Genomic DNA, 110,618 nt, shown 5'->3' on the forward strand with positions numbered 1-110,618 from the left:
GTCGTGTCGTGCGGGTGGGGTAGTAACCGCGGTCTCGCATCATGGGAGTATTGCGTATGAAGTCACGCGAGAGCCTTGTCCGGCTGAAGGAATTTCAGGTCAAGGAGAAGCAGAGGCAGTTGAGCCAGCTACAAATGATGATGGCTGAGTTCGACCGCATGTCAAAGGAGCTGGAACAGCAGATCGCCTTTGAAGAAAAGAAGTCCGGGATCAGTGATCCCGCACATTTCGCTTACCCGACCTTTGCCAAGGCTGCGCGCCAGCGGGCCGAAAATCTTCATGTCTCCATTCGGGAGCTGAAGGTTCAGCAGGATGCGGCGGAGCTTGCACTCGAGGAGGTCAAGGCCGAGTTTGCCAGGGCATCCGCATTGGAGGAGAGAGACGGTTCCGCGCGTGCCCGCGCCTGACCTTCCGATTCGTCCGCAACGCGCGTTGAAATCGATTCGCGCTGCGCAAATTCTGCGCCGGCTCGCATTGTGATGCCGCGTCGCTTCGCGCCCGTCCCGGTCGCGGAGGTCTTGGTCATGGCTTGAAAGTTTCTGCCGGCTGGTGCCTTTGCGCCGGCCGGCTTTTGCGCGCCCGCGCATCGGTCGCGTTCCAGATCGCACCGAGGCGCTGGCCGGAGACCGGCAGCCCCGCGCCGGAAACCGCGGCGCCTCTGGCGCAGAAGGGGAGGGCAGGGTGAGGATCGAGCCCGATCCAGATGATCGCGCTCTGAAGCATAATCCGATCGGATTCATTCAGATCGGAAAGCGTTCTAAATCATCGGAGGGGACATCATCTGTCGTCCGATGCTCTGGTTTTTGTTCTGGCATTGGATGTTTGCGAAAACCGGTTCCCGCTTCTCGGTCCGATGCTTGAAAGCGCGTCGCTTCCCGCGCCGTCAGTCCTTGTTTTGCCGCATGACGTGACCGCGGGATCTGTGACCCGTTTTGCGCGAGCTGCTCTCGGCAGGCGCGCGCGCCAATGCTGAGGCCGACGGGCGGTCCTCTATCCGGCAGTCTTGTGTCTCCATCGATAGGGGTAGCGTTGCGCAGGCTCGTCGTTCTTCCGCAAGGCATGGCGGAGCGCGCCGCCCTCATGTGGGCGGCTGGGCAATGCCTAGACAAGGATAGACCAGGTCAGGCTGTGGGATGTGCCAGACACAGAACTTCGATCACCGGCACCTTCAGATGCCGGCGTCATCCATGCCGGGCATGCCGTATGTCAGTGACGATATTGCTGAATGCGCGTGGTACGCAGCCCTGCAAGGCCGTGATCATTGATCGAGGACTGCCAGGAGAGGAACTCCTCAACCGTCAGCGTATAGCGTTCGCACGCTTCTTCGAGGCTCAAAAGCCCGCCGCGCACGGCAGCGACCACCTCGGCTTTGCGACGGATGACCCATCGGCGCGTATTGGCCGGCGGCAAGTCAGCGATCGTCAAAGGGCTGCCATCGGGGCCGATGACATATTTAACGCGAGGACGCATTAATTCGGTCATTGTACTCTCTACACACATCAAGACCAATATGAGGTCACGCTAGCGCCGCAGATTTAAGATTTGCCTAAACTCATCACGTCCAATTTATTCAGATGTCACCCATCTCAGGGAATGTCATATCGATGTCATCCCGTCAGGCGTGCATAATTCGAACTCTTGATTTATATTCTTTCCTTGCCCTTTAAACTATGGTATCTACCATTTGGGGAATTTGCGGTTAAAAATCTATTATTTTCAATTTGAGGTTACGGTTTTTGCTGAATCTTGTGGCTGGTTCGAGCCTGCTCATGCAGGATTCGTAAACGACTGAGCGGGGTCCGGCATTTTCCCGTGCATGATCCATCGGAGCAGTTTCGAGTCTGCCAGTCTCATGAAGGCGTCCGGGTTTGGGGGCCGTTTTTTGACAATGCCTTGCGCCTTCGGGTGGTGAGCGCCTTATCAAATGCTGGTGCGTCAAGCGTCCGCGGCTCTTCCAGCATGCGTGATGAATGGCTTCCGGCCTGGAAGCGTGGAGTTGATGAAGTCCGGTGCCAAATGGATAAGACAGAGGAAGAGGCGCAGCGGGAGGCGATGTTTGTCGAGCTGCTAGCGGCTGCCAGGGATCCGGCGGTCACGACCGAATATGACGTGCTGCGCCTGATGCGCCGCGTGATGACGGAGTTCGGCTTCAGCCATTTCATGATCGCGCGGCTCCCCTTTGGCGAGGAGCAGCGCTTTTCCGAGCGTCTGCTCTTGTCCAACTGGCCGTCCGAGCTTGTCCAGCGCTATGATAAGGCCGGCGTTTTCGCCACCAGCAAGCTGGTGGAGCGGCTGCGCCAAAGCAAGCTGCCGACGTTCGGCGCATCGGATGCGCTCTTGAATCTCGCTGTCGCCGACGCTGTCGAAGACGGGGAGGGGACAAACCTGTCCGCGCTGACCTACGGCGTCCTTTTCAGCACGATCGACGGCGAGCTCTTTTTGATCACCCTCTCGGGAGACCGGCCGGAGCCGGTCGAGGGCGACGCGGCCTGGCTGCACTTCATCCTGCTGCATCTGTTCGATCGGCTCTGCCGGTCGATGGAGAATGGTCTCTCACCCCGGGAAAAGCTCTCGACCCGGGAGATCGAGTGTCTGCGCTGGGCCGCCGCCGGCAAGAGCAGCGACGAGATCGCGGTCATTCTCGGCATTTCAGCCTATACCGTCAGCAGCTATTTCAAGACGGCCACCCGCAAGCTCGATTCCGTCAACCGCATGCAGGCGATTGCCCGGGCCATGCGGCTCAAGCTGATCTAAGCCGCTTTTTCGTGGGCACCCGTGCTGCCGCTGTCTTCTTGTTTGCATCGGGATCGACGTCTATATGTAGGCGGGGCGGCCTGCCGGTCAGGCAGCCTGCGGCAGACGATGGAGAACGCCTCCCGCGCGATGGCGGCGGATGGCGTTTAGCTCTTCATCCTGCCCGTTGTTTTGCATGGGAACGGCAGGCCATGGCCGCGCCCGACGTGCCGAAGGGCAGGACACCTGTTCACATCGGCCTGAGATCTTGATGGCCTTTGTCACGAGGCCCTGCCTGCAGAAGCGGAAGATTTTCTGGTGAATAGTTTGGATTTTGATCGCAGGCCCGAGGATACCCGGGTGGTGGTGGCCATGTCGGGCGGGGTGGACAGCTCCGTCGTCGCAGGCCTGCTCGCGCGCGAAGGCTATGACGTCGTCGGCATCACGCTGCAGCTCTACGACCACGGGGCAGCCGTCCACCGGGCCGGCTCCTGCTGCGCCGGGCAGGATATCGACGATGCCCGCCGTGTCTGCGAAACGCTGGGCATTCCCCATTACGTGCTGGATTACGAACAGCGCTTCCGCGAAACCGTGATCAATCCTTTCGCCGAAAGCTATGTGGCCGGTGAAACGCCGATTCCCTGTGTTGCCTGCAACCAGACGGTTAAGTTCGCCGATCTCCTGGCGACCGCCCGTGACCTTGGCGCCGATGCGCTGGCCACGGGGCACTATATCCGCTCCAGGCCTCATCCGCAGCCGGGCGCGCCTGGGCGGCGCGCGCTTTATCGTCCGGCCGATTCCGACCGCGACCAGAGCTATTTCCTGTTTGCCACCACGCAGGAGCAGATCGACTATCTGCGCTTTCCCCTCGGGCATCTGACCAAGGCGGAAACCCGTCAGCTGGCAGAGGAGATGGGCCTGGTGGTTGCCAAGAAGGCGGACAGCCAGGACATCTGTTTCGTGCCCCAGGGCAAATACAGCGATATCGTCTCGAAGCTGAAGCCGAATGCGGCGCTGGCCGGCGAGGTCGTGCATCTCGACGGGCGCGTGCTCGGCCGCCACGAAGGCATTCTGCATTACACCATCGGCCAGCGCCGCGGAATCGGGGTGGCGACCGGCGAGCCGCTCTATGTCGTTCATCTCGATGCCCGGTCGCGCCGCGTCATCGTCGGCCCCAAGGAAGCGCTCGCCACGCGCCGCCTGCACCTGCGCGATGTCAACTGGCTGGGCGACGGTCCCCTTGCTGAGGTGGCGGCGCGTGGCTTCGCCTGTTTCGCCAAGGTTCGCTCCACGCGCGCGCCGGCCCCTGCGATGCTCTATGCCGACGAGACGGGCATTCGCGTGGAACTGGAGGATGGCGAGGCCGGCGTGGCACCCGGCCAGGCCTGCGCGCTCTATTCCGGCATCGGCGAGAATGCCCGTGTTTATGGCGGTGGCTTCATCCTGCGGTCCGAACGCGAGCCGGCGGCGGAAGCCGCGCTGCAGGATCTGCTGCAGCAGGCCGCCGTCGCCTGAGGTCTGTCACGCGGATGCGCGCCTCCATGGCGCAAGTCGTTGATGGGCCTGTGGAAAACATCGCCTGTCCGGCGAAAGACATCGGGCCGGAAATTTTTTGCTCCGGCCTTGCTTGACAGTCCGGGGAGGCGCGACTTATAAGCCGCCCCACTGACGGAGACGCGGTGGCCAACGGCCTTGCGAACGTCCGGCGGCGGAGTAGCTCAGGTGGTCAGAGCAGAGGAATCATAATCCTTGTGTCGGGGGTTCAAATCCCTCCTCCGCTACCATTTCATTGGATCGTCCAATTCTGGAAAATGGTTGCGCGCGCAGAAGGCTCCGCCCTTCCTGCGGAATGTCGCCTCTCAGGAAACTCCACGATGTCCGTGTCGCTTTCCGGCCTTGTGCGACCTGAGCGTGTTTTTGCCTTGGGCGTCGATCGAGACGGCGTGACGCTGATTCGCGTCCACGCCCAGCCTTCTTCCGACCGGCCCAGGTCGAAGCACATGAGATGCGGCGCGTCTTCATTTCTATACGCATAAAATTTGCGCACGCCGGGATTATGCCCTAGGCATTAGCACTTGCACTTGCTGCCTTTCCCATCATGTCATTTTAATGATCACAAAACTGTGATTGAAACGTTTAGCCGCGTTCGGGGCCTCCTTAGGTTTACCGGCTACCCTTGCGCGTATGAGTGATTTCTGTCTCAATGACTGCAGGAGGATTTCGGGAGAAGGCTTTCAATCGTCCGATCGGTAAAATTTGAGTGAAAGTCTCAACTGAAGGTTTGTTTGTTGAGGATAGGATGTGGAGGCATCAATCCTCATGGAGGAGCAGAAATGACCATGCAGAGCACCACGATCGAAAATGCGCATTGGAGCACGGTTCCCGGCGCACATATTCCGCGCCTGGAGACGGCAAAGGGCCAGAAGGGCACGCGTCTGGCGCCTTCGACCCGCGCCAAGTCGCTGGTCGGCGCCATGACTGTTTCCGCCGCCCTCTGGGTCGGCGTCGCCTATGCGGTCAAATCGATCCTCTAACCTTCCGTTCTCGATCCGGCCTCATGAAGACGGGACGCAGCTCCGCGAGGCGACCGCTCCTTTTCGCCTGGCAAAAATTGCGCGTCACGTCGTATCCCTCGTTATGATGATAGGCCTGCGCCTGCAACGGGTGGTCTTTGCCGCCATGCGCCGTCAGGCTTTTGCCATGGCTAACGGATGGGTAAGGCGTGAAGCCTCAGCCATTCGGCCTCCAGCATGGCAAGGATGAGGGCATCGACGCCGGCAGCGGCTTCATCCAGCGATTCAGCGTCTACCGACCCGTCATCCAGGATATTGTCATTCTGAGGCAAGGGTAGGAGGGCGCCAAGGCGTGGAAGCTCGGCGGTTGTGACCAGCGCGATGGACTGCGCCGAGGGATCGCTCGTATCGTTCTCTGCCGATGCGTATTGCGCGGTGTTCTCTTGCGCCATCAAGGCCATGGCGACGAACGCGTCCAGATGACGCTGATCGAGCGGGGCTGCTGATGGCGGGGATTGCGCAGAAGCCTGCTGTTGCGGCCAGGTGGCAAAGCCGTGATGGGCCTGCGCGGGCTCATAGAACAGCCTGAACTCTTCGGATCCGTCTTCCGCCTGACGCGGAACGTTCAGAACGAAAAGCGCGCCTTCATCATCCCTGATCCGGAATTGCCAACTGCGGCCATCGGCCGATGGCTGGGCGTCGCGCGCGGCAAAAACAATCTCCTGCATCCTGTCTGCCCTTTCGTCATCACGTTTCCGCTCTGCGTCTCAACTGCCAGGGTCTTGTGAAGTTTATTTTGCAAGAGTCGTGCCAGATAGAACGCCGGCGAAGGAGCGCGATGTCGACGCGCGAAACGAAGGATATCGGGCCCAGCAATGGCTTGGCCTGCGGACAACCCGCGCTTGCCTCCTTCAAACCATGGTCGAAGCTAAAGAAGCGCAGAAAGTCTGTTGATGCGGAGGCCTCTCGACGGAGGCTGACGCAGTGAGGGCGATCAGCCGAAGCGTTCCATGAGGAAGCCGTTCTGGGTGCCGCCGGGCAGAAGGCGCTCGGTCTTGGGAAGCTCAACGGCACTCATGGACAGGGTGCTGCCGGAATGCTGTGCCGTCAGGTGGGCTAGGCCGATAAAGGCGAGGGTGACGACGCAATAGCTGGCGATGAAGAACAGGCTGCGGATGGACATGGCTCAGTCTCCCGAAGTTTGCGGGAAAACGTGGATCTTAACCATTTGTTCCGCGGCTGTTCCGGCGCGATCGTCGGCCGGATGTCACGCCTTGCGCGCTGGCTTTACCACACCAGTCCGCGCGCGGCGACCGGCTCCACCCGGGTGACCACGCCATCGCGGTGAAACACCATCTCGTCGAAGAGATTGGAAATGACGCAGGTGTGGTTGGGAACGATCAGCAGCTTCTGCCCGATCCGGGGCCGCTCGGCGCCGCAGGCCGAGAGATCGATGACGCCGTGTTCCTCCGACAGGCCCGTGATCACCGCTTCGGGATAGCCGATGACCAGGCCATGATCGGCAAAGCCCAGCAGGTCCGAGGTCAGGGCCTTGGAGCCGGCATCGATCACCGCGCGGTCGGCCGTCGGGCGGGAGACGACAGTGGCGAGGATATGCATGGCGCAATCGCCCTGGCTGCAATGGCCGGCACGGATCAGCGAGCGGTCGTTATAGATATAGGTGCCGGCGCGATGCTCGGTGACGACAGGGGCGAGATGCGCCTCGAACAGCGAGGGCGAGCCGCCGCTGCTGACGACGGGGCAATCGATGCCGGCCTGTGCCAGAAGCACGAGCGCCCGGGTGAAAAAGGCTTGCACCGCCTCGTGGCCCGCGGGGCGGGGATAGGTCATCAGCCCGGCAAAGCGCAGGGACGGCTGCGAGGCGATCAGCGCGGCGAGCTCGGCGGCGGCTTCGGGCGTCTGTACGCCGCAGCGCCCGGCGCCCGTGTCGCATTCCACCATCACCGCCAGCGGCCGCTCTGCCGTGAAGGCATCCGCCAGGCCCTTGACCGTCTCGGCGCTGTCGGCGGTGACCTTCAGCGCCGAAATCCGGTCGTTCAGGGCCTTCAGTCGCGCGATCTTCTCGTCGCCTATGATGTTGAAGGTGATGAGGATGTCGTCAAAGCCGGCCTCGGCGAAGACCTCGGCTTCCGTGATCTTCTGGCAATTGATGCCCCTGGCTCCGGCCTCGACCTGGGCACGCGCTAGAGCCGGGATCTTGTGGGTCTTGATATGCGGGCGGAAGGCGATGCCGTGTTCGTCGAAATAGCGCTGGGCCCGCTCGATGTTCGCCGCCAGCCGGGTCTCGTCGATGATCGGGCGCGGGGTGGAGAGTTCGGCAATGCGGTCGCCGGGGCGGGCGGAAACGCGGAAGGGGGAATGGTCCATGTCATCGGTCTCCGAGAGGCCCGCAGCCTTCACGGCGGCGCGCGGCATGAAAAAGCCGGCACCCTGTCCGGTGCCGGCCCGCAGGCTTACGTCATGGTCCTTTGCCTGTCAAAAGCGGCGGGCGCTGCTCAGCGTGCCACGCCGCCGGCCGCGATCGGCGCCTGGGACGGCGTGGTCACGCGGCGGGCCACGTCGGGATGCAGCGCCTCGCCCGTTTTCGACAGCTCATCGATGCCCGGCTCGTTGCGCTCGGATCGGAAGCCGGCCGAGCGGCGATAGGCGAGCTTGCGCATGCGCATCATGCTGCCAAGCGGCCGGTGCGCGGAAAGACCGTTGAACGGGCGGAAGCTCATACCGTCATCGATCGAAAGCGCCTTTTCCTCGCTCCAGGCCGTCTGCGGCTCGGCATGGATGCGGGCCACGGGAATAAAGGGGCTTTCCTCCTCGCTCCAGGCGGCGGAGGCATCCTCGATCGGCATGCGCTCGGCATCGGTGCACAGCTGCACACGGAGCTCCCATGTGCCGCCATTCATGCGGAAGAATTCCTCCACCGCATGGCGCAGCGCGTCCTTGTCGTCATCCAATTCCAGATGGGTGCCGGTCAGCGCCGTCAATTCCGGCGAGACGGGGACGATGGCGAGCTTGGCGACATAATCGCCATAGCGCATGGGCAGCTGGCCGAAGAAGCTCTCGCCGAGAATATGGGTTTCCGGCTGACCCCCCAGAGCTTTGAGTGCCGCGCTCTCGCCGCCGAGTTTCTCCACCAGCCCCTCGACGCCGCGCAGCACCTTGGAGAAGGTCTGCTTCAGCCCTTCCGCCCGGTCGGTGGTGGCGGCCAGCAGCTTGAGGTTCTTCAGAAAGGCCTTGGCGCTCGGCGCGTTGAACTGTTTGCCATTGGCCATGACGAAGTCCTGCGAGCGGCTGTCCTCTTCCGGGTTCAGCCGCTCGCCCTCGACATCGAGGATCTTCAACGCGAAGCCGCGCGGGGTCGAGACGCTGTCATGCAGGATGTCGCCCGGCGTGGTCGACAGCCTGACGATCGCCCGGTAGCGGCCCGGCCGGGCGAAGATGCCCTGGGCCAGCGGCGCCGGCAGATCGGGATAGACCTCCACTTCGGCCTCCAGCAGGCCATGGCTCTTGGCATGCACGGTGCGGATGGCGTGGCCGCCATCCTCATAGGTCTTGTAGGCGATCGACATCATTGTCTCGGCGAGGGCGCGCGCCGTCTCCGGCTCGTCCTTCTCGATCACCTCGAGATCGTCGCGGTAGCGCTGCAGGCGATCCGGCAGGGAAGGGGTCATGGTCATGTCTCCGGTTCAGGCAGCGCGGTCGGTTGGTGTCTTGTCGCCCGCCAGGATCTTGTCGATGGTGATCGGCAGGTGGCGGATGCGGATGCCCGTCGCGTGGAAAATCGCATTGGCCACCGCGGCCGCCACGCCGCAAATGCCGATTTCGCCCAGGCCCTTCACGCCGATCGGGCTGGCCTTGTTGTCGAATTCCTGGACGAAATGGACGTCGATATCATGGATGTCGGCATGGGCGGGAACGTGATATTCCGCCAGATTGTGGTTCATGATCCGGCCCGAACGGTGGTCGATCATGCTTTCCTCATGCAGGGACATGCCCAGGCCCATCACCACGCCGCCCAGGATCTGGCTGCGCGCGGTCTTGGGGTTGAGAATGCGGCCGGCCGCCACCGCGCTGACGACGCGGGTGACGCGGACAAGGCCGAGCTCCTCATCCACCCGCACCTCCACGAAACAGGCGGAATGGGTGTAGCTGGCGAATTTCTTCATCTGCTTGGCATCGGGGCCGACCTCGCCCTCTTCCTCGATCGCCGTCTCGCCGGCGCGCGCCATCAGCTCCGAAATGGCCACTGAGGCTTTGGGGTCCACATCCAGACGCAGATGGCCGCCGCGAATGACCACCTCCTCGACGGTCGCCTCCTTCAGCGGCGAAGCCTTGTCCTTCTGCGCGAGATCGAGCAGACGCTGGCGGATGGCGAGGCAGGCCGCATCGACCGCCGAGCCGGAGGAGGCCGCGGTCCAGGAACCGCCCTCGACGCTGGTCTCGGGAAGATCCGACTGGCCGATCTGCACGCTCACTTCTTCTACCAGCACGTCCAGCGCTTCGGCGGCGATCTGGGCGAGGATGGTGTAGGTGCCGGTGCCGATATCGCTGGCTGCGGCCTGAACGATCACCTGCCCATTGGCGCTGAGGCGAACCCGCGCCTTGGCCGATTGCAGCTGTGCTTCCCAGATGCCGGTCGCCATGCCCCAGCCGATCAGCTCATGCCCTTCGCGCATCGCCCGCGGAGCGGGCTTGCGCCGCTCCCAGCCAAAGCGGGCCGCACCTTCGCGGTAGCAGGCCCTTAGCGCCTTGCTGGTCAGCTGCTTGTTTTCGTTCTGGTCGAAATGGACGAAATTGCGCCGGCGCAGCTCCAGCGGATCAAGACCCGCGGCATAGGACAGCTCGTCCATGGCCGATTCGAGCGCGAACAGGCCCGAGGCCGCCCCCGGAGCGCGCATGTCACCCGGCGTAGCCGCGTCGAGCTTGGCCAGCCCGTAAGTTAGCTTGACGTTATCGCAGCGATAGGCAAGGCCCGACCAGTTGACCACCACCTCCTGATAATCCTCGTAGCGCGAGGTCGCCTGCACCGTATCGTGCATCACGGCGGTCAGCCGGCCCTCGGCATCGGCGGCCAGCGAGACGGTCTGGTGCATGGCCGGGCGGTAGCTCAGATAGAACATATCCCGGCGCGACATCTCGAAGCGGACCGAGCGCTTGAGGTCGAGGCTGGCCATGACGGCGAGGAACAGCTGGTGGCGCGGCCGCAGGCCGGAGCCGAAGGCGCCACCGACATAGGCATTGATGACGGTGACCTTATCCTGCTTCAGGCTGAAGACATTGCAGACGAATTTCTGCGCATTCTGCGACCCTTGAGTCTTGTCGTAGACCGTGAGGCTGCCATCCTCGCCATAGAGCACCGTGGTGGCGAAAAGCTCCATCGGATTATGATGTTCGTTCTCGATGAAGTAATCCGCCGAGATCGTGACATGTGCCTCGTCAAAGGCCTGTTCGGGCTTTCCGCGCGGCTCGGGCGGCGGGGAAATGCCATTGCGCTTTTTCGGCGGCTCGTAGCGTTCTGCGAGCTTGGCGGAGAGGTCGGTTTCCGGGACATCCCGTTCGTAGATGACCTTGATCAGCGCGGCGGCGTCGCGCGCATTCTCGAAACTGTCGGCCACCACGAAGGCGACCGGCTGGCCGTCGAACAGCACGCGGTCGTTCTGCAGCGGGCGATAGGTGTGGCCGGGCGGGGCGGTGTCGTCCTGCCAGGAGCGGTCGAGCCAGGCAGCATCAGGTCTGTTCTCGTGCGTGTAGATCGCAACGATGCCGGGGAAGGCCACCTTGGCGGCGCGACTGTCGATCTCGAGGATCCGGCCGCGGGCGATGGTGGCGGGCACCGCCGCACCGTGCAGCAGACCGGGTTCGGAATGTTCGGCGGCATAGGCGGCCCGGCCGGTGGCCTTCAACGGACCTTCGATGCGCGGGACGGCGCGGCCGACCTGGCGGCGTTCGTTCGTCAGCATAACTGGCTTCTCCCTTTGTCCGTCAGGCAATGGCTTTTTCGTGCTGCAGCTGCGGCGTGCCTGCCGCGGCCTGGCGCAGCGCCCGGCGGATCACCCGCTCGGCCAGCGTGATCTTGAAGTCATTGCCGCCTTGGCCCTTCGCGCCCGAAAGCAGCCGCGCGATGAAGGCATCCGTGGCGTCTGCCGAGGGGACGCGGCCAACGAGCAGGCTTTCCGCCTCCAGATCGCGCCAGGGCTTGTGGGCAACGCCGCCCAGCGCCACGCGGGCGCGGCGCACCACGCCGTCCTCGATCTTGAGATCGACGGCGGCGGAGACGAGGGCGAAAGCATAGGAGAGCCGGTCGCGCAGCTTCAGATAGGTGTGGTGACGCGGGGAGGCCTCGCCTTCCAGCCGGATACCGAGAACCATTTCGCCAGGGGATAGCGTGTTGTCGCGCTCGGGCGTTTCGCCGGGCAGGCGGTGGTAGTCGAGAATGGGAATGTCGCGCCGGCCGTTCGGCCCCTCCACCTCGACCACGGCATCGAGCGCGGCGAGTGCCACGCACATATCCGAAGGGTGCGTGGCGATGCAGCTGTCGCTGGCGCCGAGGATGGCGTGAATGCGCGTGACGCCGCCGATTGCATCGCAGCCGCTGCCGGGCTGGCGCTTGTTGCAGCGCGTGGCGGTGTCGTAGAAATAATAGCAGCGCGTGCGCTGGTTCAGATTGCCGCCGGCGGTGGCGGCATTGCGCAGCTGCGGCGAGGCGCCGGCCAGCAGCGCGCTCGCCAGCAGGGGGAAGCGCCGGTTGATCCCGGGATGGTAGGCGAGATCGCTATTAGTGACGAGCGCGCCGATCCGCGTGCCGTTCTCGCTTTCCTCGATCCGCTTGAGGTCGAGGCCATTGATGTCGACAAGCAGGCCGGGGGCCTCGACATCATATTTCATCAGGTCGACCAGATTGGTGCCGCCGGCGATCAGCCGTGCCTTGGGATGGGCGGCAAGGGCCGAAACGGCTTCGGCGACAGAGCCGGCTTTGAGATAATCGAAGCGCTTCATTCCGCGGCCGCCTTCTGCTGCTGGTTCAAGACATCCTCCACCGCATCGGCGATGTTGGTATAGGCGCCGCAGCGACAGAGGTTTCCGCTCATCAGCTCACGGATCTCGGCGCGGCTCTCGGCATGGCCTTCCGCCACCAGCCCCACGGCCGAACAGATCTGGCCCGGCGTGCAATAGCCGCATTGCAGCGCATCATGTTCGACAAAGGCGCGCTGCATCGGATGCATGCGCTCCGGCGTGCCCAGCCCCTCGATCGTGGTGATCTCGGCACCGTTTCGCATCACCGCCAGAGACAGGCAGGAATTGATCCTGACGCCATCCACCAGAACCGTACAGGCGCCGCACTGGCCATGGTCGCAACCCTTTTTCGTGCCGGTGAGCTTCAGTTCCTCGCGCAGGAGGTCGAGCAAAGTGGTCCAGGGGGCGACGTCGAGGTCGTGGCGTTTGCCATTGATGTGCAGGGTCACCGGCACAGTTTGAAGCGATGGGGGCGCGCTGGGCATGGCTGATCCTTGTCGTGAGATGGCTTGAGGCTGGCGCAGGTCTCGCGGAAGGCCATTCTCAAGGCAGGCCTTCGGTGCATGCGGCCGCAATTCCCGAGAACGGCCTTTGTTCCCTTCCGTACGGCCGGCTTTTGTCCTCCCGCCCACGGGCGCGGCCGGAACTTCGCCCGTCGGCACCGGTTCGAGCCACGATAGGCGCGGGCGACAGCCCCAGTGCCGCAGCCTGCCGGCCACCGCTGGCCGCTGGCGCTATCTGACTGAAAAGAAGGAATTTTCTCATGGACGAGACCCATCTGCGCGAGAAGGGCGCAAGCGGCCCGAGGCCACATGACGCCGGCGTCAAGGGTCTGGCGCTGGTCACCGGCGCCTCCACCGGCATCGGCTACGAACTGGCCAAATGCGCCGCCGAGGCCGGATATGATCTGATCATCGTCGCCGATGAACCCGCCATTCGCCCTGCGGCGGAGCGGCTGCGCGCCTATGGCCATCAGGTGGAGCCGATCGAAACCGATCTGGCCTCACAGGAGGGCGTTCAGGGCCTGCTGGAAGCAATTGCCGCCCATAACCGGCCGGTGGAGCTGCTGATGGCCAATGCCGGACGCGGGCTCGGCCATGCCTTTGTCGATCAGGATCTCGAGGCCGTGCGCCGAGTGGTGGAAACCAATGTGATGGGCACGCTCGCCCTCGTTCACCCCATCGCCGGGGCCATGCAGGCCCGCGGCCGGGGGCGCATCCTCTTCACCGGCTCGATCGCCGGCTTCATGCCCGGCAGCTTCCAGGCGGTCTACAATGCCTCGAAAGCCTTCATCAACAGCTTCTCCTTCGCGCTGCGCGACGAGTTGAAGGACACGGGCGTGACGGTGAGCTGCCTGATGCCCGGCCCGACCGACACCGCCTTCTTCGAGCGGGCGGACCTGGAAGACACGGCCATCGGCCAAGGCAAGAAGGACGATCCGGCCATGGTCGCCCGCGTCGGTTTCGATGCGATGATGGCCGGCGAAGGCGATGTGGTCAGCGGCTGGAAGAACAAGCTGCAATCGGCAATCGCCAATGTGACGCCATCGGGTCTCCTGGCCAGCCAGCACCGCAAAATGGCAGAACCCGGCTCCGCCAGCTGATAATTGCGCGCTAAAATAGAAAAATCTGGAATTTCCGAAAGCATCCTTCTTTCGGAACAAAGACTCCGGCGGGTCATTAGCCCTGTGTTCCATGTGTTGAACCAAGAGATAACCAAGAGGAAACTCATCATGGCAAATGGGAACTACACGCGTAACAACGACCGTTTCAACGACGCCGACCGTAATCGTCTTTCCAGCCAGTATGGCCGCGAATCCTTCGGCCGCGACGATGATCGCCGACAGGGCGACTATTCGGCCTGGGGTGGTGCGGAGCGCGACCGCTCGGAAGACCGTTACCAGTCCGACCGCTATCAGGGCGGCGACCGTTCGACCTGGCGCAGCGATGACATGGGCTATGGCGATGATGGCAGCTTTACCGGCTACCGCCGCGACAACCGCCTCTCCGACGACAACAGTGGCTATGGTCGCCAGGGCGCGCCCTCGCGCTCTTCCTATGGCGCAAGCTATGGCAGCGGCGGCAATTACGGCGCAGATTCCGGGCGCGGCGATTACGGGCGAAGCTCTGGCCGCGACGACCGCTGGAGCGCCGGCGGCTATGGCGGAAATTACGGCGAGGACCGCTCGTCCTGGCGCGGCAATGATGACAGCCGCAGCCGCGGCGAAAAGCGGGGCTTCATGGACCGCGCGACGGACGAGGTTGCATCCTGGTTCGGCAATGAGGAGGCCGAGCACCGCCGCATGATGGACCAGCATCGCGGCAAGGGGCCCAAGGGCTACACCCGATCCGACGATCGCATCCGCGATGATCTGAACGACCGTCTGGCAGATGATGGCCGGCTTGATGCCTCCGATATCGAGGTCACAGTTTCCTCCGGCGAAGTCACGCTGAGCGGCACGGTCACCTCGCGTCAGGACAAGCGCTATGCGGAGGATCTCGCCGAAGCCATTTCCGGCGTGAAGCATGTGCAGAACAATCTGCGCGTCAAGTCCTCGGTCGATCTTTCGTCGGACAGCAGCCGCTCCTCCACCACCAATGTCGCCGGCAGCACCACGGGGACGACGGGGGGGACCACGGGCGCCAGCGCGCGGCTGAACAGCTAAGCCGGGCTCTAAGCAGTTATTGATGCCGCACTGGATCAGATCTATGAGACCCCCCGGGCGTGAACCCGGGGGTTTTTCGTGTTCAGCCGCGCCCGTAGATCCGGTCGAGAACCTCCGTCACCGCAACCAGATGCTCGACCGCAGGGTCGAAGCTCTTGCGTGTCGCCAGCTGCTCGGCCCAGCGTGCGGCCATGCGGCCGCCCCAGGCATCCGGCGGATCAATCAGCCGTTCACTGCGCGTGCCATGAAAGGCGTCGGCGGTGAAATCGTAGAAGGAGCCGGCGACATTGCGCAAAGCCGCACCGCCTCCCGTGCCGTAGAAGGTTGCGTTGATTACCGCGTCCTGTCCCGCCTGCAGCTTCCAGGAGCAGGAAAGGCGGATGACGGGACCGTTCTTCACCCGGATGGTCGCCAGCGCGAAATCCTCCACCTGGTCGCTTGCCGCGGCAATGGGGGCGCCACCGGCGAAGAGCTGGCCCTCGACGCCCTCGATCTCGGGAAAATCCAGCGCCCAGAGCGCCATGTCCACCAGATGCACGCCGAGATCCATGACGCAGCCGCCGCCGGACAGCGTCTTCTCGTAGAACCAGGGCTTGTCCGGTCCATAGGCATTGTGAAATGTAAGGTCGACCGAGAAGATCCGGCCGAGCCCGCCCTCGCGCACCAGGGCGCGGATCGCCTTGACCGCCTCCACCTCGCGATAGGAAAGATCGACGCCGATCAGACGGTCGGCAGCACGGGCGGCGTCGATTACCGCCTCCACCTCCGCCTTCGACCGGCCGAGCGGTTTCTGGCAGAAGACCGCGATACCGCGTTCGAGCGCGGCAATGCTCTGGGCGGCATGCAGCGCGCTGGGACTGGCGATGACGAGCCCATCGAGATCGTGCGCCAGCAGATCTTCCAGCGAGGCCACACGGTGTGCGTCCGGCGCCGAGGCCAGTGCCTCCTCGATCATGGCCGGGGAGGGATCGCAGATCGCGGCGATTTCGGCTGCGCCCGTCGCGGCAATCGCCTCCATGCGGTTGCGGCCGATCCAGCCGACGCCGAGAAAGCCCAGGCGCGGGCGGCGCGGCGCGGGAGCGGCCTTGCTCAGTGCGGCGGCCGAGGAGGTGGCGGCGAAGGAGAGGCTCATCGGACATCCTCCATCATGACCAGCGCCTTCATGAAACCGTCCGGCCGGTCGCGCGTGGCGTTCAGCGCCTCGTCGAGCTTGTGCAGCGGAAAGCGGTGGGTGTAGAGCGCGTCGGGCTTCAGCCGGCCATCGACCACGGCGTCGACGGCCGCCTTCATGCCGGCAAGATAGACTTGGGGATCGCGCTCATGGGCGTTGATCACGTCGAGCCCGCGCCAGTTCCACAGCTGCATGTTCACTTGCCGGGCGCCGTCCTGATGATAGCCTGCGATCACCAGCCGGCCACGCTCGCGGGTGAGTTCGGCGGCGAGATCGAGCGGCCACTGGCTGCCGACGGCCTCGATCACGACATCGCAGAGCCTGTCCTCGGTCAGGCGCTTCACCTCCTCGATGATCTGCCAGTGGTCGATCATGGCAATGGTTTCGGCCGCGCCGGCCTGGCGGGCGAGATCCAGCGCAAAAGCGCGCCGGCCGATGGCGATCACCCGCGCGCCGGCGGCCGTCGCCAGCAGCGTCAGCAGCGCGCCGAGAAAGCCGATGCCGACGATCGCCACCGTGTCGCCTGCCTTGATGCCGCTGCGGGCGAAGATGTTCATGGCGCAGCCGAGCGGCTCGGCCGGGAAGGGGCGCCCCTCAAGCGCCTTCGGCAGCACGACGACGGCGTCGGCCTCGGCAATGTCATGGGTGGCATAGGCGTGATAACTCAGCGCGCCCACGCGGTCGCCGACATGGATGTTCTCGACGCCGGGCCCGATGGCCTCCACCACGCCCCAGCCCTCATGGCCGAGACCGCCGGGCTCAGTCGGGAAGGTCATCCAGTCAGGACCGGACCAGGGTGTGAGGTTGGAGGCGCACACGCCGCAGCCTTCCAGGCGAAGGCGCAGCTGGCCGGGCCCCGGCTCCGCCACCAGCGCATCGCGGATGTCGATCTGGCCTGGGCCGGTGACGATGGCGGCCCGCATCCTGTGCCCCTGCGTGGTCTGCTCCTTGAAGCTGGCGATGGTCATGGGCGGCGTCTCCTTGGCTTTTTTGTCTCAACTCGGCGCTGCCGGCCTAGGACGGGCCCAACAGCCCGGGCCCGTCAGCCCGGATGCCGCCTAACCGGCCCCGGCAGGAGAAGTTGCAGAAGAAGAACAAGAAGATGAAGTTTTTCCCTCAGCGAATTCCGGAAATATCTAAAATTACATCTGCTGTTCCATTTTATGAAAATGAAATTACAAAGAGTAGTTGATGATGAGGATGAAAAAGATGTTCTTGAAGAAGGAACTTCTGTGTGATCGCCTTGTTGGGTCGCTCGTTGTTATACTTATTGAGCACCGGGTGATCCATGTCAAAGATTCTTGTTACGGGAGGCTGCGGCTTCATTGGCCGCCATGTCACGGAGGAGCTGCTCGACCAGGGCTATGAGGTTCGCATTCTCGATGCGATGATCGATCAGGTGCATGGAGACGCTGAGGCGGAGACGCCCGCCGCCGCCGAGATCATCCAGGCGGATGTGCGCGACAAGGCCGCCGTTTCCGCCGCGCTGGAGGGCGTGGAGAGCGTGGTGCATCTGGCGGCCGAGGTCGGTGTCGGCCAGTCCATGTATGAGATCGCCCGCTATGTCGGCGGTAATGATCTGGGCACGGCCGTGCTCCTGGAAGCGATGATCGATCGGCCGATCCGCCGCATCGTCGTCGCCTCCTCCATGAGCGTCTATGGCGAGGGGCTCTATACCGGCCCCGATGGCGCCCGTTTCGGGGCGGTGCGCCGGCGCGCCAGCGAGATCAAGGCCGGACGGTGGAATCCGCAAGGACCCGATGGCGAAGTGCTGACGCCGGTTGCGACCGACGAGGAGAAGCCCGTCGATCTCGCATCCATCTATGCGCTGACCAAATATGCCCAGGAAAAACAGGTGCTGATCTTCGGCGAGGCCTATGGCGTCGAAGCGGTCGCGCTCCGGCTGTTCAACGTCTTCGGCGCCGGTCAGGCGCTCTCCAATCCCTATACCGGCGTACTGGCCAATTTCGCCTCCCGGCTCGCCAATGGCCAGCCGCCGACGATCTTCGAGGATGGCGCGCAGCGGCGCGATTTCGTCCATGTCCGTGATGTCGCGCGCGCCTTCCGCCTAGCGCTGGAGCAGCCGCATGCCGGCGGCCACGTCATCAATATCGGCAGCGGCCAGGCCTATACGATCGCCGAGGTCGCGCGCCTGCTGGCCGATGCCATGGGCGTGCCGGAAATCGGCCCCGAAATCCTCGGCAAGGCGCGCTCCGGCGATATCCGCAATTGCTTTGCCGATATCGGCAAGGCGCATGATCTCCTCGGCTTCGAGCCGCAGCATCGGCTGGAAAACAGCCTCGGCCCCTTCGCCGAATGGGTGCGGGCGACAGGCGCCATCGATCGCGGCGCGGAGATGCGTCGGCAGCTGGAAGAGCGGGGGCTGGTCTCGTGAGCGATAGAGCCTCTTCCCCTGTTGGCCGGCCCTACGGCTTCGTCGAATGGTTCCGCCCCGGCGAATATGAGCGTGCCGAGGCGGTGCTGCCGCAGATCCGCGCCGCCGGCGCCAGCTTCCTGCGCACCCATCTCTCCTGGGCCGAATATCTGGCCGAGGGCGGAGAGGCCTGGTTCGACTGGCTGATCCCGCAGCTCGGCCGCGATTTCGATCTCTTGCCCTGCATCCATTACACGCCGCCGTCGCACTCGCGCAACGGCCGCTCCTCCGGCGCGCCGCATGTGCTGAAGGACTATGCCGATTTCGTCGACCATGTGCTGACGCGCTATGGCCAGCATTTCACCCATGTCGAGCTCTGGAACGAGCCCAACAACCTGCTCGACTGGGACTGGCGGGCCGACCAGGATTTCGCGCTGTTCTGCGAGATGATCGGCGGGGCGGCCTATTGGGCGGGAAAACGCGGCTGGAAGCCGGTGCTGGGTGGTCCGTGCCCCTTCGATCCCTACTGGCTGAACCTGATGGGCGAGCGCGGCGTGCTGCAGGTGGTCGATGCCGTCGGCTTCCACGGCTTTCCCGGCACCTGGGACAGCGAGGCCGGCACCTGGGGCGGGTGGGACCTGCATCTGGGCGAAATGCGCGCCATCCTCGACCGCTACAATCCCGGCTCGGAAATCTGGATCACCGAAACCGGCTATTCCACCTGGCGCAAGGACGAGGTGGAGCAGGCGCGCCGCTTCATGAAGGCGCTGAGCGTGCCGGCCGATCGCATGTACTGGTATTCCTGGAGCGACATCCCGGCCGATGTGCCGGTGCAGGAAGGGCTCTGGTTCGATCCGCGCCACTATCATCTCGGCGCCGTCGATGCGCAGGGCCAGCCGAAGCTTCTGGCGCGGCTCCTGACCGAAGGCGGCGTCGAGAAGCTCGGGGCCGTCACCCGTCTGGCCGCGCCGGCGCTGACAGGCCAGGCAAAGCCCGTCGTCATCATCGGCGGCTCCGGCTTCATCGGCTGCAACCTCGCCGAAAGCTTCCTTGCCGAGGGCGAGGATGTGGTGGTGGTCGACAATCTGAGCCGCGCCGGCGTCGATCAGAACCTGCACTGGCTGATGGAGCGGCATGGGGCCCGGGTTCATCCCGTGCTGGCCGATGTGCGCGATCTCCTGAGCCTGGAGCCGGCGGTCAAGGATGCCAAAGCGGTGTTCCACTTCGCCGCGCAGACGGCTGTGACCACCAGTCTCGTCTCGCCCATCGATGATTTCGAGGCCAATGCCCGCGGCACGGTCAATGTGCTGGAAGCCGTGCGCAAGGCCGGAGGGCAGGCGCCCGTGATCTTTGCCTCCACCAACAAGGTCTATGGCGGGCTGTCCGACATGGCCATGGTCGAGCATGACGACCGCTACATTCCCGGCCATGAGGAGGTGCGCGCCCATGGCATCGGCGAGAGCCGGCCGCTCGATTTCTGCACGCCCTATGGCTGCTCGAAAGGCGTGGCCGACCAGTATGTGCTCGACTATGCCAAGTCCTTCGGCCTGCGCACCGCCGTCCTGCGCATGAGCTGCATCTATGGGCCCCGGCAGTTCGGGACAGAGGATCAGGGCTGGGTGGCGCATTTCCTCATCAGCGCGCTGAAGGGCGCGCCGATCTCGGTCTATGGCGATGGCAAGCAGGTGCGCGACATCCTCCATGTCGATGATGCCGTGGCCGCCTATCGCGCGGTGCTCTCGGGCATCGATCGCGTGAGCGGCGAGGCCTTCAATCTCGGCGGCGGGCCGATCAATTCGGTCAGCATCCAGATGGTGCTGCGCGAGATCGAGCGGCTGGCCGGCCAGCCCCTGGCGCTCGACCATGGCGACTGGCGCGCCGGCGACCAGCTCTATTTCGTCGCCGATACGCGAAAGCTGACCGCGCGGCTCGGCTGGCAGGCGCAGGTGAAATGGCGCGATGGCGTGCGCGACCTGCATGACTGGCTGGTGGCCCATCGCCCCGGTCTTCAGGCCGACAGGCCGGCGCTGAAGGTGCGGGCATGAGCGGCGCGGCGCGGCAATCGGCACGCATCCTGATGACGCTCGATGCCGTCGGCGGTGTCTGGCGCTATGCCATGGATCTGGCCGGCGCCTTGAAGGGGCAGGGCACCGCCACCGTCTTCGTCGGCCTGGGGCCGGGCCCCGCCGCGGCCGAGCGCCGTCAAGCCCAGGCGCTGGGCGAACTGGTATGGCTCGACCAGCCGCTCGACTGGATGGTGGACAGCGCCGATGCGCTCTCACAGGTCGGTCCGACCCTGTCGCTGCTGGCCGAGGCCTATGACGTCGATCTCCTGCATCTGAACCTGCCGACCCAGGCCGTGGGGCTTGAGACCGGCCGCCCGGTTCTGGTCGTCTCGCATTCCTGCGTCACCACCTGGTTTGCCGCCGTGCGCGGCAGCGGCCTGCCGCCGGGCTGGGGCTGGCAGGCGGAGCGCAACCGCGAAGGGCTTCTGCGCGCCGATGCCGTGGCGGCGCCGAGCCATGCCCATGCGAAGGCGCTGGCGCGCGCTTATGGCGACGGGATCTGCGTGGATGTGGTGGAGAATGCCACGCTGTTGCAGGAAACGATGCTGCCCAAGGAGCCGAGGATCTTCGCTGCCGGCCGCTGGTGGGACGAAGGCAAGAACGGCGCGATGCTCGACCGGGCGGCCGCCCTTGCCGAATGGCCGGTGGAAATGGCCGGGCCGCTCGTGGGGCCCCACGGCCAGGCGCTGGCGCTCTCGCATGCAAGGGCGCTTGGCAGCCTGCCGCATGCCGCAGCCATGGCGCGCCTGACGTCGGCCGCCATCGTCGCCTCGCCCTCGCTTTACGAGCCCTTTGGCCTCGCCGCGCTGGAAGGCGCACGCGCCGGCGCGGCCCTGGTGCTGGCCGATATCCCGACCTATCGCGAATTGTGGGAGGGCGCCGCTTTGTTCGCCGCGCCGGATGATGCGACAGCCTTTGCCGACTGTCTGAACCGGCTGGCGGCGGATGCGGATCTGCGCAGGGCGCTGGGCGCTGCGGCTCAGGCCCGGGCCCGCCGGTTCACGCCGCAGGCGCAGGGGCAGGCGATGTCTGCCCTCTACGGCCGCCTGCTCGATGGCACCGAGGGCGATCGGCGCCGGCCTGCCGGCACGGCGAGCGCCGGCCTGTCATCCCACATCACCGCTGCGGAGTGAGCGACATGCAGTTTCTCTTCTACACCCACTCCCTCGTTTCCGACTGGAACCACGGCAATGCGCATTTCCTGCGCGGGATTGTCCGCGATCTCCTTCGCCGGGGCCATGGGGTCGGCGCGCTGGAGCCGCGCGACGCCTGGAGCCGCGCCAATCTGGTGGCCGACCAGGGGCCCGGGGCCGAAGCCGAGTTCGCCCGGATCTTTCCCATGCTGTCCTCGCAGCGCTACGGGGCCGATTTCGATCACGAGGCCGCGCTGGCCGCCGCCGATGTGGTGATCGTGCATGAATGGACCGATCCGGCGCTGATTGCCCGCATCGGGCGGGCCCGCCAGCAGGGCGGCGATTTCACGCTGATCTTCCACGACACCCATCACCGCGCGGTCTCGGCGGAAGGCGAGATCGCCGGGCTGGATCTCTCGGGCTATGATCTCGTGCTCGCCTTCGGGGAGACCTTGCGCCAGCGCTATCTCGCCGCCGGCTGGGGGCAGCAGGTCTTCACCTGGCACGAGGCGGCCGATGCGGCGCTGTTTCATCCCATGCCCGAGGTGGAAAAGACCGGCGATCTGATCTGGATCGGCAATTGGGGCGATGACGAGCGCTCGGCGGAGATTGCCGCCTTTCTGATCGAGCCGGTCAGGGCCCTTGGCCTGAGTGCGACCGTGCGCGGCGTGCGCTATCCGCAGCCCGCTCTGTCGGCGCTGGCGGAGGCCGGCATCGATTATGGCGGCTGGATTGCCAATGCCGAGGCGCCGCGTGCCTTCGCGCAGCACAGGCTGACGGTGCACATTCCCCGCCGGCCCTATGTCGAAAGCCTGCCGGGCATTCCCACCATTCGCATGTTCGAGGCGCTGGCGTCCGGCATCCCGCTGATCTCGGCGCCTTGGGACGATGCGGAGGGGCTGTTTTCCCCCGGCCGCGATTTCCTCTTCGCCCGCGACGGCGGGGAAATGACGCGGCTGATGCGCATGCTGCTTTCCGATCCCGCCATGGCCGCCGAGCTTGCCGCCCATGGCCTGCGCACGGTCCTCTCCCGCCACACCTGCCGCCACCGGATCGACGAGCTTCTCGCCATCCTGGCCATCCATGGCACGGCCGGCATTCGCGCCGAGCTCGCTTCCTCTTCCTCCCGCTCAAAGGATGCCGCCGCATGAAGATCGCCTTCTACGGGTCCAGCCTGACCTCCGCCTACTGGAACGGCGCAGCCACCTATTATCGCGGCATGATCCGCGCGCTCGCCGGCCTCGGCCATTGGGTGACCTTCTACGAGCCCGATGTCTACGACCGGCAGAAGAACCGCGACATCGACCCGCCCGACTGGGCGCAGGTGGTCGTCTATGACGGCACGATCGAGGCCCTGCGCGCGGTCGCGGCGCAGGCCGCCGAGGCCGATGTGGTGATCAAGGCGAGCGGCGTCGGCTTTGAGGACGACCTGCTGCTGGCCGAGGTGATGGCCGCCGCCCGCCCGCAGGCTTTGCGGATCTTCTGGGATGTCGATGCGCCGGCGACGCTCGCCGATCTCGCGCCGGCTCCCGACCACCCGCTGCGCCGGGCGCTGCCCGATCTCGACATGGTGCTGACCTATGGCGGCGGCGATCCCGTGGTCTCGGCCTATCGGGCGCTCGGCGCGAAGGCCTGCATGCCGATCTACAATGCGCTCGATCCGGAAACCCATCATCCGGTGGCGCCGGAGCCGCGCTTTGCCGCCGATCTCGGCTTTCTGGGCAATCGCCTGCCGGACCGCGAGGCCCGCGTCGAGGCCTTCTTCCTGGAGCCGGCGGCAAGGACGCCGGGCGCGCGTTTCCTTCTCGGCGGCTCCGGCTGGGGCGGCAAGCCGATGAGCGCCAATGTGCGCGACATCGGCCATGTGCCGACCCGAGACCACAATGCCTTCAACGTCACGCCGAAGGCGGTGCTCAACATCTCCCGCGCCAGCATGGCGGAGACGGGCTTTTCCCCTGCTACACGGGTGTTCGAGGCCGCCGGCGCCGGGGCCTGCCTGATCACCGATTACTGGGAAGGCATCGACCTGTTTCTGTTGCCCGGCCAGGAGGTGCTGGTCGCCCGCGACGGGCAGGATGTGGCCGATATCCTTTCAGGCCTGACACCGGAGCGTGCCCAGGCGATCGGCCGCGCGGCGCTTGCCCGGGTGCTGAGGGAGCACACCTATGCCGACCGGGCGCTGCAGGTGGACCAGCTTCTCACCGATGCCGCCGTCGCCAAGGCCGCGACAGCGGCGGCAAAGGCAAAAACAGGGCTCGGGGCAGGGGAGCGCGCGGCATGACGGCCTCTCCCCGCAAGATCGTCGTCATCGGCCTGTCGCTCTCCTCCTCCTGGGGCAATGGCCATGCCACCACCTTCCGCGCGCTTCTGCGCGGGCTGAAGGCCGAGGGGCAGGAGGTGCTGTTCCTCGAACGCGACGTGCACTGGTATGCGTCCCAACGCGACCTGCCGGCGCCCGATTTCTGCGATCTCGCCCTTTATGACAGTGTCGAGGACATGATCGCCCGCTTCGCGCCGGCGCTCGCCGCGGCCGATGCCGTGATCATCGGCTCCTATGTGCCGGATGGCCCTGCGGTGATCGATGCGGTGGCGGCTCTCGGGGTCAGCGCTCTGTGTTTCTACGATATCGATACGCCCGTCACCATGGCCAAGCTCCGGCGCGGGGAGGAGGACTATCTCGCGCGCCGGCAGGTGCCTCTGTTCGACGTCTATTTCTCCTTTTCCGGCGGCCGCGTGCTCGACCGTCTCGAGGCGGAGTTCGGCGCGCGGCGGGCAGAGGCGCTCTACTGCTCGGTGGACGAGACGCGCTACCGGCCGACGGGAGCCACGCCCGATCTCGACCTCGGCTATCTCGGCACCTACAGCCCCGACCGCCAGCCGACGCTGGAGCGGCTGCTGATCGAGCCGGCGCGGCGTCTGCCGCACTGCCGCTTCGCCGTGGCCGGACCGCAATATCCCGATGACATCGACTGGCCCGCCAATGTCGAGCGGATCGAGCATCTGGCGCCTGCCGATCACGCTGCCTTCTACAGCCGTCAGCGCTTCACCCTGAACGTCACCCGCGCCGACATGATCGCCGCCGGCTGGTCGCCAAGCGTGCGCCTGTTCGAGGCCGCCGCCTGCCGCACGGCCATCATCAGCGACCGATGGGAAGGGCTCGAGGAGCTGCTGCCGGAAGGCGAGGCTGTGCGCATCGCCGCCGAGGCTGCCGATGTCGTGGCGGCGCTGAGCGAGATTTCGCCGGATGGGCGCGACCGGCTCGCGGCCAATGCCATGGACCGTATCCTGGCCGCCCATACCGGCCGCGCCCGCGCAGGCGATCTCCTGCATGTGCTCGACAGCCTGCCGGCGCAGCCCTTGCGCCGTCGTGCCTGACGTTTTTGCCGAGGGCGGTCCGGGGATCCACCGGCCGCTGTCGCGCTGCCCGTTGGAGCATCGGACTGAACATCCCACACAGTCCCGAGCGCCAATTTTGTTTTTGCACCGGATTTTCCGAAGACCGGCTCCCGGTTTCCGGTTCGGTGCTTCAAGAGGAGAGAGGACATGCTCGACAGACCCAAGGCCGCGCGGCGGCCAAGGACGAGCCTGGTGGCCGGTGGCGCCGGCTTCGTCGGCTCGCATCTGTGCGACCGGCTGCTGGCGGAGGGCCACCGCGTGCTCTGCGTCGACAGCTACCTGACAAGCAGCCCGGAGACTGTGGCTGCGCTGGACAACCATCCGAATTTCCGCCGCATCGAGCATGACATCTGCCAGCCTCTGGCGCTCGACGAGGCGGTGGACGAGATCTACAACCTTGCCTGTCCGGCCTCGCCGCCGCTCTACCAGGCCGATCCGTTCCACACGATGATGACCAGCGTGGTCGGCACCGGCAACCTCCTGCAATTGGCGGCCCGGCACGGCGCGCGCTTCCTGCAGGCCTCCACCAGCGAGGTCTATGGCGATCCGCTGCAGCATCCCCAGCAGGAGGATTACTGGGGCAATGTCAACTGCACGGGACCGCGCGCCTGCTATGACGAGGGCAAGCGGGCGGCCGAAGCCCTGTGTTTCGACAGCCTGCGCCTCGGTCAGGTCGATGCGCGGGTCGTGCGCATCTTCAACACCTATGGCCCGCGCATGCAGCCCAATGACGGCCGCATCGTTTCCAATCTGATCGTCCAGGCGCTGAAGGGCGAGCCTCTGACCATCTATGGCGACGGCGAGCAGACCCGCTCCTTCTGCTACGTCTCGGATCTGGTGGAGGGACTGCGGCGGCTGATGGCGGTCGATCCGAATCCCGGCGTGCCGGTCAATATCGGCAATCCGGGCGAATTCACCATTCTGGAGCTGGCCGAGATGGTGCTGGCGCTGATGCCGACGCGCTCCGCGCTGATCCACCGCCCGCTGCCGGCCGACGATCCGCAGCGTCGGCGTCCTGACATCTCCCGTGCCGAGGGGCTTCTGGGCTGGCGGCCGCAGGTGAGCCTCGCCGAAGGCCTGCCGCGCACCATCGACTGGTTCCGCGCGACGCTGGGGGCGACGGCGCCTCTGGTGCGACGCCCGGCAAAGGGCATGGCCGGCCGGGTGGTGTCGCCTGCCTGACGGGATCCGTGCCTTTAGACGGCGCGGATCGTAAAACGCACAAGAGCCCGCCGTGGCCCTTTCCGCCTTCAGAAAGGCGTGGAAGGTGCCCCGGCGGGCTTCTTTGTCAGGATCTTGGTGCAGCGGAGCCGCAAGGCGGCCGCCTTTCGGCGGCCCCGGTTTCCTGCCGGTGCCTCTCAGTCGTTTGCCGGTTCGATGCGCTTGTTGAAGAACAACGCGACCAGCGTGCACAGCGCGCCGGACAGCAGATACAGCCCGATGAAGGTCACGCCGAAATGGCTGGACAGATAGAGCACGATCAGCGGCGCGAAGCCGGCGCCGACCAGCCAGGCGAGATCCGAGGTGAAGGCCGAGCCGGTATAGCGGTAGGCCTTGCGGAAACGGAAGGATACCGAGCCGGAAGCCTGGCCGAAGGACAGGCCCAATACGCCGAAGCCGATGATGACGAAGGCATCGATGCCGGTCGAGCCCGAGGAAATCAGCATCGGGCCGATGAAGCTGAACAGAGCGATGATGACGGCGGCGACGCCCAGCTGGCTGCGCCGGCCGATCCGGTCGGCCAGGAGCCCCGAGGCGATGATGGTGACGACACCACAGAGCGCGCCGATCACCTGCACCATCATGAAGGCGCCGATGGCCTGCTCGCCATAGAGGCTGGTCCAGCCGAGCGGGAAGATCGTGACCAGATGGAACATGGCGAAGCTTGCCAGCGGCACGAAGGCACCGATCAGGATATCGCGGCCATGGGTGGAGAGCAGGTCGCGGATACGCACCGGCTGCAGCTCATGACGCTCCAGCGCCGTGCCGAATTCCTTGGAGACGACCAGACGCAGACGGGCGAAAAGCGCCACGACATTGATGGCGAAGGCGACGAAGAACGGGTAGCGCCAGCCCCAGCTCAGGAAATCCTCGGTTGAGAGATTTGCGACGAAATAGCCGAAGAGCATGCTGGCCAGCGCGAAGCCGATCGGCGCGCCGAGCTGGGGTACCATGGCGTACCAGCCGCGATGGCGTTCCGGCGCGTTCATGGCCAGAAGTGAGGCCAGACCATCCCAGGCCCCGCCGAGCGCGAAGCCCTGGCCGATGCGGAACAGCGCCAGGAGATAGATGGCCGCGACGCCGATCTGATCATAGCCCGGCAGAAAACCCATGCAGACGGTCGAGCTGCCGAGAACGAAAAGCGCCACCGTCAGTTTGGTGCCGCGACCATAATGACGGTCGATCGCCGTGAACACCACCGAGCCGACCGGCCGGGCGATGAAGGCGAGCGAGAAAATGGCGAAGGAATACAGCGTCGCCGTCAGGCGATCCGGCGCAAAGGGGAAGATCAGTTGCGGGAAAACGAGCACCGAGGCCAGGCCGAAGACGAAGAAGTCGAAAAACTCCGACATGCGGCCCAGGACAACGCCGATCGCAATATTGCTGGCCGAGACCGGCTTGTCGTCGTGGATGGTCCGGGCGTCGCTCTCCAACTTGGACGACGACGGGGTCGCGCCCTTCGACAATGGCCGAACCGTTCCCGGGGAAACTGCCATGCTGGTCATATCAATGCCTCCTTCCGCTCCGGCGGCACGCTTAATCACGCCGCCCCCAAGAACGATCTTGAGCGACCAATGTTTCTTATCAAGTGGCGAGAGGCTAAAATTCGTCGTCGCGACGCAGCAATCGGCCTTGCACCGCACGCATGGCAGCTATTCCCGCAGTGCAATGCCGCGCTCGACATTTGGCCGCAATCGTTTATTGCCGGGCAAAAGAAGGCATTTAAGATCATTTAGAGGATTTCATCGCATGGCTGTACGCAGCGGTGCGACCATACACCTCATACCGTTCCTGTGCCGGTGGCATTAGTCGCAGGACATCGAAACGAAAGAACATCATGCCATGATGAAACGCGTGAAATTTCCGAGGAGCCTGCTCCTCCTCCCGCTCCTGGGGATGCTGGCTGGCTGCAACATGGTAGTCATGTCCCCCTTCGGCGATATCGCTATGCAGCAGCGCGACCTGATCGTCGTCTCCACCCTGCTGATGCTTCTGATCATCGTGCCGGTCATCTTTTTGACCCTGTTCTTCGCCTGGCGGTATCGCAGTGCGAATACGAGCGCGACCTATGATCCGGAATGGCACCATTCCACCCGGCTCGAAGTGGTCATCTGGGCGGCGCCGCTGGCCATCATCATCGCGCTCGGCGCGATCACCTGGATTTCCACGCACAAGCTCGATCCCTATCGCCCGCTCGACCGCATCGACGCGCAGCGCCCGCTGCCGGCCGATGTCAAGCCGCTGACCGTCCAGGTCGTCGCGCTCGACTGGAAGTGGCTGTTCATCTATCCGGAACAGGGCTTTGCCAGCGTGAACGAGCTCTATGCGCCGGTGGACGTGCCGATCACCTTCGAAATCACGGCTTCCTCGGTGATGAACTCCTTCTACATCCCTGCGCTCGCCGGCCAGATCTACGCCATGCCCGGAATGCGCACCAAGCTGCATGCGGTCATCAACCAGCCCGGCGCCTATAAGGGCTTCTCTGCCAATTACAGCGGCGACGGCTTCTCGCACATGACCTTCACCTTCCATGGTGCCTCGCAGGCCGATTTCGACGCCTGGGTCGCCAAGTCCAAGGCCGGAAACGGCACGCTCGACCGCGCGGCCTATCTCGAATTCGAGCGCCCGAGCGAGCGTGAGCCCAAGCGCCAGTTCGCCAGCGTCGAGGACAACCTGTTCGACGCCATCGTCAATCTCTGTGTGAAGCCGGGGCAGATGTGCGCCAAGGACATGATGCACATCGACATGATGGGCGGCGCCGGCAAGGAGAGCCAGGAAAACCGCGAGAAGCTGCTGTATGATACCCGCCACGCCGAAGAGGGTGCGGGCACCAATGCCGCGACCTTCCCGGCCCATGGCAATGAGGCGCGCAGCCCCGAAGCGCCCAACAAGGAGACCCCGCACGCGGCGCCCGCCGACGGCGGCACGCAGGGTCACGACATGCAGGGTCACGACATGGGCACGATGGGCAGTGGCGCGACGCCCGCGCCCGAGGGTGGCATCGCACCCAAGCAGCTCAACCAGTCAAACTAGGACCGGCCAGGCGCGCCCGACGCGCCGCGCCTACCGCTCTTAAAGAACACAGGTACACGCCATGTTTTCGCATCTGGATACTAAATCGCTGATTTTCGGGAGGCTCGATCTGGGCGCCTTCCCGTTGCATGAGCCGATCCTGGTGGCGACCTTCATCGCGGTGGCGCTCGGCGGCATCGTGGTGGTGGGCGCGCTCACCTATTTCCGCCTCTGGGGCTATCTCTGGAAAGAGTGGTTCACCAGCGTCGACCACAAGAAGATCGGGATCATGTATGTGGTCCTGGCGCTCGTGATGCTGATGCGCGGCTTTGCCGACGCCGTCATGATGCGCACGCAGCAGGCCATCGCCTTCGGCGGCAATGAGGGCTTCCTACCGCCGCACCATTATGACCAGGTCTTCACCGCGCATGGCGTGATCATGATCTTCTTCATGGCCATGCCCTTCGTCACCGGCCTGATGAACTTCGTCGTGCCGCTGCAGATCGGCGCGCGCGACGTCTCGTTCCCTTTCCTGAACAATTTCTCCTTCTGGATGACGGCAGCCGGCGCCGTGCTGATCATGATCTCGCTCTTCGTCGGCGAGTTCGCGCGCACGGGCTGGCTCGCCTATCCGCCGCTGTCGGGCGCCGATTACAGCCCGGGTGTCGGGGTGGACTATTATATCTGGGGTCTGCAGGTCGCCGGTGTCGGCACGACGCTGTCGGGGATCAACCTGGTCGCGACCATCATCAAGATGCGCGCCCCGGGCATGACCATGATGAAGATGCCGGTCTTCACCTGGACCTCGTTCTGCACCAACATCCTGATCGTCGCCACCTTCCCGATCCTGACGGCGACGCTGGCGCTCCTGTCGCTCGACCGGTATGTCGGCACGAACTTCTTCACCAATGACCTTGGTGGCAATCCGATGATGTACGTCAACCTCATCTGGATCTGGGGTCACCCTGAGGTCTACATCCTGATCCTGCCGGCCTTCGGCATCTTCTCGGAAATCGTGGCCACCTTCTGCGGCAAGCGCCTGTTCGGCTATGCCTCGATGGTCTACGCCACCGTCGTCATCACCATCCTGTCCTACCTCGTCTGGCTGCATCACTTCTTCACGATGGGCTCGGGCGCCAGCGTCAACGCCTTCTTCGGCATCACCACGATGATCATCTCGATCCCGACCGGGGCCAAGGTGTTCAACTGGCTGTTCACGATGTATCGCGGCCGCATCCGCTTTGAAGTGCCGATGCTGTGGACGATCGGCTTCATGGTGACCTTCGTCATCGGCGGCATGACCGGCGTGATGCTGGCCGTTCCCCCGGCTGACTTCGTGCTGCACAACTCGCTGTTCCTTATCGCCCACTTCCATAACGTCATCATCGGCGGCGTGGTCTTCGGCGTGCTGGCAGGCTTCAACTACTGGTTCCCGAAGGCTTTCGGCTTCAAGCTGGATCCGTTCTGGGGCAAGATGTCCTTCTGGTTCTGGCTGATCGGCTTCTACTTCGCCTTCATGCCGCTCTACGTTCTGGGCCTGATGGGCGTGACCCGCCGCGTCAGCCAGTTCGAGGATCCCTCGCTGCAGATCTGGTTCATCATCGCCGCCTTCGGCGCCTTCCTGATCGCGCTCGGCATCGCCTCCTTCATCATCCAGCTCATCGTCAGCTTCATCAAGCGCGAAGAGCTGCGCGATGTGACGGGCGATCCCTGGGATGGCCGGACGCTGGAATGGTCGACCTCCTCGCCGCCGCCGGACTACAACTTCGCCTTCACGCCTGTGATCCACGATCACGACAGCTGGTACGACATGAAGCGCCGCGGCTATACCCGCCCGCTGGAAGGCTATCGCCCGATCCACATGCCGAAGAACACCGGCACGGGCGTGATCCTGGCAGGCCTGTCGGTTGCCCTCGGCTTCGCGCTGATCTGGTACATCTGGTGGCTCGCGGCACTTTCCTTCGCCGGGATCATCCTGGTGTCCATCGCCCATACCTTCAACTACAAGCGTGATTTCTACATCCCCGCCGAAGAGGTGGTGGCCACGGAAAATGCGCGCACGCAGCTTCTGATGAAGAAAGCCTGACCTGATGAGCAGCACCCCTCTCGACACCAAGGGCGAGCCGGTCTTCTACCTGAAGGAAGACCATCATCCGGAAAACAGCACGCTTCTGGGCTTCTGGCTCTACCTGATGAGCGACTGCCTCATCTTTGCCGTGCTGTTCGCCACCTATGCCGTTCTCGGCCGCAACTATGCGGCCGGGCCTTCCCCGGCCGACCTGTTCGACCTGACGCTGGTGGCCATCAACACGGCCATGCTGCTGTTCTCGTCGATCACTTACGGCTTCGCCATGCTGGCGATGGAGAAGAACAACAAGAAGGCCACGCTCGGCTGGCTGGCGATAACCGGCATCTTCGGCCTCGCCTTCCTGTTCCTCGAACTCTACGAGTTCCATCACCTGATCCTGGAAGGGGCCGGTCCCAACCGCTCGGCCTTCCTGTCGGCCTTCTTCACGCTGGTCGGCACCCACGGCCTGCACGTCACTTTCGGCTGCATCTGGCTGGTGACGTTGATGGTCCAGGTCTCGCTGCACGGCCTGATCCCGGAAAACCGCCGGCGCCTGATGTGCCTGTCGATGTTCTGGCACTTCCTCGACGTCGTCTGGATCGGCGTCTTCTCCCTCGTCTATCTGATCGGAGTCGTCGGATGACCACGCACATCACCCACGAAGAAGACGCACACCACGCCCATCACGGCCACAGCCATGGCCATGAGGCCGGCCACGGCTCGATGAAGAGCTACATGACCGGCTTCATCCTCTCGGTCATCCTGACGGCCGTGCCGTTCTGGCTGGTCATGGGCGATGTCTTCCAGAGCAAGGCAGTCACCGTCGCGCTGATCATGGCCTTCGCGGTCGTCCAGATCATCGTGCACATGATCTACTTTCTGCACATGAACAGCCGCTCGGAAGGCGGCTGGACGCTGCTGGCGCTGATCTTCACCATCGTTCTGGTAGTCATCGCGCTGTCCGGCTCGCTCTGGGTCATGCATCACCTCAATGCCAACATGATGCCGGTCAGCCCGGACATGATGCGCAATGCCCCCTGATGCCCGCGTCCGTCGCAGGACGGTCGTCACGCTGCTGCTCGCCGTCCTCGTGACGGCGGGCCTTCTCTCCCTCGGCACCTGGCAGGTGAAGCGGCTGTTCTGGAAACAGGACCTGATCGCAAGGGTCGAGGCACGCGTCCATGCGCCCCCCGTGCCCGTGCCGCCCGCGGCCGACTGGGCCGGGATCGACGCCGCATCCTCCGAATATCGCCATGTCAGCCTCTCCGGCACCTTCCTGCATGACAAGGAAGCGTTGGCCCAGGCCAATACGGTGCTCGGCCCCGGCTTCTGGGTGCTGACGCCGCTTAGCGCCGAAGACGGCACCATCGTCTTCGTCAATCGCGGCTTCGTGCCTCCCGACCGGCGCGACCCCTCAAGCCGCAGCGCCGGCAATCCGCAGGGGCCCGTTCAGATCACCGGTCTGCTCCGGCTCAGCGAACCCAAGGGCGCCTTCCTGCGCAGCAACGATCCGGCCGCCGACCGCTGGTATTCGCGCGACGTGCCCGCAATGGCCGCCGCCCGCGGGCTTCCGGCCGACAAGGTCGCCCCCTTCTTCGTCGACGCCGACGACACCGCCAATCCCGGCGGCTATCCCGTGGGCGGGCTGACGCAGATCGCCTTCCCCAACAACCACCTCGTCTATGCCATCACCTGGTATTCGCTGGCCGGCATGCTGATCGCCGCTGTGGTGGTGCTCTATCGCCGGCGGCAGCTCTGAGCCGATCTTTCCAAGCTGAATAAAAAAGAAGGGGCGGCGCAGCGTGTGCGTCGCCCTTTTTCGTGCCTGGTTCCAGCCGGCTGAATTACGCCAGCAGCGCTTGGATGTCCGCGTAGAGCTGGCGCGGGATCGTGACGCCGGCTGTGGCCGTACGCTGTCGGGCGGCGAAGCGGCGCTGGGAGGGCAGGCGGGCGCCCTGGCCGAGAATGGCGTCGAACAGCGCTTCCGCGCGGGCGACATGAGTGTCTTTCTCGGCGCCGAGGAATCGGGCGGGATCGAAGGCGAGGATCAGCTCTCCATGGCAGGGGGCAGCGCCGACGCCGGCGTCAAAGGCCATGGATTCGAGGCTGGTCATATCGCCGATCAGCGGACCGGCCATCAGTTCCACCATGGCGGAGAGCGCCGAGCCCTTATGGCCGCCAAAGGTCAGCATGGCGCCGGCAAGTGCGGCGGTGGCGTCGGTGGTCGGCTGGCCCTCGGCATCGATCGCCCAGCCCTCGGGGATCGGCTTTCCGGCCCGGCGATGCAGCTCGATCTCGCCGCGCGCGGCGGCGCTCGTGGCGAAATCGAAGACGAAGGGAAAATCGCCCGGCCGCGGCCAGGCAAAGGCAATGGGGTTGGTGCCGAACACGCCCTTGGTGCCGCCGGCCGGCGCCACCCAGGCATGGCTGGGCGTCAGGGCCAGCGCCGCCAGCCCTTGCGCAGCGAGCGCCTCCACCTCCGGCCAGAGCGCGGAGAAGTGAAAGCAATGGTTGATGGCCAGCGCCGCCAGACCCTGCCCACGCGCCTTTTCCACCAGATGCGGCAGGCCGGTGCGGAAGGCCAGCGGCGAGAAGCCATAATCGGCATCGACCTTGACGATGGCCGGCCCCGGCGTGCTCACACGCGGTTCGGCCACCGGATTGACCTTGCCCTCCCTGACCGAGCGCACGCAGCCGAGCACGCGATAGAGCCCATGCGAGTGGCATTCATCCGCCTGTCCGGCCATCACGGTTGCCGTCAGCGCCTCGGCATGGGCGTCGGACACGCCCGAGGTCAGAAAGGCGGCCTTTGCCAGGCGCGCGGCCTCGTCCAGGCTAAGGGTGACGGTCTCGCTCATGAAAGTCTCCGGAGTGTCTCGGCATGCCCCGAACGCAGGGGGAGCGCCTTGCAGGGAAGGGAAATGGGTGGCCGCCCGCGCGGGCCCGATCGGCGGCCATGTTAGGCCAGTCAGCGGCGGTTACAAAAGCCGCCAAAAGCGACTTTGCCCAGCCCATCGCGGATCCGCCGCGCCCATGAACGAAAAAGGCGCCGCACATCGCCAGGGATATGCAGCGCCAGCAGGAGGCGGCGAGGAATGGCACGGCCGCCTCGGAAGAGAATCAGGCGGCCGGCGTCAGGCCGACATCGGGCAGGGCCGGACGGTTCTTCAGCGCATGGTCCATGATCGCCTGGACTTCGGCGCGCTCGGCCTCGCTCAGCGCCAGGCGCGGCGGGCGGGTGAGCGCGGTGCCGCGGCCCATGATTTCCTCGCAGAGCTTGATGCACTGGACGAGATCCGGGCGGGCATCGAGGTGAAGCAGCGGCATGAACCAGGCATAGAGTTCCAGCGCTTCGGCATAGCGGCCGGCCTTGGCCAGGCGGAACAGCGTTTCGCCTTCGCGCGGGAAGGCGTTCGACATGCCCGAGATCCAGCCGACGGCGCCGAGCATGACGCTTTCAACGACCACGTCATCGAGGCCCGCAAACATCACGAAGCGGTCGCCGACCATGTTCTTCACGTCGGTGAAGCGGCGCGTGTCGCCGGAGGAGTCCTTGAAGCAGACGATCGTCTCGCAATCGGCGAGCGAGGCGAGGATGTCGGGCGTCACGTCGTTCTTGTAGATCGGCGGGTTGTTGTAGACCATGACAGGCAGATCGGTGGCCTTCGCCACGCCGCGGAAATGGGCGGCCGTCTCATGCGGCTTCGACGAATAGACGAGCGCCGGCATGACCATGACGCCATCCAGGCCGACGCGTGCGGCTTCGCCCGCGACTTCGGCCGCACCCTGCGTGGTGAATTCGGCCACGCCGCAGATGACGGGCACGCGGCCCTTGGCGGCATCCTTGGCCGCTTCCATCACGGCGACCTTCTCCGAGCGCGTCAGCGAGGTGTTCTCGCCGACCGTGCCGCAGACGATGAGGCCCGACACGCCATCGCGCACGAGGCCATCGAGCACCTTCTTCGTCGCATCGATATCGAGCGAGAGGTCGGGCTTGAACTGGGTGGTAACCGCCGGGAAAACGCCCGACCAGCCGATCTTCGGTGCCATGCTTTGTGTCTCCTGAGGACTTGATGACGAGCTTTGTAGATTGTATAAAATATCCAGTCAAGCGGGTTTCGTGCCTTGACGCAGATGCCAACCAGCCATAGGCCTGTCTCATGCCCGCCAAAATCGTCGCCCCACCCGCCAGCCCGGTCCGCAAGTCGCTGACCCACCGCACCATCTCGTCTGCCGTGATGGAGGCGCTGCGCGAGCGCATTCTCGACGGCAGTTTCGAGGGGGGCATGCAGCTGCGCCAGGACGCGCTGGCGGAGGAGTTCGGCGTCAGCCGCATTCCCGTGCGCGAGGCCCTGATGCAGCTGGAGGCGGAAGGGCTGGTAAAGATCCTGCCGCACCGCGGCGCCGTGGTGTCGGAGCTGTCGCTGGACGAGATCAACGAGCTGTTCGAGCTGCGCAGCCTGTTGGAGCCGCGCCTGCTCAGGCTCTCCGCGCCGAAGCTGCGGGCAGAGGATTTCGCGGCGCTCGATGCCATCCTCGCCGAATTCGAGGCCGAAAGCGCCGCCGGCCATTCCCGGCGCTGGGGGCCGCTCAACAATGCGCTGCATATGCGGCTCTATGCCCATGCCGAGCGGCCGCGCTCGCTGGCGCTGGTCAGCAATCTCCTGCAGGAATGCGACCGGCACACCCGGCTGCAGCTGTCCCTGAGCGGCAGCATGGAGCGCGCGCAGGCCGAGCACCGGCTGCTGGTCAAGCTCTGCGCGGCCGGCCGCATCGGTGAGGCGGTGACGCTGCTCAGCGAACACATCGCGCACGCGGCGAGCTCGCTGGCGGAGTTTCTGTCGGCGCGTCAGGGATAGGCATCGGACCCGTTCCGATTTCGGCTGGATGCTCGGAATCGGACAGGGCAAGATCGGCGGAGGGAGAGGCCATGCGCACGGACCGGGTCATTCATGTCGTCGGCTGCCATGCCGAGGGCGAGGTGGGCGATGTCATCGTCGGCGGTGTCGCCCCGCCGCCGGGCGAGACGCTCTGGGCGCAGTCGCGCTTCATCGCCACGGATGAGCGGCTGCGGCGCTTCGTGCTGAACGAGCCGCGCGGCGGCGTCTTTCGCCATGTCAACCTGTTGGTGCCGGCCAAGGATCCGCGGGCGCAGATGGGCTTCATCATCATGGAGCCCGCCGATACGCCGCCCATGTCCGGCTCCAATTCGCTCTGCGTCGCCACAGTGCTGATCGATACCGGCATCGTGCCGATGGTCGAGCCGGAGACGCATCTGGTGCTGGAAGCGCCGGGCGGAATTGTCGACGTGGTCGCCATCTGCCGCAACGGCAAGGCCGAGCGCATCACCGTCACCAATGTGCCTTCCTTCGCCGACCGGCTGGCGGCGCCGCTGGAGGTGGAGGGGCTGGGCACGCTGACCGTCGATACCGCCTATGGCGGCGACAGTTTCGTCATCGTCGATGCGCAGGCGCTCGGTTTTTCGATCCGGCCCGACGAGGCCGCCGATCTCGCCGCGCTCGGCATGCGCATCACCAAGGCGGCCGACGCGCAGCTCGGCTTCTCTCATCCCGAGAACCTGGAGTGTGACCACTTCTCCTTCTGCCAGTTCGCCGGGCCGCTGACGCGCGAGGCGGGCGTGCTGACCGCAGCCAGCGCCGTGGCCATCCGCCCGGGCAAGATCGACCGCTCGCCGACCGGCACCGGCTGCTCGGCCCGCATGGCCGTCCTGCATGCGCGCGGCGAGATCGGCCTGGGCGACCGCTTCATCGGCCGCTCGATCCTCGGCACCCGGTTCGACTGCAGGGTCGAGGCGCTCGCCACCGTCGGCGGTCGCCCCGCTATCCGCCCCTCGATCTCGGGCCGCGCCTGGATCACCGGCACCATGCAGTGGATGCTCGACCCGGAGGACCCGTTTCCGGAAGGCTATCGGCTGTCGGATACCTGGCCGGAGCTGGTGTGAAGGATGGTTCGCCGCCTGCCGTGAGCAGTTTGCGTCAGCCTGCAGAACTGCAGCCTTTTCGCAGAGCGCTACCTGCCCCGAATTCTCGCCACGACGCGCCGCGCCCGATGACATCGCGCAGATGCGTTCCTATATGCAGTTCGGCCGTCCGGCCACGTCCCCAGTTGCGTCGATGTCTCTCTTGAAGACCTCTCCGGTCGGCTTAGCTCTTCGCCCGGGGCGTTTCATTTTCCTTCCCTTCAGCACCATTCCCAAGGAGTGCGCCATGGCCATGGCCCGAGGATATGCGGCGACGGATGCGTCGAAGCCGCTTGAACCCTTTACCTTCGAGCGGCGTGAACCGCGCGCCGACGATGTCGTGATCGACATCAAATATTGCGGCATCTGCCATTCCGACATCCACCAGGTTCGCGACGAGTGGGGCGGGTCGATCTATCCGATGGTGCCCGGCCATGAGATCGCCGGCGTCGTCATGGCCGTCGGTTCCGACGTGACCAAGTTCAAGGTCGGCGATCATGTCGGCGTCGGCTGTTTCGTCGACAGCTGCGTCGGCTGCGCCGCCCGCGATGTCGATCTCGAACAGTACATGCCCGGCCTCGTGCCGACCTATAATGGCCGCGAAGCCGACGGCACGCCGACCATGGGCGGATATTCTGACCAGATCGTCGTCAAGGAAGGCTATGTCCTGTCCATTCCCGCCAATCTGCCGCTCGATGCCGCAGCACCGCTGCTCTGCGCCGGCATCACGCTCTATTCGCCGCTGAAGCACTGGAAGGCCGGTCCCGGCAAGAAGGTCGCCATCGTCGGCATGGGCGGGCTCGGCCATATGGGCGTGAAGATCGCCGCCGCCATGGGCGCGGAGGTCACCGTTCTCTCCCAGTCGCTCTCCAAGAAGGAAGATGGCCTGAAGCTCGGCGCCACGCATTATTATGCGACCAAGGATGCCGAGACCTTCCAGACGCTGGCCGGCCAGTTCGACCTGATCATCAGCACGGTCAGCGCCGACATGGATCTCAACGCCTTCCTCGGCCTGTTGAAGGTCGACGGCGCCATGGTTCTCGTCGGCCTGCCGGAAAAGCCCGCGTCCATCCATGCCTTCGGCCTGGTCGGCGGACGCAAGTCGCTCTCCGGCTCCATGATCGGCTCGATCAAGGAAACCCAGGAAATGCTCGACTTCTGCGGCGAGCACGGCATTCTCTCGGAAATCGAGCTGATCAGTGCCGATCAGATCAATGAGGCCTATGAGCGCGTGCTGAAGAGCGACGTGCGCTACCGCTTCGTCATCGACATGGCCACGCTCTGACAGCTGTCAGCCTGTTCAGGCTTTGAAGAGACGGAGGCGCGCTCGGCAGGGCGCGCCTTTTTCATGCCGCTCGGTCGATCTCAATCCAGCGGCAGCGGTCCGTCGTTCTTGATCTCTTCCATCACCGCATAGGTGCGCGTCTCGCGCACGCCGGGCAGGGTCCACAGCACCTGTCCCAGGAAATTGCGATAGGCCTGCATGTCGGCGAAGCGCGTCTTGACCAGATAGTCGAAGCCGCCCGCCACCATGTGGCATTCCAGCACCGAGGGCGCCTTGCGCACGGCTTCGGCGAATTGGTCGAAGACGTCGGGCGTGGTCTTGTCCAGCATCACCTCGATGAAGACCAGCAGGCCGAAGCCGAGCTTCTGCGGGTCGAGCCGCGCTGAAAAGCCGGTGACATAGCCTTCCTTGGTCAACCGGCGCAGCCGCTCGCTGGTTGCCGTGGGCGACAGGCCGATGCGCTCGGCCAGCTCCAGATTGGTGATGCGCCCATCGCCCTGCAGAATCGAGAGGATGCGCCGGTCGATCCGGTCGAGATCCTCCAGGCTCATTGAGAGCCAAGCCGGCTTTCGGCCAGCCGCACCCAGTAGGAAATGCCGTGCGGGATGACCTCGTCGTTGAAGTCATAGGCCGGATTGTGCAGGCCCGCGCTCTCGCCATTGCCGATGAAGATGAAGGCGCCGGGCCGTGCGTTGAGCATGTAGGAGAAATCCTCGCCCCCCATCATCGGCTCGATCGTGCCGGCCACCTGCGCAGGGCCGGCGATCGCGCGTGCGGCCTCCAGTGCATGCTGCGTCTCCTCGGCATGGTTGACGGTGACGGGATAGTTGCGCTCGTAGCGCACCCGCGCCGTGGCGCCATGGGCGGTGGCGATGCCTTCGGCCAGCGCCCGGATGCGGGCTTCCGCCATGTCGCGGGTCTCGTCCTTCAGCGAACGCACCGTGCCGGCGAGCACTGCCTGCTCGGGAATGATGTTGTGGGCGAAGCCTGCATTGAACTTGGTGACGGACACCACCACCGAGGAGAGAGGATCGGCCGTGCGCGAGGCGATGGTCTGCAGCGCGCCGACGATCTGCGCGCCGATGACGATGGGGTCGATCGTGCGGTGCGGCTGGGCGGCGTGGCCGCCGCGTCCGTCGAGGGTGATGGCGAACTCGTCCGTCGAGGCCATGATCGGGCCGACGCGCGTGCCGAAATGGCCCACGGGCATGCCCGGCATGTTGTGCATGCCATAGACCTCGCGGATGCCGAAGCGCTCCATCATCCCGTCCTTGACCATTTCGCGCCCGCCGGCGCCGCCTTCCTCGGCCGGCTGGAAGATCACCGCCACGGCGCCACGGAAGCGCCGGGTCTCGCTCAGATATTTCGCCGCGCCGAGCAGCATGGCGGTGTGGCCGTCATGGCCGCAGGCATGCATCTTGCCCGGGACCTGCGAGGCCCAGGGCTTGCCGGAGGTTTCCGTCATCGGCAGCGCATCCATGTCGGCGCGCAGGCCAACCGTCGGGCCATCGCCCAGCGTGCCGCGAATGAGGCCGACCACGCCGGTGCGGCCGAGGCCGGTCACCACCTCGTCAACGCCGAAGTCCTTCAGCTTTTCGGCGACGAAGGCGGCGGTTTCCTCCACGGCATAGAGAAGCTCGGGCTTGCGGTGCAGCGCACGGCGCCATTCGGTCACGTCCGGGGCAAGTTCGGCGGCGCGGTTCAAGATCGGCATGATGCTCACAATTCCTGCGGCCCGGCGCGGACGCGGCGGGCAGGGGTGAAGGGAAGAACGGCAGGCTCGGCCGGCCAACGGTCGATCCGCCTTTGCCATCACGGCGCCATATAGGTTAAATAGCCGCTCCTGACGACGCAATGCCCGATTTGCCGAGGTGCATGATAGTGACAGATTCCGCAAGCCGCCCGCCCGTCTCGCCGCAGGCTCCCTGCCTCAAGCGGACATCGCGCAGGCCGAAGCGCGCTGCCCGTCTCATGGCCGCTCTTGCCGCGTGCTGTGCGCTGGCGGTCCAGCCGGCGCTCGCCAATCCGCATCTGGTGGTGGATGTCAACACGCTCAAGGTCTATGAGCAGAACGACATCTTCCAGAAATGGTATCCCGCCTCGCTGACCAAGCTGATGACGGCCTATACCACCTTCCGGGCGCTGCGCGCCGGCAAGCTGACGCTGCAGAGCCAGGTGGTCATGTCCAAGCATGCCGCCGCCGAGCCGCCGAGCAAGATGTTCTTCAAGCCTGGCCAGGCGATGACGCTGGACAGCGCGCTGAAGATGATGCTGATCAAATCGGCCAACGACATTGCGGTGGCCATTGCCGAGACCGTCGGCGGCTCCGAGCCGGCCTTCGTCGACATGATGAACGCCGAGGCCCAGCGGCTCGGCATGAGCTCCTCGCATTTCGTCAATCCCAACGGCCTGCCGGAGCCGGGGCAGTATACGACGGCGCGGGATCTGGCGGTGCTGGCGATCACGATCAAGCGGGAATTTCCCGAATTCGCGCCCTATTTCTCCTATGAGGGCTTTACCACCGGCAAGAAGAACTTCCCGAACTACAACATGCTGATCGGCCGTTTCGACGGGGCCGATGGCATGAAGACGGGCTTCATCTGCGCCTCCGGCTTCAACCAGGTTTCTTCCGCCACGCGCAATGGCCGCTCGGTCGTCTCGGTGGTGCTCGGCTCCGACAGCCTGGGCGGCCGGGCGGATGAATCCGCGCGGCTCCTGCAGATGGCGCTCACCGACGGCGGCATGAACAAGCCGACGCTCTCGCAGATCGCGCCCTATGGCGACACGCGCGACACCGTGGCCGACATCTCCAAGCAAATCTGCTCGAAGGAAGCGGCCAAGGTGCGCAGCGAGGGCCGCGACGAGGCCGGCCGGCAAAAGCTGCTCTCGCCCTTCATTCACGAGATCAACCGCCCGCTCAATCTCGTCTATGCCGGGCTGATCCCCGGCACCGAGCCTGTCGAGGAGGCGGCCGGCGAGAAGACGGCGGCCGCAGGCGTCAAGGGCAAGGGCGCCATTCCTATTCCAGTGCCGCGCCCGGTCTATTGATCGTGCGTTCAGGGCGTTGAAACCGTATTTTTTTGAGGAATTTTCATGTCCGGCGTTGAACCCGTTCCCGTTTCCGTGCTCACCGGCTTTCTCGGCGCGGGCAAGACCACACTCCTGAACCGGCTGCTCAAGCAGGCGGCGCTGGCCGATACCGCCGTCATCATCAACGAATTCGGCGAGGTCTCGGTCGATCATCTGCTGGTCGAGAGCTCCGGCGACGGCATCATCGAGCTGTCCGATGGCTGCCTGTGCTGCACCGTGCGCGGCGAGCTGGTGGACACGCTGGGCGATCTGATGGACCGGCTGCAGACGGGCAGGATCAAGGCGCTGAACCGCGTGGTGATCGAAACCACCGGTCTTGCCGATCCCGCGCCCGTGCTGCAGGCGATCATGGGCCATCCGGCGCTGGCGCAGAGCTACAGGCTTGATGGCGTCGTCACCGTGGTCGATGCCGTGCACGGGCAGGCGACGCTCGCAGCGCATGAGGAGGCGCGCCGGCAGGTGGCCGTCGCCGACCGCATCGTCGTCACCAAGCGCGACCTTGCCTCCGGCCCCCAGCAGCTCGGACTGGCCGAGGCGCTGGGCGCGCTTAATCCGCGCTCTCCCGTGTTCGATTCCGGCGATCCGCTGGCGGCCAGCGCCGAACTGTTCCAGTGCGGCCTCTTCGATCCCGGCAGCAAGATCGCCGATGTCGGCCGCTGGCTGCAGGACGAGGCGGAGGCCGACCACGACCACCATCATCACGATCATGACGGGCATCACCACGATCATGGCCATGACCACCATCATGAGCATCATGATCATGCGCATCACCGCCATGCGCAGGACATCCGCAGCTTCGCCATCCTCCATGATGCGCCGGTGACGCCCGCGGCCATTTCGATGTTCATCGATCTGCTGCGCTCGGCCCATGGCGACAAGCTCCTGCGGATGAAGGGCATCGTCTGCACCACGGACCGGCCGGAGCGGCCGCTGATCCTGCATGGCGTTCAGTCGATCTTCCATCCGCCGCAGCGTCTCGCCGCCTGGCCCGATCCGACCGACCGTCGCACGCGCCTGGTGCTGATCACCAAGGGGCTGGAAGAGGCTTTCGTGCGCGACCTGTTAGACGCCTTCACCGGTCGCCCGGTTCTCGACCGCCCGGATGCGGCGGCGCTGTCCGACAATCCTCTGGCCGTGCCGGGAATGCGCTTCTGAAGGGGGAAAATGGGCCTTTGCCCCGCCGTGTTTATGCGGTCCGGAAGCGCACTTTCGGATCTCCGGATCGCTGAAACACGGCGTGCCTCATGCGCGACGTCATCCTCGGGCTTGACGTGAATACCCAATTCTTTCAGGATTTTACGGTCTTGGTGTGTGGATGCTTCAGAGTGCGCGACACGCGCGTTTTTAATCCTGGCTAGCCCCCCCCCTCATCCGCCTGCAGATACCTTCTCCCCGATGGGGAGAAGAGATCCAGCCGAGAACACCGAGCCTCAACCTGAAGTCAAGAGAGCGCCCTCCCGTTGCGTTTAGCAAGGCAGAGACAGTGCAGGGCGGCGCCGCATGTCTCTTATCCCCAGCGGGGAGAAGGTGGCCCGAAGGGTCGCTTGGGGGCGTTCAGGCGGATAAATCCCAAGCCTCGTGTACTTTGTGGATTGTCTCCTCAGGCCTGACCATGACGACGGGGGGAGGTCTGCCCCTCCTTGTCGAAGCGTCGCCTCGCGGGCTTCAGCCGGACCACCAGATCAGTCCGCGTCCTCACGCACTCCCGGCGCCTTGGCGATCACGAATCGATGCCCCGCCGCGTCCGCCAGTGCCTCGCTGCTGAGGAGCATGTGTCCCTCTTCGCGGCAGAGATGGGGGATGTCGATCACCGCCAGCGGGTCGCTCGTTAGAACCGTCAGCCGCGCGTCCGGCGGGAGATCACGCAGGCGCCGCCTGGTTTTCAGCGCTGGCAGCGGGCACTTTAGCCCGCGCAAATCATAGGCTGGAGCGTCGTCGCGATCCTTGCTTGCCGTACTTCCATCTCCAGCCGCATGGGGCGAGGGATGCGACTGTCCGTCGTCGCCCGTGCTCAATTGTCCCAGATCTTCCAGAAGGGCCGCTTGGGCTTTTCGGCCGGGGCGTCGCCGGGTTGGGGGGCGGTGGCGACCTCCGCCGGGTTCGCGGCCGGCACCGGCGGCTTTGTCGAGGGGCTCCCCGTGCTGCGGCCGGATTTGACGGCCGAAGCAGAGGCCGGCGCGGGGGCGGTGGTGGACGGCTCATGACGCGCGCCCGTTGCCGAATGGGCCGGCGTCGAGGCCGTGACCTGGGTCGAAGGATCGGCCGGCACGTCGGTGATCTCGGGATCGGCCGGCGCCTCTTGCGGCGCGGCCCGGCGGAACAGCGAGGCGAAAAGGCTGCCGGTTTTGGCCGGCGGCTGGGCGCTGGCGGTCATGGTGGCGGGCAGTTCGGGGCGCGGCAGCGGATTGGCGGCGGGAACCGGCAGGCGGCGGCCGGTCTTGGAGATCTTGTCGAGCTCGGCCTTCTGGATCTCGGCCGCCTTGCGGGCATCCTCGATCTCGGCGCGCAGGCTCTCCTTCTTCTCCAGCTCGGCCGTGCTCATCAGCTTGCCGGCGGCCAGCGAGCTGCCGGTGGGCGCATAGGCGAGATCCTTGCCCTCGCGCGTCTTGGCCACAACGGCCTTGCGCTCGGCCTCGCTCGGCTCGTACCAAGCCATGCCCTTGAACTTGTTCAGCGCCTTCGCATAGTCCTCGTCATATTTGCGGTTATAGGCGGCGAGCGCCGCCGAGAGCGCCGGCGGCGTCGACATGTCGGCCGGGCAGGTGCTCGCCGGATTCATCGCGCCGCCTTGCTGGTTGAAGACGTATTTCTTCTCGCAGAAGCCGACGTCGGGCGGGCGCTTGGTGATCTCGAACTGGTCGTAGCCGGTCTTCAGGTTCTTCCAGAACTCGTAGTTCGGATTGTCCTTGTGGCGGGCCATGTTCTCCGCCGTCATGCGGAAGGGCAGGGCCTGGAGCTGAATGGTCTTCTGCCCGCCCTTGAAGGCATCGCGCGCCAGCGCGAAGATCTCCTGCATCTGCTCATCCGTCATCGAATAGCAGCCGGAGGACGAGCAGGCGCCATGGATCATCAGATTGGTGCCGAACCGGCCATTGGCCCGGTCATAGGCATTGGGAAAGCCGGTGTTGATGGCGAGGTAATAGCTGGAATTCGGGTTCATCTGCCCCGGCGCGAGCGGATAGAAGCCCTCCGGCGCCTGGCGGTCGCCTTCCTTCACCTTCGGCCCGAGCTTGCCCGACCAGGCGCAGATCGCATATTGCCTGAGCTTCTGGAAGCGGTTGGCGCTGTCCGCCTTCCATACTTCCAAAAGGCCTTCTTCCTTGAGAATGCGCAGCATGATCGGCGAGGTGCGCGGCATGTTTAGCTCGCGCATCCGGTCGACGATCTTGCCTGAAAGCTCGTAAGCCGTCTTGCTCTTGACCGTGCGCAGATCGACATCGGCCTTGTCGACCGTGTCGAGCGTCTCGTTGGTGCAGCCCGTCAGGATCAGAGCGACGGCGGCAGAGGCGGCGAGATTTGTCAGGCGCATGAGGAAAAGCCCATCATCATCCACACGGGAACAGCTGACGCAGGTCCGGAAATCCGGGGCGCAGCGCCTCCATCAATAGATCATTAAGCTTTACGCAAACTTAACCACCGAGCCCTGTGCGAGAACAGTGCGATGTCACGCATTGCGCCCGGATGGCGGCCGCCCGTTGTAATGGAGGCCGCCCGATCCTGCAATGTCGGTCTGCGTCTAGGGTCAGGAGTCATTAAATTCATGCCATCTGTTCGCGCGCATGGAATTGGATGGAAGCAAACAAGCGCAAGGCAAGGCTTTCAGCCTTGTCGAGCATTGTTTGCGATCAGCCGGCCCATGCGCGCGAACCCTTCGGGCGGGCCGGATTTTGCGCCTGGACTGCGTCGGAAAGCCTGGAAAATGCCCCACATTTCCTTCGGCTTCCCTCCTTGCCAGACACAAAATCCGGCCCGCAGATGACATGAATTTAATGGGTCCTGACCCTACAGCGAGCGGCCGATCGCCAGATATTTCTCGCGGCGGTTCTTGCGCAGCGTCGCGCGCTCCACCGGCATCAGCTCATCCAGCGCGCTCGCGATCATGGCGCCGGTGCGGTCGATCACGGCCTCATGGTCGCGATGGGCGCCGCCGACCGGCTCCTCGATGATGCCGTCGACAATGCCGAAGCCTTTGAGGTCCTCGGCGGTGATCTTCATGGTCGTGGCCGCTTCCTTGGCGCGGGCCGAATCGCGCCACAGGATCGAGGCCGCGCCTTCCGGCGAGATCACCGAATAGATCGAATGCTGCAGCATATAGACCCGGTCGCCCGTGGCGATCGCGATCGCGCCGCCCGATCCGCCTTCGCCGATGATGACGGAGACGATCGGCACGGTGGCGTTGAGGCACATCTCAGTCGAGCGGGCGATGGCTTCCGCCTGGCCGCGCTCTTCCGCGCCGATGCCCGGATAGGCGCCGGCCGTATCGATCAGCGTCACGATCGGCAGGCCGAAGCGCTCGGCCATTTCCATGACGCGGATGGCCTTGCGATAGCCTTCCGGCCGGGCGCTGCCGAAATTGTGCTTGATGCGCGACTTGGTGTCGTTGCCCTTTTCCTGGCCGATCAGTGCGACCGGCAGGCCGTTGAAGCGGGCCAGCCCAGCCTGGATGGCGGCGTCCTCGGCGAATTTGCGGTCGCCGGCCAGCGGCGTCCATTCGGAAAACAGCCTTGCGGCATAATCGACGAAATGCGGGCGCTGCGGGTGGCGGGCGACCTGGGTCTTCAGCCAGGGCGTCAGCTTGGCATAGATCTCGGCCATGGCCTCGCGGGCGCGGGCCTCCAGCCGTTCCACCTCTTCGCTGGTATCGATGCTTTCGTCTTCGCTGGCGATCTTCTTCAGCTCGTGGATCTTGCCCTCGAGGTCCGAGATCGGCTTTTCGAAATCGAGATAATGGTGCATCAGCGGCGTTTCCGGTCTCTCTTCGGCGCGGGTCAAGCGAGCCTATTCGTGCTTTTTGCCCTGTTTGGCAAGGGGGTGATGGGTCTGCACCAGCGCATGCAGCCGTTCTTCCAGCACATGCGTATAGATTTGTGTCGTGGAAATGTCCGTATGGCCGAGCAGTTCCTGCACCACGCGCAGGTCCGCGCCATTGGCGAGCAGGTGGCTGGCGAAAGCATGGCGCAGCACATGCGGCGAGAGCGCGGAGATCTTGAGCCCCGCCCGGCCGGCCAGCTGCTTGAGGTCCCGGGCAAAGACCTGACGCGGCAGATGCCCGGCCTTCGACGCCGCCGGGAAAAGCCAGGGGCTTTCGACGTCCACGCCCTCCGCCTGTTCCTTCAGCGCCGCGCCATAGGCCGCCATGGCGGCGATGGCCGCGCGCGACAGCGGCACCATGCGCTCCTTGTTGCCCTTGCCCTTGACGATCAGCGCCCGGCCGTTCTGCGCCAGCACCGTGGCGGGCAGGGTCACCAGCTCGCTGACGCGCATGCCGGTGGCATAAAGTAGTTCCACCAGCGCATGCAGCCGCAGCCGGGCGAGCCGCTCTTCCGGCGGGCCGGTGCGCGCTTCTTCCGCTGCCCGTTCCATCAGCCGGGTCACGTCGTCGACGCTCATGGTCTTGGGCAGCGGCCGCCCGCGCTTCGGCCCGTCGATGATCCCCGTGGGATCGTCGCCGCGCAGGCCCTCGGCATAGAGAAAGCGGAAGAACTGGCGGATGGCGGACAGGCGCCGCGCCTGGGAGGAGGATTTGAAGCCGAGATCGACCAGCGAAGCGAGATAGGCGCTGAGATCGCTGCTTGCCGCCGCCTCCAGCGCCACGCCGCGCCCCTTGAGAAAGGCCCTGACATCGTCGAGATCGCGCTGATAGGCGGCCAGCGTGTTGGTGCTGGCGCCGCGCTCGGCGCTCATCATTTCGAGAAAGGCCTCGATGCGCGCCGCCGACATGTCGCCGGCGATGCGGGCGGCCGGAGCGGGGGAAGGGGGAGGGGAAGGACGGGACACGGTCATGGCGCCTTGTTGACCCGCTCAGCCGGCAGCCGGATCGTCACGTCGCGCTCCACAGGTTGCACGAAGGTCGCCAGCGCCAGCATGCCGGCATAGACCAGGCCGGCCAGCGTGGCCAGGATCACGAGGAAGCGGGAGAGGGTGGGCATGGGGGCACTCCGGGCGGACGCCGCTGGCGCCCCGTTCCTTTCATTATGACGTGGCGTCACAGGCGCATGCAAGCCGCGCGCGGCGTCACCCCCGGCTTTCGCCATCTCCCGCCCCGTCTCTTGACGCTCCCCGGTGAATTGACCGATAGGAAATGGCGGATAAGGAAACAGGCATGATGATGAGCGATCTGGTCGAGCCCAAAGCGGCGGGGCTGATGGCGGCGGGGCTGGCGGAACGGGCGAAGGCGGCGCTGGGGCGGCGCAATCTCGTCTTCGTCGGGCTGATGGGCGCCGGCAAGTCCGCGGTCGGCCGTCTGGTCGCCTCGACGCTGAACATCAATTTCATCGATTCCGACCACGAGATCGAGCGCGTCTCGCGCATGAGCGTGAGCGAGCTGTTCGCCGCCTATGGCGAGACCGAATTCCGCGCGCTGGAAACCCGCGTCATCCGCCGCCTCCTGCGCTCCGGCCCGCGCGTGGTCTCCACCGGCGGCGGCGCCTATATCAATGAAGAGACCCGCCGGCTGATCAAGAAGAACAGCGTATCGGTCTGGCTCGATGCCGATCTCGATGTTTTGTGGGAGCGGGTGAGCAAGCGTGACGGCCGGCCGCTGCTGAAAACCGACAATCCGAAGCAGACCTTGGAAAATCTGATGCGGGTGCGCTACCCGATCTATGCCGAGGCCGATCTGCGCGTGAAGACGCGCGATGTGAAGAAGGATGTGATCGTGGAGGAAGTGCTGACCGCGTTGGCCGCCACGAAAGCTTGAGGATCATGGAACAGCAAGACCCTGAAACGACCCCCGTGCGCACCATCCGCGTCGAGCTCGGCGCGCGCGCCTATGACATCCTGATCGGCCCCGGCCTGATCGGCACGGCGGGGCTCGAAATCGCGCTCAGGCTGAAGGGCCGGCGCATGGCGATCGTCAGCGACGAGAATGTCGCGCCGCTCTATCTTGCGCCGCTGGTAGAAAGCCTGACGGCGCAGGGCATCGAGGCGACGCCGGTCATCCTGCCGGCCGGCGAGAAGACCAAGAGCTTCGAGCATCTCGTGCCCGTGGTCGAATCGATCATCGGCGCGCGCATCGAGCGCAACGACGCCGTCATCGCGCTTGGCGGCGGCGTGATCGGCGACCTCGCCGGCTTTGCAGCCGGCATCGTGCGGCGCGGCTCGCGCTTTATCCAGATCCCCACCTCGCTCCTTGCCCAGGTCGACAGCTCCGTCGGCGGCAAGACCGGGATAAACTCGCCCCAGGGCAAGAACCTCGTCGGCGTGTTCCACCAGCCCGATCTGGTGCTGGCCGACACCGCCGCGCTGGACAGCCTCACGCCGCGCGAATTTCGCGCCGGCTATGCCGAGGTCGCCAAATATGGCCTGATCGACCGGCCGGAGTTCTTCGCCTGGCTGGAGGCGCATTGGCGCGAGATCTTTTCCGGCGGCGAAGCGCGCATCGAGGCGATCGCGGCCAGCTGCGCGGCCAAGGCCGAGGTGGTGGTGGCCGACGAACGCGAGAACGGCCGGCGCGCGCTGCTCAATCTGGGCCACACCTTCGGCCACGCGCTGGAAGCGGCCACGCAGTATGACAGCGCGCGGCTGGTGCATGGCGAGGGCGTGTCGATCGGCATGGTGCTCGCCCACCGTTTCTCCGCCCGGATGAACCTGGCGGGCATCGAGGAGGCCGAGCGGGTCGAGCGCCATCTGCGCGAGGTCGGCCTGCCGACCCGCATCGCCGAGATCCCTGGCCCGGCGCTTTCGGCCGAGCGGCTGATGGAGGCGATCGCGCAGGACAAGAAGGTCAAGAGCGGGCAGCTCACCTTCATTCTCACCCATGGCATCGGCCGCGCCTTCATCGCCGACGACGTGCCGGGCTCCGAAGTTCTGTCCTTCCTCACCGAACAGCTTCGCGCCGGGGATGCGCCGGGCGCATGACCCTTGCGGCTGTGACAGGCTTTCTGACCCTTTACGGGCCGGCCATCGCCGTCATTGCCCTGTGCCTGCTGCTGGTCGCCCTGTTCACCGGCGCGGAAACCGCGCTGACGCTCGCCGCCCGGCGCCGGGGGCAGGAGGAGGATGGGGCCGGCCAAAGCACGCTTCTGGTCGAGCGGCTGATGGCGCGGCGCGACCGGGTGCTGGGCGCGCTGGTGATCGGCAGCCGGCTCGCCGGCATCGTCGCCGTCGCCTTCGGCGCGTCGGTCTTCATCGAGGCCTATGGGGCCCATGGCATCTGGCCGGCGATCGGCGTTCTGACACTCCTGGTCGTGATCTTCGGGGATGTGCTGCCGCGCGCGCTGGCGGTGGCCGCGCCGGAGCGTTTCGCCGCCCGCGTCTCCGGTCCGCTGCGTCCGCTGCTCTTCCTGCTGGGGCCCCTGTCCTCCGCCGTCAACGGACTGGTGCGCGGCCTTCTCGCCTTGTTCGGCCATGCGCCGCCGGCCGAGGCGCCGATCCTCACCGCGCATGAGGAGCTGCGCAGCGCCGTCGCCCAGCTCCACCGCGAGGGCGGCGTGGTCAAGGCCGACCGCGACCGGCTGGGCGGCGTGCTGGATCTCGACGAGCTCGAAGTCTCCGACATCATGATCCACCGCCTGACCATGCGCATGGTCAATGCCGACGAGCCGCCAGGCGTGGTGGTGCGCCAGATTCTCGACAGCCCCTATACCCGCATGCCGCTCTGGCGTGGCTCGACCGACAACATCATCGGCGTCATCCACGCCAAGGATCTTCTGCGCGCGCTCGCCGACCCGGCGGTGCAGCCTGACACGATCGACATCACCCGCATCGCCCAGAAGCCCTGGTTCGTGCCGGACACCACCCGGCTCAAGGACCAGCTCAACGCCTTCCTGCGCCGCCGTACCCATTTCGCCCTCGTGGTCGATGAATATGGCGAGCTGCGCGGACTGGTGACGCTGGAGGACATTCTGGAGGAGATCGTCGGCGAGATTGCCGACGAGCACGACATCGCCATCCAGGGCGTGCGGCAGGAGGCCGACGGCTCGATCGTGGTGGATGGCACCGTGCCGATCCGCGATCTGAACCGCGCGCTTGACTGGACCCTGCCGGACGAGGAGGCGACCACCATTGCCGGCCTCGTCATCCACGAATCGCGCATCATTCCGCAGGAGCGGCAGGCCTTTACCTTCTACGGCAAGCGCTTCATCGTGATGAAGCGGGTCAAGAACCGCATCACCCGGCTGCGCATCCGCCCGGCCGAGGCGGCGCCGGCGGTCGAATAGAGCACGGGACCGAAAAGTGGGAACCGGCTTCCGGAAAAATCCGATACAAAAGACAGAAATCGAGGGTCAGGACCCTAGGCCGGCAACAGGGGGATACGCATGGAAGCGAATATAGGCTGGGGCGAGGCCCTCTTGCGCGGGGCGATCATCGGCATCGGCGCGACGGTGCTGATGGACCTCTGGGGGCTTCTGCTCGCTCGCCTCGGCCTGACGGGAGCCGCCAATTGGGCGCCGGTCGGCCGCTGGTTCTGGCACTTGAAGAGCGGCCGCATCTTCCATACCGATATCGCCGCCGCCACGCCCTTTGCCGGCGAGAATGCGCTCGGCTGGGCCGGCCACTATGCCGTCGGGCTTGCCTACGGCGTGCTGCTGCTCGTCTTCACCGGCCCAGGCTGGCTTTCCTCGCCGACGCTTCTGCCAGCGCTCCTCTGGGGCCTGGTGACGGTGGCGGCCGGCTGGTTCCTGCTGCAGCCGGGCCTCGGGCTCGGTATTGCCGCCGCACGGACGCCACAGCCCGGCAAGGTGCGCCTGCTCAATCTCGCCGCCCACATCGTCTTCGGCCTCGGTCTCTGGCTCAGCGCGCTTCTTATCGCTTGAGGACCTGAATCCTCTACCAGCGCACCGGCTCTCCCGGCGCGGCGGCCTCGACGGCCAGCGCATGCAGGCCCGCATCGAATTCCGGCTGGACCAGAGCGTTGACCGCGCGATGGCGCGCCAGCCGGCTCATGCCGGCAAAAGCGGTGGCGACGATGCGCACGCGCAGATGGGTTTCGCCCGCCCCGTCGAAGCTTTCCTGATGGCCGGCATGGAGGTGGCTTTCATTGAGAACGGCAAGCCGCTCCGGCTGGAAAGCTTCGGTCAGTCTGGCGGTGATACGGTCTGTGGCAGACATGTTTTGGCCCTGTTTTTCTGGCTGCTGGGCCGACCCGCGCCGGCCATGCGCCGGCCCTTCCGGAAGGGGGCTGCAAACCGGGGACAGAGCCTGCAACATTCCCATTTGTCAATTCTTGTCGTGCCGGGGCGTGGCCCCCATAATGAGCGTCATGAAACTCGATTCAAAATACTTCGACTCCGTGCGGACGCGGCGTCGCAAAGCGCCGAAGCCGGAGCCGGTCGCCCCGACCTGCCAATGGGACGGGTGCACCAATCCCGGCGTCCACCGCGCGCCGGTGGGCCGCAATGCGGAAAATGCCTATTTCCTCTTCTGCTTCGAGCACGTGAAGGAATATAACAAGGGTTACAACTACTTCTCCGGCCTGTCGGACGGCGAGATCGCGCGCTTCCAGAAGGAGGCGCTGACCGGCCACCGCCCGACCTGGACGATCGGCGTGAACAAGAACGCCAAGAACGGGCCGGCGCAGGCGCAGGTGCGCTCCGGCAGCGCCGGCGCCTTCAACCGCATGAAGGACCCCTTCGGCTTCGTCGACCAGACCCGGCCCGAGCCGCGCCAGCGCAAGCTGAAGACGCTGGAGGCCAAAGCCTATGAGACGCTGGGGCTGACGGCGAGCGCCACGGCCGCCGACATCAAGGCCGCCTACAAGGACCTGGTCAAGAAGCACCATCCCGACGCCAATGGCGGCGACCGCGCCTCGGAAGACCGGTTTCGCGAGGTGATCCAGGCCTATCAGATGCTCAAGCAGGCCGGCTTCTGCTGATCCCTCCGCGCCCGTGGCACGCCCGTGGATTGCCCCTTTGCGCTTCTGCTCCCACGGCGCGAGGACGCGCCTGCATCGCGCCTTGCGCGCGGGGTGCGACAATGCTGCGCCGCGATTTTCTTGCCCTTTGTCCTTGAAAGCGCCGTGCGACGCGGCTTATGACAGGGGACGACACTTGTAGGCGATGAAGGGCGCGGCTCCCGTGCCCGGTGGAGACAGTATGAGCAAGGTAGACCTCGATATTTCCAATCTTCCCGACACGACGGTGTCCGTCCGCGAGGTCTTCGGCATCGACACCGACCTGACCGTGCCGGCCTATTCCAAGGGCGACGCCTATGTGCCGGACGCCGATCCCGACTATCTGTTCGACCGCGAGACGACGCTCGCCATCCTGGCCGGCTTCGCCCATAACCGCCGCGTCATGGTCTCGGGCTATCACGGCACCGGCAAGTCCACCCATATCGAGCAGGTCGCCGCGCGGCTGAACTGGCCCTGCGTGCGCGTCAACCTCGACAGCCATGTCAGCCGTATCGACCTCGTCGGCAAGGATGCCATCGTCGTCAAGGACGGCCTGCAGGTCACCGAGTTCAAGGACGGCATCCTGCCCTGGGCCTATCAGCACAATGTCGCGCTGGTCTTCGACGAATATGATGCCGGCCGCCCGGACGTGATGTTCGTCATCCAGCGCGTGCTGGAATCCTCCGGCCGCCTGACGCTGCTCGACCAGAGCCGCGTGATCCGCCCGCATCCCGCCTTCCGCCTGTTCGCCACCGCCAACACGGTCGGCCTCGGCGACACCACCGGCCTTTACCACGGCACGCAGCAGATCAACCAGGCGCAGATGGACCGCTGGTCGATCGTCACCACGCTGAACTATCTGCCGCATGAGAAGGAAGTCGACATCGTCGCCGCCAAGGTGAAGGGCTTCACCGCCAAGCGCGGCCGCGACACCGTTTCCAAGATGGTGCGCGTCGCCGATCTCACCCGCGCCGCCTTCATCAATGGCGATCTCTCCACTGTCATGAGCCCGCGCACGGTTATTACCTGGGCGGAGAATGCGCATATCTTCGGCGATATCGCCTTTGCCTTCCGCGTCACCTTCCTCAACAAGTGCGACGAGCTGGAGCGGTCGCTGGTGGCCGAGCACTATCAGCGCGCCTTCGGCATCGAGCTGAAGGAAAGCGCGGCCAACATCGTTTTGGAGGCGACGGCGTAAAGGTGGCGGGACGCGGCGACAATTCCAAGCCGAAGAGCGGCGGCCCCGTCGATGTCGAGCCCTTCCGGCGCGCATTGACGGGCTGCGTGCGCTCGATCGCGGGCGACGGCGAGGTCGAGGTGGTCTTCGCCAATGAGCGCCCGGGCATGACCGGCGAGCGCATCCGCCTGCCGGATATTTCCAAGCGGCCGACGCGCCACGAGCTTGCGGTCACCCGCGGGCTCGGCGATTCCATGGCGCTGCGCAGGGCCTGCCACGATGCCCGCATCCACGCCACCATGGCGCCGCAGGGCACCGAGGCGCGCCAGATCTTCGACGCGGTCGAGCAGGCGCGTGTCGAGGCCATCGGCGCCAAGGCCATGGACGGCGTGGCGCTCAACATCACCTCGATGCTCGAGGAGAAATATGCCCGCGCCAATTACGGCGCGATCGAGCGCCAGCAGGATGCGCCGATCGAGGAGGCCATGGCGCTTCTCGTGCGCGAGACGCTGACCGGCCAGAAGCCGCCGGAGGCCGCCGGCAAGGTGCTCGACCTCTGGCGTTCCTTCATCGCCGACAATTCCGCCGGCGGCGTGAACAATCTCGCTTCGGTCATCAACGACCAGCAGGCTTTCGCCCGCGTCATCCGCGACATGCTCACGGCCATGAACATGGCCGAGAAATATGGCGAGGACGAATCCGAGCCGGACGACACCGAGACGCCGTCCGACGAGGACCAGCCGCGCAGCGAGCAGGAAAACGAGGAAGCCGCCGAGGACGAAGCCGGTCAGGATGCCGCGCCCGCCGAGGAGAGCGAGACCGCCGACGACGAGATGGAAGACGGCGAGATGGACGGCGCCGAGATCTCCGACGAGGAGATGTCGGACGAGGGCGAGGAAGACAGCGAGACGCCCGGCGAGGTCAAGCGCCCCAATCATCCCTTCGACGATTTCAACGAGAAGGTCGATTACACCGTCTTCACCGAGGCCTTCGACGAGATCGTCACCTCTGAGGAACTCTGCGACGAGGCCGAGCTCGAACGGCTGCGCGCTTTCCTGGACAAGCAGCTCGCCCATCTGCAAGGGGCTGTCGGCCGGCTCGCCAACCGGCTGCAGCGCCGGCTGATGGCGCAGCAGAACCGCTCCTGGGAGTTCGACCTGGAAGAGGGCTATCTCGATCCGGCGCGGCTGACCCGCCTGATCATCGACCCGATGCAGCCGCTCTCCTTCAAGAAGGAGAAGGACACCAAGTTCCGCGACACGGTCGTCACGCTGCTGATCGACAATTCCGGCTCGATGCGCGGACGGCCGATCACGGTGGCGGCGACCTGCGCCGATATTCTGGCGCGCACGCTGGAGCGCTGCGGCGTGAAGGTCGAGATCCTCGGCTTCACCACCAAGGCCTGGAAGGGCGGGCAGAGCCGCGAGACATGGCTTTCGAGCGGCAAGCCGCAGGCGCCGGGCCGGCTCAACGACCTGCGCCACATCATCTACAAGTCGGCGGATGCGCCCTGGCGGCGTGCCCGGCGCAATCTCGGCCTGATGATGCGCGAGGGTCTGCTCAAGGAGAATATCGACGGCGAGGCGCTGATCTGGGCGCATGACCGGCTCTTGGCCCGGCCCGAGCAGCGCCGCATCCTGATGATGATCTCCGACGGTGCGCCGGTGGATGATTCCACCCTGTCGGTCAATCCGGGCAATTATCTGGAGCGGCATTTGCGCGCCGTGATCGAGCAGATCGAGACGCGCTCGCCGGTCGAACTGCTGGCCATCGGCATCGGCCATGACGTGACCCGCTATTATCGCCGCGCGGTGACCATTGTGGATGCCGACGAGCTGGCGGGCGCCATGACCGAACAGCTGGCCTCGCTCTTCGACGACGAATCGACCAGCCGACGCAGGGTCGCCCCGCGCCGCCGGGCCGGCTGAGCAGATCCCACGATCGGGCCTGGCGGGATGACCGCCGGGCCTTCTTCATCAAGAGCCTCCTTCATCAAAGGGCCGCTGATCCGGTTGGACCCCGAACAGGGGCTGCGTCTTCAAAAAGCCGATCTTTCCCGCCACCGTCAGACAGGTTTCAGCGCATGCCTCGCGCGGGCTTCAGGCGTCATTGTCGCGCGACTTGCGCGCACCCGCGCCGAGGCTTCTCCTTCTCCAGACAGCGGATCCGGCATTCTTGAAGACGAAGACGATTCCCACGCTGCTCCTGGCGGCGCTCGCCGGTGGCGTTCTGCTGTTTGGCAGCGACCATCAGGATGTGCAGGCCGGATCGAGCACCATGGAGACGATCACCGTGTCCAGCCGGCCGATCGAGAGCTTCCGCTTCGGCAGCGGCACCACGCGCTTTGGACAGCTGGAATTTCTCGGCGGGCTGGTGATGCGCTCCAGCCATCCGCTGTTCGGCGCGCTCTCCTCCATCCGCTTCCGGCCCGACGGCCGCCGCTTCCTGGCGGTCATGGACAGCGGTCATTTCGTCGAGGGGCGGATCGAGCGGGACGGGCAGGGGCGGCTGTCCGGCGTCTCGACGCTGAAGGTCACGCCGATGATCGACCGCTCCGGCCGCACGGGCGGTGCCAAGCGCTCCATGGATTCGGAAGGGCTCGCCTTCACGCCCGAGGGTGTTCTGGTGAGCTTCGAAGGGCTGCACCGGGTCGATCTCTACCCGGATCCGGCGGTGGAATCGGCCCGCCCCCTGCGCACGGTGCCCATTCTCATTCCCCGTGGCATGCTGGAGAACAATCGCGGGCTGGAAACCGTCGCCGCCGCGCCGGCCGACAGTCCACTGAAGGGTGCGGCCGTGGTGGTGGCGGAGGAGAGCCTGGACGGGCAGGGAAACCATCCCGCGGCCATTCTCGACGGGCCGCTGAAGGGCCGCTTCAGCGTTCGCCATCGCGACCGCTATCTCGTGACCGACGGCGCCTTCCTGCCGGATGGCGACCTTCTGCTGCTGGAGCGGCGCTTCACGGTGACGGACGGCCTGGGCTTTCGTATCCGCCGCATCGACGGCAGAACGCTGAAGCCCGATGCCGTCGTCGACGGGCCTGTCCTGATCGAGGCGAACATGTCCGAGCAGATCGACAATATGGAAGGGCTGGATGTGGTGACCGGCCCTGATGGCGACACCCGTCTGTTCCTCATCTCCGACGACAACCGCTCGCTGCTTCAGCGCAGCCTGATGCTGGAATTCCGTCTGCTTCCTTAACGGCCTCAAGCCGATAGTCCATGCAAAAAGACCGCGCTCTCCCCAGGGAAAGCGCGGTCTTTTGGTCTTTCGACGGGAGCGATCAGCCCTGTGAGGAAGCCGTCACGCCCGGCATCGGCTTCAGCCAGCTCATCAGCGCGCCATAGGGCAGCAGCATCAGGAGGCCGACGGCCATCTTGACGAAGAGATCGCCGGCCGCCCAGGAGATCCAGCGCGGCACTTCGGCCGAGAAGGCGCCGAGGAAGGGGCTGACCTGCAGGGCGAACTCCTCGTTCGGGCCGAGCATCGAGAAGATCGGCGCGAAGGCGAGCGAGAAGAAGATGGTGGTATCCAGCGCCGAGCCGATCAGCGAGCCGACCAGCGGCGCGCGCCACCAGCTCTGCGCCCGAAGCTTGTTGAACAGCGAGATGTCCAGCAACTGGCCGAGCAGGAAGGCCGAGCCCGAGGCAATGGCAATGCGCGGCGTGGCGGCGGCGATCGACAGGAGAACGGCGACGGCAAAGCCGCAGACGACGACGCGCCGCGCGATGCGCGGGCCGAACTGGCGGTTGGTCAGATCGGTGACGAGGAAAGCGACCGGATAGGTGAAGGCGCCGTAGGTGAGCAGATCGCTTAGGTTTATCCCCGCGATCACGCCGGGAAGCGGATATTGCACGAGCACATTGGAAGAGACGACCACGAGGGTCATCAGGCCGACATAGGTAATGAACAGGGCAGAGCGCTGCATTTTTTTATCCTGGGGTATGCCACCAGCTGGCTGTTGACGAGAAAAGACGCCGCGCGCTTTCACGCACGGCGTCTTGCGATGAAAATTCGTTCCGGAGACGGGCCTCCGGCAGGCAATCAGGCGGCTTCAGCCGTCTTCTTGACGATCTGGCGGCGCAGCAGGCGGGCGCGCATCGACAGTTCGCGCTCATCGGCCTTCAGCAGGAAGGCATCGAGACCGCCGCGATGTTCGACCGAACGCAGGGCATGCGCGGAAACGCGCAGGCGGAAACGCTGGCCGAGTGCGTCGGAGATCAGCGTGACGCTGCACAGGTTCGGCAGGAACTTGCGCCGGGTCTTGTTGTTGGCATGGCTGACATTGTTGCCCGACTGGACGCCCTTGCCGGTCAATTCGCAACTACGGGACATGGGTAAGCACCTTATCTTTGAGCCCGCGAACACTGCAGTGGCGAGCCTTGAAGCTCAGGCAGCATTTCCACCGGCCATGATTGGAAAGTTGCGGTTCTATAGTCATGCAGATGTCGCACGTCAAGCCAAACCTTGGCTTTGCGGGCTGTCCGGGGTGGAAAAGCCGGCTGTCCCCGGCCTTGCGGCGTAGATTCGCCGTAAAGCCGCCCTAGCTCTGCAGGCAAGACGAGAGTGGATCCCAATGATGAATCAGCGTGTCAAAACAGTGGCGGGCCCTGTTGCCGCCGGCCTCCTGCTGGCGGTCTCGCTTGCCGGCGGGCAAGCCCGTGCCGGCGATATCGCCCATGACACGGAATACAGCATTTCGCTGTCCGGCCTGCCGATCGCCCGGGCGCGATTCCATACCGAGCTGGAAAGCCGGCGCTACACCATATCAGGCACGCTGGAATCGGCCGGGCTCGCCGATATCTTCGCGCGCACCAATGGCCGCACCACCGTTTCCGGCCGCGTGGAGGCCGACCGGCTGCGGGCCGAGGATTACTCCGTGCGCTACCAGAGCGGCTCGAAGACGCGCGCCATCGACGTGACTTTCCGCGACGGCAATGTCGTCTCCGCCACGCTGACCCCGAAGAAGCCCCAGCCAAAGAACTGGATTCCCGTGAGCCCGGCCGACCTGCGCGGCGTGCTCGATCCCCTCTCGGGTCTGATCATTCCCGAGGGCACACGCGTCTGCCCCAGCACGCTGCCGATCTTCGACGGCGAATCGCGCCTCGATATCCGGCTGGTGGACAAAGGATCCAAGCCTTTCACCACCAAGGGCTTCAAGGGCGAGGCCATCGTCTGCGGCCTGCGCTTCGTACCCAAGTCAGGCTATCGCAAGGGTCGGCGCGACGTCGAATATCTGCGCAAGCTGGAGACGATGGAGATCTGGTTCGCCAAGGCCGACGCGGTCAAGGTCTATGCGCCCGTCTATGCCCGCATCCCGACCACCGTCGGGCCCGTCACCGTCTGGGCGACGCGGTTCGAGGGATCGTGACACGCTTGTGATCACACGGCGGTCGCGCCCGCTTCCCGCGCCTTCCATTCCCTGTTTTGACGGTTGCCGGTTTTTTTTGGTCGCAGCCTGGCATAGATGCTGCGCAGGCGCGCCTGCAGGCGCGTCGGCAATTCCTGTTCCTGCCTGTCGTCCGTTCCGTTTGCGTGGTGGATCATGACGGGGACGGACGGGGTGAGGAGATGAGCGTGCCGATGAAAACCAATGCGCTGGCGGAGCATGTGCGCGCCGGCGGCGTCGTTCCCTTGTCCTGGGCGGGCTCGACCCAGACGATGGACTATCTGAATATCGGCGATGCGCTGAGCCCGGTCATGGTGGCCCTCTTGTCCGGCCGCGATGTGGCGCGCGTTCCCTCCCAGTCGGATGCGCTGCGCATGGCCTGTGTCGGCACCATCGGCCATGGTTTTTCGGGCGGGGAGGTCTGGTTCTGGGGCACGGGATGTTCCAACCGCCTCAAGCCATCGTCCGATGCACCGCCCGAAGCCTATCAACGCCCTGATAACGCCAATTTCCGCGTTCTGGCCACGCGCGGGCCGGTTTCGGAGCAGCTTTTGACCGGCGAGGCGGAAGGATCGATCGGCGTCTATGGCGATCCGGTCTGGCTGCTGCCGCGCTTCTACCGCCCATCCCTGCCCAAGCGCTGGAAGCTGGGCGTCATCGTCCATCTCTCGGAACTGTCCGATCGCGATGTCGAAGCCCATGTGAAGGAGGAACTGCTGCGCTACCGCGTTCCACCCGAGCTTGCCGGCGAGATCCGCCTCATCAACACGGTGGCGCCGATCGGCATGGCCGGCATCAGGGACAAGATCGATGAGATCCTCTCCTGCGAGCGCATCGTCTCCACCAGCCTGCACGGGCTCGTCTTCGCCGAGAGCTATGGCATTCCCTGCCTGTCCTTTCCCGCGCATCTGGCCGGTGGTCTGCAGGAGGTGGATCTGCGCCAGTCGGGTATTCTCGACCTGCGAATCGTCGATCTCTATCGCGGCCTTGGGCTCGACCGGCTGGTGGTCTATGGTCAGCCTGCGCATCTGCCGACGGACTGGCCAGCGCTGATGGCGGCCATCGACCAGACCTGGCGGGAAAAGCCCTTCGATGCCGAGGCGCTGATCGCCGCCTTTCCGCTGGATCTCAATCCGCTGCAGGCGCCGGCGGACGGGACGATCTGGGACCATCCGCTGCTGACCGGCCTGACCCTGCAGCACGACGTGCGCGAGCTGAACCGCAAGCCGAAGCCGCAGGAAGAGCGCAAGGGCGGCTGGCTCTCGCGCTGGCTGCGGTGACATCCGGGGCACGACGCCTGTGATCAGGCTGCGGGCCGATGAGGGCTTCGCCGCCCACAAGTGCGTGCGCCATGCCCTCTGTCGTTGGGGTCGCGCCTGCTCTTGACTTGATCCCGGTTGTCCTGTCGTGTGCGCGCCACAGCTTTCCCGACCTGTCATGGCCCCGCCTGCCACGGGCCCGCTTGGCACGGCCAGGAAGGCGGCAAAAGAAAAAGAGGCGAACGGATGGTGTTGCGGGCGACGTTGATCGGCTTTTCGGCGATTTTGATGTGGGCGCTGCTCGCCCTGTTCACAGCGGCGTCCGGCACCATGCCGCCCTTCCAGCTTTCCGCCATCTGCTTTGCCATCGGCAGCCTGCCGGGTCTCTTCGTCTTCGCGGTGAAGCCCCAGCGGCTGCGGCTCCTGAAGCAGCCGGCGCCGGTCTGGGCGCTCGGGATCATCGGCCTGTTCGGCTATCATTTTCTCTATTTCACCGCGCTGCGCAACGCGCCGGCGGTGGAAGCAGGGCTGATCGCCTATCTCTGGCCGCTCCTGATCGTCGTCGGTTCGGCGCTTTTGCCGGGCGAGCGGCTGCGCTGGTATCACGTGGCCGGCGCGCTGGCCGGACTTGCGGGAACGGTGCTGATCGTCGCGCGCAACGGCGTGGCCTTCGATGGCGCCTATGCGCTGGGCTATGGCGCGGCGCTCGCCTGCGCCTTCACCTGGTCGGCCTATTCGCTGATGACGCGCCGCTATGAGGCCGTGCCGACCGATACGGTCACCGGCTTCTGCCTGGCGACATCCGTCCTCTCGCTTCTCTGCCATCTGGCGCTGGAGACCACGGTCTGGCCGAGCTCGGCCGGGCAATGGCTGGCGGTGCTCGGCCTCGGCCTTCTGCCCGTCGGCGCGGCTTTCTATGCCTGGGATCACGGCGTGAAGAACGGCAATATCCAGATGCTCGGCGTCGCCAGCTATTCCGCCCCGGTGCTCTCGACGCTGATCCTGATCGCCTTCGGTTTCGCCGAGCCGTCCTGGCGCATCCTCGTCGCCTGCCTGCTCGTCACGGGTGGGGCAGTGCTTGCCTCGAAGGATGCGATTTTCGGGCGGCGCAAACAGGCGGCCCCCTCCGAAGAGGGGGCGGCGTCGCTCTCCTGAGTGGTCAGCCGCGCCCGTTCCAGATCAGCTCTTGTCCGGCGTCCAGTTCGGCGCTGCCATCTCGAAGCTGGAGAAATCGAAGCCGGGCGCGACCGTGCAGCCGACCAGCGACCAGGCACCGAGCGCGCGGGCCGATTGCCAGACCATGGCCGGCACCACCGCTTGCGGCCGCTGGCCCGCCCGCAGATCCGGCCCCAGCGTCACGCTGCTTGCCGGACCGCCCGTAGGCGGCGCGGTGGACAGTTCGAGCGGCGCGCCGGCATAATGATGCCAGACCTCGGTCGCATCGGTGACGCGGTGCCAGTGCGAGCGGTCGCCCTCTTCGAGCAGATAATAGATCGCGGTCGAATAGCCGCGCGCCCCGCCGGCCTCGTCGCGGAAGGTCTGGCGATACCAGCCGCCTTCGGGATGGCGCTCGAGGCCGAGCTGGTCGATGATCTCGCGGGCGGTAAGGGTCTCGGTCATGGTCAGAACTGGTCCTTGCGGCGGCGAATTTCGGCGAAGACTTCGGCGGCTTCGGCCTCCTCAAGCCCGAGATGCCGGCGGATGGCGGGATCATTGGCCCGCAGGAAGGGATTGGTGCGCTTTTCCAGGCCGATGGTCGTCGGCGCGGTAAAGCGGCCCTCGGCCCTCAGCCCCTCGATCTCGGCCGCGCGCGCGCGCAGTTCCATATTGTCGGGATCGATGGTCAGAGCGAAGCGGGCGTTGGACAGCGTATATTCATGGCCGAAATAGACCGTCGTCTCGTCCGGCAGCGCGGCGAGCTTGGAGAGCGAGGCCCACATATCGGCCGGCGTGCCTTCGAACAGCCGGCCGCAGCCGAGCGCGAACAGCGTGTCGCCGGCAAAAAGCAGCCCATCCTCCGCGAAATGATAGGAGACATGGGCGGCCGTGTGACCCGGCGTTTCGATGGCTTTGACCGGATGGCCGGCAAAGCTGAAGCTGCCACCGCCCGGCACGGTCATGTCGATGCCGGGTATGCGGCTCGCCTCTTCCGCCGGGCCGATGATGCGGGCGTCGAAGCGCGTCTTCAGCGCCAGATTGCCTTCGACATGATCGCCATGATGGTGGGTAGTCAGAATATGCGTCAGCGTCCAGCCGCGCCGCTCCAGAGCCGCGAGGATCGCGGCCTCCTCCGGCGCGTCGATCGCGGCGGTCTCGCCGCTGTCGGGATCGTGCAGAAGCACGCCGAAATTGTCGGTGCGGCAGGGGAAAAGCTCAAGCGCGAAAGCGGCCATGGGTCGATCCTGTTGGCGGTCACGAAGCATGTCGCGCAGAAGTGGTCACCGGTTTTGCGATCACGACATGCGACAAACAAGGGCTGGGTGGAAATCTAAGCGGCGCCACCTTGAAGTCCAGCGCCTGGCGCTTACGATCATGCCATGCACACCGATATCGTCGATTTGAGACAGTTCTATCATTCGCGCCTGGGGCGGGCGGCCGAGCAGGCCATCACCATGGCGCTGGCCACGCTCTGGCCGCGCCTGCCGGAGGAGCGGCTGGTGGGTCTCGGCTATGCCATTCCCTATCTCGACCGTTTCAGGGCCGATACCGAGCGCACCTTCGCCTTCATGCCGGCGGGGCAGGGCGCGGTGAACTGGCCGCCGGCGGAAATGTCCTCCACGGCGCTGGTGTTCGACGAGGAGCTGCCGCTGCCGGATTCCTCGGTCGACCGGGTGCTGATGGTGCATTCGCTGGAATTTGCCGAAAACCCGCGCGAGTCGCTGAAGGAGATCTGGCGGGTGCTGGCGCCCGGCGGGCGGCTGGTGATCGCCGTGCCCAACCGGCGCGGTGTCTGGGCGCGGATGGAGCATACGCCTTTCGGCTCCGGCCGGCCCTATTCGCGCAGCCAGCTCACCGCGCTGCTGCGCGAGACCAATTTCACACCCGGCGCCACGGCCGATGCCCTGTTCTTCCCTCCTTCAAAGCTGAAGACCATGCTGAAGCTGCGCCGCGGCTTCGAGCGGATCGGCCGCACGATCTGGCCGGTCTTTTCCGGGGTCATCATCGTGGAGGCGCAGAAGCGGCTCTATCAGGGCCTGCCGGTGGCGGCGCGGGCCTCACGCCGGGTCTTCGTGCCCGTGCTGGCGCCGCAGGGTGTGCCCACCACCTACAGCCCGCCGAAGGGCGCGCGGCGAACCGCCGAGCCGGGGCAGGGCTGATCCGCCCATGCCCGCCGCATCAAGGTCCGCGCTGGCTCGACAAGCTGCTTTTGCAGCGGTAAGGCAGGCGCTTTGAAGAGGCCGGCTGTCGCCGGTCTCTGCTCTGCCGGCCTGGCATGCGGAGGCTGTCGCTCTTCGCCTGCGGGCTCCTCCAGCCTTCGGATACCGCCGCCATGACCGCGCCTGATGCTTCCGCCTCCCCCAACGCCTCGGCTCCAAAGCCGCGCGCCGGCCTTCTCGACATCGCGGCCTATGTGCCCGGCAAGGAACATGCGCCTGGGGTGGCCAAGGTGTTCAAGCTCTCGTCCAATGAGACGCCGCTCGGCGCCAGCCCGCGCGCCATCGAGGCGATGCAGGCGGCAGCCGGCGCACTGGAGCGCTATCCCGACGGGCAGGCGCTGGCGCTGCGCGCGGCGATCGCCGAGGTGCATGGGCTCAACATCGACAATATCCTCTGCGGCAATGGCTCCGACGAGCTGCTCGGCCTGATCGCTCACGCCTATCTCGGCCCCGGCGACGAGGCCATCATCACCGAGCACGGCTTCCTGGTCTATCCGATCCAGATCCGCGCGGCCGGCGCCAAGCCCGTCACGGTGAAGGAGCGCGATTGCCAGGTTGATGTCGAGGCGATCCTCGCCGCCGTCACCGAGCGCACGCGGGTGGTGTTCCTGGCCAATCCGGGCAATCCCACGGGCACCTATGTGCCGGCGGATGCGGTGCGCCGGCTGCATGCCGGCCTGCCGCCGTCCGTGCTTCTGGTGCTCGATGCGGCCTATGCCGAATATGTCCGGCGCAATGATTACGCTGCCGGGCTGGAGCTGGTTTCCGGCGCGGACAATGTCGTGATGACCCGGACCTTCTCCAAGATCCATGGTCTGGCGGCGCTGCGCATCGGCTGGATGTACGGCCCCCGTCCGGTGATCGACGTGCTCAATCGCATTCGCGGGCCGTTCAACCTGAATTCGCTGGCGATCGCCGCCGGCGCCGCGGCCATGCGCGACCGGGAATTTGCCCGCACCGCCGCCGAGTTCAATGCCCATTGGCTCGATGAGCTGACCCGGGCGCTGACCGCGCTCGGCCTGCAGGTGACGCCCTCCGTGGCGAATTTCGTGCTGATCCATTTCCCCGATGTCGACGGCAAGCGGGCAACGGATGCCGATGCCTTCCTGACCGCACGGGGCTTCATCCTGCGCGGCGTCAAGGGCTACGGCCTGCCCAATGCCTTGCGGCTGACGGTGGGAACCGAGGAAGCCAATCGGGGCGTCGTCGAGGCGCTCGCCGCATTCCTGAAAGACTGATGCCATGACGACACCCCTGTTCGACACCATCGCGCTGATCGGCATCGGCCTGATCGGCTCCTCCATCGCCCGCGAGATCCGCCACAAGCATCTGGCGCGCCGCGTCGTCGTCTCCACACGCAGCGAGGAAACGTTGCGTCGGGCCGCGGAGCTGCGGCTGGGCGATGCCTATACCACCTCGGCGGCCGAAGCGGTGCACGAGGCGGATCTGGTGATCGTATCGGTTCCCGTCGGCGCATCCGGCGCGGTCGCGGCCGCGATCGCCGGCGCGTTGAAGCCCGGCGCCATCGTCACCGATGTCGGTTCGACCAAGGCCTCCGTGATCGCGCAGATGCAGCCGCATCTGCCCGCCCATGTGCATTTCATTCCCGGCCACCCGATCGCCGGCACCGAATATTCCGGGCCGGATGCCGGTTTCATCGGCCTGTTCCGCAGCCGCTGGTGCATTCTGACGCCGCTGCCGGACACCGACGAGGCGGCCAAGGCTCAGCTGCGCCGCTTCTGGGAGGCGCTCGGCTCGAATGTCGATGAAATGGACCCCGGACATCACGACAAGGTTCTGGCGATCGTCTCGCACCTGCCGCACATCATCGCCTACAACATCGTCGGCACGGCGGACGATCTGGAGACGGTGACGGAATCCGACGTCATCAAATATTCGGCCTCGGGCTTTCGCGACTTCACCCGTCTGGCGGCCTCCGATCCGACCATGTGGCGCGACATCTGCCTGCACAACAAGGAGGCGATCCTGGAAATGCTCGCACGCTTTTCCGAGGATCTGGCCTATCTGCAGCGGGCGATCCGCTGGAGTGACGGCGACAAGCTGTTCGACCTGTTCACCCGCACCCGCGCCATCCGCCGCTCGATCGTGGAAGCCGGGCAGGATACGGCGGCGCCCGACTTCGGCCGCCATGCCAATGATCCGGTCGAATAGGAGATGACGGGCGCTAGAGCATCGGACCGAAAAATGGGAACCGGTTTTCGGACAAATCCGATGCAAAAACAAAATTCTAGAGCATCAGACTGCGTGCAATTTCCAGTCTGATGCTCTAGCAGGAGCGCGCGGCCCGTCAGAAACGCGGCAGCACGCCCACGGGGATGAAGGCCAGGAAGGCCGTGCCCTTGCGCACATTGAGTTTCACATGCGCCTGATCGCGGTTGCCCGACAGCGCCCGCAGCATGCCGGCCACGTTGCGCGCCATGGAGCGCGTCTGCGGAAAGGCGGCGATCACGGCATCGCGCCAGCCATCGACATTGTCGATGCTGAGATCGAACTCGCCGGAGAGAAGACCCTCCTCGTCGATGTTGAACGGGCCGCTGGCCTTGCCGGTCAGGCCATTGCCGAAATCCACCGTCAACCCGTCGAGTTGGCCCTGGCTGCCGCGAAGGGGCAGTCGGCTGCCCCGGCCGAGCTGGATCGGCTCCTGCGCGGTCAGGCTGGCATTCAGCGTCGCGTCGAAGGGCGGCAGGATCGCCGTATCCTCCGGGGTCAACAAAGCAAGGCCTTTCAGCTGCATGGCCGATGTCAGCACGGTGCCGTCACGCGTCACCCTGCTTGCGCCTTCCGCCAGGGTGAAATGCAGCGAGGGGGTAATGCCAGCCGAAGCGGTGATGCTGCCCTGCAGCCCCGTGGCCGACAGCGTGGCATTGCTGATGCCGGATAGGCCGGTGCGCAAGGACAGGTCCGCGGCGGTCCATCGGGAGGAGGCGACGAGATCCGGCGCCATGCGGAATTCGGCGGGCCCCGACAGCGTCGCATCGATCCGGCCAGGATTGTAGACCGGCGCACGGGCATCGATGGCGCCGAGCGAGGCCGAGGTGCCCCGTTCGCGGTTGTCGACTGTCACCATGCTACAGGCAACCGTCAGCCGCAAGGGATAGCCTCCCACCGTCATGTCGCGGCAGCCGACCCCCAGGCGGTCGCTCGACAGGAGCGTCGCCAGCCGGGTCTCCATCTGGTGCGCGGCCAGATACCAGAGGCCGGAATAGACAAGGGCGATCAGGATGAGGGTTGCGATCACGCCGCGAAGACGCGGTCCGCGGCGGCGAGGGCCCGGAGCGGGCGTCGGCGAGGTTTCGGTCATGCCGGCAATCTACTGCGGATGCCGCCTTTGGCAAGAGCCTGCCGGTGCGGTGAGAGGGGCGCTGCAGGCAGGGCGGGCCCCGGTCTGGCGGCGCGATCGCGCCTGCCGCTTGAAATCCGCCGTGACCTCGGCCAAACCCTGTTGATGGCCTGACGAACGGGCGGGCGCGGAAGGAGGCGAGCGAAAGCATGACGGCAGATGCGGTGATGGCGGGCGACGACGATCTCTGGGTGTTCGGCTACGGTTCTCTGATGTGGAATCCGGGCTTTCCTGAGGTCGAGGCCCTGCGCGCCCGCATCCACGGCTATCGCCGCGCGCTCTGCGTGCGCTCCTATGTCCATCGCGGCACGGAGGCCTCACCGGGCCTTGTGCTGGGGCTCGACCGGGGCGGCTCCTGCACCGGAATGGCTTTTCGCGTGCCGAGGGCCGAGCGCGCGGCAACGGTCCACTATCTGCGCGAGCGCGAACTCGTCACCCATGTCTACAAGGAGCGGATGCTGCCGATCCGCCTTGCCGACGGTCGGGTGGTGATGGCGTTGGTCTATGTGATCGATCGGGATCACATCCAATATGCCGGGGCGCTGACCGCCGCCGAAGCCGCCGTGATCGTGGCGGGTGCGCGCGGCCGCTCTGGCGAGAATGTCGATTACCTCCTCAACACCCTCGATCATCTGCGCGCCATGGGCATTCGCGATCAGTGGCTGGAGGAGGTCGCGCGCGACATTGATCGTCTCAGGGCCAGCGGATGAGAGCGGATCGCAGCCCGTTTTGCAGCCTCATCGTTTAGAAAAACGACAGCACGACCGCGATCATCCCGGCCCAAAGCGCCATCGACACGACAACGGCGAGGGCGAAAAAGACGATTCGCGCGGTCGGGCGGAAGCCGCGAGCCTCCTCGGTTCGCGGCGAAAGGTCAAAAGGCGCGTCGAACTTGATGACGTGGTCGAGCAAAGCGAACATAAAATCCTCCGAAGGTCGCTGGCGCTCCGCAAGGAGGCACACCTTCCCAAATATCCGGCTATGTCACGCTCAATCTATTAATAAACCCCGGAAAGACTATCCCCAAATTGAGGGGTTCAGCGGCCCAAAGTTGCAAATTCCGGAACAAAATTTCGTTATTTTGCAGTGCATTACCTGTTTGCACTGCACATGTCGGCCACATGAGGCGCAATGTTTACTGTCTCAAGGGTTGTGACGCCGGCTCAGGACGCGTCCGCCTTCCGCTGCGCCAGAACGGCCAGGCGCGCGCGGGCGGTCTCCGGCAGCGGCAGATGCGGATTGTCACTGACGGTCTTGACCAAGAGCGCATCCGAGGCCGCTTCCGTTTCCCGGATCAGCGTTTCCAGAAACAGGTCGGGCTTCAGGCCTGGCTGGATCGGCGGCAGGATACGCACGGTGAAATGGCCGGGATGGCGCATCAGGCTCTTGCGCGGCCAAAACAGGCCGGGATGCATGGCGACGGGCACGACCGGCACGCCGAGATCACGATAGAGCCGCGCCACGCCGAACTTGTACTCCGGCGGCGCGCCGGGCGGGCGGCGGGTGCCCTCGGGATAGATGATCAGCTGCCGGCCGGTCGCCATTTCCGCCTTGGCCCGCTCCAGCACGGCCGCCATGGCGCGTCCGCGTGCGCTGCGGTCCACCGGCACCATGCGCTGCTTGGCGACATACCAGCCGAACAGCGGAATGCGCATCAGCTCCTTCTTCAGGATGAAGAAGGGATCCGGCAGGGCCGGCAGCAGCGCATAGACATCCCAGAAGGACTGGTGCTTGGGCGCCAGAATATAGATGCCGTCCGCCGGAAGGTTCTCCAGCCCCTCGACCGTGAAATCGGTGCCGGCCACCACGCGCATCAGCCAGTGGTTCGTCCGCGCCCAGGTCTTCGGCACGATCCAGGCCTTTTTGCGCGGCAGCAGGAAATAGACCGGCGTGAGCACGACCATCTGCAAAATGAGATTGGCATAGAACAGCGTGTTGAACAGGGCGGAGCGCAGCGCGAGCATCGGGAAGCTTTCGAAATCCAGCCCCGGAAAAGCGGGGCGGCCCGTGACTACACGATTATCCCGGCAAGCGGAATGGCCTCGTCCAACAGGCCGGGCCATGCGCCGATGGCTGTCGAGCGCCGACTTTACCGGTCGATCCCGGCATTGCGCGGATCGGTGCGCAGGCCGGAGCCGGCGGCAGCGCCCATGAGGTCGCGCAGGCGGGCGACGGTGTATTTGCCATATTCCGACAGGATGGTCTTCACCACCATCGGATTGGTCATCCAGTTGCTCGTCTTCAGGTCGGAATTGACCACCGGATAGGGGGTCAGCGCGATGCCGGGATTGGCGCGCTGCAGCTCCAGAATGCTGCGGGGCATGTGATAATTGTTGGTGACGACGAGAACCGAACGATAGCGGTGCGCGCGGATCCAGGCGGCGGTCTCATTGGCATTGCCGACGGTGTCGATCGCATCATAGCCGATATCGACGCAGCAGCGGAACAGCGCTGCCGAGCTCTGGGTGTTGCGGCGGATCTGGCTGCCGGTGGTGGTGGGGTGCACGCCCGAGATCAGCAGCCGCGCGCCAGCCCCGTCCTTCAGCAGGTCCACCGCCTGGTCGATGCGCTGGAAGCCGCCGGTCAGAACCACGATGGCATCGGCCTTGGGGTCGGCCGGTGGCGTCAGCGAGGCCACCTGGTCGGCGAAATAGAGAAAGCTCGCCAGAAGCCCGCCCGCCATCACCAGAAGCATGTAGAAGACGATGCGCACCAACTGGCGGCCGCGGCTGACATGCCGGCGGCGCAGGAGGGCGCCGGTGCCGTCTTCGCCAGTGTCGCCGTTCTGCTCGCTCATCGTTCTGGTCATCATGTCTGTTCTGCCGCCGCCGTCAATCCTGGCCGTCAATCCTGGAAGGCATCGGTTCGCCCGGGGTCGGAGCGGATGAGGTCGATTTCGTAGATGGTGCGCATGACCGTGTAGCGCGCCGTGACCGTGGTCAGCAGGGCGATCAGGATCATGGTGGCGACAATGCCGAGATAGCCGGTATAGCCGATGGTAAAGGTGCCGAAGAGGGCGGTGGCCTGATCGCTCTGGGGCGTGGCCATGGAGCGCTGCTGCCACCAACTGGCCGCCAGAAAGCAGAGTGCTGCGAGAATTCCGCCGGCGCCCGAGCCCTTGAGGCTGATCTTCAGGAAATGCTTCTGGAATTCCGAGGCGACGAAGGACGCCTCTGCGCCCACGAAATGCAACACTTCCACGATGTGGCGGTTGCCCGAAAGCGTGCCGCGCGTGGCGAAGACCACGGTGAGCACCATGGCGGAGAAAACCAGAACCAGCACGCCGGTGCCGATCAGCGCCGTGGTATGGGCCATGGCCACCAGCCGGTCGACCCAGGTGCGGTGATCGTCGAGAATGGCCTGGGGCAGAACCTCAGACAGGCGCGCGCGCATGGCGGCAAAATCCGGCGGTGCGGTCTCGTCGATCGTCACCACCACCAGGCGCGGCACGGGCAGCTCGTCCAGATTGAGCCCCGGCCCGAGCCAGGGTTCCAGAAGGCGGGCGGTGGCGGCGCGGTCGACGATGGTGCCGTCCCGCGTGCCGGCAAAGCTCAACGCCACATTGCGGGCCTCCTCCAGCGCCTTGTCCATATCCAGCCCCTCGGCCGGCTTGATTTGGATGGTGATCTCGCGGGAGATCTGGCTCTGCCAGCTCTCGGCGGTCGCCCGCACCATCATCACCGCCCCCAGCGTGATGCAGGCGAGGAAGGCCATGATGGCGATGACCAGCATCAGCGCCCGGCCGGAGACATTGCTGGCGGGAACGATCGGTCCCGTCGGGCGCACCTTCAGCGCCGGGCGGCGCGGCTCGGCTGCCGCCGCGCTTGTGGGCGCGGTCCTGCCCGTCGGGGCTTTGGCAGGCGGGGCTTTGGTCTTGCTAACCATAGATTTCCAGCTGTCCTTGAGACAGGATCATGCGCCGAGCTTCCACCTGGTCCATCAGCGTCAGGTCGTGGGTGGCGATCACCACGGCCGTTCCCAGCCGGTTGAGCTCCATGAACAGATTGAGCAGCCGCCGGGCCATGGGCGGATCGACATTTCCCGTCGGCTCATCCGCCAGCAGCACTTCCGGCCGGTCGATCAGCGCGCGCGCGATGGCCGCGCGCTGCTTTTCCCCGCCGGACAGCACGGGCGGCAGCACGTTGATCCGCTCGCCCAGGCCGACCCAGCGCAGAAGCTCCAGAACATCCGCCCGGTAACTTGCCTCCTCCTTGCCCCGCACGCGCAGCGGCAGGGCGACATTCTCATAGGTGGTCAGATGGTCGAGCAGGCGGAAATCCTGGAAGACGATGCCGATGCGCCGACGCAGCATCGGAAACTCCTCGCGTGGGATCGTGGCGATGTTGCGGTCGAACATGCGGATCAGCCCGCGCGTCGGCTGCAGCGAGAGAAACAGAAGCCGCAACAGCGTCGTCTTGCCGGCGCCCGAAGGGCCGGTGAGGAACTGGAACGATTTCTGCGGAATGTCGAAGGTGAGATCGCGGAGAATTTCCGGCCCCATGCCATAGCGCAATCCGACATTTTCGAAATGAATCAAGAGGGTGTCCAGGTGCGATGATCGGGAGGGCGTAAGCGCCGCGAAAGCGCGGCCGAAACTGGCCGCGATCGTGCCAGCATGGTTAACAGGCGTTAATTTTTCATGAAAAAGAGCCGCTTTCACGGCGCCTTGCAATAAATTAACCCTTTCTCTTCATCATCTGGAAAGCATTTCGCGCCGTGCGCGCGGGGTCTGATGTCTCACGCATTTCGCGCCGTTCCGTCTTTCGCCTGGGAGCACCATGTCTCCATCTTCCGCTCAAGCACGTTGCGCAGGGCCGGCCGCCCGAGGCGCGCCCTCACCGCGCGCCATGAGGCAGGCGGCCGTGGATGCCGATTTCGTCGAGCTTCCGCCGGAAAGGGCACAGTGCCGGCCGGGCGGCAGGTGGACGCCTCGGCTCCCCTTGTTCCCTCTGATCCTGCTGCTGGCAGGTCTGCCGGTGCTGATGGCGCCGCGCCCGATGGGGGAGGGCGACATGGCTCTGCCCGTTCCTGCGCCGTCGTCGCCGCCCGTCACTGTCCAAGACGTCTCGGCGCGGCTGGCGGATGCGAATGGGCTGCGCGTGCTGATCGTCTATGGACGGCTCGTCAATGAGGGCCGCACGCCCGCCGCCCTGCCGGCGCTCGACATCGATCTCGACGACCGGCGCCTGATCCGGCCGCTCGACGGCGCGGCCTGGATGTTGCCGGGGGAGGGGCGGCCCTTCGCCCTCAAATTCGCCCATGCCGGCGGCGCGATGCCGCGCGTTCAGGTCTCTGCCGCGCGTGGCCAGGGGGCTGCGGCCGCGCTGCGACCTTGACGGGCCGGACACCATGGTTCATGCCCTTCGACATCCGCCGGGCTCATATCAAGGCCTTTGCCGCACGCTTTTGCCATGCAATTGTGTCTGCGTCCCGGCTCCGTTTGCCCCGCATGCCGGCCGGCCCGGAGAGCATGCTCACACAAGGATCGCCTATGCCAGTCGTTCGCGGCAAGACCATCGATATTCTCTATTCGGCAGACACCATTGCCGAGCGCAACCGGGCGATCGCCGCCGAGATTGCCGGCGGCAACAGCGACAATCTGCTGGTGATCTCGGTGCTCAAGGGCTCGTTCATCTTCGCCGCCGACCTGATCCGCGCCATGCACGAGGCCGGCATCGCGCCGGAAATGGAATTCATCACGCTGTCGAGCTACGGCACCGGCACGGTGTCGCGCGGCGTGACCGTGCTCAAGGATATCGACAGCGACGTGGCCGGGCGCAACGTGCTGCTGATCGACGATATCCTGGAATCCGGGCGCACCCTGCGCTTTGCCCGCGAGCTGATGCTGGAGCGGGGCGCCGCGTCCGTGCAGATCGCCGTCCTGCTCGACAAGCGCATCAAGCGGGAGATCGATTTCGAGGCGGACTTCGTCGGCTTTGAATGCCCCGACTATTTCGTCGTCGGCTATGGCATGGATGCCGCCTATGCCTTCCGCGAGCTTCCTTTCGTCGGCATTGTGACCGGCGAGGCGTAAAAGTCAGCCTCTGGCCGCGAGCCGTTGTCCAAACATGCAACCGCTCTTCGCCACAAGGTTAAGGCTTGCTCAATTTCCAGCATTTCCAAGGGGTTCAGGACGGCTTTCGTCCTGAAACGGGGCGGAGGGAGCCTGCGCCGGGCGCTTGAGCCCAAACCGCATTTACGGATCGACAAGGAAAGTCTGGTCATTTCGCCGCACGTCCCGCCGTCGAATCATGCTGTGTTCGCGGTGGGAAACGGGCCGGCCCTCCCTCTCAACGCCGCGTCTGACCCCTGGACGGGCAGCGCGACCACTGGCCGGCTCAGGGCAAATTGTCGGACGGAGGCCATGATGGCGAAGATCCTGATTACGGAAGACGAAGATTCCCTGCGCCGTTTTGTGGCGCGCGCGCTGCAGCTCGACGGACATGAGACGGCCGAAGCCGGCGATGGCGCCGAGGGGCTGGCGAGACTGAACGAGGAAAGCTTCGATCTGCTCCTCTCCGACATCCGCATGCCCGTGATGGACGGCATCGCGCTGGTCCACGAGGCCGCCGCCGCCTATCCCGACATGAAGATCCTGCTGATGACCGGCTATGCCGAACAGCGCGAGCGCGCCAATGATCTGGCCGCCAAGGTCGTCGATGTCGTGCCCAAACCCTTCACGCTGCCCGACATTCGCCGCGCCGTGGCCGAGGCGCTGGCGGCCTAGAGCATCGGACCGAAAAGTGGGAACCGGTTTTCGGAAAAATCCGATGCAAAAACAAAAAATTAGAGCATCGGACTGCGTACGAATTCCAGTCTGATGCTCTAAGCGGCCTGCAACCTTGATGTGCCAGGACGACAAAGACGCGGGGCGCTTGCACGTGAGCGCCTGCCTCACCTGAGCCCGGATAGCCGCTCGACACCCGCTGGACCGTCGCACAGCATCGGAGCAGCCCTGCAGGAACGAAGGGGCTGCCGCTCCCAAGGGATCCGCATTGGTCCCGTGCTTTGGTTTACTGAATGTCCAGCAGACGCTCGAGATAGCGGCGTTCGACCTCGGGCGAGAGATTGTTGCCGAGCCGGCGGCGGATTTCCTCCAGGATCTGGCGGGCGCGCTGGGTGTCGATCTCGTCGGGCACCTTCACCTGATCGCCGAATTCCGGGCCGACATTCTGCTGACGCCGGCCGAGCGGATCACGGCCGTTCTGGCCATATTGCGGAATGCCCTGGCCGGGGCCCTGTCCCTGGCCCTGCTGGCTCTGCATCTGCTGCATCATTTCCTGCGCGCCCTGGCGCAAGGCTTGCAATGCGCGGCCCTGGCCGCCGAGCGCCTGGTCGCTGCGGCCCTGGCCGAGCGCACCGGCCGCGCCCTGCATTTCGCGTCCTGCCTCGCCGAAGCCCTTGCCGGGCTGCATGCCCATGCCCTGCAGGCCCTTCTGCAGCTCGCCAAGCTGCTTGCGCAGGGCATCCTGCTGCGCCTTGAGGTCCTTCAGCGCCTGGCGCAGCTGCTCCTCGGTCATCTGGTCCGTCGGCTTGCCGCCGTTCTGTCCCTGCTGCCCCTGTTGGCCATCCTGGCCCTGCTGCCCCTGCTGCGGGTTCATCTCCTGGCCCGGCATCGGCTGCTGGTCGAACAGCTCGTCGCCGTCCATCGGGTCGCCGCCCTGCATGCGGTCGCGCAGGGCCTGATCGTATTGGAAGGTCTGCTCCATCAGCTTCTGCTGGTCCTGCAGCAGGCGGCCGAGCTTGTCCATCTGCTGGCGCATCTGGCTGTTGTCGCCGCTCTGCTGCTGGCCCGGCTGCGGCCGCCCCGCCTGCAGATTGTTCATCATCCGCTGCATTTCGGACAGCAGCTGGCGGGCCTGATCCTTGGAGCCGGACCGCGCCAGATTCTCGATCTGGTTCATCATCCGGTCCAGATCCTGCTGGTTCAGCATGTTCTGCGGGTTGGGCCGCGCCATTTGCGGGTTCTTCATCGCCTGTTCGGCCATGGCCTGCATGAACTGCTTCATCGCCTCGCGCAGTTCCTGCATCAGCTTGGCAATCTCCTCGTCAGAGGCGCCGCGCTCCAGCGCGTCGGACAGGTTCTGCTGTGCGTCGCGCAGCCGCTTTTCGGCCAGCGACAGATCGCCATCCTCGATGCCGAGCGCGATGTCCCAGATATAGGCGGCGGTGTCGCGCAGCATCTCCTCGTTCTGCGCCATCATCATCCGGCCCCTGGCGGACTCGATCAGCAGGTAATGGGTGAGGTTGGGAATGGTCTCGTCCGCCCGCAGCGTAACCGCATCGTTGAGATCCAGCGCGCGGGGCAGGGCATTGGCATCGAGCGCGAAAACCTGGCGTTCTTCCGCAACGGCCGCTGCCAGCGGCTCGGTGAAGCGGCGCGCCGGCAGGATCATGTTCTCGGGCTGGCTGCGACCCTCCTGTCCGGCGGCATCGCGCGCCACGAGCGTAATGGTCACGCGCTTGCCGGCAAGCGGATGCTCGCTGAGGTTCCGGCTGGCCGTTCCCTTGACCTCCTTGGCATTGCGGCGCGGCAGGTCAAGCCGGTATTCCGGCGCGGGATAGAGCGGGCGGGCATCCGGCGCCGGCGGGTCGACCGGCTTGATCTCGGCCCAGGCGGTATCGATGCCGTAATCGTCCTTCGCGGTGAAGCCGATCTCCAGCGCGGCGTTGACGGTCGGGCGCGGCTTGCCCTCGAAGGCGATGGTCGGCGCGTGGTCGGGCGTGACGGTGAAGCTCCAGGCGGAGCCGGCGACATCGAGCCGTCCGTTCTCCGTCAGACGCATCTGATGGGTGACGCCGGCAGTCGCTGCCGCCGCACCCGCGGAATTGGTGCCGGCATTGCTGGCCGAGGATCCTTCTGGCGCCTGCGGCCCGCCCGCACCCTTTTCGCCCTCGGCCTTCTCGGTGTCGCGCGGCACGGGCTGCGGCTCGGCCGCGCTCGCCGTGCGGTAGGTCACCGGCACGTCGCCGGAGGCGCTGGTGATGCGCACGGTGAGCTCGCTGCCCTGCGGCACGGTGACGGCCTCGCCCGTCGGTCCGGCCTCCCGGCCAGTCAGGAACAGCGGCGCCCGGCCGGTATAGGCCGGCGGCGTCACCCAGGCGTCGATGCGCACATCGGGCCGATCGCTGACGGCCTGCGGCGTGTGCGCAATGTCGGTGAGCTCGCCGGCGCGGTTGGAGAAGGAAAAGCCGAAGGCGACGCAGGCGATCAGCACCGGCAGGGCGCGCAGGCCATGGCGGTCGAAGCGGGCGATATCCGGCTGGGGCAGGCCGGTTTCCAGATCATGGATGCGCCGGGCCATGCGCGCCTGATGCTCCGCCCACAGCGCCTGGCCGAAGGCGCCCGTGGTCGCCGGGCGGTCCTCCTGCACGGCGATCGCCTGATGCGGCAGATGGTTGCGGCTTTCCAGCATCCGGTCGGCATCGCCTGCGGATGGCAGGCGGATGCGCGCGAGCGGCACCAGCGCGCCGATGAAGGCCACGGCAAAGCCAATGGCCAGCGCGATATGGAGCGCTGCCGGCAGCATGCGAAACAGGCCGAACCAGGAGACCGAGAGGAAGATCAGCAGGATGGAGAGCGGCGCCAGGAGATGCGGCGCGGCCCGCTCCAGCGTCAGCACCAGCCGGGCAAAAAGCCGTTTGCGGTCCAGCATGCGGGCGAGGGGGCTGCGGCCGGCGGGCTGCGTCATGTCCGTGCGGTCGGGCCGGTGGGTCGCCATCAGAGGTCCTTTGCCGAATCGGGAAAGCGGCAGGCGGCGGTTCTGTCACGCGTTGCAAGCCTTCCGGATCGCCCTTCGCTCGTCAAAACCTTGTTTTCACGCCATTTTTTGCGCGAAACCGCTTCCCGCTCCTGCGCGGCGCATGCCGGGGCGTACGCCGCGCGGAAACTTGAAAGGAGAGGATACCAGCCTTTGTGGCGAAGGCGAGGGCAAGAACGCAATCGTGAACAGGCGCGGCCGGAGGCGGCGCCCGATCCTCGACGGCAGGGGCTCGAAGAGGTCCCTGAGACAGAGCTTTAGAACCAGTCCGGCACCGAATCGAGCGCGATCAGCTCCTCATAGCTGCGCCGCGGGCGGATCACGTGGAACTGATCGCCCTTGACCAGAACCTCGGGCACCAGAAGCCGGCTGTTATAGGTGCCGGCCTGCACCGCGCCATAGGCGCCCGCCGTGCCCACGGCGAAGAGATCGCCCGGCTTCGGCATGGCCATTTCCCGGTCCAGCGCCAGATAGTCGCCGGTCTCGCAGACGGGGCCAACGATGTCGGCCTTGATTCGCGGGGCATTGGCCGCGGAAATCCTCACCGGCCGAACCTCGTGGAAGGCCTCGTAGAGCGTCGGGCGGATCAGGTCGTTCATGGCGGCATCGACGACCACGAAGGTCTTGGAGCCGCCATCCTTCACATAAAGCACCTCGGTGACGAGGATGCCGGCATTGCCAACGATCAGCCGGCCGGGCTCGGTGACGATGCGGCAGCCGAGGCCCTGAAGCGCGTCCTTGACGATCCGGGCATAGGCTTCCGGCGGCGGCGGCGGATTGTTGTCGTCCTTGTAGGGCACGCCCAGCCCGCCGCCGACATCGACATGGGCGATCTGGTGACCGTCGGCGCGCAGCGTTTCCACCAGCTCGCGCAGCAGGCGGAAGGCATCGGCAAAGGGCTGCAGATCGGTGATCTGGCTGCCGATATGCATGTCGATGCCGGTCACCTCGATGCCGGGCAGGATCGCGGCATGGGCATAGATCGCGCGGGCGCGCTCATAGGCGATGCCGAACTTGTTTTCCTTCTTGCCGGTCGAGATCTTGGCATGGGTGCGCGCGTCCACATCCGGATTGATGCGGAAGGAGACATGAGCGCGCTTGCCCAGCCGCAATGCGCGCTGGTTCAGAACTTCCAGCTCCGGCTCGGACTCGACATTGAAGCAGTAAATCCCCGCTTCGAGCGCGAGATCCATTTCCTGCGGCGTCTTGCCCACGCCAGAAAACATGATCTTCTCGGCCGGAATGCCGGCGGCCAAGGCCCGGCGCAGCTCGCCGCCGGAGACCACATCCGCCCCGGCGCCCGCTGCCGCCAGGGTTTTCAAAACAGCCTGGTTGGAATTGGCCTTCATCGCATAGCAGACCAGCGCGTCCGTGCCCTCGAAGGCCTGGGAAAACACGCGGAAGTGTCGCTCCAGCGTGGCGGTGGAATAGCAGTAGAACGGCGTGCCGACCGCGCGGGCGATGTCGGTTACCGATATGTTTTCGGCATAGAGAACGCCGTCGCGATAGTCGAAATGGTTCACGTCTCAAGATCCTGAGGGGACGGGGACAGGCCGCCTTGCGGCCCGGAAAGCATTCGGGACTGCGGCGCCCTTGATGCGCGCCGCCGCCGCATCACAGCAGCGGGTCGAGCAGGAAGGGGCGATCCGGGGTCGGGTTTGGCTTCGGTTTTTCGCCCGGCTTGCGTTTGACATTGGCCTCGGCGGCGCTGACGCTCGGCTTTTCCAGGTCGCCCTTGCGGCCGCAGCCGGAAAGGCCCGTCAGGGCCAGGGCCAGGCCGAGGGCTGCGATTACACTTGTCTTCTTCACCATCATCCGCCTCGACCGCCTCTTCACATCTCGTATCGCAGGATTGGCGGCCGCAAGGCCGCCATATCCGGCATGCTTAGCGGGTTTCGTCAGCCCGCGCACCCGCTTTGTCGCTCGAAGCAGCTTGTGAGCGGGCGCGTTGTGAGCCGATAACTTGCGGTCCGGTCCTTGGGCCCTGGCTCAGCCTGCGAGCCGCGCCCGCCACCAGCCGATCTGCCGGCGCACCTCGGCCGGTGCCGTGCCGCCGAAGCTCGTGCGGCTGGCGACCGAGGCATCGACCGAGAGAACGGAAAAGACGGCCTCGGTGATCTCGGGATGGATGGCCTGGAGCTCGGCGAGCGAAAGCGCCTCCAGCGCCACGCCCTTGGCCTCGGCGGCAGCGACGGCGCGGCCGGTGACGTGATGGGCATCACGGAAAGGCAGGCCCGCCTCGCGCACCAGCCAGTCGGCCAGATCCGTGGCGGTGGAGAAGCCGGAGCCGGCGGCCGCGCGCATGCGCTCGGCATTGACGGTGAGGTCGCGCACCATGCCGGTCATGGCGGCCAGCGCCAGTTCCAGGCTCTCGGCCGCATCGAAGACCTGCTCCTTGTCTTCCTGCATATCCTTGGAATAGGCGAGCGGCAGGCCCTTCATCACGGTGAGCAGCGCGATCAGCGAGCCATTGATGCGCCCGGTCTTGGCGCGCACCAGCTCGGCCGCATCCGGGTTCTTCTTCTGCGGCATGATCGAGGAGCCGGTGGAGAAGGCGTCCGACAGGCGGATGAAGCCGAATTGCGGCGTGGACCAGATGACGATCTCTTCCGCCAGCCGCGACAGGTGGGTCGCGGAAATCGCGGCGATCGACAGGAACTCCAGCGCGAAATCGCGGTCGGAGACGGTGTCGATCGAATTGCGCGTCGGGCCGGAGAAGCCGAGTGCTGATGCCGTCATATGGCGGTCGATCGGGAAGCCGGTGCCGGCCAGCGCCGCTGCGCCTATCGGGCTTTCGTCCAGATGCTCGATGGCATGCAGCACGCGCGCCTTGTCACGGGCAAACATTTCGACATAGGCCATGCAGTGATGGCCGAAGGTGACGGGCTGTGCCGTCTGCAGATGGGTGAAGCCAGGCATGACGGTGTCGGCATGTTCCTCGGCGCGGTCGAGGAAGGCGAGGATCAGCGCGTCCAGCGCGTTGGCCGTCTTGACCATTTCGGCCTTGACCCAGAGCCGGAAATCGAGCGCCACCTGGTCATTGCGCGAGCGGGCGGTGTGGAGCCGGCCGGCAGCCGGGCCGATCAACGTGGCCAGCCGTGCCTCGACATTCATATGGATGTCTTCGAGCTTGCGCGAGAATTCGAAGCGGCCGCTTTCGATCTCTTCCAGCACGGTATCGAGACCTTTGAGGATCTGGTCGCGATCGGCCTCGGTGATGATGCCTTTTGCCGCCAGCATGGTGGCATGCGCCTTGGAACCGGCAATATCCTGGGCATAAAGCTTCTTGTCGAAGCCGATGGAGGCATTTATCTCCTCCATGATCGCCGCCGGGCCCTTGGCGAAGCGGCCGCCCCACATCGCATTGGACTGGGCCGTGGATGGGGCGTTGGAGGGGGTGTCAGAGGCGCCGTCCGCCATGGGCAAGTCCGCTCGTTGGTGTCAAATTGAAAGTGGCAGGTGATATGACTGATCAGACGACACGCCGTTTCGCGCGCCCCCTGGTGGCGATCGCGGCCGTTCTGGGCCTTCTCGCCGGTGCGGCAGCGGTATACGTTAGGGAAAGCCGCTCTGGCAATGGCGCGGGCGGCGAAACTGCGGCTGCCGATTGCGCGGATGCGGCGGCGACGGTTGGAAGGATCACCCCTTTCCTGAAGGGTCAGGTCGCGGCCATGGCGCCGCAGACCCCGCGCGCCCTGCCGCCGCTCAGCTTCACCGATGGCGACGGCAAGCCGTCGAGCCTCGCCGCGCTCTCGGGCAAGACCCTGCTCGTCAATCTCTGGGCCACCTGGTGCGTGCCCTGCCGCGAGGAGATGCCGGCACTCGACGCGCTTGAGCGCGCCATGGGCGACGCGCGCTTCCAGGTCGTCGCCGTCAATATCGATATGGGTAGCGATGAGAAGCCAAAAGCATTTCTCGACGAGATCGGCGTCAAGGCGCTGGCGCTTCATCGCGACGGCTCCATGGGCGTCTTCAACACGCTGAAGAAAGAGGGCCTCGCCTTCGGCCTGCCGGCGACCTTCCTGGTCGATCCCAAGGGCTGCCTCATCGGCGCGATGAACGGCCCGGCAGCCTGGGACAGCGAGGATGCCAAGGCCCTGATCGGGGCGGCGAAGGGTGCCTAAATGGAGACCTGCGCATCCGAAAACGGATATTCCTCTCGCCTGAGACCGCAGCCTACCGCGTCGGCACCGGCGTCTCGCCGCGATAGTCGTAGAAGCCGCGGCCGGATTTGCGGCCGAGCCAGCCTGCCTCGACATATTTCACCAGGAGCGGGCAGGGGCGGTATTTGGAATCGGCCAGGCCATCATGCAGCACCTGCATGATCGACAGGCAGGTATCGAGGCCGATGAAATCGGCGAGCTGCAGCGGGCCCATCGGGTGGTTGGCACCAAGCCGCATGGCGGTGTCGATGGCATCGACCGAGCCGACGCCTTCATAGAGCGTGTAGATCGCCTCGTTGATCATCGGCAGCAGGATGCGGTTGACGATGAAGGCGGGGAAGTCTTCCGCCACCGTGATCGCTTTGTCGAGCTTGCTGACATAGTCCTTGGCGGCGGAAAAGGTCTCGTCGCCGGTGGCGATGCCGCGCACCAGCTCGACCAGCTTCATGACTGGCACCGGGTTCATGAAGTGGATGCCCATGAAGCGTTCGGGGCGGTCGGTGGCCGAGGCCAGCCGGGTGATCGACAGCGAGGAGGTGTTGGTCGCCAGCATCGCCTCGGGCTTGAGCAGCGGACAAAGCTGGCCGTAGATCTTGCGTTTGACGCTTTCGTCCTCGGTCACCGCCTCGATCACGAGATCCGCGGCGGACAGGTCGTGAAGGTCGGAGGAGCCCTGGATCAGGGCAAGCGCCTGCTTGCGCTGATCCTCCGACAGTTTGCCGGACGCCACCTGTCGCGCGAGATTGCCGTTGATGGTCGCCAGCGCCGTTTCGATGCGGTCGGCCGAGAGATCGTAGAGCTGCACCTTGTAGCCTGCGGCTGCGGAGACCTGCGCGATCCCGCATCCCATCTGCCCCGCACCGACGACGCCGACATTCTTGATCATCTGGTCGATTTCCACCCGCTTGAAGTCGTTTCCGCGCAAGGGCGAAACGGCAGATGCCGCTGCGCCGCGCCCTGCATCAGGGGGAGGGCCGCCTCCCGTCCGCACGCTGCGGCCAAGGCCGCGGCAAGACCGCGCACGCCCAACCCCTGTGCTAGTGATAGAGGCGAACAGCGGAAGTTTCCAGCCTTTTCGGTGCGCTGCGGCAGGCTTTGCGCAAAAGGCAAAGCGGCGGCGCATCGCTGCGCCGCCGTTCTGTGAAAAACCGTTCTGTGCGGGAAATTACAGCGCCTTTTCCAGTTCGGGCAGCAGCTCGAACAGGTCACCTACCAGGCCATAATCGGCAACCTGGAAGATCGGGGCTTCCTCGTCCTTGTTGATGGCGACGATGACCTTCGAGTCCTTCATGCCGGCCAGATGCTGGATGGCGCCGGAAATGCCGCAGGCGATGTAGAGATCGGGGGCGACGACCTTGCCGGTCTGGCCGACCTGCCAGTCATTGGGCGCATAGCCGGCATCCACCGCCGCGCGGGACGCGCCGACGGCGGCGCCCAGCTTGTCGGCGAGCGGCAGGATCACTTCCTTGAACTTCTCGGAAGAGCCGAGCGCGCGACCGCCCGAAACGATGATCTTGGCCGAGGTCAGCTCCGGCCGGTCGGAGGTCGAGAGCGCGTCGGAGACGAAGCGCGACAGGCCGGGATCGGGAGCGGCGGCAACGGGCTCGATCGCGGCGGAACCGCCTTCGGCCGCCGGCGCGAAGCCGGCCGTGCGCACGGTGATCACCTTCTTGGCTTCGCCCGACTTGACCGTCTGGATGGCGTTGCCGGCATAGATCGGCCGCTTGAAGGTGTCGGACGAGACGACCTCGGTGATTTCGGAGATCTGGGCGACGTCAAGCAGGGCGGCCACGCGCGGCATGACGCTCTTGCCGACGGAGCTCGCGGCCGAGACGATGGCGTCATAGCTGCCTGCAATCGACAGGATGAGCGCGGACAGCGGCTCGGCCAGATTGCCGGTCAGGCTGGCATCCTCGGCCAGAAGCACCTTGGAAACGCCGGCAAGCTTTGCGGCGCTCTCCGCGGCAGCGCGGGCCTCAGGGCCAGCCACAAGCACATGGATCTCGCCGCCGATTTCGGTTGCCGCCGTCAGGGCGCGGGCGGTCTGGTCCGACAGGGCGCCCTTGTCATGGTCCGCCAGAAGAAGAAGGGTCATGGAAGTCTCCTCAATTTTCGTGCGGTCAGAGAACGCCGGCTTCGGTCTTCAGCTTGGAGACCAGCTCGGCCACCGAGCCGACCTTGATGCCAGCCTTGCGCCCGCCGGGCTCCTCGGTCTTGAGCACCTGCAGACGCGGCGCGACGTCCACGCCGTAATCGGAAGGCGTCTTCTTGTCCAAGGGCTTCTTCTTGGCCTTCATGATGTTCGGCAGGGAAGCATAGCGCGGTTCGTTGAGGCGCAGGTCCGTCGTCACAACGGCGGGAAGATTGACCTCGATGGTCTGCAGGCCGCCATCGACCTCACGCGTCACCGAAGCCTTGCCATCACCGATCTCGACCTTGGAGGCGAAGGTCGCCTGCGGCCAGTTCAACAATGCGGACAGCATCTGGCCGGTCTGGTTCGAGTCGTCGTCGATCGCCTGCTTGCCGACGATCACGAGGCCTGGCTGTTCTGCCTGCGCCACGGCCTTGACGATCTTGGCGACGGCCAGCGGCTCGACCACGGCATCCGTCTCCACCAGGATCGCCCGGTCGGCGCCCATGGCCAGCGCGGTGCGCAGCGTTTCCTCGGCCTTGGCCGGGCCGATCGAGACCACCACGACTTCCGAGGCCTTGCCGGCTTCCTTCAGCCGCAGCGCTTCTTCCACCGAGATTTCGTCGAACGGATTCATCGACATCTTCACATTGGCCAGATCGACACCGGACCCATCCGCCTTCACCCGGATCTTCACGTTGTAGTCGACGACACGTTTGACCGTGACCAAGATTTTCATGGCAAGTTTCCCCTTCGCGGTTCTGTCCAGGACAATGCGCGGACTGTCCGCGCCCCGATGGTCGATTGGCGACATGGATACGCGATTTTGCTCCAAGTTCAATCTTTGCCACCGGGAAGCGGCTGTTCCTCCAGGGGCATTGTTTGACGTTTACGTACAGGTAAGTCAAGCCATGGCGGCGAGGAGGTGATGGAGGGCATCCGCTGTTTGGCGGGTGCAACCGTCTTTCAGCCTCGCCTCTCCCGGGGTCCTGCCGATCCGCGATCGGCGAGGGCTCATCCGCCCGCAAAAAAAATGCCGGCGAGCCCAGGCCCCCCGGCATGTCTTGAAGCGTCTTTGCGTTTGCTGGTGCGTCAGGCCACATGCCCCGCCAGCACGCCTTGTTCCGGCACCAGGCGCAGATCTGCAAGTGTCGAATGAAGCGTCTGTATGCTGATCCCGCTCAGGAAATCCTCAAAGCGATCATCGAAGGCGATGTCGAAATGGCGGAAGTAGCCGCCCCAGAGCGGATCGCTCTCGCCGATCCTGCGCGCTTCCAGCCAATGCTTCTCGGCAAGCGCACGCTCGCCCAGATGCGCCTTGGCCAGCGCCAGACAGTAATGACCGAAAGCATGGTTCTGATAGGTGCGTGTGATATATTGGAAATAGGACGCCGCCGCGGCGTAATCGCCTTTCTGCAGCCGGTAGGCATTGACGAAGTTCACGTCCAGATTCATCAGATAGGCGGCATCGGAAATATATTCCGCCGTGAATTCCTTGGTGTTGATGACGTTTTCACCGAAAAGGAATCCCGAGACCTGGAATTCGGCATTGGGATCGATATAGCCCTCCTTCAGGCACTGCTCATAGAGCAGCGACCCCTTGATCGGGCTGGCGACCGAAATGCTGCACAGGTCGATGCCCCATTCGATGATCTTTTCCCGGGTGGTCTTGCGGTGCGCGTCGGTCTCTCCGGGAAGGCCGACGACGATGAAGGCGACCACCCAGATATCGTATTTCCGCAGGGCATCGACCACGGGCTGAACATGGGCGATCTTCATCGGCTTGTTGACGAGATTGCGGATGACCCATTCGTCGCCCGATTCCACGGCGATGCGCACGGAGCGGACGCCCGCCTTGTACATCAGCTCGACCAGTTCTTCATCCATATAGGTCGGCGAAAGGCCGTTCGGCAGCTCGATCCGAAGGTTATATGGCGCCAGCCGGCGGAAGATCTCCTTGGCACGGTCGCGCGCCAGCAGCAGCATGTCGTCATAGAAGATCAGACAATTGGCGCCGTAGAGGGCGATGATCTTTTCGACATGGGCGATCAGCTCGTCCACGCCGGCATAGCGCATGGACTTGTCGTTCTCGCCGGAGTGCCAGCAGAACGAGCATTTGAACGGACAGCCGCGCGAGGTGACGATCGGAAAGGCACGCAGATTGTCGAGATAGCGATCATCGAGCGGGTTGAAGGATACGCGCCGTTCGTAATCGAACACGTCGATCAGGGAGTAATCGATGTCGATGACCTGATCGAGGTCGTTGAGAAGCTTTTTCTGCGGCCCCTTGGCGCTGTCCATGTCCTTGCGCGAAACCCAGGAGGGGTGATCGTCGACGGCCTTGAACAGATCGTCCGCCATTAGAAGATCCTGGAACGGCAGCTCGCCTTCCGAGAAGCAGACGGCGTCGAGCCCGGGCTGGTTTTGCAGGATTTTCTTGGCGATGGGGGAGACCGCCGGACCGCCGCAGACCACGAGACACGTCGGCAGAACGTCCTTCGTCAGCTGTATGATCGGCGCGATCGCGAAATAGGCGTTGTCGAACATCACCGAGATCCCCAGGATCTCAGGCTGGAAGGACTGCAGCTTCTGACGCAGCCTTTCTTCGAGCTGCGGCAGGTTGTCATTGTTGACGGCGACATCAATGATGTCGAAATCCGCCAGCCCCTTGTTATGCTTGATGATCGACAGGACGCCATAGGGATAATCCTGGATATTGCCAGCATTCCCCTCGCTGCGCAGATGTGTCACCACCACAAACAACACTTTACGCCTGGCGGGCGTGACTGCGCCGTTTGAGGAATATTGAAGCTCATTCCGATTAACGCGTGCCGCCGAAGATCGTGTCATGGAGCGCCAGTCTGGTTGATTGATTTGATGTTTAAAAATATCAACCAGATAATTGTTGTGTCCACAGCAAGTTATTGTCTACGAAAAGTCATCTCATTCACTGTTTGCACTGAATTCCCGGCGGCTGAAGTCTTTGAAAACTATACAGGCAACGGCAGTCAGCGTGTCAGGCCAGGCACCCAGAGCACGTCCGCCTTGCCTTTGTCGTTGGCGAAGCGGGCGGCGACGAAGAGCAGGTCGGACAGGCGGTTGACATAGCGCAGGGCCGACTGGCTCACCCGCTCGTCGAGGTCGGCGGCAAGTTCCACCATCTCGCGCTCGGCCCGGCGGGCCACCGTGCGCGCGACATGCAGGCTGGTGGCGGCGGGGCTGCCGCCGGGCAGCACGAAGGAGCGCAGCGGGTCGAGTTCGGCATTCAGCTGGTCGATTTCGCGCTCCAGCCGTTCGACCTGGGGATCGACGATGCGCAGGGGCTCGTAGCCGAGCGGTTCGTCGCTTTCCGGTGTCGCGAGGTCGGCGCCGAGATCGAAGAGATCGTTCTGGATCCGCTGCAGGATCGGATCGAGCACGGCATCGCCGGCAAGGTGCAGCCTTGCCATGCCGATCAGCGCATTGGTCTCGTCGATCGTGCCGAAGGCCATGACCCGCTGGTCGAATTTCGCGCGGCGGGGCCCGGCCGCAAGGCCTGTCGTTCCGTCATCGCCGGTGCGGGTGTAGATCTTGTTGAGCTTGACCATGGGAACCTGTCGCTGCTGTTGGTGTCTTCGGGAACGGTTGCCGTCTCAAGCCGCCCTGTGCAAGGCGGAGATAGGCCGATAGGGCATCGGAGCGAAAACGGATCTCGGGTTCTCAGGAAAATCCGATGAAAAAGCGCGGTCCGATAGCGGAATGGCGAAAACTCCGGATGGTTTCCGCCTTCAATCCCGCTCCGGAATTTCGTCAAAGCTCATCGCCCGCCGCCCGTGATCCAAAGGACCAGCATGATCAGCGCGACGGCGATGGCCTGCAGCAGCACGCGCATCTGCATCAGCTTGTTGGAGCGGCTGCCGCTTCCGCCCTTGGCCATGTTGATCAGGCCACGGATCAGGACGATCACCACCAGCCCCATGACGAGCAGCGTCAGTCCGGTGAGAAAACTGTTCATGGTTGTTCCAATGTCCTTCCCCGGCCTCTCCTCAGGCCGTCCCTGCAATCGGCCGCGCCCGGACGGGCGGGGCCTCTCCGTCAGCCGAGCCGGCCGATGATCTTGTAGAACAGCCGCGCCGGCAGCAGCTTCTTCAGCAGCACGCCCTGGTGCGCCGGCCGCGTCACCACATAATGCGGCTTCGGGTTCGGCACTGTCAGCGCCTGCTTGAGAACGGCATAGACCGCCTCTGGCCCGAGCTTGCCCGGCGCCGGCCGCCCTTCGCCCGTCAGCCGCTTCAGCTGCCGGTGATATTCTTCCCGATGCACCGAGCCCTCGATGTCGATTACGCGGCGGATATGGGTGAGCGCATTGGCGGTGAAGCGCGATTCGATCGGTCCGGGCTCGATCAGGCTCACCTCGATGCCGCTGCCGGCCAGTTCCATTCTCAAGGTCAGCGTCAGCCCCTCCAGCGCGAATTTCGAGGCGTTATAGGCGCCTCTCCACCGATACGGAACAATGCCGAGAATGGATGAGCATTGCACGATGCGGCCACGGCCCCTGGCCCGCATGGCGGGGATGACCCGGCGCGTCAGATCATGCCAGCCGATGACATTGGTTTCCAGCTGCTCGCGCAGCGCCTCGGTCGGCAGGTCTTCCACTGCGCCGGCCTGGCCGTAAGCGCCATTGTTGAACAGCGCATCGAGCCGGCCGCCGGTCAGCGCAAAGACCTCCGCCACGAGCCTCTCGATCGAGCCGGTGTCGCGATAGTCCATCAGGAAGGTCTCGATGCCTTGCGCGGTCAGCGCATCGCGGTCCTGCTCCTTGCGCACCGTGGCGAAGACGCGCCAGCCATCGGCCACCAGCGCGCGGGCGCAATAGGCCCCGATGCCGGAGGAGCAGCCGGTGATGATGATCGTCGGACGTGCATCCATCGCGCCGCGTGCCTCCTGCCAACCAACTGGACATTCGCTCATCCTCTCCCATATTCGACTCATTGTGACAATCGCGCAGGGCCGTTCCTCCCGGCCGGCCATCTCGATAAGGGTGAGCCCGTTCTATGCCGTCCTTTCTCTCGATCGGCTGGAAAGTGATTTTCGATGCCCTCTGGCATTTCAGCGAGGATGACGGCTGGGCGATGGCCAGCCATGTCGCGCTGTCGACGCTGCTTGCGATCTTTCCCTTCCTGATCTTCGGTACCGCGCTCGGCTCGTTCCTCGGCGCCGACAAGTTCGCCGAAACGGCGGTGCACTTGATCTTCGACACCTGGCCGCCCTCGATCGCCAAACCGCTGGCTGACGAAATCGTTCAGGTGCTGACCACACCGCGCGGCGGATTGCTGACCGTCTCCGTGCTGGCGGCAGCCTATTTCGCCTCCAACGGCGTGGAGGCGCTGCGCGTCTCGCTGAACCGCGCCTATCGCGTGTCGGAAACCCGGCCCTGGTACATCACCCGTCTGGCCTCGCTCGGCTTCGTGCTTGCCGGTGTCGTGGTGCTGGCGGTGCTGAGCATTCTGCTCGTCGTCGTGCCGCTGGCTCTGCGCTATGCCGACCGCTGGCTGCCCTGGCTCGACCAGCTCCTGGCGCTCGTCAACAATTGGGGCCTGGTGGTGGCGCTGCTGATGCTGATCGCCGGCCTGTCGGTCGCCCATCTCTGGCTGCCGGACGGGCGGCGCAAGATTGCCGACGTGCTGCCCGGCATCCTGGTGACGCTCCTGCTCTGGTCGATCGGCGCCTATGTCTTCGCGCTCTATCTCAAGACCTTCGCCAATTACGTCTCGACCTATGCGGGACTGGCCTCGATCATGATCGTGCTGGTCTTCCTCTACATGACCGGCGCGATCTTCATCGTCGGCGCGGAGATCAATGCCGCGATCATGAAATACAAGGTCAAGCGCATGGTCATCCAGCGCTTCCGCGGGACAGATGAGAAGACGGCAACAGAGGCGGCGGCAGACCCGGCAACGCCCGCCGAGGAAGCGCGGGCGGAGGCGGTTCTGGATGCTTCACAGAAGCAGGTCGCGCACGGCCTGCGCTGACAGTCCGCGGGCGCGTAAAGCTTCGAGCCCGGTGTCGCCGAGGCTCTTGGACAGTTTGCGGCCATCGGGGCCGAGGATCAGCCGGTGGTGGTGATAGAGCGGCTCCGGCAGGCCCAGCAGCTTTTGCAGCAGGCGATGCACTGAGGTCGCGTGAAACAGGTCGCGACCGCGCACGACATGGGTGACGCCCTGCGCGGCATCGTCGACCACTACGGAAAGATGATAGCTGGAGGGGGCATCCGAGCGCGACAGCACCACATCGCCCCAGGCCGCCGGATCGGCTTGGATCGTGCCCGTCTCGCCCTGCGGCCCCGCGCCGCTCTCCGCCCAGGATAGGCGCGCGCCGGCAGCCTGCAGCGCCCGCGCCATGTCCAGCCGCCAGGCATGGGGCTTGTCGCTTCGCAGCGCGTCCGCCCGCTCGGCTGCGCTCCAGCCGCGCTCCAGCCCGGGATAATGCGCCGCCCCGTCCGGATCGCGCGGCCAGGGGCGTCCGTCCTCTTCCACCGCCGTCACGGCCGCGCGGATCTCGCCGCGCGTGAGGAAAGCGGGATAGACCAGCCCCATCCGTTTCAGCCGCTCCAGCGCCTGCGCATAGAGCGGCAGATGGTCGGACTGGCGCCGCACGGGCTCTTGCCAGCGAAGGCCGAGCCAGGCGAGATCGCGCAGGATCGCCGCCTCGAATTCCGGCCGGCAGCGTGTCCTGTCGATGTCTTCCAGCCGCAGCAGGAAGCGCCCGTTACAGGCTTCGGCCATCTCGGCATTGGTGATGGCGGAGAGCGCATGGCCGAGATGCAGGAGGCCATTGGGGCTGGGCGCGAAACGGAAGGTCGGGCGAGGGGGCGTGATCGGCATGGCATGCCGTCTTTGCCACGGAAAGCGGTGGCTGCCAAATGACGGCGGTATGTCGGCTGCCGGCTGGTGCCGCCTTGTCCGATGCCGCGCGAAGCGGCTACAGGGTCAGCCCGGCGCGCGTTCATGAACGCCGCGGCCCCGCAAAAACGAAAACACAGCCAGTTCCCATGTCTCTTCCCGCCCGCCGCCTCGTCACGACCGCCGATCTCGAAACGGCGCTCGATGCGCTGATGCGGATCGATCCACGTCTGGAGCCCATCCGGGCGGCTGCCGGCGTGCTGCCGCTGCGCCATCTGCCGGAGGGCTTTGCTGGCCTCGCCTTCGTCATAGTCTCGCAGATGGTCTCCCGCGCGGCGGCAACCGCGATCTGGCAGCGGATGGAGGCGGCAGAGGCGACGGGCGCCGCCCGGCTGGCGCAAAGCAGCCCGCAGGAGCATCGCGCCTGGGGCCTGAGCCGGGCCAAGGCTGCCACCCTCACCGCCGCCGCCGAAGCCTCTCTAGCCGGGCATCTCGATCTCAAGGCTTTGGCCGTCGCGCCGGCCGAACAGGCCTTCTCCGCCCTGACGCGGCTTCGCGGCATCGGCCCCTGGACGGCGGAGGTCTATCTCCTGCTCGGGCTTGGCCATGCCGATATCTTCCCCGCTGGCGATGTGGCGCTGCAGGCGGCCGCGCAGGATGTCCTCGGTCTGGAGAGCCGGCCGAAAGGCCCTGATTTCGCAGAGATCGCCAAAGTCTGGTCGCCCGAGCGCTCGGTTGCGGCAAGGCTGCTCTGGGCGCATTACGCCAGAATCAAAGCCGCGCCCTTGAGCGCCGTGCCCTTGCCATGAGGGCGGCTGCCCTTCGCTTCGGCATGTTCAGCTGCGTGAATCCGGCTTGCGCCTTAAGTGTCAGCCAAGTGCGACACTCTGTCGCATGGCGCAAATCTCCGGGATTTGCCGGTTTTGCGGCGAATCTTTGCCTCCGTTCGGCTTTGGGCTTCACAATCCTGACGCATCGGGCCTAATATAGATGGTGCAGATGCCGAATCGATCAGGAGACCACTGGCTTGACGATTGCAGTCTCACCTCAAGCCTTGCCGGCGCTCGTGTTGAATGCCGACTATAGACCTCTGAGTTATTATCCGTTGTCCTTATGGTCCTGGCAGGATGCGATCAAAGCCGTATTCCTGGATCGGGTCGTGATTCTCGCGGAATATGACCAGCAGGTATCCTCGCCCAGCTTCTCCATGCGCCTGCCCAGCGTGGTGTGCCTGAAGAGCTATGTGCAGCCCTCGCGCCATCCGGCCTTCACCCGCTTCAACGTCTTCCTGCGGGACAGGTTCGAATGCCAATATTGCGGGTCCACGGAGGACCTGACCTTCGACCATGTCATTCCCAGATGCTGCGGCGGGCAGACCACTTGGGAAAACGTGGTGGCGGCCTGTTCTCCCTGCAATCTGCGCAAGGGCGGAAAAATGCCGCGTCTGGCGGGCATGTTCCCGGCGCAGAAGCCGTACCATCCCACGGTGCAGGATCTGCACAATAACGGCCGGCTGTTCCCGCCGAACTACCTGCATGAAAGCTGGATGGACTATCTCTACTGGGATACCGAGCTTCAGCCCTAGCAGTTTGTTCAAGAATCGCTGTTGGCTTGACGAAAATGGTGATTTCGAGCACCGGAAGCGCAGAAATTGCCATTTGCAGGCGGCCAGCGGCGATGATTGGACAGACTGTAAGTCCTTGCAAGACTTCGACGATCCGGCTGCGAGCCGGATGGCGGCGTATGTAACCGCCTTCCGGTGCTAGATCAATATGCAAAAATTCTGATCTGCCTGTTTTCGACAGGCTTTGGCAGGTCGTGCGCTGGCGGCCGTTCGGGTTGTCCTTGACCGTGCGCATGAACCTGCCGCTGCGAAGAAGGCAGGCCTGGCTGTGCAGGTCCGGCGCCCATCGTTGGTCGAGGGGCTGCCGTCTCTGCTCTAGGACCAAGGGGCGCACTGCGCTGACCGCCGCTCGCCGAATTCCCATTCAGGAAGACCGGTCCATCAGCAAGACAGGACGCTTCTTGCCGCGGATCTTTCCGAAAACCGGTACCCGTTTTTTGCCGCGCTTCTCCAGCACGCTTGCGCTCTCGACCTCCGCGATGGCGAGCCGGGCGAACGGCCTTGTGCTTTTTCACCAGCCGCATAGCCGTCTGGCCATCCGCACCCCTGCCATTGGGCGCCGATTGCGTCTGTGAAGCCGTTTTCCCGTTTCCCGAACGGGTCGGGATCCGCTCAGCGGCGCAGGCCGCCCAGGGCGCCCTTGAGCGCGATGCCGGCGAGGATCACGCTGGCGATGACGTTCCAGCCGGCGAATGACAGGCCGAGAACGCGCAGCGCCGCATCGGTGCAGGAGGGGCCGTGCTTGGTGTTGAGGTCGGAGAGCAGGTCGTTGACATTGGCAGAGACGCCCTGGGCGCCGCCGCAGCTTTCTGGCCCCGCCCAGAAATGCCATTCCACCCCGGCATGATAGACGCCCATGCCGGCGCCCACGAGCATCAGGATGGCAACGAGGCCCAGAAGCAGGCGCGGCACGGCCGGAGGCAGCCGCAGTCCCGCCGTGATGATGGCGGCCAGGCCGACGGGCAGGCCGAAATAATAGGGTTCGCGCTGCATCAGGCAGAGCGCGCAGGGAATATAGCCGCCCAGATGCTCGAAGCCCAGCGCCGTGCCGATGGTCACGGCCATGCCGAGCGTGACGAGAACGGCCGGAACGAGAAGGCGGGCCGAGCGGGCCGGGATGGAAAGGGCAGCAGGGGCAGACATGGTGGCTCCTTGGAACAGGCAGGCGACATCCGGCAGGCAGTGTTTGAACGGGCTGGGCTTGAATGGGCTTGGGCTGAACAAGCGGGGGCGGAATGGCCTGGCAACCAGGCCGCCTCTTATTCGCCTCTGTGCGATCAAGAGGCCGTCACGGCTGCTGTCTTATCCGATTGCCACAGGCCGTCGATGGGGCAAAGCGCCGCTTGACCAAAATGTGAAGCGGGCGGCCCGATCGATGATGATCGGCCCGATGCTTTAGTGCACGAGGCGATAGCCGATAAAGGCGACGATCATGACGCCGGCCACCACGCCGGTCAGCAGGCCCAGGCGCTTCTCGATGAAGTGCCGGATGCTCTCGCCATAGCGCTGCAGCAGCCAGGCCAGCAGGAAGAAGCGCGCGCCACGGGCGACGATCGCGGAGATGATGAAGAGCGTGAGGTCGATATTGACCGCACCCGAGAGGATCGTCACCACCTTGATCGGGGGCAGGTGCGCCAGACCCGACGTGACCAGCAGGAGAACGATCGTCTCATAATCCACGGAGGCCTTCAGCTGCTCGAAGGCGTCGAGCTTGCCGTAGAATTCCAGGATCGGCTTGGCGATGCTCTCATAGGCATAGTGGCCGAGATACCAGCCGGCGATGCCGCCGAGCACGGAAAAGACCGTTGCGACGAGCGCGTAGCGCCAGACGCGCTGCGGTCGCGCCAGCGCCATCGGCACGAACAGCACGTCGGCGGGCACAAGAAAGATCGAGCTTTCCACGAAGGCGATGATGGCGAGCCAGACTTCCGCCGAGCGGCGCGCGGCCAGAGACATGGTCCAGTCGTAAAGGCGTCGAAGCATGAGGCCAGCTTTCCTCGGTCAAGAGCAGGGCTGCCGGATGCGGCGCGCCGGCTCCGGGAAGAAGCCGGCTTTGCCGCACTGCAGCAAAATCACGCTTTCTTTTATGCGCCTTGTGCTGGTCTGTAAATTGCGATTGACGCGGAGTCGTGAGGGAATGCGGCCAGGAGGGGCCGAAGAGTCGGGGTGCTCTGCAGGACCAGGGCACCGATAGCCCAGCACCTAAACCGACTTGTCAGCCGGCGATGGCCTGTGTTAGACAGCCGGCCACCGTTGCCCCATTGGCGGAATTGGTAGACGCGCTCGACTCAAAATCGAGTTCCGAAAGGAGTGCTGGTTCGACCCCGGCATGGGGCACCACATCGATTTCTGAGCGTTGAAATCGGCTGCTTTTTTCCGAAATTTCTGCGCCGTATTGAAATGAAGGCGGCTTTTGTTCGTTCTGCAAGCGGCTGTGTGCCGTCGTCGCACTCCAGCGCTGAAGCCGTGCCGCATATCAGTCGTGGGAGAGAGGGATGGCGGTCAAACGAATTGTTGCAAATATCGCAGCAAGAGATCTGGATGCTGCCCGGTCTTTCTACTGCGGTATATTGGGCCTTGAGACAGTTATGGATCATGGCTGGATCATCACCTTCGCCGCGCCGGCGATCGAGATGCAGCCTCAGCTTAGTGTTGCAAGCGAAGGAGGCTCTGGAACGGTTGTTCCCGATTTCTCCATCGAAGTCGATGATCTCGAAAACGTCGAAAAGCGCGCAAGAGACGCTGGGTGCGCGATCGAATATGGCCCAGCGGACGAGCCTTGGGGCGTGAGACGTTTCTATCTCCGCGACCCATTTGGACGTCTCATCAACGTCCTGTCCCACCGAACGATCTCGTAACGACTGGAACAGCCAATGGGATCATGATCGCACTCTGAAAGATCGCGATCATCTTCTAAAGCAAGATCCTGCTCCACGTTTTCGTCTGATGCTTTACAGCGCAGTCGCCGATCCGGGATCGCCGGGCATGAAGAAGAAGAAATAGACCGCAGCCAGAAGAATGGCCACGGCGAAGATGGTGGTGACGAACCGCATCATGCCGCGGCCAGCTTTTTTTTCGGTTTCTTTCATGGCAGCGTAACGACCAGCGCCGCCGTCGGGTTCCCTTGGCGGGACAGGCATGCCTGCAAAATGCCTTGCCAGCCGAAAAATCGCGTCGGCGGTCAAAAAAATGGAAGCCTTCCATCCTCCACCCTATGTCCCTCATGATGGTTTTGCGGAGGCAAGGGGCAGGCGATGGACGGCGAGGCGCGTTACGAATATCGGGAGCAGGGCGATGGCGACTGGGCCGTCATCGATCGGCTGACCGGCCTGCCAGCCGCCACCAATGGCCGCGATCTCTCTGGCCTTGCCTTGGAAGACGCGCGCGACATTGCCGACGTGCTCAATCGCTCCGTGACCGATGGACAGCGCAGCCCGCTCTTGTAGAAGTGAGGGTTCATCCGGTCGAGCGGCCTGGACAGGGCGCATCATTGCGCCGGCCACGGCGTCGGTCCGTGTCGAGCGTCTGGCCCGAATCGGCCATATTGCATCTGCGAGGAGTTTGAATGCCCGTGCCTGAGATCTTCGAGGATGCCGCCCCCACCATCGACCATTGCGCCCAGCGTCTGGCTGAGCATGTCGCCTCGGTGCATCAGGAGACAGGCGAGTTCGGCGTTCTCTCGATCGTCCTGAAGGGAATCGTCGTCGATGGCGTGGCGATGGGGGATTACGAGGTCGTCGTGCAGCAAACCCGGCCGCCGCAATTCCTGGAACTGGAAGCCGAGAGATAAGGCCCCGAACACAGCCAGCCGCCTTCACGCAGGGCGGCTGCTGTATCTTGCGGGATCGTGGCCTTTGGAAAATTTCTTTTTTTTAACAGAAACTTGACGAAATGGTCCTGGTCAGGCCGTGAGCCCTGAAGGCAGCGCGGACGCACTACAAACCGCGCTTGACCTTCTTTTGCCACAGCAAATCTGAAGGCCCGGTAAACGCCGGCGGCTGCTGGTGACACTCCGCGCATTTTTCCTGAGGGTTCTGCAGACCCCGCCATCGGCGGGGTCCGGCGGCAGAGGGCAGGGCGCTCGGCGGGCGCTGCTGACGCCTCTGGCGACCCGCGAAAAGCGGGAGGAAAATTTCTGCCGGATGCTGTAGAGCTAGGGCATGTTTGCACCGCACACAGACTATCGGCACCTTTATGACGGCTTCCGCTGGGATCTGCCGGAGCGCTTCAACATGGGCGTCGCCATCAGCGATGCCTGGGCAGCGCGCGCCCCCGACCGCGTCTGCCTGGAGCATTTCGATCCGGCAGGGCCGCTGCGGACGATGACCTATGGCGAATTGTCGCAGGCCTCTTCAGCGCTCGCCAAGGCCCTTCGAGCACGCGGCATCCTGCCTGGCGACAGGGTGGCGATCCTGCTGCCGCAGGGCTTCGAGGTGGCGATCACCCATGCGGCGGTCTACAAGCTCGGCGGGATCGCCCTGCCGCTGGCCCTTCTTTTCGGGGTGGAGGCGCTCGCCTTCCGGCTCAAGAATGCCGAGGCGCGGGTGGTGGTCACCGACCGTTTCGGCCTGTCGCGGCTCCAGGAGATCCGGTCGAGCCTTCCCGGGCTCGACTGCATCCTGGTGGTGGGCGACGCGCCACCCGAAGGCATGCTGCCCTTTGCCGCGCTGATCCGGGATGCCGAAGGCTTCTCGCCGCTGGAAACGGGGCCGGACGATCCCGCGCTGATGATCTACACCTCGGGCACGACCGGGCCGCCCAAGGGCGCCTTGCACGGGCACCGGGTGCTGCTCGGCCATCTGCCGGGCTTTGCCTTTCACCACGCGCCCCTGCCGCAGCCGGAGGACAAGCTGTGGACGCCGGCCGACTGGGCCTGGGCCGGCGGGCTTTTGAACGCGCTGATGCCGGCGCTGACCTTCGGCATTCCCGTGGTGTCCTCGCCGGCGCAGAAGTTCGATCCGCATGTCGCGCTGCGCATTCTGGCAGAATGCCGGGTGCGCAATGCCTTCATCCCGCCCACCGCGCTCAGGCTGATGCGCGCGGTCGACAATCCGCGGGACCGTTACGACATCCGCCTGCGCACGGTCTCGTCCGCCGGCGAGAGCCTGGGGCGCGACACGCAGGAGCAGGCCAGCGCCGCGCTCGGCGTGCCCGTGGCGGAGTTTTACGGCCAGACGGAATGCAACATGGTGCTTTCCTCCAGCGCCCATTACGGCGTCATGAAGCCGGGCAGCATGGGCAAGCCGGCGCCCGGCCACCGCGTGGTGATCCTCGATGCGGATGGCGCTGTTGCGCCGCCGGGAACCCCTGGTCAGGTGGCGGTCGAAAGCCCCGATCCGGTGATGTTCCTGGGCTATTGGCGCAACCCGCAGGCAACGGCGGCCAAGTTCGCCGGCCCCTATATGACCACGGGCGATCAGGGTGTGATGGATGACGAGGGCTATGTCACCTTCTTCGGGCGCGATGACGACGTGATCACCTCTTCGGGCTATCGCATCGGCCCGGCGGAGATCGAAGATTGTCTGTCCGGCCATCCTGCCGTGGCGCTGGCGGCAGTGGTCGGCAAGCCCGATCCGCTGCGCACGGAGATCGTCAAGGCCTTCATCGTGCTGAAGCCGGAGGTGGAGGGCAGCGAAGCGCTGAAGGCGGAGCTTTCCGCGTGGGTGAAGACGCGCCTGTCGATGCACGAATATCCGCGCGAGGTCGCCTTCGTCGACAGCCTGCCGCTGACGACATCCGGCAAGGTCATCCGCCGGGCTTTGCGCGAGAGCGCGTGATCGGCGAGACCTGTCTTACCGCCGCGCCAGCGTGCGGATGCGCTCGCGCAGGAGCTTGGCCATGTTGCGGGTGTTGCGGTAGAGATGCAGCTGCATGGCGACCTGGCGCACGTCGCGGTCGCGGTTGGGGCTGAGGCCGATCACCAGCGTGCCCATCTCCTCGCGCTCCGCCCAGAAGCGGCTCATGATCGGGTGGTCGGCCACCGCGCAGCTGTCGGTGCGGTCGATGTTCGGGTCGTCGAGGTGCCAGCCGGTCAGGGCGGCGACCAAGAGCTTGCCGGGCGAGAAGCGGGCATAGCGCTCGTCATAGGCGGTCTTCCAGGTATAGGCGTCGCCGCGCATCAGGAAGACGATCATCGAGGCCACAGCCGCGCCGTCGAGATCCAGCGTGTGAATGCGCACGGCATCGGCTTCGGCGAGATTGGTGATCGCCTCGCGGGCAAAGGCCGCGCGCAGCCGGTCGCTGATCAGCGCTGTGCGGGCCTCGCCCTTCCAGCCGGCCGCTTCCAGCGCCAGGAATTCCTCCATGCGCAGACGGATTTCCGCGGGTTGGCGCGCGACGTGATGCACCAGGCGGCCCTGTTCGCTGAGGCGCGCGCCCTGGCGCTTCAGTTCGCGCAGATGGCCGGCGCTGACGACCCGGCGCAGATAGGTGGGGCCATCCTCCCGGCTGTTGAGCATGGGCCGTCCGCTCACCTCCGCCACCGTCACCGGCAGGTTGCGGTCGAGCGCCACGGCCCTGAGGATGCTGGCGACCGGCCCCGCCAGCCGCACCTGCGGCAGAACCAGGACGCCGGGCAGCCCGGCGACCGGGTCTGCGAGACCCTCCAGCAGATTGTCCAGCGTCTCGCTGGCATCCTCCTGATCGAGCAGGGGAATGCCGAGCGGCGCATAGGGATTGGCCCAGGCGCGCAGGATCGAGGGGCCGATGCCGAAGCCGGGGCGCTCGATACGGAAGGGCATGAGAAAGCGCAGCCGGCTGCGGCCGTCGCCCTGATCGCGGATCAGCGCCAGACGCACCGCGCGTTCTTCCAGCCGGGGCATGGCCGGCGCCAGAAAGCGGGCGCAGAAGAAAATGTTGGATTCGATGGCGCGGTTGGAAAGAAAGTCCAGCTCGGTCTGCAGGTCATAGCCGGCCTGGGCCGGATAGAGGCAGAGTTCGCGGCCCGGACGCCCGACAGGGCGATGATAGTCGCGCATTCTGGGCCCTCTCGAAATGGACGGCGGCGCGAGGGTGGGCGGAGCCGGCCTCTCGCCGTCGTGTGGACCATAGGATGCGCTCATGATCGCCTCTCCTCCGACAGCAGGTTTGAGGGCTGCAACCTCGCAGGCGCCGCGCCGGTCGCGCCCTGTCAGGCCGAAACGCAGCGGCCGGCAATGGCCAGATCCTGCCTGCGCGCGCCGTCGGGCGCGACCACTCCCGCAGGCGACAGACCCGACCGTTCTCGCAGGATAAGCTTAACAAACCCTATCCGCGCGCTCTGTCACATTTCCGGCAGGCTGCTCCCGCGCATAGAAAAAGGCCGGCGGACAGGATCCACCGGCCTTGCATCACAATCTCTCAAGGCCTTCGGGGGCTTTTACGCCTCGTAGGCGCCGTGGCAGTGCTTGTACTTCTTGCCCGAGCCACAGGGGCAGGCTTCGTTGCGCGGCACCTTGCCCCAGGTGGCCGGATTGTTGGGGTCGCGGTGCTCCGGCGGCACATAGGCCAGATCGCCGCCGGCGGGCGCGAATTCGTCCTCGCCCGTCAGGGGATCGATGTGGTGAGCCTGCATGACGGGAAGCGTCGGCTCCGGCTCCTGGCGCTCCTGCACCAGTTCCACGCGCATCAGCTGCGAGACCGCGGTCTGGCGCAGATTGACGAGCAGGGCCTGGAACAGCTCGAAGGCCTCGCTCTTGTATTCCTGCAGCGGATCGCGCTGGGCATAGCCGCGGAAGCCGATGACCGAGCGCAGATGGTCGAGATTGACGATATGCTCGCGCCAGAGATGGTCGAGCGTCTGCAGCACGATCGAGCGCTCGACATAATGCATGATCTCGGGGCCGAAGCGCTCCGCCCGGTCGGCGGCCGCGGCATTGGCGGCGGCCATGATGCGCTCGCGGATGTCGTTCTCGTCAATGCCTTCCTCGGCGGCCCAGGCCGCCAGCGGCAGGTCGAGATTGAGCGTGCCGCGCACGTCTTCGGTGAGGCCCTCGATGTCCCATTGTTCGGCATAGGCCTTTTCCGGCACGCGCCGGGCGACCATGTCTTCCACCACCTCGCGGCGCATGTCGGCGACGGTCTCGGACAGATCGGTGGAGTCCATCACTTCCAGGCGCTGCTCGAAGATCACCTTGCGCTGGTCGTTGATGACGTCGTCATATTTCAAGAGGTTCTTGCGCGTGTCGAAGTTGCGCGCCTCGACCTTCTTCTGCGCCCGTTCCACCGCCTTGTTGATCCAGACGTGGACGATGGCCTCGCCTTCCTTCAGGCCGAGCTTCTGCAGCATGCTGTCCATGCGCTCGGACCCGAAGATGCGCATCAGATCGTCCTGCAGCGACAGGAAGAACTTGGAGCGGCCGGGGTCGCCCTGACGGCCGGAGCGGCCGCGCAGCTGGTTGTCGATGCGCCGGCTTTCATGGCGCTCGGTCGCCAGAACATAGAGACCGCCCGCGGCCAGCGCCTGTTCTTTCAGCCGCTGCACATCGGCGCGGATCGCCTGTTCGCGCGCCTCGCGCTCGGGGCCCTGCTCCATGTCGCCAAGTTCGGCCTCGATGCGCATGTCGAGATTGCCGCCGAGCTGGATGTCGGTGCCGCGGCCGGCCATGTTGGTGGCGATCGTCACCGCGCCGGGCACGCCGGCCTGGCTGACGATATAGGCTTCCTGCTCGTGATAGCGCGCGTTCAGCACCTGGAAGCCGGTGAAGCCGGCCCGGCGCAGAAGCTCGGCCAGGAGCTCCGACTTCTCGATCGAGGTGGTGCCGACGAGAACGGGCTGGTTCTTCTCGCGGGCGTGGCGGATCTCCTCGACGATCGCCTTGTATTTCTCTTCCGCCGTCCGGTAGATCTCGTCATCCTCGTCGATGCGGCGCACCGGCAGATTGGTCGGCACTTCCACGACCTCGAGACCGTAGATGTTGCCGAACTCTTCCGCTTCGGTCGAGGCCGTGCCGGTCATGCCGCCCAGCTTCTCGTACATGCGGAAATAGTTCTGGAAGGTGATCGAGGCCAGAGTCTGGTTTTCCGGCTGGATCTGCACCTTTTCCTTGGCTTCGAGCGCCTGGTGCTGCCCTTCGGAATAGCGGCGGCCCGGCATCATGCGGCCGGTGAATTCGTCGATGATGACGATCTCGTCGTTGCGGACGATGTAGTCCTTGTCGCGGGTGAAGAGCTTGTGGGCCTTCAGCGCATTGTTGACGTGGTGAACGATCGCCACGTTCTCCACGTCGTAGAGCGACTCGCCCTTGAGCAGGCCGGCCTCGCGCAGCAGGTTTTCCAGCTTCTCGGTGCCGACTTCGGAGAAGTTGGCCGAGCGCTGCTTCTCGTCGATCTCGTAGTCTTCTTCCGACAGGAGCGGGATGAAGGCGTCGATGGCGGTATAGAGTTCCGAGCGGTCGTCGAGCGGGCCGGAAATGATCAGCGGTGTGCGTGCCTCGTCGATCAGGATCGAGTCCACCTCGTCGACGATGGCGAAGAAGTGGCCGCGCTGCACCATCTGGCCGCGCTCATACTTCATGTTGTCGCGCAGATAGTCGAAGCCGAGCTCGTTGTTGGTGGCATAGGTGATGTCGCAGGCATAGGCGTCGCGGCGCTGCTCATCGCTAAGCCCGTGAACGATCACGCCGGTGCTCAGGCCGAGGAAGCCGTAGACCCGCCCCATGATCGCGCTGTCGCGGCTGGCCAGATAGTCGTTGACGGTAACGACGTGGACGCCCTTGCCGGCCAGCGCGTTCAGATAAACCGGCAGGGTGGCGACCAGCGTCTTGCCTTCGCCGGTCTTCATTTCGGCGATCGCACGTTCATGCAGGATCATGCCGCCGATCAGCTGGACGTCGAAGGGGCGCAGGCCGAGCACGCGGCGCGCCGCCTCGCGCGCCACCGCGAAGGCGGGAACGAGGAGGTCGTCCAGCGTCGTGCCCTGCTCGATCTGGGCGCGGAACTCGGCGGTCTTTCCGGCCAGCGCCGCGTCCGAAAGCGCCTTCATCTCCTCTTCCAGTGCGTTGATGGCCTGAACCCGGGTGCGGTAGCCCTTGACGCGACGATCGTTGGAAGAGCCGAAGAGTTTGCGGGCGAGGCCGCCGAGACTGACCATCACTGGTCCTTTCGTTCAAAGTCGTGCGGCGGTTCAGGCGCGGGCCGTGAAAGCGGCGCATGAAAAAGCGCTGAAACGCCCGGAATGTCTTCTGGACGCGAGGTTGCGTGACAGATAAGAGGGGGGTCGAATGATGTCAACGGGACTTGCCGCGCCCTAAGGCTACACATCGGCCACAATCTGATGCTTCCCAGGGCGCGACCGAGGCGGCCGCGCATGGCGGCGCGCCGGATCCCATGGAAAGGGTATAGGATGTCGAAACTGAAGTTGCTCGCCACCGTGGCCTTCGTCGCCCTGATGGCGGCGAACGGTGCCGCCGTCGCGCAGGACGCCGCGGCCGATCCGGTGGTGGCCAAGGTCGGCGACGCTGAGATCCACAAGTCGGAACTGGACCTTGCGGTCAACTCGCTCGATCCGCAGCTGGCCCAGCTGTCGGACGAACAGAAGCAGGCGGCGGCTCTTTCCGGCCTGATCGACGTGAAGCTGCTTGCCAAGGACGCCTCCCAGGAAGGGCTCGGCAATGACGCGGCCTTCAAGCAGCGCATCGCCTATCTGACCGATCGCGAGCTGCACAATGCCTATTTCAAGAAGCATGTGGTCGACGCGGTGACCGATGCCGAGGTGAAGGCGCGCTACGACAAGGAAGTCGCCGCCATCAAGCCGCAGGAAGAGGTGAAGGCACGCCACATCCTGGTCAAGACTGAGGACGAGGCCAAGGCTGTCATCAAGGAACTGGATGCCGGCAAGGACTTCGCCGCGCTCGCCAAGGAAAAGTCGACCGATCCGAACAAGGATGACGGCGGCGATCTCGGCTACTTCACCAAGGACCGCATGGTGCCGGAATTCTCCGACGCCGCCTTCGCGCTCGAAAAGGGCAAGTATTCCAAGGAACCGGTCAAGACGCAGTTCGGCTATCACGTCATCCTCGTCGAGGATAAGCGCATGCAGCCGCCGCCGCCGCTCGATCAGGTCGCCCCGCAGGTCAAGCAGCTCGTCATGCGCGACAAGTACCTGGCGCTTCTGGAAGCCGCCAAGTCCAAGTCCGGCGTCGACATTGCCGATCCCGCGCTGAAGAAGGCCTATGACGAGGCCAACAAGGCCGAAGCCGAGGGTGCCGAAGGTGCCGAGGGCGGCCAGAACTGATCGAACCCGCCCGTCGCGTTCCTTACGCTTCGGTGCCCGATCTGTCGTCAGGCCGTCGTCTCGGCATGATTTGACTATCCATCCCGAGGGCGTCCGCGCCTTCGGGATTTTCGTATGGCCCGGCCGCTGGCCGGTCGTCCGCTTCCTTTCATGTCCTTCCTTTCGCAGGGTGTGCCCATGTCGACTTCCGTTTCCCCGCTCGCGCCGAAAACCTTCGCCACCGTTCCGCCGCTGCGTGGCGTCCGCATGGCCACCGCCGAGGCCGGCATCAAGTACAAGAACCGGACGGATGTGCTGATGATGGTGTTCGACAAGCCGGCCGCCGCCGCCGGCGTCTTCACCCGCTCGCGCTGCCCCTCGGCCCCCGTCGATTTCTGCCGCAAGAACCTTTCCGGCGGCACGGCCCGCGCCGTCGTGGTCAATTCCGGCAATGCCAATGCCTTCACCGGCAAGAAGGGCCGCGCCGCCACCGAGCTCACGGCCTCTTCGGCCGCCGCTGCCGTCGGCTGCGCCGAGAGCGAGGTGTTCCTCGCTTCCACCGGCGTGATCGGCGAGCCGCTCGATGCCACCAAGTTTGCCGGCGTGCTCTCGGACATGCAGGGCCGCGCCTCCGAGGACTTCTGGTTCGAGGCCGCCAAGTCCATCATGACCACCGACACCTATCCCAAGGTCGCCACCCGCACCGCCGAGATCGGCGGCGTCACGGTGACGATCAACGGCATTGCCAAGGGCGCCGGCATGATCGCGCCCGATATGGCCACCATGCTCTCCTTCGTCGTCACCGATGCGGCCATCGCCGCGCCGGTTCTGCAGGAACTGCTGTCGATCGGCGTCGGCCCCAGCTTCAACTCGGTGACCGTCGACAGCGACACCTCGACCTCCGACACGCTGATGCTGTTTGCGACCGGCGCTGCCGAGGCCGATGGCCAGGCGCCCGTGACCGATGTCGCTGACCCCGCGATCGACGGCTTCCGGGCTGCGCTGAACGATCTGCTCAGGGACCTGGCGCTGCAGGTGGTGCGCGACGGCGAGGGCGCCCGCAAGATGGTGGCCGTCACCGTCGAGGGGGCAGAAAGCGATGCATCGGCCAAGCGCATCGCGCTGTCGATCGCCAATTCGCCGCTGGTCAAGACGGCGGTTGCCGGCGAGGACGCCAATTGGGGCCGCGTCGTCATGGCGGTCGGCAAGTCGGGCGAGGCGGCCGATCGCGACCGGCTGGCCATCTGGTTCGGCGATGTGCGCGTGGCCGTCGATGGCGAGCGCGATCCGGACTATTCCGAGGCGGAGGCCTCCGCCGTGATGAAGCAGCAGGACATCGCCATCCGCGCCGAGATCGGTCTCGGCTCCGGCCGCGCGACGGTCTATACCTGCGACCTCACAAAGGAATATGTCGAGATCAACGGCGACTACCGGAGCTGACGGACAGGCGGATGCGGGATGCGACGACGGCCAGCGTGCTGGCAAGCGTGCGGCGGCTGGAGGCCGTTGCTTTCCGGGCCTGGCCGGCCGAGCAGGCGATCTATGATGGCAGCTGGCTGATCCGGCTGGCCAAGGGCCATCCGTCCAAGCGGCTGAACAGCCTCAATCCGCTCGATCCCGGCGACCGGCGCGACATTGCCGGCCGCCTGGCCCGGGCGGCCGAGCGCTTTGCCGCCATCGGCCGGCCGCTCACCGTGCGGCTGACGCCGCTGGCCCCGCCGGAGCTGCATGCGCATCTGGAGGGCGAGGGCTGGGAGCGCTTCGACGAATCGATCGTCATGAGCGCGGATCTGGCGCAGGCCGCAACGGATGGCATCGACCAGCTGCCGCTGCGCGACACCAGGCGCTTCGTCGAGGCGCGGCTGGCCATATCGGCCGAGCCTGACAGCCTGCGCGAGGCGCTGGTGTCCATTCTCGATTCCATCAAGCCGGAGACCGGGCTGTTCCTGCTGCAGTCGGGCGAGCGGCCGACGGCGGTGACGCTGGGCGTGCTCGATGGCGGGCTGATCGGTCTGGAGCAGGTGGCGGTGGCGCAGGATCTGCGCGGCCAGGGCCTGGGCATGGCAGTGGTGCAGGCGGCGCTGCGCTGGGGGCAGCTGCATGGCGCCCGGCAGGGCTGGCTGGCCGTCGGCGCCGACAATGCGCCGGCCTGCGCGCTCTATCGCAAGCTCGGCTTCGCCGAGGTCTATCGCTACGCCTATTATCGCGAAAGGAAACGACCATGAGCGCATCTCCCCGCCGTCTGGTGCTGGTTGCCGCCTGCGCGCTCGTCGATGGCGACGGTCGTATTCTCCTGGCCCAACGGCCGGAAGGCAAGTCGCTGGCCGGCCTCTGGGAGTTTCCCGGCGGCAAGGTGGAGGCAGGCGAGACGCCGGAGGAGACGCTGGTGCGCGAGCTGGAGGAAGAGCTCGGCATCCGCACGAAGATCGCCTGCCTCGCGCCGCTGACCTTCGCCAGCCATGCCTATCCGGATTTTCACCTGCTGATGCCGGTCTATGTCTGCCGCCGCTATGAGGGGCTGCCCCAGGGGCGGGAAGGGCAGGCGCTGAAATGGGTGCGCGCCTCAGCTTTGCGCGACTATCCGATGCCGCCGGCCGACGAGCCGCTGATTCCCATCCTGCAGGATCTGCTCTGACAGATTTCGCGACAGGGTTTTCCACAGCCTCGCGGTCGTCCCTGCCGTTTATTGGCGATCTGCCGAGACAGTGGACGATCACGCTGGCGTGAGAAGCCGCCTTCATCCCATGCTTACCGCAAGGTTGCGGTGCTTCGTTAATCGAACGTTTATCTCCCTGAAGGCAAATTCGTCGTTAAGGAGAATCGTCTGTCCAGTCTTGGCGCAGGATGCTCCACGAGGCTGCAGGGTGCGGAGCGATTTTCAAGATCGCATCGGCCTGAAGCGGCCCGACAACAGGCAGAAAAAAGACGCGATTGGCGGCGGGAGGATGATGCATCCCGCTCGTTCGCAGCAATGAGGCAGGCGATGGCTGACGACGATTTTTGGACCACGGTTCAGGACAAGGACGATGTGCCGACGCCCTATCGGCGCACCGGCGTGCTCAACCTGTCGCTTCTTTTTGGCACGGCCGTCATCGCGCTGACGCTGATCGTCACGCCCATGCTGGCCTCGAAGAAGACGCCGAGCGTGCTGGCCGACGCGCCGGTCGTGCTTGACGATACCGTCACCGGCTCGATCCCGAAGAGCGATGTCGACAAGCGCTACACCGTGCGCCGCAGCGTCATGCAGCCGATCCCCGGTGCCGTCTGCATCATCGACGCCAACGGCCAGTCGAGCGGCTGCTGACGGCAGGTCTGTCTGCCCTCCCTGATTTCCGCCGCTCCGATCCGGGCCCTTCTGATGGGGGCCCGCTGATACAGGCTCGCCGGATCAGTCCTCCTTCACCTTCAGCGCATCCGCCAGCCGCATCTTGGCCGAACCGGGCTTGAGCGGCTGCTGCTGGCTTTCATGCGGGGCCCAGCCGGAGGCATAGATCAGCGTGAAGGTGGCGCGGATGCGGCCGTCGGGATCGGCATAGCGCGTGGCATAGAGCTCGGCCGCGCGCATCAGCACCTTGCGCGGCAGTGGCGTGCGGCTGCGGCCGGTGAGCGGATTGGCCATGCCCATGGCACGCAGGTCGCGGGCAAGGGCGAAGAGCGAATCATAGCGCACGGTGTAGCTATCCGAATCAACCACCGGGAGGGCAAAGCCCGCGCGCTGCAAGAGGCCACCGACTTCGCGCACATCGGCGAAGGGGATGACGCGGGGGCTTGCGCCGCCCGTCACCTCGCTCTCGGCCGCCAGCATCACCTCGCGCAGCTCCTGCAGCGTGCCGGCGCCGGGAATGGCCGCCAGAAACAGTCCGTCCGGCGCCAGCGCCCGGCGCACCTGGATGAAGACGCCGGGCGTGTCGTTGGTCAGATGCAGCGAGAGGGGCGAGACGATGAGATTGGCGGAGGCCGGCGCCAGCGGCACGCGCTCCAGCGGCGCCACCAGCGTCTCAGGCCCGTCCGCTGCCGTCTCCACCCGCCTGACATGGCCGATCTTTCCCGTCGCCATCAGCCGCTCGGCCACCTGGCCGGTATAGCCGTGCAGCTCCACCGCCTCCTCGAAGCGGCGCTCGACCACATCGAGGCGGTCTGCGAGTTCCTGCGCCGCGATCTCCAGCAGGAAGGCGGCGGAGCGGTCGCCGGCGCCAAGCGCACGAGCGCGGCGGGCTTCGATGAGGGGCTGGTCAAACAGGAGTTCCACGATAGACTGCCTTTGGATGGGTCTCGGTTGGCGGACGCGCGGGGCCACCCGTCCGTAAACGCGGTTTTCGCCGCGCATGCTTCAGCAAGCGGTCTTGCCGCTCCGGGTGACAAAGTCAACGCGATGGATCAAGAACCGCCGAGCCGGGCTCTTCGTTTCATGCCCCCGAACTGGGCCTCACCACGGGCGGCCCCCGGTCACGTTGCGGGCTTCGCGCGCCGTGTGGCGCAGGCGGCCATCGACCTCCTTTTTCCGCCAGCCTGTCTCGGCTGTGGCCGGCAGATGGGCGTGCATGGCGGCGCCTGTGCCGCGTGCTGGGGCCGGCTGCGGCTGATCGAGCGTCCTTTCTGCCCGATCTATGGCACGCCCTTCGCGCTCGATCTCGGTCCCGGCATTTTGTCGCCCGAGGCGATCGCCTATCCCCCCGTCTTCGATCGGCTGCGGTCCGTCGCCCATCATGACGGGCTGGCGCGCCAGCTCGTGCACGGGCTGAAATATCGCGACCGGACCGACCTGGCCCCTGTCATGGCCGAATGGATGCTGCGCGCCAGCGATGGCGAGGTGGCGCGCGCGGAGGCGATCGTTGCCGTGCCGTTGCATGCGCTGCGGCTCGCCAGCCGGCGCTTCAACCAGTCGGCGGAGCTTGCCCGCGCCGTGGCGCGGCTGTCGGGCAAGCCTTTTCTGGCCGATGCCCTGCGCCGCTCGCGCCGCACGCGCCGCCAGGTCGGGCTTGGCCAGCGCCAGCGCGTCGAGAATGTGCGAGGTGCCTTCACGGTGACGCAGGAGGGGCGGGCTGAGATCTTCGGGCGCCGCCTGGTGCTGATCGATGACGTGTACACCACCGGCGCCACGGTCAGCGCGGTGACCCGTGCGCTCAAGAAAGCCGGCGCGACGGAGGTCACGGTCTTGACCTTTGCCCGCGCCCTCGGCGATCCTATATGATGGACAAGCACCTGCCGGCTGGCACGGCATCCTGCGTCCCGCCGTTTTCGCGCCGTGGACCTCCCGCGGCACGTGGCTCTTGCGCCATCCCGCGGAACAGGGCAGGTGGCGTTGCGCGCGGCCGGGTCGGCCGGCTTGACATCGAATGAGCACGGCGCAGGCGGCCGAAATCCCGCCAACCGACCGTTCCCAGGATAAGGAAGACAGGATCATGGCTACAGTCGTCATCTACACGCGCCAGGGGTGCGGCTATTGCGCCGCCGCCAAGGCTCTGCTCGAAAAGAAGGGCGTCGCCTATGAAGAGCATGACGCCACCGGCAAGCCGGAGGTGCGTGAGGAGATGATCGAACGGTCCCAGGGCGGCCGGACCTTCCCGCAGATCTTCATCGACGGAAAGCATGTCGGCGGCTGCGACGATCTGCATGCGCTGGACCGCGCCGGCGAACTCGATCCGCTGCTGGCGGCTTGACGGAGCGGGACGAGATGCGCACGACCCTTGCCGCCCTGCAAATGTGCTCCGGCACCGATCCTCATCGCAATGCCGAGGCGATGGAGCGTCTGGTGCGCGCCGCCGCCGCCAAAGGCGCGCACTATGTGCAGACGCCCGAGATGACCGGAGCGCTGCAGCGCGACCGGGCGGCGCTTCGCGCGGCGCTGAAGCCGGAAGAAGAGGACGTGATTGTCGCCACCGCCCGGCGGCTGTCGGCCGAGCTCGGCCTTTACGTCCATATCGGCTCCACCGCCATCGCCCGACCGGATGGCAAGATCGCCAATCGCGGCTTTCTCTTCGGCCCCGATGGCGCCCGCCTCAGCCATTACGACAAGATCCATATGTTCGACGTCGATCTCGACAATGGCGAGAGCTGGCGCGAGAGCGCGGCCTATACGCCGGGCGAGACCGCGAGGCTCGTCGATCTGCCCTTCGGCCGCATGGGCTTCGCCATCTGCTATGACGTGCGCTTTCCCGAGCTGTTCAAGGCCCAGGCCCAGGCCGGGGCGGAGATCATGACGCTGCCGGCCGCCTTCACCCGCCAGACGGGCGAGGCGCATTGGGGGGTTCTCCTGCGTGCCCGCGCCATCGAGAACGGCATGTTCGTGATCGCCGCCGCGCAAGGGGGCGTGCACGAGGACGGACGCGAGACCTATGGCCATTCGATGATCATCGACCCCTGGGGCCGGGTGCTGGCCGAAGCCGGCGATGCCGGCGAGGAGATCATCCTGGCAGAATTCGACCGCGCCGATGTCGCGGCTGTGCGCGGCAAGATCCCCAACCTCAAGAACGGCCGCAGCTTTGCGCTCGACGCCCCGCAGGCGCGGGCAAAGGACGATGCCGCGTGATCCGCTTTTCGCTGTCTTGCGACCAGGCGCATGATTTCGACGCCTGGTTTTCCTCCGGTGCCGATTTCGACCGCCAGGCCGAGGCCGGCTTCGTCAGCTGCCCGCATTGCGGCTCCAGCGCCGTCTCCAAGCGGCTGATGGCGCCCTCCGTCGCCACGGCCCGCAGCCGCGAGGCGCATCAGCAGCTTGCCATGGATGTCCAGCGCGGCGAGGTGATCGCCAAGCTGCGCGACATGGTCAAGACGATCAAGGAAAACGCCGAGGATGTGGGCGAGCGCTTTCCCGAGGAGGCGCGCAAGATCCATTACGGCGAGGCCGACCAGCGCGGCCTGATCGGCAAGGCCTCGCCGGAGGAGGCGCGCGCGCTGATCGACGAAGGCATCGAGATCGCCCCGCTGCCCGTGCTGCCGGACGATGTCAACTGAACGTCTGGCAGCGTATGGTCTTCCTCTGCCTTCAGGCCGGCCGGCGGGCGATGATCATGTAGTTGACGTCCATGTCCTTCGACAGCGCCCAGTGATTGGCGAAGGGATTGAAGAACACGCCGGTGCGGTCTGAGATCGTCAGGCCCGAAGCCGCCAGCGGCGCTTCGAGTTCCTCCGGACGCACCAGCTTGTCATATTGATGCGTGCCGCGCGGCAGCCAGCGCAGAACGTTTTCGGCCGCGAAGATGGCGAGCGCGGCCGCCTTCATCGTCCGGTTGATGGTGGCGACGAACATCAGCCCGCCGGGCCGGAGCATCGAGGCGCAGGTGGACAGGAAGAAGGGCACGTCGGACACGTGCTCCACCACCTCCATGTTCAGAATGATGTCGAAGGTCTCGCCGGCCTCGGCCAGCGCCTCCGCCGTCACCGCGCGGTAGTCAACGCTCACGCCACTGCCGGCCGCATGCGTCTGCGCAATCTTGATGTTCTTCTCCGAGGCATCCGCCCCGACGACGGATGCGCCCATGCGCGCCATCGGCTCGGACAGGAGCCCGCCGC

General features: G+C 65.3%; 109 protein-coding genes and 2 tRNA genes (1 of these 111 running past the window's edge). 61 read left to right on the plus strand and 50 right to left on the minus strand.

The window, feature by feature from the left end; genetic code table 11:
- Positions 1-56: 56 nt before the first annotated feature.
- Positions 57-407 carry a flagellar export protein FliJ gene (locus BJF92_RS18885; RefSeq protein ID WP_075636288.1) on the plus strand — a complete coding sequence of 117 codons (351 nt, stop codon included), beginning with the start codon at positions 57-59 and terminating at the stop codon, positions 405-407.
- 799 nt (positions 408-1,206) lie between these two features.
- On the opposite strand, the gene sciP is transcribed toward BJF92_RS18885, so the two are convergent.
- Entirely contained in the window at positions 1,207-1,482 is a 276-nt protein-coding gene (gene sciP / locus BJF92_RS18895; protein WP_075636290.1) for a CtrA inhibitor SciP, read from the minus strand.
- Positions 1,483-1,959: 477 nt separating this feature from the next.
- On the opposite strand from sciP, the gene BJF92_RS18900 reads away from it, so the two are divergent.
- The 4 genes from BJF92_RS18900 (at position 1,960) to BJF92_RS18915 (ending at position 5,267) form a co-directional block, all read left to right on the plus strand.
- Complete coding sequence (locus BJF92_RS18900) at positions 1,960-2,754, plus strand: helix-turn-helix transcriptional regulator (RefSeq protein WP_078058252.1); 795 nt, start codon at positions 1,960-1,962, stop codon at positions 2,752-2,754.
- A gap of 297 nt (positions 2,755-3,051) precedes the next feature.
- Positions 3,052-4,248 (plus strand): tRNA 2-thiouridine(34) synthase MnmA, encoded by a 1,197-nt coding sequence (gene mnmA, locus BJF92_RS18905; protein WP_075636292.1) that lies wholly within the window; start codon positions 3,052-3,054, stop codon positions 4,246-4,248.
- 192 nt (positions 4,249-4,440) lie between these two features.
- Positions 4,441-4,517: transfer RNA gene (locus BJF92_RS18910), tRNA-Met, on the plus strand.
- 549 nt (positions 4,518-5,066) lie between these two features.
- Positions 5,067-5,267, plus strand: a complete 201-nt coding sequence (locus BJF92_RS18915; protein WP_075636293.1) for a hypothetical protein — start codon at positions 5,067-5,069, stop codon at positions 5,265-5,267.
- A gap of 170 nt (positions 5,268-5,437) precedes the next feature.
- Here the strand turns inward: BJF92_RS18915 and BJF92_RS18920 are convergent, their stop codons facing one another.
- From BJF92_RS18920 to BJF92_RS18950, 7 genes are all read right to left on the minus strand, one after another.
- Positions 5,438-5,974, minus strand: coding sequence for a hypothetical protein (locus tag BJF92_RS18920; protein WP_075636294.1), 537 nt, complete (start codon positions 5,972-5,974; stop codon positions 5,438-5,440).
- Positions 5,975-6,240: 266 nt separating this feature from the next.
- The gene (locus BJF92_RS18925) at positions 6,241-6,429 is read right to left on the minus strand and encodes a hypothetical protein (protein ID WP_075636295.1); all 189 of its coding nucleotides are present in this window, start codon (positions 6,427-6,429) and stop codon (positions 6,241-6,243) included.
- 104 nt (positions 6,430-6,533) lie between these two features.
- A complete protein-coding gene (locus tag BJF92_RS18930) occupies positions 6,534-7,634 on the minus strand; it encodes a D-TA family PLP-dependent enzyme (RefSeq protein ID WP_075636414.1) in 1,101 nt (366 codons plus the stop codon).
- A 128-nt stretch (positions 7,635-7,762) separates the two neighbouring features.
- A complete protein-coding gene (locus tag BJF92_RS18935) occupies positions 7,763-8,935 on the minus strand; it encodes a catalase family protein (protein WP_198931568.1) in 1,173 nt (390 codons plus the stop codon).
- Positions 8,936-8,950: 15 nt separating this feature from the next.
- Positions 8,951-11,224: a xanthine dehydrogenase family protein molybdopterin-binding subunit gene (locus BJF92_RS18940; protein WP_075636297.1), complete on the minus strand. Its 2,274-nt coding sequence runs from the start codon at positions 11,222-11,224 to the stop codon at positions 8,951-8,953.
- A 22-nt stretch (positions 11,225-11,246) separates the two neighbouring features.
- Positions 11,247-12,260, minus strand: a complete 1,014-nt coding sequence (locus BJF92_RS18945) for an FAD binding domain-containing protein (protein ID WP_075636298.1) — start codon at positions 12,258-12,260, stop codon at positions 11,247-11,249.
- Entirely contained in the window at positions 12,257-12,763 is a 507-nt protein-coding gene (locus BJF92_RS18950; RefSeq protein ID WP_075636299.1) for a (2Fe-2S)-binding protein, read from the minus strand. The genes BJF92_RS18945 and BJF92_RS18950 overlap by 4 nt, the downstream gene beginning before the upstream one ends.
- Positions 12,764-13,041: 278 nt before the next feature.
- On the opposite strand from BJF92_RS18950, the gene BJF92_RS18955 reads away from it, so the two are divergent.
- Together BJF92_RS18955 and BJF92_RS18960 are read left to right on the plus strand one after the other, a co-directional pair.
- Positions 13,042-13,881, plus strand: a complete 840-nt coding sequence (locus BJF92_RS18955; protein ID WP_075636300.1) for an SDR family NAD(P)-dependent oxidoreductase — start codon at positions 13,042-13,044, stop codon at positions 13,879-13,881.
- Positions 13,882-14,010: 129 nt separating this feature from the next.
- Entirely contained in the window at positions 14,011-14,943 is a 933-nt protein-coding gene (locus tag BJF92_RS18960; RefSeq protein ID WP_075636301.1) for an SWFGD domain-containing protein, read from the plus strand.
- Between the two features lie 82 nt (positions 14,944-15,025).
- Here BJF92_RS18960 and BJF92_RS18965 read toward each other — a convergent pair whose 3' ends face one another.
- Positions 15,026-16,075: a Gfo/Idh/MocA family protein gene (locus tag BJF92_RS18965; protein WP_078058253.1), complete on the minus strand. Its 1,050-nt coding sequence runs from the start codon at positions 16,073-16,075 to the stop codon at positions 15,026-15,028.
- Positions 16,072-17,082: an MDR/zinc-dependent alcohol dehydrogenase-like family protein gene (locus tag BJF92_RS18970; protein WP_075636302.1), complete on the minus strand. Its 1,011-nt coding sequence runs from the start codon at positions 17,080-17,082 to the stop codon at positions 16,072-16,074. The genes BJF92_RS18965 and BJF92_RS18970 overlap by 4 nt, the downstream gene beginning before the upstream one ends.
- Positions 17,083-17,402: 320 nt before the next feature.
- Between BJF92_RS18970 and BJF92_RS18975 the strand changes: the two genes are divergently transcribed.
- The 7 genes from BJF92_RS18975 (at position 17,403) to BJF92_RS19005 (ending at position 26,265) form a co-directional block, all read left to right on the plus strand.
- Entirely contained in the window at positions 17,403-18,509 is a 1,107-nt protein-coding gene (locus BJF92_RS18975; RefSeq protein ID WP_075636303.1) for an NAD-dependent epimerase/dehydratase family protein, read from the plus strand.
- Entirely contained in the window at positions 18,431-20,533 is a 2,103-nt protein-coding gene (locus tag BJF92_RS18980; RefSeq protein WP_078058254.1) for an NAD-dependent epimerase/dehydratase family protein, read from the plus strand. The genes BJF92_RS18975 and BJF92_RS18980 overlap by 79 nt, the downstream gene beginning before the upstream one ends.
- Positions 20,530-21,687 carry a glycosyltransferase family 4 protein gene (locus BJF92_RS18985; RefSeq protein WP_075636305.1) on the plus strand — a complete coding sequence of 386 codons (1,158 nt, stop codon included), beginning with the start codon at positions 20,530-20,532 and terminating at the stop codon, positions 21,685-21,687. Before BJF92_RS18980 ends, BJF92_RS18985 begins: the two co-directional genes overlap by 4 nt.
- Positions 21,688-21,692: 5 nt before the next feature.
- Positions 21,693-22,838: a CgeB family protein gene (locus BJF92_RS18990; RefSeq protein ID WP_075636306.1), complete on the plus strand. Its 1,146-nt coding sequence runs from the start codon at positions 21,693-21,695 to the stop codon at positions 22,836-22,838.
- Complete coding sequence (locus BJF92_RS18995; RefSeq protein ID WP_075636307.1) at positions 22,835-23,968, plus strand: CgeB family protein; 1,134 nt, start codon at positions 22,835-22,837, stop codon at positions 23,966-23,968. Before BJF92_RS18990 ends, BJF92_RS18995 begins: the two co-directional genes overlap by 4 nt.
- On the plus strand, positions 23,965-25,062 hold the full coding sequence (locus BJF92_RS19000; RefSeq protein ID WP_075636308.1) for a CgeB family protein: 1,098 nt from the start codon (positions 23,965-23,967) through the stop codon (positions 25,060-25,062). The genes BJF92_RS18995 and BJF92_RS19000 overlap by 4 nt, the downstream gene beginning before the upstream one ends.
- A gap of 168 nt (positions 25,063-25,230) precedes the next feature.
- The gene (locus BJF92_RS19005) at positions 25,231-26,265 is read left to right on the plus strand and encodes a UDP-glucuronic acid decarboxylase family protein (RefSeq protein ID WP_075636309.1); all 1,035 of its coding nucleotides are present in this window, start codon (positions 25,231-25,233) and stop codon (positions 26,263-26,265) included.
- 176 nt (positions 26,266-26,441) lie between these two features.
- Here BJF92_RS19005 and BJF92_RS19010 read toward each other — a convergent pair whose 3' ends face one another.
- Positions 26,442-27,800 (minus strand): MFS transporter, encoded by a 1,359-nt coding sequence (locus BJF92_RS19010; protein ID WP_075636416.1) that lies wholly within the window; start codon positions 27,798-27,800, stop codon positions 26,442-26,444.
- A gap of 78 nt (positions 27,801-27,878) precedes the next feature.
- On the opposite strand from BJF92_RS19010, the gene BJF92_RS25640 reads away from it, so the two are divergent.
- The 6 genes from BJF92_RS25640 (at position 27,879) to BJF92_RS19035 (ending at position 33,143) form a co-directional block, all read left to right on the plus strand.
- On the plus strand, positions 27,879-28,040 hold the full coding sequence (locus tag BJF92_RS25640; protein WP_158032250.1) for a hypothetical protein: 162 nt from the start codon (positions 27,879-27,881) through the stop codon (positions 28,038-28,040).
- Positions 28,041-28,146: 106 nt separating this feature from the next.
- Positions 28,147-29,337, plus strand: coding sequence for a ubiquinol oxidase subunit II (cyoA, locus tag BJF92_RS19015; RefSeq protein ID WP_075636310.1), 1,191 nt, complete (start codon positions 28,147-28,149; stop codon positions 29,335-29,337).
- A gap of 61 nt (positions 29,338-29,398) precedes the next feature.
- Positions 29,399-31,402 (plus strand): cytochrome o ubiquinol oxidase subunit I, encoded by a 2,004-nt coding sequence (gene cyoB, locus BJF92_RS19020; RefSeq protein WP_075636311.1) that lies wholly within the window; start codon positions 29,399-29,401, stop codon positions 31,400-31,402.
- A 4-nt stretch (positions 31,403-31,406) separates the two neighbouring features.
- Positions 31,407-32,027 (plus strand): cytochrome o ubiquinol oxidase subunit III, encoded by a 621-nt coding sequence (gene cyoC, locus BJF92_RS19025; RefSeq protein WP_075636312.1) that lies wholly within the window; start codon positions 31,407-31,409, stop codon positions 32,025-32,027.
- Positions 32,024-32,425 (plus strand): cytochrome o ubiquinol oxidase subunit IV, encoded by a 402-nt coding sequence (gene cyoD, locus BJF92_RS19030; RefSeq protein WP_075636313.1) that lies wholly within the window; start codon positions 32,024-32,026, stop codon positions 32,423-32,425. The genes cyoC and cyoD overlap by 4 nt, the downstream gene beginning before the upstream one ends.
- Entirely contained in the window at positions 32,415-33,143 is a 729-nt protein-coding gene (locus tag BJF92_RS19035) for an SURF1 family protein (RefSeq protein WP_075636314.1), read from the plus strand. The genes cyoD and BJF92_RS19035 overlap by 11 nt, the downstream gene beginning before the upstream one ends.
- Positions 33,144-33,228: 85 nt before the next feature.
- Here BJF92_RS19035 and BJF92_RS19040 read toward each other — a convergent pair whose 3' ends face one another.
- Both BJF92_RS19040 and BJF92_RS19045 read right to left on the minus strand, forming a co-directional pair.
- Entirely contained in the window at positions 33,229-34,242 is a 1,014-nt protein-coding gene (locus BJF92_RS19040; protein ID WP_075636315.1) for an Ldh family oxidoreductase, read from the minus strand.
- A 262-nt stretch (positions 34,243-34,504) separates the two neighbouring features.
- On the minus strand, positions 34,505-35,434 hold the full coding sequence (locus BJF92_RS19045) for a dihydrodipicolinate synthase family protein (protein WP_075636316.1): 930 nt from the start codon (positions 35,432-35,434) through the stop codon (positions 34,505-34,507).
- A gap of 110 nt (positions 35,435-35,544) precedes the next feature.
- Here BJF92_RS19045 and BJF92_RS19050 point away from each other — a divergent pair, with 110 nt between their 5' ends.
- The 3 genes from BJF92_RS19050 to BJF92_RS19060 all read left to right on the plus strand — a co-directional run bounded on the left by BJF92_RS19050 (position 35,545) and on the right by BJF92_RS19060 (position 38,649).
- The gene (locus BJF92_RS19050; RefSeq protein ID WP_075636317.1) at positions 35,545-36,243 is read left to right on the plus strand and encodes a GntR family transcriptional regulator; all 699 of its coding nucleotides are present in this window, start codon (positions 35,545-35,547) and stop codon (positions 36,241-36,243) included.
- Positions 36,244-36,314: 71 nt separating this feature from the next.
- Positions 36,315-37,346, plus strand: a complete 1,032-nt coding sequence (locus tag BJF92_RS19055) for a trans-3-hydroxy-L-proline dehydratase (protein ID WP_075636318.1) — start codon at positions 36,315-36,317, stop codon at positions 37,344-37,346.
- Between the two features lie 265 nt (positions 37,347-37,611).
- Positions 37,612-38,649 (plus strand): NAD(P)-dependent alcohol dehydrogenase, encoded by a 1,038-nt coding sequence (locus tag BJF92_RS19060; protein WP_075636319.1) that lies wholly within the window; start codon positions 37,612-37,614, stop codon positions 38,647-38,649.
- Positions 38,650-38,729: 80 nt separating this feature from the next.
- On the opposite strand, the gene BJF92_RS19065 is transcribed toward BJF92_RS19060, so the two are convergent.
- Positions 38,730-39,200, minus strand: coding sequence for an Lrp/AsnC ligand binding domain-containing protein (locus BJF92_RS19065; protein WP_075636320.1), 471 nt, complete (start codon positions 39,198-39,200; stop codon positions 38,730-38,732).
- Positions 39,197-40,363 carry a M20 aminoacylase family protein gene (locus tag BJF92_RS19070; RefSeq protein WP_075636321.1) on the minus strand — a complete coding sequence of 389 codons (1,167 nt, stop codon included), beginning with the start codon at positions 40,361-40,363 and terminating at the stop codon, positions 39,197-39,199. The genes BJF92_RS19065 and BJF92_RS19070 overlap by 4 nt, the downstream gene beginning before the upstream one ends.
- Before the next feature lie 257 nt (positions 40,364-40,620).
- Between BJF92_RS19070 and BJF92_RS19075 the strand changes: the two genes are divergently transcribed.
- Positions 40,621-41,697 carry a D-alanyl-D-alanine carboxypeptidase family protein gene (locus tag BJF92_RS19075; RefSeq protein WP_075636322.1) on the plus strand — a complete coding sequence of 359 codons (1,077 nt, stop codon included), beginning with the start codon at positions 40,621-40,623 and terminating at the stop codon, positions 41,695-41,697.
- 45 nt (positions 41,698-41,742) lie between these two features.
- Complete coding sequence (locus BJF92_RS19080) at positions 41,743-42,894, plus strand: CobW family GTP-binding protein (RefSeq protein WP_075636323.1); 1,152 nt, start codon at positions 41,743-41,745, stop codon at positions 42,892-42,894.
- Between the two features lie 527 nt (positions 42,895-43,421).
- On the opposite strand, the gene BJF92_RS19085 is transcribed toward BJF92_RS19080, so the two are convergent.
- From BJF92_RS19085 to BJF92_RS25825, 5 genes are all read right to left on the minus strand, one after another.
- A complete protein-coding gene (locus BJF92_RS19085; protein WP_075636324.1) occupies positions 43,422-43,655 on the minus strand; it encodes a sulfurtransferase TusA family protein in 234 nt (77 codons plus the stop codon).
- Between the two features lie 95 nt (positions 43,656-43,750).
- A complete protein-coding gene (locus BJF92_RS19090) occupies positions 43,751-45,268 on the minus strand; it encodes a L,D-transpeptidase family protein (RefSeq protein ID WP_075636325.1) in 1,518 nt (505 codons plus the stop codon).
- Between the two features lie 473 nt (positions 45,269-45,741).
- On the minus strand, positions 45,742-46,695 hold the full coding sequence (locus BJF92_RS19095; protein WP_075636417.1) for an acetyl-CoA carboxylase carboxyltransferase subunit alpha: 954 nt from the start codon (positions 46,693-46,695) through the stop codon (positions 45,742-45,744).
- 42 nt (positions 46,696-46,737) lie between these two features.
- Positions 46,738-47,679: a site-specific tyrosine recombinase XerD gene (locus tag BJF92_RS19100; RefSeq protein WP_075636326.1), complete on the minus strand. Its 942-nt coding sequence runs from the start codon at positions 47,677-47,679 to the stop codon at positions 46,738-46,740.
- A 59-nt stretch (positions 47,680-47,738) separates the two neighbouring features.
- Positions 47,739-47,888 (minus strand): hypothetical protein, encoded by a 150-nt coding sequence (locus tag BJF92_RS25825; RefSeq protein ID WP_198931569.1) that lies wholly within the window; start codon positions 47,886-47,888, stop codon positions 47,739-47,741.
- 179 nt (positions 47,889-48,067) lie between these two features.
- Between BJF92_RS25825 and BJF92_RS19105 the strand changes: the two genes are divergently transcribed.
- From BJF92_RS19105 to BJF92_RS19120, 4 genes are all read left to right on the plus strand, one after another.
- Positions 48,068-48,658: a shikimate kinase gene (locus tag BJF92_RS19105; RefSeq protein ID WP_075636418.1), complete on the plus strand. Its 591-nt coding sequence runs from the start codon at positions 48,068-48,070 to the stop codon at positions 48,656-48,658.
- A 5-nt stretch (positions 48,659-48,663) separates the two neighbouring features.
- Positions 48,664-49,818, plus strand: a complete 1,155-nt coding sequence (gene aroB, locus BJF92_RS19110; protein WP_075636327.1) for a 3-dehydroquinate synthase — start codon at positions 48,664-48,666, stop codon at positions 49,816-49,818.
- Positions 49,815-51,119: an HlyC/CorC family transporter gene (locus BJF92_RS19115; protein ID WP_075636328.1), complete on the plus strand. Its 1,305-nt coding sequence runs from the start codon at positions 49,815-49,817 to the stop codon at positions 51,117-51,119. The genes aroB and BJF92_RS19115 overlap by 4 nt, the downstream gene beginning before the upstream one ends.
- 99 nt (positions 51,120-51,218) lie before the next feature.
- Positions 51,219-51,716 carry a DUF2938 domain-containing protein gene (locus BJF92_RS19120; protein ID WP_075636329.1) on the plus strand — a complete coding sequence of 166 codons (498 nt, stop codon included), beginning with the start codon at positions 51,219-51,221 and terminating at the stop codon, positions 51,714-51,716.
- Between the two features lie 13 nt (positions 51,717-51,729).
- Here BJF92_RS19120 and BJF92_RS19125 read toward each other — a convergent pair whose 3' ends face one another.
- Entirely contained in the window at positions 51,730-52,011 is a 282-nt protein-coding gene (locus BJF92_RS19125) for a BolA family protein (RefSeq protein WP_075636330.1), read from the minus strand.
- A gap of 142 nt (positions 52,012-52,153) precedes the next feature.
- Here BJF92_RS19125 and BJF92_RS19130 point away from each other — a divergent pair, with 142 nt between their 5' ends.
- From BJF92_RS19130 to BJF92_RS19145, 4 genes are all read left to right on the plus strand, one after another.
- On the plus strand, positions 52,154-52,774 hold the full coding sequence (locus tag BJF92_RS19130) for a J domain-containing protein (RefSeq protein WP_075636331.1): 621 nt from the start codon (positions 52,154-52,156) through the stop codon (positions 52,772-52,774).
- Between the two features lie 220 nt (positions 52,775-52,994).
- Entirely contained in the window at positions 52,995-53,990 is a 996-nt protein-coding gene (gene cobS / locus BJF92_RS19135) for a cobaltochelatase subunit CobS (RefSeq protein WP_075636332.1), read from the plus strand.
- A 2-nt stretch (positions 53,991-53,992) separates the two neighbouring features.
- The gene (gene cobT, locus BJF92_RS19140; RefSeq protein ID WP_075636333.1) at positions 53,993-55,897 is read left to right on the plus strand and encodes a cobaltochelatase subunit CobT; all 1,905 of its coding nucleotides are present in this window, start codon (positions 53,993-53,995) and stop codon (positions 55,895-55,897) included.
- Positions 55,898-56,174: 277 nt separating this feature from the next.
- Positions 56,175-57,170 (plus strand): esterase-like activity of phytase family protein, encoded by a 996-nt coding sequence (locus BJF92_RS19145; protein WP_425356480.1) that lies wholly within the window; start codon positions 56,175-56,177, stop codon positions 57,168-57,170.
- Between the two features lie 82 nt (positions 57,171-57,252).
- Here BJF92_RS19145 and BJF92_RS19150 read toward each other — a convergent pair whose 3' ends face one another.
- Both BJF92_RS19150 and rpmB read right to left on the minus strand, forming a co-directional pair.
- Positions 57,253-57,897 (minus strand): VUT family protein, encoded by a 645-nt coding sequence (locus BJF92_RS19150; protein ID WP_075636334.1) that lies wholly within the window; start codon positions 57,895-57,897, stop codon positions 57,253-57,255.
- Between the two features lie 116 nt (positions 57,898-58,013).
- Entirely contained in the window at positions 58,014-58,304 is a 291-nt protein-coding gene (gene rpmB / locus BJF92_RS19155; protein ID WP_075636335.1) for a 50S ribosomal protein L28, read from the minus strand.
- Positions 58,305-58,548: 244 nt separating this feature from the next.
- Here rpmB and BJF92_RS19160 point away from each other — a divergent pair, with 244 nt between their 5' ends.
- From BJF92_RS19160 to yddG, 3 genes are all read left to right on the plus strand, one after another.
- On the plus strand, positions 58,549-59,340 hold the full coding sequence (locus tag BJF92_RS19160) for a DUF3108 domain-containing protein (protein ID WP_425356412.1): 792 nt from the start codon (positions 58,549-58,551) through the stop codon (positions 59,338-59,340).
- Between the two features lie 212 nt (positions 59,341-59,552).
- Entirely contained in the window at positions 59,553-60,638 is a 1,086-nt protein-coding gene (locus BJF92_RS19165; protein ID WP_245294833.1) for a polysaccharide pyruvyl transferase family protein, read from the plus strand.
- Positions 60,639-60,863: 225 nt separating this feature from the next.
- Positions 60,864-61,772 carry an aromatic amino acid exporter YddG gene (gene yddG, locus BJF92_RS19170; RefSeq protein WP_075636337.1) on the plus strand — a complete coding sequence of 303 codons (909 nt, stop codon included), beginning with the start codon at positions 60,864-60,866 and terminating at the stop codon, positions 61,770-61,772.
- Between the two features lie 24 nt (positions 61,773-61,796).
- Here the strand turns inward: yddG and BJF92_RS19175 are convergent, their stop codons facing one another.
- Both BJF92_RS19175 and gloB read right to left on the minus strand, forming a co-directional pair.
- Positions 61,797-62,237 carry a cupin domain-containing protein gene (locus BJF92_RS19175; RefSeq protein WP_075636338.1) on the minus strand — a complete coding sequence of 147 codons (441 nt, stop codon included), beginning with the start codon at positions 62,235-62,237 and terminating at the stop codon, positions 61,797-61,799.
- Between the two features lie 2 nt (positions 62,238-62,239).
- Positions 62,240-63,010, minus strand: coding sequence for a hydroxyacylglutathione hydrolase (gene gloB, locus BJF92_RS19180; protein ID WP_075636339.1), 771 nt, complete (start codon positions 63,008-63,010; stop codon positions 62,240-62,242).
- A gap of 144 nt (positions 63,011-63,154) precedes the next feature.
- Here gloB and BJF92_RS19185 point away from each other — a divergent pair, with 144 nt between their 5' ends.
- The 3 genes from BJF92_RS19185 to BJF92_RS19195 all read left to right on the plus strand — a co-directional run bounded on the left by BJF92_RS19185 (position 63,155) and on the right by BJF92_RS19195 (position 66,166).
- Positions 63,155-63,934, plus strand: a complete 780-nt coding sequence (locus BJF92_RS19185) for a class I SAM-dependent methyltransferase (RefSeq protein WP_075636340.1) — start codon at positions 63,155-63,157, stop codon at positions 63,932-63,934.
- A gap of 173 nt (positions 63,935-64,107) precedes the next feature.
- On the plus strand, positions 64,108-65,232 hold the full coding sequence (gene hisC / locus BJF92_RS19190) for a histidinol-phosphate transaminase (protein ID WP_075636421.1): 1,125 nt from the start codon (positions 64,108-64,110) through the stop codon (positions 65,230-65,232).
- A 4-nt stretch (positions 65,233-65,236) separates the two neighbouring features.
- Positions 65,237-66,166 carry a prephenate/arogenate dehydrogenase family protein gene (locus BJF92_RS19195; RefSeq protein WP_075636341.1) on the plus strand — a complete coding sequence of 310 codons (930 nt, stop codon included), beginning with the start codon at positions 65,237-65,239 and terminating at the stop codon, positions 66,164-66,166.
- Positions 66,167-66,302: 136 nt separating this feature from the next.
- Here BJF92_RS19195 and BJF92_RS19200 read toward each other — a convergent pair whose 3' ends face one another.
- Entirely contained in the window at positions 66,303-67,253 is a 951-nt protein-coding gene (locus BJF92_RS19200; protein WP_158032251.1) for a DUF2125 domain-containing protein, read from the minus strand.
- 269 nt (positions 67,254-67,522) lie between these two features.
- Here BJF92_RS19200 and BJF92_RS19205 point away from each other — a divergent pair, with 269 nt between their 5' ends.
- Entirely contained in the window at positions 67,523-68,065 is a 543-nt protein-coding gene (locus BJF92_RS19205) for a gamma-glutamylcyclotransferase (RefSeq protein WP_075636422.1), read from the plus strand.
- A 34-nt stretch (positions 68,066-68,099) separates the two neighbouring features.
- Here the strand turns inward: BJF92_RS19205 and BJF92_RS25645 are convergent, their stop codons facing one another.
- From BJF92_RS25645 to ftsE, 5 genes are all read right to left on the minus strand, one after another.
- Entirely contained in the window at positions 68,100-68,276 is a 177-nt protein-coding gene (locus tag BJF92_RS25645; protein WP_158032252.1) for a hypothetical protein, read from the minus strand.
- Between the two features lie 242 nt (positions 68,277-68,518).
- Entirely contained in the window at positions 68,519-69,319 is an 801-nt protein-coding gene (locus BJF92_RS19210) for a lysophospholipid acyltransferase family protein (protein ID WP_075636343.1), read from the minus strand.
- A gap of 125 nt (positions 69,320-69,444) precedes the next feature.
- Positions 69,445-70,167 carry a YdcF family protein gene (locus BJF92_RS19215; protein ID WP_425356411.1) on the minus strand — a complete coding sequence of 241 codons (723 nt, stop codon included), beginning with the start codon at positions 70,165-70,167 and terminating at the stop codon, positions 69,445-69,447.
- 32 nt (positions 70,168-70,199) lie between these two features.
- Positions 70,200-71,240, minus strand: coding sequence for a cell division protein FtsX (locus BJF92_RS19220; RefSeq protein ID WP_425356479.1), 1,041 nt, complete (start codon positions 71,238-71,240; stop codon positions 70,200-70,202).
- Entirely contained in the window at positions 71,233-71,892 is a 660-nt protein-coding gene (gene ftsE, locus BJF92_RS19225) for a cell division ATP-binding protein FtsE (protein ID WP_075636345.1), read from the minus strand. Before ftsE ends, BJF92_RS19220 begins: the two co-directional genes overlap by 8 nt.
- A 403-nt stretch (positions 71,893-72,295) precedes the next feature.
- On the opposite strand from ftsE, the gene BJF92_RS19230 reads away from it, so the two are divergent.
- The 3 genes from BJF92_RS19230 (at position 72,296) to BJF92_RS19240 (ending at position 74,082) form a co-directional block, all read left to right on the plus strand.
- Positions 72,296-72,691 carry a hypothetical protein gene (locus BJF92_RS19230; RefSeq protein ID WP_143524100.1) on the plus strand — a complete coding sequence of 132 codons (396 nt, stop codon included), beginning with the start codon at positions 72,296-72,298 and terminating at the stop codon, positions 72,689-72,691.
- 155 nt (positions 72,692-72,846) lie between these two features.
- Positions 72,847-73,389: a hypoxanthine phosphoribosyltransferase gene (gene hpt, locus BJF92_RS19235; RefSeq protein ID WP_075636347.1), complete on the plus strand. Its 543-nt coding sequence runs from the start codon at positions 72,847-72,849 to the stop codon at positions 73,387-73,389.
- Between the two features lie 333 nt (positions 73,390-73,722).
- Positions 73,723-74,082 carry a response regulator gene (locus BJF92_RS19240; protein ID WP_075636424.1) on the plus strand — a complete coding sequence of 120 codons (360 nt, stop codon included), beginning with the start codon at positions 73,723-73,725 and terminating at the stop codon, positions 74,080-74,082.
- Positions 74,083-74,368: 286 nt separating this feature from the next.
- Here BJF92_RS19240 and BJF92_RS19245 read toward each other — a convergent pair whose 3' ends face one another.
- The 4 genes from BJF92_RS19245 to argH all read right to left on the minus strand — a co-directional run bounded on the left by BJF92_RS19245 (position 74,369) and on the right by argH (position 80,536).
- Complete coding sequence (locus BJF92_RS19245; RefSeq protein ID WP_075636348.1) at positions 74,369-77,077, minus strand: TIGR02302 family protein; 2,709 nt, start codon at positions 77,075-77,077, stop codon at positions 74,369-74,371.
- A 296-nt stretch (positions 77,078-77,373) separates the two neighbouring features.
- The gene (gene lysA / locus BJF92_RS19250) at positions 77,374-78,639 is read right to left on the minus strand and encodes a diaminopimelate decarboxylase (protein WP_075636349.1); all 1,266 of its coding nucleotides are present in this window, start codon (positions 78,637-78,639) and stop codon (positions 77,374-77,376) included.
- A gap of 91 nt (positions 78,640-78,730) precedes the next feature.
- Positions 78,731-78,928, minus strand: coding sequence for an LPS translocon maturation chaperone LptM (lptM, locus tag BJF92_RS19255; RefSeq protein ID WP_075636425.1), 198 nt, complete (start codon positions 78,926-78,928; stop codon positions 78,731-78,733).
- A 177-nt stretch (positions 78,929-79,105) separates the two neighbouring features.
- Positions 79,106-80,536 carry an argininosuccinate lyase gene (gene argH, locus BJF92_RS19260; protein ID WP_075636350.1) on the minus strand — a complete coding sequence of 477 codons (1,431 nt, stop codon included), beginning with the start codon at positions 80,534-80,536 and terminating at the stop codon, positions 79,106-79,108.
- A gap of 44 nt (positions 80,537-80,580) precedes the next feature.
- Between argH and tlpA the strand changes: the two genes are divergently transcribed.
- On the plus strand, positions 80,581-81,240 hold the full coding sequence (gene tlpA / locus BJF92_RS19265) for a thiol:disulfide interchange protein TlpA (RefSeq protein ID WP_075636351.1): 660 nt from the start codon (positions 80,581-80,583) through the stop codon (positions 81,238-81,240).
- A 52-nt stretch (positions 81,241-81,292) separates the two neighbouring features.
- Here tlpA and BJF92_RS19270 read toward each other — a convergent pair whose 3' ends face one another.
- The 7 genes from BJF92_RS19270 to BJF92_RS19300 form a co-directional block, all read right to left on the minus strand.
- Positions 81,293-82,165 carry a 3-hydroxybutyryl-CoA dehydrogenase gene (locus BJF92_RS19270; RefSeq protein ID WP_075636426.1) on the minus strand — a complete coding sequence of 291 codons (873 nt, stop codon included), beginning with the start codon at positions 82,163-82,165 and terminating at the stop codon, positions 81,293-81,295.
- Between the two features lie 279 nt (positions 82,166-82,444).
- Positions 82,445-83,374, minus strand: a complete 930-nt coding sequence (locus BJF92_RS19275) for an electron transfer flavoprotein subunit alpha/FixB family protein (protein ID WP_075636352.1) — start codon at positions 83,372-83,374, stop codon at positions 82,445-82,447.
- Between the two features lie 25 nt (positions 83,375-83,399).
- Entirely contained in the window at positions 83,400-84,149 is a 750-nt protein-coding gene (locus BJF92_RS19280; RefSeq protein WP_075636427.1) for an electron transfer flavoprotein subunit beta/FixA family protein, read from the minus strand.
- 353 nt (positions 84,150-84,502) lie between these two features.
- Positions 84,503-86,164 (minus strand): B12-binding domain-containing radical SAM protein, encoded by a 1,662-nt coding sequence (locus BJF92_RS19285; protein WP_158032253.1) that lies wholly within the window; start codon positions 86,162-86,164, stop codon positions 84,503-84,505.
- 254 nt (positions 86,165-86,418) lie between these two features.
- Positions 86,419-86,997, minus strand: coding sequence for a cob(I)yrinic acid a,c-diamide adenosyltransferase (locus tag BJF92_RS19290; protein WP_075636354.1), 579 nt, complete (start codon positions 86,995-86,997; stop codon positions 86,419-86,421).
- Between the two features lie 209 nt (positions 86,998-87,206).
- Positions 87,207-87,404, minus strand: coding sequence for a twin transmembrane helix small protein (locus BJF92_RS19295; protein ID WP_075636355.1), 198 nt, complete (start codon positions 87,402-87,404; stop codon positions 87,207-87,209).
- 80 nt (positions 87,405-87,484) lie between these two features.
- Entirely contained in the window at positions 87,485-88,318 is an 834-nt protein-coding gene (locus BJF92_RS19300; RefSeq protein WP_075636356.1) for an SDR family oxidoreductase, read from the minus strand.
- Positions 88,319-88,443: 125 nt separating this feature from the next.
- Between BJF92_RS19300 and BJF92_RS19305 the strand changes: the two genes are divergently transcribed.
- Complete coding sequence (locus tag BJF92_RS19305; protein ID WP_075636357.1) at positions 88,444-89,421, plus strand: YihY/virulence factor BrkB family protein; 978 nt, start codon at positions 88,444-88,446, stop codon at positions 89,419-89,421.
- Here the strand turns inward: BJF92_RS19305 and gluQRS are convergent.
- Positions 89,389-90,273, minus strand: coding sequence for a tRNA glutamyl-Q(34) synthetase GluQRS (gluQRS, locus tag BJF92_RS19310; protein WP_075636358.1), 885 nt, complete (start codon positions 90,271-90,273; stop codon positions 89,389-89,391). The two genes, BJF92_RS19305 and gluQRS, sit on opposite strands and share 33 nt — an antisense overlap.
- A gap of 167 nt (positions 90,274-90,440) precedes the next feature.
- Here gluQRS and BJF92_RS19315 point away from each other — a divergent pair, with 167 nt between their 5' ends.
- Positions 90,441-91,100, plus strand: coding sequence for a DNA-3-methyladenine glycosylase family protein (locus BJF92_RS19315; protein WP_075636359.1), 660 nt, complete (start codon positions 90,441-90,443; stop codon positions 91,098-91,100).
- Positions 91,101-91,318: 218 nt separating this feature from the next.
- Positions 91,319-91,876: an HNH endonuclease gene (locus BJF92_RS19320; RefSeq protein WP_075636360.1), complete on the plus strand. Its 558-nt coding sequence runs from the start codon at positions 91,319-91,321 to the stop codon at positions 91,874-91,876.
- Positions 91,877-92,527: 651 nt separating this feature from the next.
- Here the strand turns inward: BJF92_RS19320 and BJF92_RS19325 are convergent.
- On the minus strand, positions 92,528-93,058 hold the full coding sequence (locus tag BJF92_RS19325) for a disulfide bond formation protein B (protein WP_075636361.1): 531 nt from the start codon (positions 93,056-93,058) through the stop codon (positions 92,528-92,530).
- A gap of 252 nt (positions 93,059-93,310) precedes the next feature.
- Positions 93,311-93,898, minus strand: coding sequence for a YqaA family protein (locus BJF92_RS19330; RefSeq protein ID WP_075636362.1), 588 nt, complete (start codon positions 93,896-93,898; stop codon positions 93,311-93,313).
- Positions 93,899-94,170: 272 nt separating this feature from the next.
- On the opposite strand from BJF92_RS19330, the gene BJF92_RS19335 reads away from it, so the two are divergent.
- Positions 94,171-94,255: transfer RNA gene (locus tag BJF92_RS19335), tRNA-Leu, on the plus strand.
- A gap of 155 nt (positions 94,256-94,410) precedes the next feature.
- A complete protein-coding gene (locus BJF92_RS19340; RefSeq protein WP_075636363.1) occupies positions 94,411-94,773 on the plus strand; it encodes a VOC family protein in 363 nt (120 codons plus the stop codon).
- 93 nt (positions 94,774-94,866) lie between these two features.
- Here the strand turns inward: BJF92_RS19340 and BJF92_RS25330 are convergent, their stop codons facing one another.
- Positions 94,867-95,100: a hypothetical protein gene (locus tag BJF92_RS25330; protein WP_143524101.1), complete on the minus strand. Its 234-nt coding sequence runs from the start codon at positions 95,098-95,100 to the stop codon at positions 94,867-94,869.
- A 69-nt stretch (positions 95,101-95,169) separates the two neighbouring features.
- Between BJF92_RS25330 and BJF92_RS19345 the strand changes: the two genes are divergently transcribed.
- From BJF92_RS19345 to BJF92_RS19355, 3 genes are all read left to right on the plus strand, one after another.
- A complete protein-coding gene (locus BJF92_RS19345; protein ID WP_075636364.1) occupies positions 95,170-95,361 on the plus strand; it encodes a hypothetical protein in 192 nt (63 codons plus the stop codon).
- Between the two features lie 119 nt (positions 95,362-95,480).
- Positions 95,481-95,705, plus strand: a complete 225-nt coding sequence (locus BJF92_RS19350) for a hypothetical protein (protein WP_075636365.1) — start codon at positions 95,481-95,483, stop codon at positions 95,703-95,705.
- A gap of 370 nt (positions 95,706-96,075) precedes the next feature.
- Positions 96,076-97,692, plus strand: a complete 1,617-nt coding sequence (locus tag BJF92_RS19355) for an AMP-binding protein (protein ID WP_075636366.1) — start codon at positions 96,076-96,078, stop codon at positions 97,690-97,692.
- A 15-nt stretch (positions 97,693-97,707) separates the two neighbouring features.
- Here BJF92_RS19355 and BJF92_RS19360 read toward each other — a convergent pair whose 3' ends face one another.
- Both BJF92_RS19360 and secA read right to left on the minus strand, forming a co-directional pair.
- Entirely contained in the window at positions 97,708-98,976 is a 1,269-nt protein-coding gene (locus tag BJF92_RS19360; protein ID WP_075636367.1) for a GNAT family N-acetyltransferase, read from the minus strand.
- Positions 98,977-99,272: 296 nt separating this feature from the next.
- Positions 99,273-101,984: a preprotein translocase subunit SecA gene (gene secA, locus BJF92_RS19365; RefSeq protein WP_075636368.1), complete on the minus strand. Its 2,712-nt coding sequence runs from the start codon at positions 101,982-101,984 to the stop codon at positions 99,273-99,275.
- A 252-nt stretch (positions 101,985-102,236) separates the two neighbouring features.
- Here secA and BJF92_RS19370 point away from each other — a divergent pair, with 252 nt between their 5' ends.
- The 5 genes from BJF92_RS19370 to BJF92_RS19390 all read left to right on the plus strand — a co-directional run bounded on the left by BJF92_RS19370 (position 102,237) and on the right by BJF92_RS19390 (position 106,410).
- Positions 102,237-103,127 carry a peptidylprolyl isomerase gene (locus BJF92_RS19370; protein WP_075636369.1) on the plus strand — a complete coding sequence of 297 codons (891 nt, stop codon included), beginning with the start codon at positions 102,237-102,239 and terminating at the stop codon, positions 103,125-103,127.
- Between the two features lie 177 nt (positions 103,128-103,304).
- Positions 103,305-104,546, plus strand: a complete 1,242-nt coding sequence (gene argJ / locus BJF92_RS19375) for a bifunctional glutamate N-acetyltransferase/amino-acid acetyltransferase ArgJ (protein WP_075636428.1) — start codon at positions 103,305-103,307, stop codon at positions 104,544-104,546.
- An 11-nt stretch (positions 104,547-104,557) separates the two neighbouring features.
- The gene (locus BJF92_RS19380; RefSeq protein ID WP_075636370.1) at positions 104,558-105,331 is read left to right on the plus strand and encodes a GNAT family N-acetyltransferase; all 774 of its coding nucleotides are present in this window, start codon (positions 104,558-104,560) and stop codon (positions 105,329-105,331) included.
- Entirely contained in the window at positions 105,328-105,741 is a 414-nt protein-coding gene (gene mutT, locus BJF92_RS19385; protein ID WP_075636371.1) for an 8-oxo-dGTP diphosphatase MutT, read from the plus strand. Before BJF92_RS19380 ends, mutT begins: the two co-directional genes overlap by 4 nt.
- 348 nt (positions 105,742-106,089) lie before the next feature.
- Positions 106,090-106,410: a hypothetical protein gene (locus BJF92_RS19390; protein ID WP_075636372.1), complete on the plus strand. Its 321-nt coding sequence runs from the start codon at positions 106,090-106,092 to the stop codon at positions 106,408-106,410.
- An 84-nt stretch (positions 106,411-106,494) separates the two neighbouring features.
- On the opposite strand, the gene BJF92_RS19395 is transcribed toward BJF92_RS19390, so the two are convergent.
- Complete coding sequence (locus BJF92_RS19395; protein ID WP_075636373.1) at positions 106,495-107,355, minus strand: class I SAM-dependent methyltransferase; 861 nt, start codon at positions 107,353-107,355, stop codon at positions 106,495-106,497.
- A 159-nt stretch (positions 107,356-107,514) separates the two neighbouring features.
- Here BJF92_RS19395 and BJF92_RS19400 point away from each other — a divergent pair, with 159 nt between their 5' ends.
- From BJF92_RS19400 to BJF92_RS19415, 4 genes are all read left to right on the plus strand, one after another.
- Entirely contained in the window at positions 107,515-108,297 is a 783-nt protein-coding gene (locus BJF92_RS19400) for a ComF family protein (protein WP_075636374.1), read from the plus strand.
- A gap of 211 nt (positions 108,298-108,508) precedes the next feature.
- Positions 108,509-108,766, plus strand: a complete 258-nt coding sequence (gene grxC, locus BJF92_RS19405; protein WP_075636429.1) for a glutaredoxin 3 — start codon at positions 108,509-108,511, stop codon at positions 108,764-108,766.
- Positions 108,767-108,780: 14 nt separating this feature from the next.
- Positions 108,781-109,635, plus strand: a complete 855-nt coding sequence (locus BJF92_RS19410) for a carbon-nitrogen hydrolase family protein (RefSeq protein ID WP_075636375.1) — start codon at positions 108,781-108,783, stop codon at positions 109,633-109,635.
- Complete coding sequence (locus tag BJF92_RS19415; protein ID WP_075636376.1) at positions 109,632-110,060, plus strand: DUF1178 family protein; 429 nt, start codon at positions 109,632-109,634, stop codon at positions 110,058-110,060. The genes BJF92_RS19410 and BJF92_RS19415 overlap by 4 nt, the downstream gene beginning before the upstream one ends.
- Positions 110,061-110,091: 31 nt before the next feature.
- Here the strand turns inward: BJF92_RS19415 and ubiG are convergent, their stop codons facing one another.
- Positions 110,092-110,618: the 3' portion of a bifunctional 2-polyprenyl-6-hydroxyphenol methylase/3-demethylubiquinol 3-O-methyltransferase UbiG gene (gene ubiG / locus BJF92_RS19420; protein ID WP_075636377.1), read on the minus strand. 220 nt of this gene lie beyond the right edge of the window; only the last 527 of its 747 coding nucleotides appear in the window; the start codon falls outside the window, past its right edge; it ends in the stop codon at positions 110,092-110,094.

The organism is Xaviernesmea rhizosphaerae, from assembly GCF_001938945.1.
Classification (GTDB): domain Bacteria; phylum Pseudomonadota; class Alphaproteobacteria; order Rhizobiales; family Rhizobiaceae; genus Xaviernesmea; species Xaviernesmea rhizosphaerae.

What these genes read in the sequence shown, in the direction of transcription:
- BJF92_RS19245 (WP_075636348.1), bottom strand. Translation starts at nt 77,077, where the DNA reads ATGGCGACCCACCGGCCCGACCGCACGGACATGACGCAGCCCGCCGGC.
- BJF92_RS19325 (WP_075636361.1), bottom strand. Translation starts at nt 93,058, where the DNA reads ATGTCTGCCCCTGCTGCCCTTTCCATCCCGGCCCGCTCGGCCCGCCTT.
- BJF92_RS19295 (WP_075636355.1), bottom strand. Translation starts at nt 87,404, where the DNA reads ATGAACAGTTTTCTCACCGGACTGACGCTGCTCGTCATGGGGCTGGTG.
- BJF92_RS19330 (WP_075636362.1), bottom strand. Translation starts at nt 93,898, where the DNA reads ATGCTTCGACGCCTTTACGACTGGACCATGTCTCTGGCCGCGCGCCGC.
- BJF92_RS18955 (WP_075636300.1), top strand. Translation starts at nt 13,042, where the DNA reads ATGGACGAGACCCATCTGCGCGAGAAGGGCGCAAGCGGCCCGAGGCCA.
- cyoA (WP_075636310.1), top strand. Translation starts at nt 28,147, where the DNA reads ATGATGAAACGCGTGAAATTTCCGAGGAGCCTGCTCCTCCTCCCGCTC.
- BJF92_RS19060 (WP_075636319.1), top strand. Translation starts at nt 37,612, where the DNA reads ATGGCCATGGCCCGAGGATATGCGGCGACGGATGCGTCGAAGCCGCTT.
- BJF92_RS19350 (WP_075636365.1), top strand. Translation starts at nt 95,481, where the DNA reads ATGCCCGTGCCTGAGATCTTCGAGGATGCCGCCCCCACCATCGACCAT.
- gluQRS (WP_075636358.1), bottom strand. Translation starts at nt 90,273, where the DNA reads ATGCCGATCACGCCCCCTCGCCCGACCTTCCGTTTCGCGCCCAGCCCC.
- BJF92_RS19340 (WP_075636363.1), top strand. Translation starts at nt 94,411, where the DNA reads ATGGCGGTCAAACGAATTGTTGCAAATATCGCAGCAAGAGATCTGGAT.
- BJF92_RS19035 (WP_075636314.1), top strand. Translation starts at nt 32,415, where the DNA reads ATGCCCCCTGATGCCCGCGTCCGTCGCAGGACGGTCGTCACGCTGCTG.
- tlpA (WP_075636351.1), top strand. Translation starts at nt 80,581, where the DNA reads ATGACTGATCAGACGACACGCCGTTTCGCGCGCCCCCTGGTGGCGATC.
- cyoC (WP_075636312.1), top strand. Translation starts at nt 31,407, where the DNA reads ATGAGCAGCACCCCTCTCGACACCAAGGGCGAGCCGGTCTTCTACCTG.
- BJF92_RS19240 (WP_075636424.1), top strand. Translation starts at nt 73,723, where the DNA reads ATGGCGAAGATCCTGATTACGGAAGACGAAGATTCCCTGCGCCGTTTT.
- BJF92_RS19125 (WP_075636330.1), bottom strand. Translation starts at nt 52,011, where the DNA reads ATGTCTGCCACAGACCGTATCACCGCCAGACTGACCGAAGCTTTCCAG.
- BJF92_RS19120 (WP_075636329.1), top strand. Translation starts at nt 51,219, where the DNA reads ATGGAAGCGAATATAGGCTGGGGCGAGGCCCTCTTGCGCGGGGCGATC.
- BJF92_RS18925 (WP_075636295.1), bottom strand. Translation starts at nt 6,429, where the DNA reads ATGTCCATCCGCAGCCTGTTCTTCATCGCCAGCTATTGCGTCGTCACC.
- BJF92_RS19400 (WP_075636374.1), top strand. Translation starts at nt 107,515, where the DNA reads ATGCCCCCGAACTGGGCCTCACCACGGGCGGCCCCCGGTCACGTTGCG.
- BJF92_RS18930 (WP_075636414.1), bottom strand. Translation starts at nt 7,634, where the DNA reads ATGGACCATTCCCCCTTCCGCGTTTCCGCCCGCCCCGGCGACCGCATT.
- BJF92_RS18980 (WP_078058254.1), top strand. Translation starts at nt 18,431, where the DNA reads ATGGGTGCGGGCGACAGGCGCCATCGATCGCGGCGCGGAGATGCGTCG.
- BJF92_RS18915 (WP_075636293.1), top strand. Translation starts at nt 5,067, where the DNA reads ATGACCATGCAGAGCACCACGATCGAAAATGCGCATTGGAGCACGGTT.
- BJF92_RS19270 (WP_075636426.1), bottom strand. Translation starts at nt 82,165, where the DNA reads ATGATCAAGAATGTCGGCGTCGTCGGTGCGGGGCAGATGGGATGCGGG.
- BJF92_RS19215 (WP_425356411.1), bottom strand. Translation starts at nt 70,167, where the DNA reads ATGATGACCAGAACGATGAGCGAGCAGAACGGCGACACTGGCGAAGAC.
- cobS (WP_075636332.1), top strand. Translation starts at nt 52,995, where the DNA reads ATGAGCAAGGTAGACCTCGATATTTCCAATCTTCCCGACACGACGGTG.
- BJF92_RS18885 (WP_075636288.1), top strand. Translation starts at nt 57, where the DNA reads ATGAAGTCACGCGAGAGCCTTGTCCGGCTGAAGGAATTTCAGGTCAAG.
- BJF92_RS19220 (WP_425356479.1), bottom strand. Translation starts at nt 71,240, where the DNA reads ATGGTTAGCAAGACCAAAGCCCCGCCTGCCAAAGCCCCGACGGGCAGG.
- BJF92_RS19075 (WP_075636322.1), top strand. Translation starts at nt 40,621, where the DNA reads ATGGCCGCTCTTGCCGCGTGCTGTGCGCTGGCGGTCCAGCCGGCGCTC.
- BJF92_RS19100 (WP_075636326.1), bottom strand. Translation starts at nt 47,679, where the DNA reads ATGTCGGCGGCGCGCATCGAGGCCTTTCTCGAAATGATGAGCGCCGAG.
- BJF92_RS19070 (WP_075636321.1), bottom strand. Translation starts at nt 40,363, where the DNA reads ATGCCGATCTTGAACCGCGCCGCCGAACTTGCCCCGGACGTGACCGAA.
- BJF92_RS19055 (WP_075636318.1), top strand. Translation starts at nt 36,315, where the DNA reads ATGCGCACGGACCGGGTCATTCATGTCGTCGGCTGCCATGCCGAGGGC.
- BJF92_RS25825 (WP_198931569.1), bottom strand. Translation starts at nt 47,888, where the DNA reads ATGCCCACCCTCTCCCGCTTCCTCGTGATCCTGGCCACGCTGGCCGGC.
- BJF92_RS19010 (WP_075636416.1), bottom strand. Translation starts at nt 27,800, where the DNA reads ATGGCAGTTTCCCCGGGAACGGTTCGGCCATTGTCGAAGGGCGCGACC.
- BJF92_RS19130 (WP_075636331.1), top strand. Translation starts at nt 52,154, where the DNA reads ATGAGCGTCATGAAACTCGATTCAAAATACTTCGACTCCGTGCGGACG.
- lptM (WP_075636425.1), bottom strand. Translation starts at nt 78,928, where the DNA reads ATGGTGAAGAAGACAAGTGTAATCGCAGCCCTCGGCCTGGCCCTGGCC.
- BJF92_RS19315 (WP_075636359.1), top strand. Translation starts at nt 90,441, where the DNA reads ATGTCTCTTCCCGCCCGCCGCCTCGTCACGACCGCCGATCTCGAAACG.
- mutT (WP_075636371.1), top strand. Translation starts at nt 105,328, where the DNA reads ATGAGCGCATCTCCCCGCCGTCTGGTGCTGGTTGCCGCCTGCGCGCTC.
- BJF92_RS19410 (WP_075636375.1), top strand. Translation starts at nt 108,781, where the DNA reads ATGCGCACGACCCTTGCCGCCCTGCAAATGTGCTCCGGCACCGATCCT.
- BJF92_RS19090 (WP_075636325.1), bottom strand. Translation starts at nt 45,268, where the DNA reads ATGCGCCTGACAAATCTCGCCGCCTCTGCCGCCGTCGCTCTGATCCTG.
- BJF92_RS18995 (WP_075636307.1), top strand. Translation starts at nt 22,835, where the DNA reads ATGAAGATCGCCTTCTACGGGTCCAGCCTGACCTCCGCCTACTGGAAC.
- hisC (WP_075636421.1), top strand. Translation starts at nt 64,108, where the DNA reads ATGACCGCGCCTGATGCTTCCGCCTCCCCCAACGCCTCGGCTCCAAAG.
- cyoB (WP_075636311.1), top strand. Translation starts at nt 29,399, where the DNA reads ATGTTTTCGCATCTGGATACTAAATCGCTGATTTTCGGGAGGCTCGAT.
- argJ (WP_075636428.1), top strand. Translation starts at nt 103,305, where the DNA reads ATGTCGACTTCCGTTTCCCCGCTCGCGCCGAAAACCTTCGCCACCGTT.
- BJF92_RS18935 (WP_198931568.1), bottom strand. Translation starts at nt 8,935, where the DNA reads ATGACCCCTTCCCTGCCGGATCGCCTGCAGCGCTACCGCGACGATCTC.
- gloB (WP_075636339.1), bottom strand. Translation starts at nt 63,010, where the DNA reads ATGGCCGCTTTCGCGCTTGAGCTTTTCCCCTGCCGCACCGACAATTTC.
- yddG (WP_075636337.1), top strand. Translation starts at nt 60,864, where the DNA reads ATGGTGTTGCGGGCGACGTTGATCGGCTTTTCGGCGATTTTGATGTGG.
- BJF92_RS19095 (WP_075636417.1), bottom strand. Translation starts at nt 46,695, where the DNA reads ATGCACCATTATCTCGATTTCGAAAAGCCGATCTCGGACCTCGAGGGC.
- rpmB (WP_075636335.1), bottom strand. Translation starts at nt 58,304, where the DNA reads ATGTCCCGTAGTTGCGAATTGACCGGCAAGGGCGTCCAGTCGGGCAAC.
- BJF92_RS18945 (WP_075636298.1), bottom strand. Translation starts at nt 12,260, where the DNA reads ATGAAGCGCTTCGATTATCTCAAAGCCGGCTCTGTCGCCGAAGCCGTT.
- BJF92_RS18920 (WP_075636294.1), bottom strand. Translation starts at nt 5,974, where the DNA reads ATGCAGGAGATTGTTTTTGCCGCGCGCGACGCCCAGCCATCGGCCGAT.
- BJF92_RS19115 (WP_075636328.1), top strand. Translation starts at nt 49,815, where the DNA reads ATGACCCTTGCGGCTGTGACAGGCTTTCTGACCCTTTACGGGCCGGCC.
- BJF92_RS19370 (WP_075636369.1), top strand. Translation starts at nt 102,237, where the DNA reads ATGTCGAAACTGAAGTTGCTCGCCACCGTGGCCTTCGTCGCCCTGATG.
- BJF92_RS19000 (WP_075636308.1), top strand. Translation starts at nt 23,965, where the DNA reads ATGACGGCCTCTCCCCGCAAGATCGTCGTCATCGGCCTGTCGCTCTCC.
- BJF92_RS19345 (WP_075636364.1), top strand. Translation starts at nt 95,170, where the DNA reads ATGGACGGCGAGGCGCGTTACGAATATCGGGAGCAGGGCGATGGCGAC.
- BJF92_RS18990 (WP_075636306.1), top strand. Translation starts at nt 21,693, where the DNA reads ATGCAGTTTCTCTTCTACACCCACTCCCTCGTTTCCGACTGGAACCAC.
- BJF92_RS19150 (WP_075636334.1), bottom strand. Translation starts at nt 57,897, where the DNA reads ATGCAGCGCTCTGCCCTGTTCATTACCTATGTCGGCCTGATGACCCTC.
- BJF92_RS25640 (WP_158032250.1), top strand. Translation starts at nt 27,879, where the DNA reads ATGTTTCTTATCAAGTGGCGAGAGGCTAAAATTCGTCGTCGCGACGCA.
- BJF92_RS19065 (WP_075636320.1), bottom strand. Translation starts at nt 39,200, where the DNA reads ATGAGCCTGGAGGATCTCGACCGGATCGACCGGCGCATCCTCTCGATT.
- BJF92_RS19045 (WP_075636316.1), bottom strand. Translation starts at nt 35,434, where the DNA reads ATGGCACCGAAGATCGGCTGGTCGGGCGTTTTCCCGGCGGTTACCACC.
- BJF92_RS19305 (WP_075636357.1), top strand. Translation starts at nt 88,444, where the DNA reads ATGCCGTCCTTTCTCTCGATCGGCTGGAAAGTGATTTTCGATGCCCTC.
- BJF92_RS19280 (WP_075636427.1), bottom strand. Translation starts at nt 84,149, where the DNA reads ATGAAAATCTTGGTCACGGTCAAACGTGTCGTCGACTACAACGTGAAG.
- BJF92_RS19175 (WP_075636338.1), bottom strand. Translation starts at nt 62,237, where the DNA reads ATGACCGAGACCCTTACCGCCCGCGAGATCATCGACCAGCTCGGCCTC.
- aroB (WP_075636327.1), top strand. Translation starts at nt 48,664, where the DNA reads ATGGAACAGCAAGACCCTGAAACGACCCCCGTGCGCACCATCCGCGTC.
- BJF92_RS18940 (WP_075636297.1), bottom strand. Translation starts at nt 11,224, where the DNA reads ATGCTGACGAACGAACGCCGCCAGGTCGGCCGCGCCGTCCCGCGCATC.
- BJF92_RS19165 (WP_245294833.1), top strand. Translation starts at nt 59,553, where the DNA reads ATGAAAACCAATGCGCTGGCGGAGCATGTGCGCGCCGGCGGCGTCGTT.
- BJF92_RS19185 (WP_075636340.1), top strand. Translation starts at nt 63,155, where the DNA reads ATGCACACCGATATCGTCGATTTGAGACAGTTCTATCATTCGCGCCTG.
- BJF92_RS19195 (WP_075636341.1), top strand. Translation starts at nt 65,237, where the DNA reads ATGACGACACCCCTGTTCGACACCATCGCGCTGATCGGCATCGGCCTG.
- BJF92_RS19105 (WP_075636418.1), top strand. Translation starts at nt 48,068, where the DNA reads ATGAGCGATCTGGTCGAGCCCAAAGCGGCGGGGCTGATGGCGGCGGGG.
- grxC (WP_075636429.1), top strand. Translation starts at nt 108,509, where the DNA reads ATGGCTACAGTCGTCATCTACACGCGCCAGGGGTGCGGCTATTGCGCC.
- BJF92_RS19210 (WP_075636343.1), bottom strand. Translation starts at nt 69,319, where the DNA reads ATGCTCGCGCTGCGCTCCGCCCTGTTCAACACGCTGTTCTATGCCAAT.
- argH (WP_075636350.1), bottom strand. Translation starts at nt 80,536, where the DNA reads ATGGCGGACGGCGCCTCTGACACCCCCTCCAACGCCCCATCCACGGCC.
- BJF92_RS19005 (WP_075636309.1), top strand. Translation starts at nt 25,231, where the DNA reads ATGCTCGACAGACCCAAGGCCGCGCGGCGGCCAAGGACGAGCCTGGTG.
- BJF92_RS19300 (WP_075636356.1), bottom strand. Translation starts at nt 88,318, where the DNA reads ATGGATGCACGTCCGACGATCATCATCACCGGCTGCTCCTCCGGCATC.
- sciP (WP_075636290.1), bottom strand. Translation starts at nt 1,482, where the DNA reads ATGACCGAATTAATGCGTCCTCGCGTTAAATATGTCATCGGCCCCGAT.
- BJF92_RS19275 (WP_075636352.1), bottom strand. Translation starts at nt 83,374, where the DNA reads ATGACCCTTCTTCTTCTGGCGGACCATGACAAGGGCGCCCTGTCGGAC.
- BJF92_RS19390 (WP_075636372.1), top strand. Translation starts at nt 106,090, where the DNA reads ATGGCTGACGACGATTTTTGGACCACGGTTCAGGACAAGGACGATGTG.
- BJF92_RS19040 (WP_075636315.1), bottom strand. Translation starts at nt 34,242, where the DNA reads ATGAGCGAGACCGTCACCCTTAGCCTGGACGAGGCCGCGCGCCTGGCA.
- BJF92_RS18900 (WP_078058252.1), top strand. Translation starts at nt 1,960, where the DNA reads ATGCGTGATGAATGGCTTCCGGCCTGGAAGCGTGGAGTTGATGAAGTC.
- BJF92_RS19380 (WP_075636370.1), top strand. Translation starts at nt 104,558, where the DNA reads ATGCGGGATGCGACGACGGCCAGCGTGCTGGCAAGCGTGCGGCGGCTG.
- BJF92_RS18960 (WP_075636301.1), top strand. Translation starts at nt 14,011, where the DNA reads ATGGCAAATGGGAACTACACGCGTAACAACGACCGTTTCAACGACGCC.
- secA (WP_075636368.1), bottom strand. Translation starts at nt 101,984, where the DNA reads ATGGTCAGTCTCGGCGGCCTCGCCCGCAAACTCTTCGGCTCTTCCAAC.
- cyoD (WP_075636313.1), top strand. Translation starts at nt 32,024, where the DNA reads ATGACCACGCACATCACCCACGAAGAAGACGCACACCACGCCCATCAC.
- BJF92_RS19050 (WP_075636317.1), top strand. Translation starts at nt 35,545, where the DNA reads ATGCCCGCCAAAATCGTCGCCCCACCCGCCAGCCCGGTCCGCAAGTCG.
- BJF92_RS25645 (WP_158032252.1), bottom strand. Translation starts at nt 68,276, where the DNA reads ATGTTCGCTTTGCTCGACCACGTCATCAAGTTCGACGCGCCTTTTGAC.
- BJF92_RS18975 (WP_075636303.1), top strand. Translation starts at nt 17,403, where the DNA reads ATGTCAAAGATTCTTGTTACGGGAGGCTGCGGCTTCATTGGCCGCCAT.
- BJF92_RS19080 (WP_075636323.1), top strand. Translation starts at nt 41,743, where the DNA reads ATGTCCGGCGTTGAACCCGTTCCCGTTTCCGTGCTCACCGGCTTTCTC.
- BJF92_RS19360 (WP_075636367.1), bottom strand. Translation starts at nt 98,976, where the DNA reads ATGAGCGCATCCTATGGTCCACACGACGGCGAGAGGCCGGCTCCGCCC.
- BJF92_RS19205 (WP_075636422.1), top strand. Translation starts at nt 67,523, where the DNA reads ATGGCGGGCGACGACGATCTCTGGGTGTTCGGCTACGGTTCTCTGATG.
- BJF92_RS19160 (WP_425356412.1), top strand. Translation starts at nt 58,549, where the DNA reads ATGAATCAGCGTGTCAAAACAGTGGCGGGCCCTGTTGCCGCCGGCCTC.
- BJF92_RS19355 (WP_075636366.1), top strand. Translation starts at nt 96,076, where the DNA reads ATGTTTGCACCGCACACAGACTATCGGCACCTTTATGACGGCTTCCGC.
- BJF92_RS18985 (WP_075636305.1), top strand. Translation starts at nt 20,530, where the DNA reads ATGAGCGGCGCGGCGCGGCAATCGGCACGCATCCTGATGACGCTCGAT.
- BJF92_RS18965 (WP_078058253.1), bottom strand. Translation starts at nt 16,075, where the DNA reads ATGAGCCTCTCCTTCGCCGCCACCTCCTCGGCCGCCGCACTGAGCAAG.
- BJF92_RS19290 (WP_075636354.1), bottom strand. Translation starts at nt 86,997, where the DNA reads ATGGTCAAGCTCAACAAGATCTACACCCGCACCGGCGATGACGGAACG.
- BJF92_RS18950 (WP_075636299.1), bottom strand. Translation starts at nt 12,763, where the DNA reads ATGCCCAGCGCGCCCCCATCGCTTCAAACTGTGCCGGTGACCCTGCAC.
- hpt (WP_075636347.1), top strand. Translation starts at nt 72,847, where the DNA reads ATGCCAGTCGTTCGCGGCAAGACCATCGATATTCTCTATTCGGCAGAC.
- BJF92_RS18970 (WP_075636302.1), bottom strand. Translation starts at nt 17,082, where the DNA reads ATGACCATCGCCAGCTTCAAGGAGCAGACCACGCAGGGGCACAGGATG.